The organism is Polynucleobacter sp. IMCC30063 (genome assembly GCF_021395235.1).
In the GTDB taxonomy this organism is placed as follows: Bacteria; Pseudomonadota; Gammaproteobacteria; order Burkholderiales; family Burkholderiaceae; genus Polynucleobacter.
This window is the reverse complement of sequence record NZ_JAJVCQ010000001.1, coordinates 626,856-742,198: the sequence shown is the minus strand read 5'-3', so window position 1 is coordinate 742,198 and position 115,343 is coordinate 626,856. Positions and strand designations below refer to the sequence as shown.

General features: G+C 38.2%; 98 protein-coding genes (2 of these 98 cut by a window edge). 43 read left to right on the top strand and 55 right to left on the bottom strand.

Annotation, left to right across the window (positions count from 1 at the left end):
- A protein-coding gene (gene pcaD / locus LZG75_RS03785; RefSeq protein WP_233935418.1) for a 3-oxoadipate enol-lactonase crosses the window boundary here: on the bottom strand, positions 1-736 show its 5' portion. The gene continues 89 nt to the left of window position 1, outside the view; 736 of the gene's 825 nt are visible here — the first part of the coding sequence; the start codon lies at positions 734-736; its stop codon lies beyond the left edge, outside the window.
- Between the two features lie 122 nt (positions 737-858).
- Between pcaD and LZG75_RS03780 the strand changes: the two genes are divergently transcribed.
- The 3 genes from LZG75_RS03780 (at position 859) to LZG75_RS03770 (ending at position 3,165) form a co-directional block, all read left to right on the top strand.
- Positions 859-1,905, top strand: a complete 1,047-nt coding sequence (locus LZG75_RS03780; RefSeq protein WP_233935416.1) for a tripartite tricarboxylate transporter substrate binding protein — start codon at positions 859-861, stop codon at positions 1,903-1,905.
- A 2-nt stretch (positions 1,906-1,907) separates the two neighbouring features.
- Positions 1,908-2,828: an amidohydrolase family protein gene (locus tag LZG75_RS03775; RefSeq protein WP_233935414.1), complete on the top strand. Its 921-nt coding sequence runs from the start codon at positions 1,908-1,910 to the stop codon at positions 2,826-2,828.
- Positions 2,829-2,889: 61 nt separating this feature from the next.
- Positions 2,890-3,165: a hypothetical protein gene (locus tag LZG75_RS03770; RefSeq protein ID WP_233924947.1), complete on the top strand. Its 276-nt coding sequence runs from the start codon at positions 2,890-2,892 to the stop codon at positions 3,163-3,165.
- On the opposite strand, the gene LZG75_RS03765 is transcribed toward LZG75_RS03770, so the two are convergent.
- Together LZG75_RS03765 and LZG75_RS03760 are read right to left on the bottom strand one after the other, a co-directional pair.
- On the bottom strand, positions 3,166-4,446 hold the full coding sequence (locus tag LZG75_RS03765; RefSeq protein WP_233935411.1) for a serine hydrolase: 1,281 nt from the start codon (positions 4,444-4,446) through the stop codon (positions 3,166-3,168). It abuts the gene before it with no gap.
- A gap of 42 nt (positions 4,447-4,488) precedes the next feature.
- Positions 4,489-4,920: a DUF2442 domain-containing protein gene (locus LZG75_RS03760; protein WP_233935409.1), complete on the bottom strand. Its 432-nt coding sequence runs from the start codon at positions 4,918-4,920 to the stop codon at positions 4,489-4,491.
- Between the two features lie 165 nt (positions 4,921-5,085).
- Between LZG75_RS03760 and LZG75_RS03755 the strand changes: the two genes are divergently transcribed.
- The 3 genes from LZG75_RS03755 to cobA are packed head-to-tail and all read left to right on the top strand — an operon-like array spanning position 5,086 to position 8,230.
- Positions 5,086-6,774 (top strand): nitrite/sulfite reductase, encoded by a 1,689-nt coding sequence (locus LZG75_RS03755; RefSeq protein WP_233935407.1) that lies wholly within the window; start codon positions 5,086-5,088, stop codon positions 6,772-6,774.
- A complete protein-coding gene (locus LZG75_RS03750; protein WP_233935404.1) occupies positions 6,771-7,373 on the top strand; it encodes a DUF934 domain-containing protein in 603 nt (200 codons plus the stop codon). The genes LZG75_RS03755 and LZG75_RS03750 overlap by 4 nt, the downstream gene beginning before the upstream one ends.
- Positions 7,373-8,230 carry a uroporphyrinogen-III C-methyltransferase gene (gene cobA, locus LZG75_RS03745; protein ID WP_233935402.1) on the top strand — a complete coding sequence of 286 codons (858 nt, stop codon included), beginning with the start codon at positions 7,373-7,375 and terminating at the stop codon, positions 8,228-8,230. Before LZG75_RS03750 ends, cobA begins: the two co-directional genes overlap by 1 nt.
- On the opposite strand, the gene LZG75_RS03740 is transcribed toward cobA, so the two are convergent.
- Positions 8,153-8,515: a sirohydrochlorin chelatase gene (locus LZG75_RS03740; protein ID WP_233935399.1), complete on the bottom strand. Its 363-nt coding sequence runs from the start codon at positions 8,513-8,515 to the stop codon at positions 8,153-8,155. The genes cobA and LZG75_RS03740 overlap by 78 nt on opposite strands.
- Before the next feature lie 91 nt (positions 8,516-8,606).
- On the opposite strand from LZG75_RS03740, the gene LZG75_RS03735 reads away from it, so the two are divergent.
- Complete coding sequence (locus LZG75_RS03735) at positions 8,607-9,626, top strand: calcium:proton antiporter (protein ID WP_233935395.1); 1,020 nt, start codon at positions 8,607-8,609, stop codon at positions 9,624-9,626.
- Here the strand turns inward: LZG75_RS03735 and LZG75_RS03730 are convergent.
- Positions 9,586-10,173 (bottom strand): hypothetical protein, encoded by a 588-nt coding sequence (locus LZG75_RS03730; protein ID WP_233935393.1) that lies wholly within the window; start codon positions 10,171-10,173, stop codon positions 9,586-9,588. The two genes, LZG75_RS03735 and LZG75_RS03730, sit on opposite strands and share 41 nt — an antisense overlap.
- A 256-nt stretch (positions 10,174-10,429) precedes the next feature.
- On the opposite strand from LZG75_RS03730, the gene LZG75_RS03725 reads away from it, so the two are divergent.
- From LZG75_RS03725 to LZG75_RS03705, 5 genes are read left to right on the top strand one after another with little or no spacing between them, the layout of a single operon-like run.
- Positions 10,430-10,684, top strand: coding sequence for a hypothetical protein (locus tag LZG75_RS03725; protein ID WP_233935391.1), 255 nt, complete (start codon positions 10,430-10,432; stop codon positions 10,682-10,684).
- The gene (locus LZG75_RS03720; RefSeq protein WP_233935389.1) at positions 10,684-13,263 is read left to right on the top strand and encodes a glycosyltransferase family 1 protein; all 2,580 of its coding nucleotides are present in this window, start codon (positions 10,684-10,686) and stop codon (positions 13,261-13,263) included. Before LZG75_RS03725 ends, LZG75_RS03720 begins: the two co-directional genes overlap by 1 nt.
- Positions 13,260-14,057 (top strand): ABC transporter permease, encoded by a 798-nt coding sequence (locus LZG75_RS03715; protein WP_233935386.1) that lies wholly within the window; start codon positions 13,260-13,262, stop codon positions 14,055-14,057. The genes LZG75_RS03720 and LZG75_RS03715 overlap by 4 nt, the downstream gene beginning before the upstream one ends.
- Positions 14,058-14,070: 13 nt before the next feature.
- A complete protein-coding gene (locus LZG75_RS03710) occupies positions 14,071-15,291 on the top strand; it encodes an ABC transporter ATP-binding protein (protein WP_233935384.1) in 1,221 nt (406 codons plus the stop codon).
- A complete protein-coding gene (locus tag LZG75_RS03705) occupies positions 15,288-16,238 on the top strand; it encodes a bifunctional 2-polyprenyl-6-hydroxyphenol methylase/3-demethylubiquinol 3-O-methyltransferase UbiG (protein WP_233935382.1) in 951 nt (316 codons plus the stop codon). Before LZG75_RS03710 ends, LZG75_RS03705 begins: the two co-directional genes overlap by 4 nt.
- Here LZG75_RS03705 and LZG75_RS03700 read toward each other — a convergent pair.
- Genes LZG75_RS03700 through LZG75_RS03685 form a run of 4 tightly spaced genes read right to left on the bottom strand, consistent with a single transcriptional unit; the run spans position 16,215 to position 19,928 of the window.
- Positions 16,215-17,456, bottom strand: coding sequence for a hypothetical protein (locus LZG75_RS03700; protein ID WP_233935379.1), 1,242 nt, complete (start codon positions 17,454-17,456; stop codon positions 16,215-16,217). The two genes, LZG75_RS03705 and LZG75_RS03700, sit on opposite strands and share 24 nt — an antisense overlap.
- Positions 17,443-19,299 carry a carbamoyltransferase gene (locus LZG75_RS03695; RefSeq protein ID WP_233935376.1) on the bottom strand — a complete coding sequence of 619 codons (1,857 nt, stop codon included), beginning with the start codon at positions 19,297-19,299 and terminating at the stop codon, positions 17,443-17,445. The genes LZG75_RS03700 and LZG75_RS03695 overlap by 14 nt, the downstream gene beginning before the upstream one ends.
- A gap of 19 nt (positions 19,300-19,318) precedes the next feature.
- Positions 19,319-19,471 (bottom strand): DUF5989 family protein, encoded by a 153-nt coding sequence (locus LZG75_RS03690; protein ID WP_233935373.1) that lies wholly within the window; start codon positions 19,469-19,471, stop codon positions 19,319-19,321.
- A gap of 31 nt (positions 19,472-19,502) precedes the next feature.
- Positions 19,503-19,928: an SxtJ family membrane protein gene (locus tag LZG75_RS03685; protein WP_233935370.1), complete on the bottom strand. Its 426-nt coding sequence runs from the start codon at positions 19,926-19,928 to the stop codon at positions 19,503-19,505.
- Positions 19,929-20,091: 163 nt separating this feature from the next.
- On the opposite strand from LZG75_RS03685, the gene LZG75_RS03680 reads away from it, so the two are divergent.
- The 3 genes from LZG75_RS03680 to LZG75_RS03670 are packed head-to-tail and all read left to right on the top strand — an operon-like array spanning position 20,092 to position 23,444.
- Positions 20,092-21,177 carry a glycosyltransferase gene (locus LZG75_RS03680; protein WP_233935368.1) on the top strand — a complete coding sequence of 362 codons (1,086 nt, stop codon included), beginning with the start codon at positions 20,092-20,094 and terminating at the stop codon, positions 21,175-21,177.
- Between the two features lie 53 nt (positions 21,178-21,230).
- Entirely contained in the window at positions 21,231-22,283 is a 1,053-nt protein-coding gene (locus tag LZG75_RS03675; RefSeq protein WP_233935364.1) for an NAD-dependent epimerase/dehydratase family protein, read from the top strand.
- Positions 22,284-23,444 (top strand): hypothetical protein, encoded by a 1,161-nt coding sequence (locus tag LZG75_RS03670; RefSeq protein WP_233935361.1) that lies wholly within the window; start codon positions 22,284-22,286, stop codon positions 23,442-23,444.
- 4 nt (positions 23,445-23,448) lie between these two features.
- Here LZG75_RS03670 and LZG75_RS03665 read toward each other — a convergent pair whose 3' ends face one another.
- The 4 genes from LZG75_RS03665 to LZG75_RS03650 form a co-directional block, all read right to left on the bottom strand.
- On the bottom strand, positions 23,449-24,351 hold the full coding sequence (locus LZG75_RS03665) for a glycosyltransferase family 2 protein (RefSeq protein ID WP_233935358.1): 903 nt from the start codon (positions 24,349-24,351) through the stop codon (positions 23,449-23,451).
- 25 nt (positions 24,352-24,376) lie between these two features.
- Positions 24,377-25,072 (bottom strand): glycosyltransferase, encoded by a 696-nt coding sequence (locus LZG75_RS03660; protein WP_233935354.1) that lies wholly within the window; start codon positions 25,070-25,072, stop codon positions 24,377-24,379.
- 8 nt (positions 25,073-25,080) lie between these two features.
- Complete coding sequence (locus LZG75_RS03655) at positions 25,081-25,845, bottom strand: O-antigen ligase family protein (RefSeq protein WP_233935351.1); 765 nt, start codon at positions 25,843-25,845, stop codon at positions 25,081-25,083.
- A 549-nt stretch (positions 25,846-26,394) separates the two neighbouring features.
- Positions 26,395-27,108 carry a hypothetical protein gene (locus LZG75_RS03650; protein WP_233935348.1) on the bottom strand — a complete coding sequence of 238 codons (714 nt, stop codon included), beginning with the start codon at positions 27,106-27,108 and terminating at the stop codon, positions 26,395-26,397.
- Between the two features lie 118 nt (positions 27,109-27,226).
- On the opposite strand from LZG75_RS03650, the gene LZG75_RS03645 reads away from it, so the two are divergent.
- Complete coding sequence (locus tag LZG75_RS03645; protein ID WP_233935345.1) at positions 27,227-27,802, top strand: hypothetical protein; 576 nt, start codon at positions 27,227-27,229, stop codon at positions 27,800-27,802.
- 40 nt (positions 27,803-27,842) lie between these two features.
- The gene (locus LZG75_RS03640) at positions 27,843-29,018 is read left to right on the top strand and encodes a hypothetical protein (RefSeq protein ID WP_233935335.1); all 1,176 of its coding nucleotides are present in this window, start codon (positions 27,843-27,845) and stop codon (positions 29,016-29,018) included.
- A 23-nt stretch (positions 29,019-29,041) separates the two neighbouring features.
- On the opposite strand, the gene LZG75_RS03635 is transcribed toward LZG75_RS03640, so the two are convergent.
- Complete coding sequence (locus LZG75_RS03635; protein WP_233935333.1) at positions 29,042-29,248, bottom strand: hypothetical protein; 207 nt, start codon at positions 29,246-29,248, stop codon at positions 29,042-29,044.
- A 51-nt stretch (positions 29,249-29,299) separates the two neighbouring features.
- Positions 29,300-31,195: a DUF6311 domain-containing protein gene (locus tag LZG75_RS03630; RefSeq protein WP_255698756.1), complete on the bottom strand. Its 1,896-nt coding sequence runs from the start codon at positions 31,193-31,195 to the stop codon at positions 29,300-29,302.
- Positions 31,196-31,304: 109 nt separating this feature from the next.
- Between LZG75_RS03630 and LZG75_RS03625 the strand changes: the two genes are divergently transcribed.
- The 9 genes from LZG75_RS03625 (at position 31,305) to LZG75_RS03585 (ending at position 42,214) form a co-directional block, all read left to right on the top strand.
- Positions 31,305-32,240, top strand: coding sequence for a glycosyltransferase family 2 protein (locus tag LZG75_RS03625; RefSeq protein WP_233935329.1), 936 nt, complete (start codon positions 31,305-31,307; stop codon positions 32,238-32,240).
- Between the two features lie 76 nt (positions 32,241-32,316).
- Positions 32,317-33,009, top strand: a complete 693-nt coding sequence (locus LZG75_RS03620; protein WP_233935327.1) for a class I SAM-dependent methyltransferase — start codon at positions 32,317-32,319, stop codon at positions 33,007-33,009.
- 87 nt (positions 33,010-33,096) lie between these two features.
- On the top strand, positions 33,097-34,059 hold the full coding sequence (locus LZG75_RS03615; RefSeq protein WP_233935323.1) for a glycosyltransferase: 963 nt from the start codon (positions 33,097-33,099) through the stop codon (positions 34,057-34,059).
- Positions 34,022-34,996: an NAD-dependent epimerase/dehydratase family protein gene (locus LZG75_RS03610; RefSeq protein WP_233935321.1), complete on the top strand. Its 975-nt coding sequence runs from the start codon at positions 34,022-34,024 to the stop codon at positions 34,994-34,996. The genes LZG75_RS03615 and LZG75_RS03610 overlap by 38 nt, the downstream gene beginning before the upstream one ends.
- Positions 34,993-37,101: a DUF6311 domain-containing protein gene (locus LZG75_RS03605; protein ID WP_233935318.1), complete on the top strand. Its 2,109-nt coding sequence runs from the start codon at positions 34,993-34,995 to the stop codon at positions 37,099-37,101. Before LZG75_RS03610 ends, LZG75_RS03605 begins: the two co-directional genes overlap by 4 nt.
- 30 nt (positions 37,102-37,131) lie before the next feature.
- Positions 37,132-37,893, top strand: coding sequence for a polyprenol monophosphomannose synthase (locus LZG75_RS03600; RefSeq protein WP_233935315.1), 762 nt, complete (start codon positions 37,132-37,134; stop codon positions 37,891-37,893).
- A gap of 12 nt (positions 37,894-37,905) precedes the next feature.
- Entirely contained in the window at positions 37,906-38,298 is a 393-nt protein-coding gene (locus LZG75_RS03595) for a hypothetical protein (protein ID WP_233935297.1), read from the top strand.
- Positions 38,285-40,078 carry a hypothetical protein gene (locus LZG75_RS03590; RefSeq protein ID WP_233935295.1) on the top strand — a complete coding sequence of 598 codons (1,794 nt, stop codon included), beginning with the start codon at positions 38,285-38,287 and terminating at the stop codon, positions 40,076-40,078. The genes LZG75_RS03595 and LZG75_RS03590 overlap by 14 nt, the downstream gene beginning before the upstream one ends.
- A 63-nt stretch (positions 40,079-40,141) precedes the next feature.
- Positions 40,142-42,214, top strand: coding sequence for a glycosyltransferase family 39 protein (locus LZG75_RS03585; protein WP_233935293.1), 2,073 nt, complete (start codon positions 40,142-40,144; stop codon positions 42,212-42,214).
- Positions 42,215-42,248: 34 nt separating this feature from the next.
- Here the strand turns inward: LZG75_RS03585 and LZG75_RS03580 are convergent, their stop codons facing one another.
- On the bottom strand, positions 42,249-44,468 hold the full coding sequence (locus tag LZG75_RS03580; protein WP_233935291.1) for a DUF6311 domain-containing protein: 2,220 nt from the start codon (positions 44,466-44,468) through the stop codon (positions 42,249-42,251).
- A gap of 79 nt (positions 44,469-44,547) precedes the next feature.
- Between LZG75_RS03580 and LZG75_RS03575 the strand changes: the two genes are divergently transcribed.
- On the top strand, positions 44,548-46,353 hold the full coding sequence (locus LZG75_RS03575) for an ABC transporter ATP-binding protein (protein WP_233935288.1): 1,806 nt from the start codon (positions 44,548-44,550) through the stop codon (positions 46,351-46,353).
- A gap of 291 nt (positions 46,354-46,644) precedes the next feature.
- Here LZG75_RS03575 and LZG75_RS03570 read toward each other — a convergent pair whose 3' ends face one another.
- The 3 genes from LZG75_RS03570 to LZG75_RS03560 all read right to left on the bottom strand — a co-directional run bounded on the left by LZG75_RS03570 (position 46,645) and on the right by LZG75_RS03560 (position 48,545).
- The gene (locus tag LZG75_RS03570; protein WP_233935285.1) at positions 46,645-47,625 is read right to left on the bottom strand and encodes a hypothetical protein; all 981 of its coding nucleotides are present in this window, start codon (positions 47,623-47,625) and stop codon (positions 46,645-46,647) included.
- 62 nt (positions 47,626-47,687) lie between these two features.
- Positions 47,688-48,029, bottom strand: a complete 342-nt coding sequence (locus LZG75_RS03565) for a DNA-binding protein (RefSeq protein ID WP_233935282.1) — start codon at positions 48,027-48,029, stop codon at positions 47,688-47,690.
- A gap of 282 nt (positions 48,030-48,311) precedes the next feature.
- On the bottom strand, positions 48,312-48,545 hold the full coding sequence (locus LZG75_RS03560; protein WP_233935279.1) for an XRE family transcriptional regulator: 234 nt from the start codon (positions 48,543-48,545) through the stop codon (positions 48,312-48,314).
- Between the two features lie 80 nt (positions 48,546-48,625).
- Between LZG75_RS03560 and LZG75_RS03555 the strand changes: the two genes are divergently transcribed.
- Together LZG75_RS03555 and LZG75_RS03550 are read left to right on the top strand one after the other, a co-directional pair.
- Positions 48,626-49,633, top strand: a complete 1,008-nt coding sequence (locus LZG75_RS03555; RefSeq protein ID WP_233935275.1) for a YqaJ viral recombinase family protein — start codon at positions 48,626-48,628, stop codon at positions 49,631-49,633.
- Between the two features lie 137 nt (positions 49,634-49,770).
- Positions 49,771-50,394 carry a recombinase RecT gene (locus LZG75_RS03550; protein WP_233935272.1) on the top strand — a complete coding sequence of 208 codons (624 nt, stop codon included), beginning with the start codon at positions 49,771-49,773 and terminating at the stop codon, positions 50,392-50,394.
- Positions 50,395-50,407: 13 nt separating this feature from the next.
- Here LZG75_RS03550 and LZG75_RS03545 read toward each other — a convergent pair whose 3' ends face one another.
- Complete coding sequence (locus LZG75_RS03545; protein WP_233935269.1) at positions 50,408-51,598, bottom strand: glycosyltransferase family 4 protein; 1,191 nt, start codon at positions 51,596-51,598, stop codon at positions 50,408-50,410.
- 150 nt (positions 51,599-51,748) lie between these two features.
- Here LZG75_RS03545 and LZG75_RS03540 point away from each other — a divergent pair, with 150 nt between their 5' ends.
- From LZG75_RS03540 to LZG75_RS03530, 3 genes are read left to right on the top strand one after another with little or no spacing between them, the layout of a single operon-like run.
- Positions 51,749-52,291 (top strand): SIS domain-containing protein, encoded by a 543-nt coding sequence (locus LZG75_RS03540; protein ID WP_233935267.1) that lies wholly within the window; start codon positions 51,749-51,751, stop codon positions 52,289-52,291.
- A 13-nt stretch (positions 52,292-52,304) separates the two neighbouring features.
- A complete protein-coding gene (locus tag LZG75_RS03535; RefSeq protein WP_233935264.1) occupies positions 52,305-53,282 on the top strand; it encodes an SDR family oxidoreductase in 978 nt (325 codons plus the stop codon).
- Positions 53,283-53,292: 10 nt separating this feature from the next.
- Entirely contained in the window at positions 53,293-54,060 is a 768-nt protein-coding gene (locus LZG75_RS03530; protein WP_233935261.1) for a nucleotidyltransferase family protein, read from the top strand.
- Positions 54,061-54,070: 10 nt separating this feature from the next.
- On the opposite strand, the gene LZG75_RS03525 is transcribed toward LZG75_RS03530, so the two are convergent.
- Genes LZG75_RS03525 through LZG75_RS03455 form a run of 15 tightly spaced genes read right to left on the bottom strand, consistent with a single transcriptional unit; the run spans position 54,071 to position 67,451 of the window.
- Positions 54,071-54,487: a hypothetical protein gene (locus tag LZG75_RS03525; RefSeq protein ID WP_233935258.1), complete on the bottom strand. Its 417-nt coding sequence runs from the start codon at positions 54,485-54,487 to the stop codon at positions 54,071-54,073.
- On the bottom strand, positions 54,484-55,251 hold the full coding sequence (locus tag LZG75_RS03520) for a sporadic carbohydrate cluster 2OG-Fe(II) oxygenase (RefSeq protein WP_233935255.1): 768 nt from the start codon (positions 55,249-55,251) through the stop codon (positions 54,484-54,486). The genes LZG75_RS03525 and LZG75_RS03520 overlap by 4 nt, the downstream gene beginning before the upstream one ends.
- Before the next feature lie 9 nt (positions 55,252-55,260).
- Positions 55,261-56,019 carry an SDR family NAD(P)-dependent oxidoreductase gene (locus tag LZG75_RS03515; protein ID WP_233935254.1) on the bottom strand — a complete coding sequence of 253 codons (759 nt, stop codon included), beginning with the start codon at positions 56,017-56,019 and terminating at the stop codon, positions 55,261-55,263.
- Positions 56,003-57,442 (bottom strand): PfkB family carbohydrate kinase, encoded by a 1,440-nt coding sequence (locus LZG75_RS03510; protein WP_233935252.1) that lies wholly within the window; start codon positions 57,440-57,442, stop codon positions 56,003-56,005. The genes LZG75_RS03515 and LZG75_RS03510 overlap by 17 nt, the downstream gene beginning before the upstream one ends.
- A complete protein-coding gene (locus LZG75_RS03505) occupies positions 57,439-58,683 on the bottom strand; it encodes a class I SAM-dependent methyltransferase (RefSeq protein WP_255698754.1) in 1,245 nt (414 codons plus the stop codon). The genes LZG75_RS03510 and LZG75_RS03505 overlap by 4 nt, the downstream gene beginning before the upstream one ends.
- 28 nt (positions 58,684-58,711) lie before the next feature.
- Positions 58,712-59,176, bottom strand: coding sequence for a WbuC family cupin fold metalloprotein (locus tag LZG75_RS03500; protein WP_233935246.1), 465 nt, complete (start codon positions 59,174-59,176; stop codon positions 58,712-58,714).
- Positions 59,173-60,345 (bottom strand): methyltransferase domain-containing protein, encoded by a 1,173-nt coding sequence (locus tag LZG75_RS03495; RefSeq protein ID WP_233935238.1) that lies wholly within the window; start codon positions 60,343-60,345, stop codon positions 59,173-59,175. Before LZG75_RS03495 ends, LZG75_RS03500 begins: the two co-directional genes overlap by 4 nt.
- Positions 60,346-60,349: 4 nt before the next feature.
- Positions 60,350-61,246 (bottom strand): SDR family oxidoreductase, encoded by an 897-nt coding sequence (locus LZG75_RS03490; RefSeq protein WP_233935236.1) that lies wholly within the window; start codon positions 61,244-61,246, stop codon positions 60,350-60,352.
- 17 nt (positions 61,247-61,263) lie between these two features.
- Positions 61,264-61,917, bottom strand: coding sequence for a class I SAM-dependent methyltransferase (locus LZG75_RS03485; RefSeq protein ID WP_233935234.1), 654 nt, complete (start codon positions 61,915-61,917; stop codon positions 61,264-61,266).
- 4 nt (positions 61,918-61,921) lie between these two features.
- Positions 61,922-62,329 carry an LIC12192 family sporadic carbohydrate cluster protein gene (locus LZG75_RS03480; protein WP_233935231.1) on the bottom strand — a complete coding sequence of 136 codons (408 nt, stop codon included), beginning with the start codon at positions 62,327-62,329 and terminating at the stop codon, positions 61,922-61,924.
- Positions 62,326-63,126, bottom strand: a complete 801-nt coding sequence (locus tag LZG75_RS03475; protein ID WP_233935228.1) for a sporadic carbohydrate cluster 2OG-Fe(II) oxygenase — start codon at positions 63,124-63,126, stop codon at positions 62,326-62,328. The genes LZG75_RS03480 and LZG75_RS03475 overlap by 4 nt, the downstream gene beginning before the upstream one ends.
- Positions 63,127-63,128: 2 nt before the next feature.
- Positions 63,129-64,061, bottom strand: a complete 933-nt coding sequence (locus LZG75_RS03470) for a transketolase family protein (protein ID WP_233935226.1) — start codon at positions 64,059-64,061, stop codon at positions 63,129-63,131.
- 3 nt (positions 64,062-64,064) lie between these two features.
- Complete coding sequence (locus tag LZG75_RS03465) at positions 64,065-64,862, bottom strand: transketolase (RefSeq protein ID WP_233935223.1); 798 nt, start codon at positions 64,860-64,862, stop codon at positions 64,065-64,067.
- Positions 64,855-66,468, bottom strand: coding sequence for a hypothetical protein (locus LZG75_RS03460; protein ID WP_233935215.1), 1,614 nt, complete (start codon positions 66,466-66,468; stop codon positions 64,855-64,857). The genes LZG75_RS03465 and LZG75_RS03460 overlap by 8 nt, the downstream gene beginning before the upstream one ends.
- Positions 66,468-67,451, bottom strand: a complete 984-nt coding sequence (locus LZG75_RS03455) for an NAD(P)-dependent oxidoreductase (protein WP_233935213.1) — start codon at positions 67,449-67,451, stop codon at positions 66,468-66,470. Before LZG75_RS03455 ends, LZG75_RS03460 begins: the two co-directional genes overlap by 1 nt.
- A gap of 860 nt (positions 67,452-68,311) precedes the next feature.
- Here LZG75_RS03455 and LZG75_RS03450 point away from each other — a divergent pair.
- Positions 68,312-69,010, top strand: coding sequence for a glycosyltransferase (locus LZG75_RS03450; protein ID WP_233935211.1), 699 nt, complete (start codon positions 68,312-68,314; stop codon positions 69,008-69,010).
- Here LZG75_RS03450 and LZG75_RS03445 read toward each other — a convergent pair whose 3' ends face one another.
- The 4 genes from LZG75_RS03445 to LZG75_RS03430 all read right to left on the bottom strand — a co-directional run bounded on the left by LZG75_RS03445 (position 69,011) and on the right by LZG75_RS03430 (position 74,533).
- Entirely contained in the window at positions 69,011-70,264 is a 1,254-nt protein-coding gene (locus tag LZG75_RS03445) for a glycosyltransferase family 2 protein (protein WP_233935208.1), read from the bottom strand.
- Positions 70,265-70,859: 595 nt separating this feature from the next.
- On the bottom strand, positions 70,860-72,017 hold the full coding sequence (locus LZG75_RS03440) for a 4Fe-4S cluster-binding domain-containing protein (protein WP_233935205.1): 1,158 nt from the start codon (positions 72,015-72,017) through the stop codon (positions 70,860-70,862).
- Positions 72,018-72,021: 4 nt separating this feature from the next.
- Entirely contained in the window at positions 72,022-73,182 is a 1,161-nt protein-coding gene (locus LZG75_RS03435; RefSeq protein ID WP_233935201.1) for a hypothetical protein, read from the bottom strand.
- Positions 73,169-74,533 carry a hypothetical protein gene (locus LZG75_RS03430; RefSeq protein WP_233935199.1) on the bottom strand — a complete coding sequence of 455 codons (1,365 nt, stop codon included), beginning with the start codon at positions 74,531-74,533 and terminating at the stop codon, positions 73,169-73,171. Before LZG75_RS03430 ends, LZG75_RS03435 begins: the two co-directional genes overlap by 14 nt.
- 895 nt (positions 74,534-75,428) lie before the next feature.
- Here LZG75_RS03430 and LZG75_RS03425 point away from each other — a divergent pair.
- A complete protein-coding gene (locus tag LZG75_RS03425) occupies positions 75,429-77,453 on the top strand; it encodes a radical SAM protein (protein ID WP_233935197.1) in 2,025 nt (674 codons plus the stop codon).
- Positions 77,446-78,144, top strand: a complete 699-nt coding sequence (locus tag LZG75_RS03420; protein ID WP_233935193.1) for an SDR family oxidoreductase — start codon at positions 77,446-77,448, stop codon at positions 78,142-78,144. Before LZG75_RS03425 ends, LZG75_RS03420 begins: the two co-directional genes overlap by 8 nt.
- A gap of 3 nt (positions 78,145-78,147) precedes the next feature.
- Here LZG75_RS03420 and LZG75_RS03415 read toward each other — a convergent pair whose 3' ends face one another.
- The 8 genes from LZG75_RS03415 to LZG75_RS03380 all read right to left on the bottom strand — a co-directional run bounded on the left by LZG75_RS03415 (position 78,148) and on the right by LZG75_RS03380 (position 89,709).
- Complete coding sequence (locus tag LZG75_RS03415) at positions 78,148-79,707, bottom strand: hypothetical protein (RefSeq protein ID WP_233935190.1); 1,560 nt, start codon at positions 79,705-79,707, stop codon at positions 78,148-78,150.
- Positions 79,708-79,734: 27 nt separating this feature from the next.
- Positions 79,735-80,856: a non-hydrolyzing UDP-N-acetylglucosamine 2-epimerase gene (wecB, locus tag LZG75_RS03410; protein WP_233935187.1), complete on the bottom strand. Its 1,122-nt coding sequence runs from the start codon at positions 80,854-80,856 to the stop codon at positions 79,735-79,737.
- On the bottom strand, positions 80,849-81,865 hold the full coding sequence (locus tag LZG75_RS03405) for a polysaccharide biosynthesis protein (RefSeq protein WP_233935184.1): 1,017 nt from the start codon (positions 81,863-81,865) through the stop codon (positions 80,849-80,851). Before LZG75_RS03405 ends, wecB begins: the two co-directional genes overlap by 8 nt.
- Complete coding sequence (locus LZG75_RS03400) at positions 81,862-82,728, bottom strand: SDR family oxidoreductase (RefSeq protein ID WP_233935180.1); 867 nt, start codon at positions 82,726-82,728, stop codon at positions 81,862-81,864. The genes LZG75_RS03405 and LZG75_RS03400 overlap by 4 nt, the downstream gene beginning before the upstream one ends.
- 85 nt (positions 82,729-82,813) lie before the next feature.
- On the bottom strand, positions 82,814-83,758 hold the full coding sequence (locus LZG75_RS03395; protein ID WP_233935176.1) for a glycosyltransferase family 2 protein: 945 nt from the start codon (positions 83,756-83,758) through the stop codon (positions 82,814-82,816).
- Positions 83,759-83,812: 54 nt separating this feature from the next.
- On the bottom strand, positions 83,813-85,918 hold the full coding sequence (locus tag LZG75_RS03390; protein ID WP_233935173.1) for a glycosyltransferase family 39 protein: 2,106 nt from the start codon (positions 85,916-85,918) through the stop codon (positions 83,813-83,815).
- A gap of 73 nt (positions 85,919-85,991) precedes the next feature.
- Positions 85,992-87,521 (bottom strand): hypothetical protein, encoded by a 1,530-nt coding sequence (locus tag LZG75_RS03385; RefSeq protein ID WP_233935169.1) that lies wholly within the window; start codon positions 87,519-87,521, stop codon positions 85,992-85,994.
- Positions 87,522-87,567: 46 nt separating this feature from the next.
- Positions 87,568-89,709, bottom strand: a complete 2,142-nt coding sequence (locus tag LZG75_RS03380) for a glycosyltransferase family 39 protein (RefSeq protein ID WP_233935166.1) — start codon at positions 89,707-89,709, stop codon at positions 87,568-87,570.
- A gap of 61 nt (positions 89,710-89,770) precedes the next feature.
- Between LZG75_RS03380 and LZG75_RS03375 the strand changes: the two genes are divergently transcribed.
- Positions 89,771-91,957 (top strand): DUF6311 domain-containing protein, encoded by a 2,187-nt coding sequence (locus LZG75_RS03375; RefSeq protein WP_370635387.1) that lies wholly within the window; start codon positions 89,771-89,773, stop codon positions 91,955-91,957.
- A 25-nt stretch (positions 91,958-91,982) separates the two neighbouring features.
- Positions 91,983-93,452 (top strand): glycosyltransferase, encoded by a 1,470-nt coding sequence (locus LZG75_RS03370; RefSeq protein ID WP_233935160.1) that lies wholly within the window; start codon positions 91,983-91,985, stop codon positions 93,450-93,452.
- Here the strand turns inward: LZG75_RS03370 and LZG75_RS03365 are convergent.
- Together LZG75_RS03365 and LZG75_RS03360 are read right to left on the bottom strand one after the other, a co-directional pair.
- The gene (locus tag LZG75_RS03365; RefSeq protein WP_233935157.1) at positions 93,436-95,667 is read right to left on the bottom strand and encodes a DUF6311 domain-containing protein; all 2,232 of its coding nucleotides are present in this window, start codon (positions 95,665-95,667) and stop codon (positions 93,436-93,438) included. The two genes, LZG75_RS03370 and LZG75_RS03365, sit on opposite strands and share 17 nt — an antisense overlap.
- A 31-nt stretch (positions 95,668-95,698) precedes the next feature.
- Positions 95,699-96,934, bottom strand: coding sequence for a class I SAM-dependent methyltransferase (locus LZG75_RS03360; protein WP_233935153.1), 1,236 nt, complete (start codon positions 96,932-96,934; stop codon positions 95,699-95,701).
- A gap of 171 nt (positions 96,935-97,105) precedes the next feature.
- On the opposite strand from LZG75_RS03360, the gene LZG75_RS03355 reads away from it, so the two are divergent.
- Genes LZG75_RS03355 through LZG75_RS03345 form a run of 3 tightly spaced genes read left to right on the top strand, consistent with a single transcriptional unit; the run spans position 97,106 to position 100,357 of the window.
- Positions 97,106-97,624 carry a hypothetical protein gene (locus LZG75_RS03355; protein ID WP_233935151.1) on the top strand — a complete coding sequence of 173 codons (519 nt, stop codon included), beginning with the start codon at positions 97,106-97,108 and terminating at the stop codon, positions 97,622-97,624.
- Between the two features lie 5 nt (positions 97,625-97,629).
- Positions 97,630-98,208, top strand: a complete 579-nt coding sequence (locus LZG75_RS03350) for a hypothetical protein (RefSeq protein WP_233935147.1) — start codon at positions 97,630-97,632, stop codon at positions 98,206-98,208.
- A complete protein-coding gene (locus tag LZG75_RS03345; protein ID WP_233935145.1) occupies positions 98,198-100,357 on the top strand; it encodes a DUF6311 domain-containing protein in 2,160 nt (719 codons plus the stop codon). Before LZG75_RS03350 ends, LZG75_RS03345 begins: the two co-directional genes overlap by 11 nt.
- 42 nt (positions 100,358-100,399) lie before the next feature.
- Here LZG75_RS03345 and LZG75_RS03340 read toward each other — a convergent pair whose 3' ends face one another.
- Complete coding sequence (locus tag LZG75_RS03340) at positions 100,400-102,571, bottom strand: DUF6311 domain-containing protein (protein WP_233935142.1); 2,172 nt, start codon at positions 102,569-102,571, stop codon at positions 100,400-100,402.
- 102 nt (positions 102,572-102,673) lie between these two features.
- Between LZG75_RS03340 and LZG75_RS03335 the strand changes: the two genes are divergently transcribed.
- A complete protein-coding gene (locus LZG75_RS03335) occupies positions 102,674-104,791 on the top strand; it encodes a DUF6311 domain-containing protein (RefSeq protein ID WP_233935139.1) in 2,118 nt (705 codons plus the stop codon).
- 1 nt (position 104,792) lies between these two features.
- Here LZG75_RS03335 and LZG75_RS03330 read toward each other — a convergent pair whose 3' ends face one another.
- On the bottom strand, positions 104,793-105,338 hold the full coding sequence (locus tag LZG75_RS03330) for a hypothetical protein (RefSeq protein ID WP_233935137.1): 546 nt from the start codon (positions 105,336-105,338) through the stop codon (positions 104,793-104,795).
- Entirely contained in the window at positions 105,335-106,402 is a 1,068-nt protein-coding gene (locus tag LZG75_RS03325) for a hypothetical protein (protein ID WP_233935134.1), read from the bottom strand. The genes LZG75_RS03330 and LZG75_RS03325 overlap by 4 nt, the downstream gene beginning before the upstream one ends.
- A gap of 132 nt (positions 106,403-106,534) precedes the next feature.
- Here LZG75_RS03325 and LZG75_RS03320 point away from each other — a divergent pair, with 132 nt between their 5' ends.
- Complete coding sequence (locus LZG75_RS03320) at positions 106,535-108,640, top strand: DUF6311 domain-containing protein (protein ID WP_233935131.1); 2,106 nt, start codon at positions 106,535-106,537, stop codon at positions 108,638-108,640.
- Here LZG75_RS03320 and LZG75_RS03315 read toward each other — a convergent pair.
- Positions 108,637-110,733 (bottom strand): hypothetical protein, encoded by a 2,097-nt coding sequence (locus LZG75_RS03315; RefSeq protein WP_233935130.1) that lies wholly within the window; start codon positions 110,731-110,733, stop codon positions 108,637-108,639. The genes LZG75_RS03320 and LZG75_RS03315 overlap by 4 nt on opposite strands.
- A 41-nt stretch (positions 110,734-110,774) precedes the next feature.
- Here LZG75_RS03315 and LZG75_RS03310 point away from each other — a divergent pair, with 41 nt between their 5' ends.
- Complete coding sequence (locus tag LZG75_RS03310) at positions 110,775-112,262, top strand: hypothetical protein (RefSeq protein ID WP_233935127.1); 1,488 nt, start codon at positions 110,775-110,777, stop codon at positions 112,260-112,262.
- A 25-nt stretch (positions 112,263-112,287) separates the two neighbouring features.
- Here LZG75_RS03310 and LZG75_RS03305 read toward each other — a convergent pair whose 3' ends face one another.
- On the bottom strand, positions 112,288-114,291 hold the full coding sequence (locus LZG75_RS03305; RefSeq protein ID WP_233935125.1) for an acyltransferase family protein: 2,004 nt from the start codon (positions 114,289-114,291) through the stop codon (positions 112,288-112,290).
- A gap of 2 nt (positions 114,292-114,293) precedes the next feature.
- Positions 114,294-115,343, bottom strand: partial view of an acyltransferase family protein gene (locus LZG75_RS03300; RefSeq protein ID WP_370635394.1) — the 3' portion only. 882 nt of this gene lie beyond the right edge of the window; only the last 1,050 of its 1,932 coding nucleotides appear in the window; its start codon lies beyond the right edge, outside the window — the gene reads right to left on this strand; it ends in the stop codon at positions 114,294-114,296.

Genomic DNA, 115,343 nt, shown 5'->3' with positions numbered 1-115,343 from the left:
TTTCAATAATGATCATTTCAGAGTGCTCAATTAAACGATGCAGTACCGTGGCTTGATCAACGGTACAGGCTGGATCTTGTCGACCAGTTAACACCAGGGTTGGCGCTTTAATTTTTAAGAGCATCGCGCTATGCGTCATATCCCGTACCGCACTACCGCAGGCAATATAGCCCTCAACGCCAGTCCCTAAAATCATCTGCCGCACCTTTTCAATTTCCGCTGGTGAGCTATTAATAAAATCATCGAGAAACCAGCGCTTTAGGGTGCCAGGCATCAGCCCCGCTATGCCCTCTTGCTTAGCCGTTGCGAAGCGCTCCTCCCACAAATTGCGCGGCGGCATCTCACTTGCGGTATCGCACAATGACAGCGAATATACTCGCTCTGGAAAACGCGCACCTAATTGCTGACCAATCATGCCGCCCATTGATAAACCAATGAAATGTACTTTGTCTATGTGCAATGCGTCTAACAAACCAATGGCGTCATCTGCCAATTGCGCCATACTGTAAGGTCCGCTAGTTGTGCCAGAGCCACCATGACCACGGGTGTCATAGCGCAAAGTACGATACCAATCGGTCAAGGCGGGAATGGTGCAATCCCACATAGCGTAATTCGACATGAGGCTATTACTTAGCAATACGACGTGGCCGTTTTCGGGTCCATCGAAGCGATAAGCTATATCGATGCCATTCACTTTTATGCTAGTTTTGCCGGTGGTTTGAGCTGAATTTGTCATGGAAATAATTTAGGTTCTATACTTTACGATTATAAGAATGAGGTAATAAAAAGAGTTAGATCATTATCTTACTCAAAATAGCTCAATAAATTACGCCGCACGGCTAACCCTAAGGAGACAGTATGAAGCATTCCAACTGCACTAGAGCTAACCCTATAAAGCCTTCTAGCTTGATTTCCCCACGTATTTTTACTCTGCTCATTGCCTTTAGCTCGATTTGTGCAGTTGCTACCCTTTCGGCCTTGTCTTTATATAGCACTAGTGCTCAGGCCCAAAATTACCCGACGCGCACGGTCAAAATGATCGTGCCCCTCACCCCCGGTTCAGGCGCCGATATCGCTGGGCGCATAGCTGCCAAAACCCTGACAGATATATGGAAGCAACCAGTCATTATTGAAAACCGGCCAGGTGCTGGTGGCCTTATTGGTACTGGTGTAGTCGTGAATTCAGAACCAGATGGGTATACCTTGTTAGTACAGTCAGCGTCGTATGCAGCTAATCCGGCTATTTATAAAAAGTTACCCTATGATCTTAAAAGCCTAACTGACGTCAATATTTTAGGAAATAGTCCCTATGCCTTAGTCGTGTCAGCAGAGAGCCCCTATAAAACCATTAAAGACTTAGTCAATGCCGCCAAAGCTCAGCCCGGAATCCTGCCTTTTGCCAGTGCGGGAGTAGGAAGCTCAACCCATCTTGCTGCTGAATACTTTAATCAGACCATGGGCATCAAGATGCTACATGTTCCCTATAAAGGCTCGCCTGAAGCAATCCAAGAAACAATCTCGGGAAGAACTGCCTATTACATGGCACCATTGCAAACCGCAATTGCACAAATTCAAGGGGGGAAAGTACGCGCGCTTGGTGTAACTAGCGCTACTCGAGCTGAAGCCGCGCCCGAGATACCTACCATTGCGGAACAGGGCTTTCCCAATTTTGAAATTGGTTTGTGGGTTGGCGTTTGGGCGCCCTCGGCTACGCCTAAAGCTGTTCTACAAAAAATCAATACTGATATCAATCGCGCTTTACAAGATCCCGAACTTAAAACTGCTTATGCAAAAGCCGGTATTACGATTAAGTTAATGAATCTAGCTGAGACTGAAAAATTTGTAAATAGTGAAATTACGAAGTACCAAAGGATTGCGAAAGACGCCAATATTGAGCCGCAATAAGCGTGCATTCGACCCCCCTTTGTCAAGCACCTGCTAGCGAAATACGCTCCCCGCGGAGTGTATTTCCTCGTGGCGCAGTCGATTGTCATGCCCATGTCTGCGGCCCTGCAGCCCAATATCCGTATGCTCAAGAGCGCATCTACACACCTCCGGATGCCAGCCTAGAAGACTATCGATCACTGCTACGGATGTTAGGCGTTGTTCGTGCGGTGCTAGTACAACCCAGTGTGTACGGCACCGATAATCGCGCGCTCATTGATGCCCTAAAAACGGATTCAACGCACTTGCGTGGCGTAGCGGTATTACCAATCGATAGCAAGATGGTGAAGGATAAAGAGCTCGAGCAATTACATGCTGTAGGAGTACGTGGTTTACGTTGCAATCTAGTTGATGTCGCCGATCCTTCGGGTAGCTTACCAATTGAAGCGCTGACAAGCTTAGCTCTACGGATCGCGCCATTGGGCTGGCACTTAGAATTACTCATGCATGTGAATGCGTATCCGCAGTTAGCCTCTATCTTTGCGAACTTTCCGGTTGACTTAGTGTTTGGTCATTTTGGTTATTGCCATGCCAAGCACGGCATCCATAATGCGGGCTTTCAAGGACTACTGAGCCTGATGAAAGATCAACGGGCTTGGGTCAAAATGACAGGGCCCTACCGTATTTCTGCGCAATCAGCTGCTGCTACCAAGACAGGCGCAATTGCCGACTTATATGCTGATATGCGTCCCTTTAATGATGCAGTACTGGCAGCCAACCCAAAGCAACTAGTTTGGGGCAGCGATTGGCCCCATGTGATGGTAAAAAACACCATGCCCCATGATGCTGACTTATGTGATCTATTTGGCGACTGGGTCAGTGATGCTCATTTACGCGAAACTATTCTGGTCGATAATCCAGCGATGCTTTATGATTTCTCGTAATAGGCAGTTCGCCTTGCATAAACAAAAAATAACGCCAGGGTAATGAAAGCTACTAAAAATTATGGATATTATGTTAACTGTTTTTTTGGGGGCGCTCTTTATGGTGCTGCCCGTTATAGCGGGACGCTATATGTGGAAAAATTATGATCGTTATTTTGGCCGCAACGATCCCGCTTATATGGATACCCTCTCATATTTCGTGAAGAAATTAGGTCTATCTTTGCTAGTCATCTTTTTAGTTCTAACTTTGGGGATGGTTTTTATCTTTCAAAACCAAGCCCCACTAGCCATTGAAAAAGCAGCGGCAAAAAACACCGTGTCAGCTTCTTTAATTTAATTATTTTTCGAGCGCGCCATACACTAACGCGTTGACTTTCTCACGATGAATTTTACGAATGTCGCCTGGGGCAACTGCCATCATCACTACGACCATTTGCTCTTTGGGATCAACCCAAAAAAGGGTGCCATTAGCACCATTCCATGTGTAGTCGCCAACATTGCCATTAATCGCCGATAGACCGCGCTCCATGCGCACAGCCACACCCAAACCAAAACCATATCCAACCCGTCCAGGCTCGGTTCCACCAACTAAATTTTTGATGTCTTTGTTTAAATGGTTCGATGTCATAAATGCCACGGTCTGCGGGCCCAGCACCCGCTTGCCATCTAGGCTACCGCCATTCAGCATCATTTGGCCAAAACGAATGTAATCACCTGCTGTAGAAAATGCACAAGAACCACCACAATCAAATTTCACCTTATCAGTCAAAATTTTGATTTTCTGTGGCTTCCCGCTCATTGGATCAAGTGGTAAGGGTTGGGCTAAACGTGCACGCTGGTTATCAGCAACCTGAAAGCTTGTATCGGGCATCACCACTTTTGACCACACCCGCTCTTGTAACACACTACCGAGAGGTTTGTTGGCAATTTTTTCCTCGATTAAACCCAATACGTCAATACCAAAACCGTAATCCCATACTGTACCTGGCTCATAGAGCAAGGGGATGGTCGCAAGCTTATCCATAAACTCTGGGCCGGTGTAATCAAAAGCTGCTGTTGCCGAAGCACTTGGAAATAATTTATGTACTGCAGAATTGCCGCGTGCACCATAAGTTAAGCCATTGGTATGGCGCATCAGATCTTGAATCGTAATTGGATTCTTTGCTGGTACCGTGGTCAAGCTGCCATCGGCAGCCACGATACCGACTTTCATATCTTTCATTTGGGGATACCAATTTGAAATTGGTGCATTTAGAGGCATTTTGCCTTCTTCATAAAATGTCAACGCACCCACTGCGGCCATTACTTTCGTCATCGAAGCTAAATTAAAGATTGCGTCGAGCGGCATTGGCGTATTCGTTGCCTTATTTAAAAAGCCATACGATTTATAGATCACCAGCTTGCCATTTTTTGCTACAGCTAAGACTGCTCCTGGCATCCGATTGTTGGCAATTTCATCGGCAAAGAAAGCATCGATTCGTTTAATACCATCAACACTGACCCCTTGACTCTGGGCATTAGCCATCGGCAAAGGCGGAGTGTTACCAGCTGCATGAGAAATGCCCGATGCTCCAAATAGGGTGCAAGTCATTAGACTAAGTAGGAACTTTGAATTCATGAGGTCTCCGAGCGTTGGTATGTTTTTTTGAATGATACGACTTTATTTAACTTCTGCCTTGATCTTTTTTGGTCTTCCGCCTTTTAAGCCATTTACCTTGGATGAAGCAGCCTTTACTGTGCTTTTTACACTGCCTGCTTTTGCTAAATGTCCTCGCATAGTCCAATTTGGACTGCCAAATATTCCAGCAAGTAATCCTTGTACTGATAAGTCAGCATCTAATTTGGGCCAATGTAAACCTGTGCCCATTGGAGTTAATTCAAATTCAGCTATTACACTTTCAGGCATCCCTGCTAAACCCTCAGCCAAATGGGGCGGAAATGAAAAAGAACTCCCATTAGCTAAATCAAGCACAATTAATTTTTTTCTTTTATCGTAATGCGCGGTAATTGCGAATAGTCCTGCTGCCTGCTCTAACTTACCAAATGCTTTGGCTTTTTTAATTTGCTTGCGTGAAATTTTAATAATTGGCATGAAGTTATTTTAACCTATCATGTTAGGTTATTTTATATTGCCTTATCAAAAATAGGTCTTCAAGGCCTTAAAAAGACTTTATCAACTTTATATACCTAAAATGATATATAAGATCAACTTTATATTATTTAAAGAAATAAGCAGGTTCTAGGACAATCCTTTCCTATGTACCAATATGACCCCATTGACCAAGCCCTCATAGATGAGCGAGTAATTCAATTCCGCGACCAGGTAGAACGCCGCATTAATGGCAGTCTGCCAGAAAGCGAGTTTCGGCCTTTACGCTTACAAAATGGGCTTTATCTACAGCGGCATGCTTATATGCTGCGCGTTGCCATCCCCTATGGCCTTATAAGTAGTAAGCAATTACTTACTTTAGCGGATATTGCCGATCGCTACGACCAAGGATATGGGCATTTCACGACCCGGCAAAATATCCAATTCAATTGGGTTGAACTTGAAAAGACCCCAGATATTTTGGCTGATCTAGCTAAGGTAGAAATGCATGCGATTCAAACCTCGGGAAATTGCATCCGCAATATAACCAGCGACCCCTTTGCTGGTGTTGCTGCCGATGAAGTCGTCGACCCACGGCCAATCTGTGAGCTACTACGGCAATGGTCTACTTTGCATCCAGAATTTGCCTTCTTACCGCGCAAATTTAAATTTGCCATCAATGGCTCAAAAGAAGATCGCACCGTTCTCTTGTGTCACGATGTTGGTATTAAACTGCACAAAGATCATCATGGTGAAATACTGGCTGATATTTATGCCGGTGGCGGAATGGGTAGAACGCCGATTCTAGGTAATTTAGTTCACACCAATTTACCCTGGCAGAAATTACCGAGCTATTTAACGGCATTATTGCGGGTTTATAACCGCTTTGGTCGTCGCGATAATCTCTATAAAGCCCGCATCAAAATTTTAGTGAAGGCCTTAAGTCCGGAAGAGTTTGCGCGCCAGGTGAATATTGAATGGCGCCAAATTCAAGAGAGTGATCACAACTTTACCCCTGCCGAGTGGCAACGCGTTGCACAACACTTTACTAAACCAGCGTATCAAATACTCCCATCACTCGATTCAGCTACGGTTGCATCACAAGCTGATACAAGCTCACGCCAAGCATTCCAGCGTTGGCTCGAGCGTAACGTACGCGCCCACCAAATAGCAGGCTATGCTAGCGTCGTACTTTCCCTTAAACCCCATGCAACACAAGCTCCTGGTGATGCGACTGCCAAGCAAATGCGCGCTATTGCTGGGCTGGCGCAGACCTATAGCTTTGGTGAGTTACGGGTAACGCATGAACAAAATTTAGTGCTTGCTGATGTCGAACAAAGTCAATTATTTGCCCTGTGGTGCGAAGCCAAAAAATCAAATCTAGTTTTACCTAATATTGGCTTACTCACTGACATCATTGCTTGCCCTGGTGGTGATTTCTGCTCATTAGCGAACGCTAAATCTTTGCCTATTGCTAAAGCAATTCAAGAACGCTTTGATAATCTAGATTATTTATTTGATTTAGGTGATTTGTCCGTCAACATTTCGGGATGTATTAATTCTTGCGGGCACCATCATGTTGGTAATATTGGAATTCTGGGCGTCGATAAAGATGGTGAAGAGTGGTATCAAATTACGCTTGGCGGCGAACAAGGTGTAAACGCCGCTATTGGAAAAGTGATTGGGCCATCATTTGGTGCGCTCGATATTCCTACCGTCATGGATGACATTCTTAAAGTGTATGTGAATGAACGCCAGAGTGATGAGCGTTTTATCGATACCTATCGTCGCTTAGGTATTGCGCCATTTAAAACTGCTGCATACCTCAAGCAAAACTTATCAGTGGAGCTTGTATGAAAGCTACAGCGCTAATTGCATATCGCCTGGGTCATCGCGCCACTTTTATTCAGAATGAATGGACTGTTTGGGGCCTACCGTCAGCTGAAGACAAGTCAGACCAAGACACTAGTTCAGACCTGCCCCCAGCGGTAGGCAAGGTGATCGTTCCCTTCTCTTGGTGGCTAGAACATCGAAACAACAATGAGATCACCAGGCGGACTGCCCACGGTGAGATCGCAGTGTGGTTTACAGGCACAGATGATGTCCTCGCCCATGCTGCAGTAATTAAAAAGGCATCAGCATGGCCTTTGGTGGCTGTTCATTTTCCTATTTTTACGGATGGCCGCGGCTATAGTACTGCCGCATTGTTACGTGAGCGCTTGCATTGGCAAGGCAATATTTTAGCCATTGGAGATGTGCTGATCGATCAACTACGGCAAATGAGTCGGGTTGGTTTCGATCAATTTTCTTTGCGCGCAGATCAAGATCAAACCCTGGCCTTGAAACAATTCTCGCTCTACAGCGTTAACCTTCAACACGCCTGGCGCGATTCTCGAAGTCAACTTATTCAAGCAGCTAAGTATGACTGTCTTGAAGAAGAATTGCAGGCCGCTTAGTGAGCAAGGTATATTTAGTTGGCGCAGGACCCGGCGCTGCCGATTTAATTACTGTACGCGGAGCGAACTTATTAGCGCGCGCGCAAATTGTGTTTCATGATGCTTTGGTTGAGCCTGAAATGCTTGCTTTGTGTCCCCAAGCGATTCTCGTACCAGTCGGTAAACGCTGCGGGCAATTATCATCATCGCAACGTTTTATTAATAAGCGTTTAGTTGATGCTGCCCAGCGTTATGAAACTGTGGTGCGCTTAAAGGGTGGCGACCCCATGCTATTTGGCCGTGCTGATGAAGAATTACGCGCCCTAGAAGCAGCTGGGGTGCCAACTGAGGTCGTGCCAGGTATTACGGCTGCGCTCGCCGGTGCAGCGGCCATTAAGCAATCGTTAACTTTGCGTGGCGTGGCTCGGAGTGTGGCCTTCATTACTCAAGCGCAAGCAAGTAATATAGTCACAGACTCTGTTGGGCAAATTGCACCGATATCAAGCCTTCCCAACGCACATGCTACTGCAGATACCTTGGTGTATTACATGGGCCGCAAAGATGCAGTGAGCATTGCACAAGAATTAATTGCTCAAGGGCGCCCTATGAATACACCTGTACATTTATTAGAATCTGTCAGCACTCCACGCGAACGCATCTTTACTACTACTTTAGCTGAACTTACAGATCATCAATCCAAGTCATGGTTTAACAGTAATTCGCCGCTCTTAATCATGATTGGTGAGGCTTTAAGAAGTAGACAAGAATCTCCAGTGCAGATTCAAGCCGCAGACGCCGTCTTAAATTGCTCGGCTACTGAAATCGATAATGGCTTGCAAGACCTGAGTGTCTTCGCCGACAGCCGACGAAGCGCTTAAAGATACTTGCGGAAATTGCAGTTGGCAGGCCTGAAGTAATTTGGGGAAATCGTTGCGTAAATGTCCGCCCTGTCCAAAAAATACCGGAATCACTTGAATCGCAGTAGCGCCTTGGCCCACTAATTGAGCAACTGCCTCTGCCAGATTTGGCTCCATCATTTCTAAGAAAGCCACTGCGCTAGGAATTTGCGGCTGTTGCTCGCGCCATAAAGCGCTTAAGCGATCAAACGGCTCACGCCAGCGGGCATCACGCGCCCCATGGCCAAAAAAGATTAGCGCTTTCATCATTATTTTTTAATTTAAATTGAACCTATGGATTTTAATCTGGCTAATGTGCTGTCGTGTATATTTATTCTTTTATTGCCTCCATTGAACTATGTCAAGCTTACTTAATCAAACTTGGGCCATTGCGCTACTTAGCGCCTTACTAATTGGCTCGGTCTTAATGGCAGTGCACCAAGCCGAGGTAATTGCCCATAAGGTTGGCGAACCATTCGGCACGCTAATCTTAGCGCTTTGCGTCACCATTATTGAAGTGGCGCTGATTGTATCGATGATGATCACGGGCTCTGCGGGCTCCGAATTAATTGCTCGCGACGCCGTATTTGCGGTGATCATGATTGTGATTAATGGTGTTATCGGCTTATGTATTTTTATGGGTGGTCTGCGCCATAAAGAGTTAAGTTTTCGAATCGAGGGAAGTAATACCGCACTAGCTGTTCTAGCTGCTCTGGCTATATTTAGTTTAGTCATGCCGGTTGTGACTACCAGCAGTCCAGGGCCAACTTTTAACAATAGTCAGCTGGCCTTTGCTGGTATTGCTTCACTAGCGCTTTATGGGGCATTTGTCTTTTTTCAAACGGTGAGTCATCGTAGCTACTTCTTACCACTTCAGGCTACGCAAAAAATGGCTGGCGTAACGCATGCCCCACACCCGAGCAATCTTAAGGCCATTATTAGTGGCATTCTGCTAATCGTAGCTTTAGTGCTAGTGGTGGGCCTAGCCAAAGCCTTAAGCCCTGCTATTGAAGCTGGCGTTATGGCTATCGGCGCACCTAAAGCTGTCGTCGGCATTGCGATTGCCACTTTAGTTCTCTTGCCCGAAGGCCTTGCCGCAGTTAAAGCGGCGCGCGCTAATCAACTGCAAAGTAGTTTAAATTTATCGCTGGGCTCAGCACTTGCTAGTATTGGTTTAACCATTCCTGCGGTAGCCATTATTTCTATTTGGTTTAATTTACCTATTAGCCTTGGAATTAATTCAGTAGGCATCATTTTTCTTTTTCTTACTTTCCTTGTGAGTGTTCTCACTCTCGCCATTGGCCGAACTACCCTCATGCAAGGCGTGGTGCACTTAATTATTTTCTTTGAGTACCTGTTCCTGAGTCTGGTACCTTAACAGCAGTTGCATCAGTAGTTACATCAGCAGCATCAAACAAAATACGACTCACTTCGCTATACCCCAATTCTTCGCGAATGCCGACAAATACCAAGTAGGGCAGAATAATCAGCCAGTAAATAAAGCTGGTAGCTGCTAAGCGGTAGGGGTCACCTTGTTCAAAATTGAGTAGCGATTCAAAAAAGGGTTTGTGATGGAAGAGACCCTCCAAGCCTGCCTCAAAAAAACTAAGGGCTAAGGCTACAACTAAATACACTATCGAGTGCCGCATCAAAATCCAAAAAATCGGTTTCCCCTTACCAAGGGCCATGGGAAATAGACTTTGCCCTAAAAGCATAAATTTTGCGCACAAAGCGGCTTTCACTAAGGCAAAACTGAGCGTCAACAGAGGCAATTCATTAGCGCGCAAAATTGAATTTGATAGTAAAACTAGCGCACTAAACCAAACACTTAAATATAAGAATAGAACAATAAATTTTCTAGTCTCATTGATCGCACTGTTCTTTAGACCCGCTAGAAAACCGGCATGGTGGGGAAATAAGCTCAAGGGGTTCTTTATTAAAGTTTGAATTGATACATTTTAGCGGCAAAATGGCTACCGCAAAAGATGATGCATAGGCGAGAATACAATGCTGGCCCTTAAAAATTCAATATAATGACTCATTACGCAAATTGCTGCGAATTGCTACGCACCAACGTACAACGTAGCCCCAAAACATGAATCAAGTGAATTAATAACTAATGATAACTGCGCTATGAAGGCCTCTATAAAGCATATTATTTTATTAATTTTCAACCATATCATGGCGTTTTTAAGTCGCCATCCGCAATTACGTAAAACTGGCATTGATTTTCTGCGCTCCACAGGCATCCTGAAAAGACTTAAAAAAATGTATTTCGTGCATTATTTAGATCGCAATAATGCCCTTTCCCCTTATATGATTGGACCAGTGATCGCCATTGATATTACTGAAAACCAGTTAACCGAACGCGGGCGAAAAATATATCAAGAACTAAATCAGCAGCTTATTAATACCAAAAAAAATAGGGCTGAATAATGCGCATTGTTCTCGATTTACAGGGCGCTCAAAGTATTAGTCAGTTTCGTGGAATTGGTCGTTACTCCCTATCACTAGCACTAGCCATTGTGCGTAATCGAGGTGAACATCAAGTATTTATTGTCCTCAATGGTATTTACGAAGATACGATTGAACCCATACGCAAATTATTTTCTCCATTTTTACCCAATGAGCAAATCAGAATCTGGTATGCGCCAGGACCAATAGCCGAAGATCGTCAAAAAACAGATTTGCGAAGAGAGGCGGCAGAATATATTCGCGAAGCATTTATTGCGCAACTTAATCCAGACATTATTCATCTTTCTAGTTTGTTTGAGGGTTTTTGCGACAACGCCGCTACAAGTATTAAAAAATGGCATTCTGAAGTTCCTGTTAGCGTAACTTTTTATGACCTCATTCCCTACGTCAATCCCAAAGAATATTTAGATTCTCATCCCATCTATAAAAAACATTATTTACGAAAATTTAACTATTTAAAGAAAGCCTCATTATTGTTGGCAATCTCTGAATTTTCTCGTCAGGAGGCATTAGAAAATCTTCCACTGCCTCCAGACTTGGTTGTGAATGTTTCTGCAGCAGCGGATGATATTTTTAGTAGTACTAAACCCAGTGTCGATCCAGAGGATTTACTAAAAAAACTCGAGATCAAACATCCATTTATTTTGTTTGCAGGCGGCGAAGATCCGCGTAAAAATTTACTCCGTTTTCTGAAGGCTTACAACCAATTACCCAGCGAAATTCGCCAAAATCGACAACTCGTGTTGGCAGGGAAAATTTCTCCCGTAAATCTTGCTCAGCACCTCAAAATATCGAAAGAGTATTCCTTTGTAAAAAATGAAGTTATTTTTACAGGCTACCTCACAGATAGTGAGCTACATACGCTTTACTGTACGTGTGAAGTATTTATTTTTCCATCTTGGCATGAAGGCTTTGGGTTGCCTGCCCTTGAGGCTATGAAATCTGGGGCGGCTGTCATTGCCTCAAATATGACTAGCATCCCTGAAATCATTGAGAATCCCGCGGCCTTATTTAACCCCCTTTCAACCGAGGCTATTACTGAAAAATTGCTGTTTACTTTAAGTAATGAGGAATTTAAGCAATCTTTAAGGGCTAATGCCCAAGTCCAGGCAAAGAAATTTTCTTGGGATATTTCGGCTAAACGCGCAATAGCAGCCTTTGAATATTGCCAATCAAAGCATCTCTCAAACCAAAAATTGATTACTAGTGATACCGCCTTGAATTATTTATTAAAGCAACTTACAGAAACCACTTTTATTGAGTTCCCACCCAATAAAGAAGATCTCCTCAGGCTTTCAGCATGTATTGCACAAACCTTTCCAGCAAACAACCGAAAACCGCAGTTATTAATTGATATTTCTGAGTTAGCAGTACTTGACGCTAAAACTGGTATTCAACGCGTAGTCAGATCTATCATTACAGAGCTGCTCCATCAACCTCCTAAAAATTATGAAGTTAAATTAATTTATTCTGATAAAGTTAATTTAGGCTACCGCTATGCGACAGCCTTTACTAAGCAGTTTCTCGCCCAATCAAAAGTGCCTGCTATAAATGATCAATTACTACCAGATCTGCAAGATGAGGCAATTGAAACACAAACGGGTGATATTTTTCTTGGGCTAGATTTACAGTCGCAAAATATTCAAGTTCAACAACAATTTTTAAATGGGCTACATCTCAACGGAGTCAACATATTTTTTGTAGTTTATGATTTGCTTCCGGTGTATTTCCCGCATGCCTTTCCACAAACAGTCGATCTAATTCATGCCCGCTGGCTCAAACAAATTAGCCAGTATGATGGTATTTTCTGTATCTCCCAAGCAGTAGCAAATGACTATAAATCATGGGCGCAAGACCAGATTCCTAATCTATCACCCCAATTTCATATTGAATGGTTTCACTTAGGCGCGGATATTCAAAATTCAGTCCCCACTTTGGGGCTGCCCGCAAATGCAGCTGAACTTTTGAACAAATTAACTGCCGTGCCTAGCTTTGTTTTAATTGGCACGATAGAGCCTCGTAAAGGTTATCCACAAGTCCTAAAAGCATTTGAGTCATTATGGGCAAAAGGTGCAAATCTGAATTTAATCATCATTGGCAAGCAAGGCTGGTTGATGGATGAGTTTGTAAATAGTATTAATCATCATCCACAGCTAAACCTCCATTTATTTTGGCTGAATAGCATCAGCGATGAATACTTAGAGGCTGTTTATGCTGCTAGCACCTGCCTCATATCCGCATCGGCGGGCGAAGGATTTGGTCTACCCCTCATAGAAGCTGCTAGCCGTAAACTACCTATTATTGCCAGGGATATTCCTGTTTTTAGAGAGGTAGCGGGAAATAGTGCTTTTTACTTTACGGGCGATGAGCCCAATGACGTGGCGAGCGCAGTTGAGGCTTGGCTACAGCTTTTTAATAATCAAAGCCATCCAAAGTCGGATACTATGCAATGGTTGACGTGGAAAGAAAGTACCCAAATGCTAGTTAATAGGTTATTACACTTAGTCGAAGATCATTCGAACCGTCCAACAATCAGATGATTCATAAAAAGCTCGCCCCCCTATGGAAATTTCGAGCCTTTATTTTAGGCAGCGTTAAACGAGAATTTCAGTCTAAGTACCAGAATTCTTTATTGGGTATAGCTTGGCCCATTCTTAATCCACTAGCCATGATCTTCATTTATACCTTGGTGTTTTCACAAGTGATGCGCGCCAAGCTACCCGGGGTTGATAGCACTTTTGCTTATAGTATTTATTTGTGTATTGGTATTATTACTTGGAACTTATTTGCAGAAATTACATTGTGCTCCCAAACTGTTTTTTTAGATAACGCAAACCTGCTAAAGAAACTTAATTTTCCTAAATTATGTCTGCCTATCATCGTCATAAGCAATGCCATGCTCAATTTTTTGCTGGTATTTCTGATCTTCACTGCTTTTCTAGTGCTCACGGGCTCATTTCCAGGATGGGTATATTTCGCAGTCATTCCCTTATTATTAATTCAAGTTGCTTTCGCCATTAGCCTAGGAATTTCTTTGGGCATACTAAATGTATTCTTTCGTGATATTGGACAGATGTACGGTATTTTTCTGCAGTTCTGGTTTTGGCTTACGCCCATTGTTTATGCCAGTGATATCTTGCCAGTGTATGCCCGACCTTACCTAGCCTTAAACCCCATGATGAGCATAATTGACGGTTACCACGCAATCTTTATCGCAGGTCAATATCCACAGTGGAATAGCCTGTGGTATGTTAGCCTATTAACCCTAGCTCTCGCCTTCATTGGTGTCCATCTATTTCGTAAGCACGGTGCAGAAATGGTTGACGAACTGTAATGGATCAAACCTAATGCCCGCTATTGTCGTCTCGAATCTAGGCAAAGCCTATAAACGCTATACCAATCGTTGGTCGCGACTCGTCGAGTGGTTATTGCCATTTAGCCGTCCGCGCCATCAGCAAAATTGGATTTTGCATGATGTTAACTTTACGATTGCAGCGGGCGAGGCTTTTGGCATTATTGGTACTAATGGGGCTGGTAAGAGTACTTTATTAAAAATGATTTCCGGCACCACCCATCCTAGCACTGGCACCATTACTGTTAATGGCCGTATTGCTGCCTTACTCGAGTTGGGTATGGGCTTTCATCCCGATTTCTCTGGGCGGCAGAATGTATATATGGCGGGACAACTACTTGGTTATAGCGTAGAAGATATCGCCCTACTCATGCCGGAAGTTGAGGCCTTCGCTGAAATAGGTGAATATATCGACCAGCCTATCCGCTTTTATTCGAGCGGCATGCAAATGCGCTTGGCTTTTAGTATCGCCACTGCACAGCGTCCCGATATTCTAATAGTTGATGAGGCTTTATCGGTCGGTGATGCCTATTTTCAACATAAATGCTTTGATCGTATTCGCGAGTTTCGTGAACAGGGCACCACTTTGTTGATTGTTTCGCACGATAAAATGGCAATTCAATCGATTTGTGATCGCGCGATTCTCTTAAACGCAGGTAAGATTGCACTCGAAGGTAAGCCAGAGGTTGTCATGGATTATTACAATGCGCTTATTGCGGATCATGAAAATCAACATGTACGCCAAGAAGCTTTAACTACCGGTAAAGTACAAACGATTTCTGGGTCGGGCGAATGTAAAATTATCAATCTCAAATTAGTCAATGCAGCGGGTCAAAATACCGATATCATTCATGTCGGTCAGTCCGTTAGTATTCGGGCTACTATCGCTTGCGAGCAAGATATTGAATCGCTGGTATTTGGTTATATGATTAAAGACCGTGTTGGCCAATCGGTATATGGCACCAATACACACCACCTCCAAAAAACCTTACATGATCTAAAAAAGGGTGAACAAGTAGCTTTCGATTTTCAGTTTGACGCAAATTTAGGTGCAGGCACCTACTCTTTAGCGGTTGCTTTACATGCTAGTGATACGCATATTGGTAAAAACTATGAATGGCGCGATCATGCAATAGTATTTAGCGTTATCAATACGAAGCATGATCAATTTCTTGGGGTAGCTTGGTTACCCCCCAAAGTGGAGATACAGCAATGAGTATCGATTTTTATCGCGCCCTTGAGGACCAGTTTCGAGAATCACGCGAAATTATCAAGAAACGGCTGCAGGTATATCAGCCTTTTATTTCTGTAGTGAAATCACTTTACCCCCAAGGGCCAGCCCTTGACTTAGGCTGTGGGCGCGGCGAATGGCTTGAAGTCTTAAAAGACAATGGAATCACAGCATATGGCGTTGATCTAGACGACGGCATGCTGGAAGCTTGTCGTAAGCTAGGTCTAGAAGTAGAAACGGTAAATGCCATTGACTACTTGCAGAAATTACCCAATGATAGCCAAGCCATTGTTTCTGGCTTTCACCTTGCTGAACATTTAAATAGCGACGATTTGCATACTTTAATTAAAGAAGCCTTACGCGTACTAAAACCCGCAGGCTTATTGATTCTTGAAACGCCTAATGCTGAAAATATTACTGTAGCCACCACGAATTTTTATTTAGACCCAACCCACGATCATCCAATTCCATCAAAGTTATTAAGATTCTTAACTGAATTTCATGGCTTTGCACGTGGCAAGGTCTTAGGCCTGCAAGAATCGCCTGAAGTGAAACTAAAGCAGTTTCCTAGTCTTTACCAAATCTTTAATGATGCGAGCCCAGACTATGCAGTCATTGCTCAAAAAACTGGTAACGCGGCAGAACTAGCTCAATTTGATGACTTATTTAATCAGGTATTTGGCTTATCACTACATGAGTTAGCGAATCGTTACGATAGCCGGATTGATACCCTAGACCAAAGACAAACAGCCTCTGAAATTAATATACAGCGGTTTAATACCAACCTGCAGGAATTCAATAAAACCCTACAGGATTTTGAACAAAAACTACTCGTGGTCGAAGATAAAACCCTACTATTAGAGCAACGCATGGCAAAAATACTGAAAATATTGGCGCCATTTAAATGGCTAAAGCGGCAAATTTCTAAATAATGGGAAAAGTATGCTCGCGCGCTCCTGATTTCCTAAGGCTGAAGGATGTTTATCTAATTCATGAATGTAATACTGCTTAGCTAGCTCTTCATTTTTACTTGCTAAGGTCATATCAATGACTTCGATATCAAGTGCTTTAATTGCGGCTAGTATTTTTTCATTGTTATAGCTGCCAACAAACCATTTTTCATCAGCCTTAATAAACCCCAAAATAAAGGGTTGCCCTTTGTGTTTTAAATCGGCTTGCATGGTTTTTAGAATACCTAAATACAACTGAATTTGCTGATCCTGATCTGCGGTTACAAAAAGACTATCAATCAATAGTTGATAAATTTTAGAAGAATTAACGAGGCCACGAATGGCTTTAGGAGACTTCTCAAGCCAAGAAAAAGAACGACAGTAGCCATCACGCTCTACAAGGCCATTGGCTAATAATTTATATTTGGGTGAGCCAAAGGAATAAAAATCAACGCAAGCTGACCGACTAGCATGCCAAGGAGAGGTTTGGGCGTACTGTAAATTTGCCTTCGTATCAAGCTTACTTTGTAAGACTGCTAGGGCTTGGTGCATCCCCCAACCATGCACGCCGTAGTTCTTCACTACTACTGGCTGTTTTTTTTCTAAAGCTATCTTGCCAGTAAAATACTCCATAGTTTGGTCATCATTAAGGCCTTCGCCAAAGATAAAAGAATCACCTAGAAAATTAATGCGCGGCAAATTAATGGCAGTCATATTGTTTGCATCTTTTAAATCTACGCCAAACTGGGGGGTTACTCTAAAGCCATCAGCTCCAATCGTATATGTTGCGGTATAGATAACTCCGCCATTACTGGCTAATGCGCGTGATTGAAAAATGCCTGCTTGCGGCTGACTTCCAAATGGTCCTAACTGCCAATACGCGGGTGTACTATAACTAAAGTTAGTATCGAAATACGACCTTGGAGTTTCCTCATTGGTTTTTTTTGCCATTAGTTCTGGCAGGTAAGCCAATCCCGCCTCCACCAGCGCAAGGGTTACGGTAATGGAAATAATGGCTATACAAAAACTGCGTAAGAAAGCAGAAAAGCCTGCCCAAGCCGCCAAAATAAAACTGATAGCCCAGAACAATGCACTAACACTACGCTGAGCATAAGCGTAATATAGTAAATAGCAGGCAAGACAGATAAGACTAAAAAGAATGAAGGTATGAATTGCTACTTTTTTTTTAATCAAGTTCATACGCATTTTTATAGTCAAGCTTTAAGGCTGGATCTTGATCTTCTTTACGCATAATTGCGTTACCAACTACCAAAAATTCAATTTCGGTACCCATTAAGCAGCGGAATGCATCCTCTGGTGTACATACAATCGGCTCACCACGCACATTAAATGAGGTATTGACTATCACTGAGCAGCCAGTTTTTTCCTTATAACGGGCTATAAGCGCGTGATATTTAGGGTTAGTCTCTTGATGCACCGTTTGAACCCGCGCAGAATAATCTACATGGGTAACCGCGGGAATATCGGAGCGAGGAACATTTAACTTATCAATACCAAATAATTGCTCTTGTTCTTTTGTCATTGCCTTACGCTTAGACTGTTGAACATCAGCTACCAGCAACATATAGGGGCTATCTACTTCGATTTCAAACCAGTCGGTGACATCTTCGCGTAACACGCTAGGGGCAAATGGTCTAAATGATTCGCGGTATTTAACTTTTAGATTAAGCAATTTTTGTACCGCTGGTGAGCGTGAATCTGCCAAGATAGAGCGCGCACCTAATGACCTAGGACCAAATTCCATCCGTCCCTGGTGCCAGCCAATGGCTTTACCCTCTTCTAATGCTTGGGCTGTAAGTTCAATAATCTGCGCATCGGTATGCGTAGTAAATTTAGCCCCAACACTTGCGAGACGTTGTTCAATATCGTCTTGTTGATATTCGGGCCCCAAATACGAACCACTCATACCATCTTGTAATGTTGGGTCAACGCGGCGTTTGCCACCCAACATGAGATAGTAAGCCCCTAAAGCAGCGCCCACAGCACCTCCCGCATCACCTGCGGCTGGCTGAATCCAGATTTTCTCGAACACGTTCTCCCGCAGCAACTTACCATTAGCAACGCAATTTAAGGCTACGCCACCGGCAAGACATAAATTTTTCAGGCCGGTTGATTTGGCAATACCTTTAGCTAACTTAATAACTACTTCTTCAGTTACTGCTTGAATCGAGGCGGCTAAATCCATCTCGCGCTGCGTCAAAGGAGATTCTTCTTTACGCCGTGGACCACCAAATAGTTGGTCAAACTTGGCATTAGTCATGGTCAGGCCTGTACAGTAATTAAAGTAACTCATATCTAAAGAAAAAGAGCCATCGTCTTTAATATCGATCAAGTGGTCTTTCATTAGTTGAGCATACTTCGGCTCTCCATAAGGCGCTAAACCCATCACCTTATATTCTCCAGAGTTCACTTTAAAACCGGTGTAATACGTAATGGCGGAGTAGAGTAAACCCAATGAATGAGGGAAATGAATTTCCTTTAATACCTGAAGGTCAGAACCGTTGCCCACTGCTAAAGACGTTGTGGTCCACTCACCTACCCCATCCATCGTAAGAATAGCGGCCTCTTCAAAAGGAGAAGGATAAAAAGCGCTGGCGGCATGACTAAGATGGTGCTCTGAAAATAATAAGCGCTCGCTCCAATCAATTTGGCCGCCCCAATGGTCTTTAAACGCATTAGCGATCACTGATTTTTGAAAGAGCTTATCTTTTAACCAGACTGGCAAAGCAGTAGCAAACGACTGAAAGCCAACGGGCGCATAGGCCAAATAGGTTTCTAGTAAGCGTTCAAACTTTAAAAAGGGCTTGTCATAAAAGACGACGTAATCAATTTCAGCAGGTTTGCAAGCGCCGCCATTCACTCCGCCCACACTCAGACAGTAGTCAATCGCATGAATCGGAAAGCCTTGATCATGTTTCTTACGCGTAAAACGCTCTTCCTGAGCAGCGGCAACAACTGTACCATCAACAACTAAACAAGCAGCTGAGTCGTGATAATAAGCCGAGATTCCCAGAATTTTCATGAGCTAAAAATAGCTAATATTAAAAGAGCGTGTAAATAAATGGCGCAACTACAGCACTCTTTGCTGCCAATATTAATAAGCCACCTAGAACTACCATCACAATGATGATGGGTAAAAGCCATAATTTTTTTCGCACTCGCAAAAATTTCCATAACTCTTTAATAAAATTCATTGCTATTCCTAGTATGTGTGAAATGCATCAATTAAAACTGCTCTTTAAATGATTCGGGTTGAGGACCTGGCGGGTTGCGCTCAATCCAATAAGAATTAACATCGCGTTTACGTAGTAACAAAACGTCACGCCCAAATAGACGCGTAACAATAGCCACAGGGGTAATGACAATGAAAAATAAAATTCCCAATACGATGGGGCTTACTACTTTACCCATCAATAGGCCTAAGCGATACCAGGCCTTATTAAGTGGCGACAAAATACCGGGGGCCATAAAGGTCAAAAATAGGAATAGCCCAGAAAGTGCGACCCAGAAATAAACCCAAGCGCGGGTCAATAGCTCAAACCAGCTATATCCGGCTACTAACAGAAAAACAATGGTGAACAAGAGCCCAAAACTGCGATTAGAGGGCAGTACAGAGCCTAAATGAGATTGGTTTGTGGTGCTTTCAGACATTGGGTAAAGGATGAAATATTTCCGCTCATGAGAGCAATTTTTAGTTTGCCACTTGATTATAAAGGGGTTCGCGTTTTTAGCGATTTTGCTAAAACTGCCCCAAATATGCAATAAGGCCTTGTTTTTAGGGCGATTATTTTCCTTTTGCCCTTAAAATATCGCTATGTCATCCCTGCTTCTGTCATTTTTTAGCTCTCTGCTCAGCATTCTGTTCATTATTCGCTATCAGCACCTTCACAAACGCTGGTCGGCCGATTCTGATTTATCAGGCCCCCAAAAATTCCATACAGCCTCAGTTCCTCGAATTGGGGGTCTAGGTATCTTTTTTGCCTTGCTTGTTACTAGCCTCGCCGCTTACCTCCAATCACTTAACTATTGGCGGGAATTGCTCCTCTTAAGTCTCGCGGCTCTTCCTGCATTTGGACTAGGTATTGCCGAAGATCTTACAAAACATATTAGTTCTACTTGGCGCCTCTTTGGTACCGCCATTTCTGCTGGCATCGCAGGCTATTTTCTGAATGCGTGGATCAGCAATTTGGGTATTGCTGGTATCGATCAACTGCTGGCTATCCAAGCGGTTTCGGTGCTCTTTACTTGCTTTGCAGTGGCTGGGCTCGCTAATGCTTACAACATCATTGATGGATTTAATGGCTTAGCCAGCATGATTGCCATCATTGCCCTTTTGGCCATCAGCTATGTAGCCTTTCAAGTCCAAGACAAAATGATTATTTATCTTGCACTAACCATGGCTGGCGCCATCGGTGGGTTTTTTATTTGGAACTACCCTCGTGGCCTCATTTTTCTGGGCGATGGCGGGGCTTATTTAATTGGCTTTTGGGTCGGCATTCTATCGATCTTGCTCGTTTCGAGAAACCCCCTAGTTTCTTCTTGGTTCGCTATTTTGGTGAATGCGTATCCCATCTTTGAAACCCTCTTTACCATTTGGCGGCGCCTCGTGCACCAAGGCAAAAATCCTAGTCTGCCCGATGGAGCGCATTTTCATAGTCTCATTTATCGCCGTATGGTGAAGTGGGCTTACGGCCCCAATCTCTTGCCTGATCAAGAATATTTAACCAATTCCAGAACCTCGCCCTACCTTTGGGTCATCTCCAGTATTAGCATTATTCCCGCCATACTCTGGTGGAAGCGCCCCTTTGTTCTTATGCTCTGCGCCCTCATTTTTGTAGTGATTTATATCGTGCTCTACCGCGCAGTAGTGCGCTTTAAAAAACCAGGCTGGTTTAAATAGCAAATAGCTAGGCACACTGTACGCACAATTTATCTTTTAATCTAAAATTCAGTATGAAAAAAATTCTTATCACGGGCTCATCTGGTCTCATTGGCTCTGAAGTATGTCTATTTTTTGCCGAACAAGGTTATGCTATTCATGGTGTAGACAATAACCAACGTGCGGTTTTTTTTGGCCCACAGGGAGATACCCGCTGGAACCAGAAGCGCCTAGAAACTAGTATTAACAATTTTCACCACCATGAAATCGATATTCGTGATCGCACTGGTCTCATAGCATTAGTTGCTCTACTCAAACCCGATGTCATTGTGCATGCTGCTGCTCAGCCCTCTCACGATCGTGCCGCCGCTATCCCATTTGATGATTTTGATACCAATGCCGTAGGCACTCTTAATTTACTTGAAGCTGCAAGACGTGCATGCCCAGACGCGCCTTTTATCCACATGTCCACCAATAAAGTGTATGGAGACGCACCTAACTTACTGCCCTTAGTTGAATTGGAGACCCGCTGGGAGTTTGCAGATCCTGCTATGCAAAATGGCATTGCAGAAACATTTACTATTGACCAAAGCAAGCACTCCCTTTTTGGCGCCTCCAAAGTAGCAGCCGATGTAATGGTGCAAGAATATGGCCGCTATTTTGGCATGCAAACCTGCGCACTTAGGGGTGGCTGTCTAACTGGCCCCAATCATAGTGGTGTTGAACTACATGGGTTTTTAAGTTATTTAATTAAATGTAATCTAGAAGGTAAAAAATATACGGTGTTTGGCTATCAAGCCAAACAAGTGCGGGACAATATTCACTCTTATGATGTTGCACGATTTATTTGGGAATTCATTCAAGCCCCGCGCTCAGGTGAGGTATATAACATCGGCGGCGGCAAAAATAATAGCTGCTCAATGATTGAAGCATTTGATCGTGTTGCACAATTATCGGGCAAAAAAATGTACTGGGAATATAGCGATAAAAATCGTGAGGGCGATCATATGTGCTACTACAGTGATCTATCTAAAATGAAAGCGCATTATCCTGCATGGGATATCACTAAATCATTAGATAGCATCTTTACAGAGATTGTCGATAGCTGGAATGTGCGCAAAAGTTAAGTGCGCGGCGATACTGTGCATTGCTTAATTCTTAACCGTAATTACCCGCCTGGGGCAGGCATTACTGGCACATCTGCTAATGAATTAGCTGAGTATTTGACTATGCAGGGTGTCAAGGTTGAAATCATTACTACTCATGGGCAATACGCAGGGGCTGGTTCACGCAAAGCAGTCTTTGGACAAGTTCACTATGTGCCCGCTTTTTATAATGGCAAAAATAAGTTAATGCGCTTGTGCGCTAATTTAATTGAAGGCTTTTTGATGGCGAGAAAAGCTAGGGAACTCCTACAAGCGCCTTGGATCTGCATGACTGATCCGCCTTTACTGAATTTCTGGGTTGGTCGACTTGCAAGCAAGCTCAACATTCCTTGGGCTTATTGGAGTATGGATCTTTTCCCGCAAGCTTTTTATGCTGCCAAACTAGTTCAGCCCAAAAATTTTATCTACCAATTCCTCCTTAAGTCCATTAAACGCCATCAGCCGAATTTACTCATTGCCCTAGGCTCCAAGCAAGCAGAATTTATTCAACAATCATATGACTGGAGCATAGCTTGCCTTATTTTGCCTTGTGGCGTTTTAAAGAAAAATAGAGCTGAAGCAAAGCCTGCTTGGGCTCAGCAGAACGGTAAAATTCTATTGGGCTATGCAGGCAATTTGGGGCAAGCCCATGAGCCAGAGTTTATTCTTGAGCTAATTCGTCAAATGGATGCCTCGCGCTTTCATTTCATCCTTAGCACTTATGGGGCAAAGGCGCAGGCCCTATTAAATCTTGCAAAGAAGATGCAAGGGGTAGAGATTTTGGAAACTATTCCCCAGAACCAACTGCAATTTATTGATGTACATCTTGCTACCTTAAGTCCCTCATGGGATCATGTCTGTGTGCCATCAAAAGCAGTCAGCTCTATTTGCCAAGAGGCCGCACTACTTTATTGCGGCACAAATACTAACGATAATTGGCACTTACTAGGCGACGCGGGTTGGCATATTGATCCCACAGCAAATCTATCTAGCCAAGTGAACCAATTTTATGCCCAATTAAACCCGGCAAGGTTGGCGCAGAAAAAAAGTAATGCCGCAGTTATAGCGATAGACTTACAAGAGACCCAACAAAAAGGCTTTGCTGCCATCCTCCAATTTATTCAAGGCAATCAAAAACACTAACGCATTACACCGTAATACCTAAAACATGCGTAATGGCCGTCTTAATATCCACCCCATGCTCTTGTTTGTAACGCTCAACCTGAGCCACATTATGATCAGCTAAATTACGATACCAATAGCCCTGTAAGCGATGAAAAGATCGGCCATTAGCATCATCTAAAAAGCCGCCCAGTAATATATAACGATACATAAAATAAGCCATTGAGCGCAGCCCCTTTGGTAAGCGCGCATAAATTTTTTCTTTTATCTTACGCTTTAAGCTTAGTTGCGAAACTACTGCTTGCGATGCCACTGAATCGCTTGCAGAAAAATGGTACTTCAAATTAAGTAAATCTACTGCCTCGCGCTTTGCATAATTTTCATGTTTGGCTCGCCACCATTCCAAGCTTTGCAAATTATTATCAATAATTGCACCGGATAAATTCAGCGATTGTCCATCTAGCTTAATATGCTCATCCATCCAGCGCGATTCAGAGCGGCCATGACCAAAACGAAATAATCTTAAGGTACGTGTCCCCCCCATACCACCATATTTTAAGAGCGATCCCTGAAAAACCATTTTCCGAATACATTGCAATCCAACAATGGATGAATTAATAGTTAGTAAAGTTTGCTTAATCTCATCAATCAATACAGTCGTTAAAATTTCATCAGCATCTATTCTAAAAACCCACTCTGTACTAGCGGGCAATTGACTTAAGGCCCAGTTAAATTGCACTGAATGGTTATTTTGCCAAGCACGCTGCAAAATATTTGCTCCACAGCGCCTGGCGATATCAACAGTATCATCGGTTGAAAAAGAATCTACCACGACAATATTTTTTGTTAAGGGGAAGATACTCTCAATGCAGCGTTGTAAATGTAGACTTTCATTGAAAGTTAAAATAACGGCGGTAATTGAATTCATATGCTTTGTAATTTAAACAAGAAAATTATTTCAAAACTTGCTTAAGATAAGCTGCTTTGATCCAAGCTAAAAATTGGGCGCTAAATAAAGGCCAGCCATGAATTAGCAAAGCTAAACGGTACTCTTGGGTAACCGCTTGAAGATGTTGGTCCGTGCCATAAGCTTCGTTAACCACTAGTAATTGGTTAACTAAAGACACCTTTAGTCGCTCGGGATGAATCCGCAAGAAATGCTCAAAATCAGCCAAAAAACGATAAGACTCATCAAATCGATGATCTTTTAATAGACTTGTGCGATAAACGATCGCTTGATGCGAAGTGGGCAAATTCCAATACCGCCACCAGATGGGTTTTGGCATTCTTACAACTCCCCTTACCGAAAAACCAAATAGCACTAAATCGACATTTTTTTTAAATATATTTTGAATGTAATCAACACAATTTTCATTAGCAAAGATATCGCCACTATTTAGAAAAAGAATACATTCCCCATGGGCTAGCATAGCCCCTTTATTCATTGCATTATAAATTCCACCATCTGGTTCAGATACCAATCTATCCCTTACTCTAGTAAATTGATTGGCCAGAGCAAGTGATAAATCAGTTGAATTGCCGTCAATAAAAATCCATTCAAAATCCTGATTACTTTGCATGCGCAAGGAGGAAATTGTTTTTTCTAGACCAATTTCATTATTACGATTTATGGTAATAATAGATAGCATTGGTAGGCTTATTGCGCTTTCAATACTTGATTTGAAGCTGGCAAACCATGCTCTATCTGCTTACTACCTGCAGTTTGATTAAAAGCCAAGATTGCCAGTAAAAGACCTCCAAAAGAAAGTCCATTAGAAAATCCACCTACCGAAAACGATGTGCATAAAATCGGCACCAGCAAGAGTAGAGCTAAATATGACCCCGTTCGTTTGCGCAACTCCCAAAAATATAAACAAGGGATTAATATCAATACATAGATCCCAAATTGATAAAGTGCCCGCGCAACGAAAGATTGCAACATAATAGGGTCACAATTAAAGTAATTACCTGTAAACCAATTGGCGTAACCTTCCATCCTATTACAAATCCCTAATGGAATTTTTTGATAAACACCCATTCCAAGAGGATTTTTTAATATCTCAATAAAGCTGTAATCATAAAAAGATAAAAGCCCTAAAAATGTTTTTAATCGGTCTACTTGATCAATATTTGTGACATTAAAAGATGATACTCCGCGAATAAAAACCAAATATCCCAATACACAACTTATTGCAATGCTAACCCAAACTATTTTTTTGCGGTCAAGTGAAAAGAGATAAAAAATAGAAACAACTAAAAAACTAGCTAAACCCGATCGACTTCCTGTTAGCAAAATAGAGATTGCGACTAATAAATAAATACGAATATCCCTATCGCGATAAATAAAAGTAATGATAGCAAAGCAATATAAGATCAAAGGTACCTCAAAATTATTCTCAAAAAGAAAATTAGGTCTTGTCATAAAATAGCCATCACGAGCCCACCATAGCCCAATATTCCCTATTAACAATAGGGGGTAAGCAACTATGAAACCATATGCAATTGATTTAATTGGCCAGTCTACGCGCAACCCCGACATCAAATAAAAAATAATTAAATAAAAAAATGGTTTTACAGAAGTCCAATAGCGATTATCGAACTCTGTATCTAGGCGGGCTGGAGAAAAACAAAGAAAGTAAATGAGAAGTAGAACTGGAATAGCAAGTGCAGGCGAAACGATTTGGCGCATTTGAAAAATGGCCCAAATTGCAAATAAGCCAATCAGTACATCAGGTAAAACAGTGATTGGCAAAGGGCTATAAAAAGTCAAGGCTGACAAGATAAATGCAAGCAGCAATATGCCAGTAACTAATCGATAATTTCGCAAATGCAGTCGCACTAATTGATACGCCATTATTATCACCGCACTAAATGCCAGCGTCACGACTGTAGCTAATATTCTATTATTAAGAAACTTCTGTACAAAATAGGAAATAGCGAAATAGTTCACGAAGTCATTCATTCAGCGTGGCTAAAATAATTTTCCATATTGAAATCGCAACCAATCTAAAAAACAATTCAATAGTAGTCCTAATAGCAAGCAGCCAATCAAAAGATGCCAAAAACGTGGGCTAACATGTTGGTCGCTAACTCGAATGGGCGAACTTTGCAGAGCATTCTCATTCACAATATACTCGCCACTAACCGTTGGATTAACGCCAAAAACATACCTAAGATAATTATCTTTTTGAACATTACTATAACTAATTACTTCTTCTGCAATTAACAGAGCACAATTATTTACTAACTCTCGACTCGGTAAGCGAATCACAACCTGTAAGCTGAGTCCGTAATTTACTTCATTGGCAACTATCGCATTTACTAAGCGTTTTCTATCTGCATTGCTATCGGTTAAGCCACACCCCTGCAAAACACTCAGGGGAAAGTCTTCAGGTCTTAAGAGGTATTTTTTTACATCTAAAGCCGTTGGCACAGTTTTAATAATATTTTTTTCTACAATGCCTTGGGCAGTAATGCCATTTGACGATGGCATTTTAATCATCAAACTAGCCTCATAGATTCGTGGCGAAACATAATAAATAGCCCCCCCTACAACCAATCCACAAATACCAAAACTCAAAAGTCGATAACGTGTTTGAGCAATATAAGTAAAAATCCACTTAAGGGTCAGGATTTTTTTAGGTTCTTGCGCCCCGTCAACAGTTACATCAGATAATTCAGACATTTTGTATTTTAGAGTGAATAAGGCTTATTTTGTCATACCCTCGGCGGTGTATGTGTCTACCCGTTTAGAATATGGCAAAACCTGCATTACTGAAACCTTCTGACTGCCGTCAAATTTAATGAAAAATGCCCAATTGTTCCCCAAATTGAATCTCTTTAAGATAGTCGTCACTATTGGCGTAATAATCTATTTCTTTGGACTAGCCATCTTTTTAATTCAATTTATTCATGAGAGGGCGCTAGCGCCCCGCTACTCAGCTAGCTTAAAAGAAGGAATTGATTTTACTAGATCAGGTTATCCAGCCTTTATTAAACAAGTTACTGGCATTTCATTTCATGAAAATTGGGGGCGCTGGACCGATGAACGAGGTGCAGGAAAAGTAATATTTACTTTTACAGAGCCCTTACCAGACCGTTTCACACTCGTTATATCTGCTAAAGCTTATGGTCCAAATGCTGCTGCTCCTACCTTAATTAGGATCGGTGATGTCACCCAAAACCTCACCATCAGCAATACTTCGACATTTGAGACCTATCGCATTCCCTTTGTCTTAAATCAGCCTAGCTCGACCATTGCCATTACGCCACCAAAACCAACTGCGCCTCCATTAACTGACCCCAACTACTCTGATCGAAGAAGGCTGGGAATCGGGCTAGAAAGTATGCAAATTGTGCTAATGCCTCCTATAGAATAGATACCACTTTAATCCATAGCATTTCATCTTTAACTTTAAATTGAACAAAATTTCTTATCCTGCTTCTTCCTGTTATTTAAATCTTCTCATAAGGAGCTTAATAGCCATAAGCATTTTTATCGGGAGTATATTTTTTGCTTTAATAATTTTTTTTATTGCAGATTACGCCTATTCAAATCTACGTCCAATTGACAAAACTGGTGGCACCTCGTTGATGCTTTTCAAAGATCAAGGCTGGTATGAGCTAAACCCAAACCAAAAACTTCAAGAGCAATGGGGGAAAAGTACCTTTGAAGTAATAACCGATCAACTAGGATTTAGAACGGGTCCCAATAAACCGAAATCTGGAAAAGCAGAGATTATATTTTTAGGTGACTCTTTTACGTTTGGAATGAATCCATGGGAAGAGAGTTTTGTTGGATTGTTTGATAATGATTCAAAATTAAAGATTATTAATGCTGGGGTAGTATCCTACTCCCCTACTGCATACCTCTACACTTATCAAAAAGCTTTAAAAACTGAAGCACTAAAAAAAGAGCATATTGTAGTAATTGGTCTAGATCTAAGTGATGTTCAAGATGAAGCCGCATACTATCTAACCGGATTAACACACCCTATTAAAAGGCAATTCTGGGGAAAGGCCTATCAAGATCCAAATACAAATTTTTTTATATCGATGCAAAAATTTTTGCAGAACAATATGAGATTGACATATCGAATTTTTATGCTTGTCGCAAATTCGCCATTTATAAATCCACCAGAAAACGTCTTCATCACCACTCGGTCGGCATTTACGTGGGAAGATTGGAATGTATTAAATCAAAAACCTGGGGAAGAATATACACCGTTTGGCAGAAAACACTACGTAGGATATGCTCCCCTTGGAGTTGCTGGGGGCCTAAAAAAAATCAATCAGAATATTGCTGAGTTAGTTAAGCTTGCCAAAAAAAATAATTCTAAAGTTTATCTACTTATTTATCCTTGGCCTGCGCAAATTAAATTTGCACAAAAATTTAATTGGTCTAACTATGCCAAAAATCTATGCCTAGAAACCCATTGCGATGGAGTAATAGATGCAACCCCAATATTTATAGATTACGCCCAAAAAAATCCTAACTGGTATTTTCATTTGTATACAGCTGGTGATGTTCACTTTAATCGAAATGGAAATCAAATTATTTCTAATGAACTAAAGAAAAAACTAAGTCATGAATAACGCCTGCCTTGTACTTTAATTGCTCAGTCAAAGCGCGCCGCAATTAACCCAATCGCAATTGCCCTTAAATCCGTATCAGGCCCATAAATCCGCTGAGGTTTGGATGGTGACTCAAAATACCAATTAATAATAAGCGGCTCTTTTGGGGGCTGCGCGCTAGCTAAGTTAAGCACAATATTCATTGGTGAGTCAGGTCGTAATTTAATATTTATTGGGTGCTGATGATTCATAGTCAATGAAAAACGCTGCTCATGGTGTTCATCATTAAATAATCCTTGAAATTATAAATGTAGTGTTTTAGCGCCAAGAGGAATCTTTGGAAATACTAATTGCGCCTCACTGCCGTTTGACCATACACCCCAACTTTCAGAGCTATGCCATCCGTAAGATAAGTAATTAATGCCTTCGCCTTTTTCTTTAAAGAAAATTAGTTGACCAGTATTCAAAGTTGGCTCAACTATAGTAATTTCTTTTAAATTACTTCCATCGCCATTCTTAGGCAATACACAAGTTTGGCAATTCTTCCACCCAGGCGCTAGCACAATCAAGTTATCCACTAGTGCCAATAAATCATTTTGCGGATTAAAGACTGCTGAAAGTGCTATGAGGCTATTTGGGCTAATAACATATAAGGTCATTGGATCAAGTGGCCCTAGACGCAAAGCCTCATTAATGAATTTACTTTCTAGTGCTTTTTTAGTTTCATCTTCACGGGCAAAGCTAGCAGAGTTTGTCTCCATTCCATGTTCTAAGGCAAACTTAGCTAAAGGACTATAGTAAAGCGTCGGGTCGGCCTTTAATACCCGCGCATAATGAGCGCCAGCAATAGGCCAAAAAGGGTCGCGAAGTGGACTTTCAAAATGGGTTAACGAGCTCCCGCCAGTAGCCATTTGATGAGATCTCTTTAAATAGCCAGCGCTCGAATCCCCTAGCTGAACCAATACCGTTAAGCTCAAAATCCAGAATTTCAATTTAGGGCGATAACTATGCGTCACTCCCCACAAAATGAAGATAATTAATAGGTAATATGCAGGCCAAGCCATACGCGCTGAACCGCGCCAAATGCTCACTAAATCGAACCAGGGCTGAGTAATCGCAAAGTCATAATGCCATGTACCAATGCCAATTTGATTAGACAAGGCAAAAACTAAAAGTAGTAAACAAGCTACTACCGTAAACCGATAGCGCTTGATGTTGAGCCAAATTGGTGAAAGGTTTTTAAACCAGCTGGGAATTGCTAATAGGGAAAGGCATAGGAGACCTAGGCCTAAATAATTAAACCCCTCAAAACGGCGTCCTTCGATTTCATAAATTTGTAATCGAATACTACTATCGCTCAAATTAGGTAACACGTAACTCCAAGAATCTGGATCAATAAAAGCGAAAAGATTCATACGCCAAATACCAAAATGTTTACTACCAACACCTAAAGCCATAAAATAACCAGCTGCTGCCATGAATAAGAGTGTCAGTAAAATAATGGTTAAGCATTGAATCGAAAAATTAATCAATTGCGATAATCGCTCAGCTTTATAGGCTTGATTCAATAGACTACAAATCCATAAAATACTTACAATTGTTAGTAAGTAAAAATGGATCCAAGATGTTAGAGCCATAAGGAGCGCCCAATAAAGCGGTCGGGCCTTTTTATCGGGAGTAAAAGTCAAATAAAAAGCAGCTAGAATTACAAAGTGGCTGGCAAGTGCGCCCACAAGACCAACTCGCCAAATAAATGCGGGCGCAGAGCCCAACAAAATACAGATACAGAAACGTAGCCAAAACTGATTTGATAACAATTTGCTTATCAGCCAAGCAAAATAGGCTTGCAATATAAAACAGACTAAGTACCAAATACCAAAGTATTGGAATTTTTCCGGCAACAAAGAAGAAAAGGGTTTTAATAAAATTGCCAATAGAGGCAAAGAGTCAGTAAAAACAATTGAGGAGCTTGTTAAATGGCCGTACTGAGAATTGGCCCCTAAAGGCCATGTCCAGGGTGCATCTCGATAGTTTGCCCAACCCAAGTAGTGCTGCAATAAGTCACTATTATCTAACCACCCTATATTGCGTGGATTTATCACTGAAATACTGAATATTAAGCAAAATAGCCCAATCCCTATCATGATGGGGACTAAAGTATCAGGAAAAAACTTTAGGCGGGTTAAAATGGGCGGCATGAGGGAATAAAACTGTATAAGTTGCCTATTCTGCTCAATATAATTAATAGTTCACTTAAAACTATAATGGGACGCATTACATAAATACGAATTATTACCATTACACCACATGAACGATCCCACCAAACTTTCTTTGGTAGTACCAGTCTTTAACGAAGAGGAGGCGATTGGCTTTTTTCAGGCGCAAGTAAACGAAACCTTTATTCATCATCCAGAAATTCAACTTGAAATTATCTTTATTAATGATGGCAGCACTGATAGCACATTAGAAAAATTAATCGCCCTCCAAAAAAGTGATTCGCGTATTGTCATTGTTGACTTAAGTCGTAATTTTGGCAAAGAGGCAGCGCTTACTGCCGGAATTCAAATCGCTAGTGGTGAAATTGTGGTGCCCATTGATGTTGATTTACAAGATCCGCCTGAGGTCATTTTTGCAATGATTGCCAAATGGCGCGATGGTTATGAAGTAGTTTTGGGCTATCGACAGAACCGTGACTCTGACTCAACTATGAAACGAATTACGGCAAATTGGTTTTACCGTATAAATAATAAAATTTCCGATACACCATTAACTCCAAATGTTGGCGATTTTCGCTTAATGGATCGTAAAGTTGTAGAAGCATTGAATCAACTACCTGAGTCAAGTCGATTTATGAAAGGCTTATTTGCTTGGGTTGGCTTTAAAACAACGCATGTGAATTACACCCGCCCACAAAGAATTGCGGGCAAGACTAAATTTAACGGCTGGAAACTTTGGAATTTTGCAATTGAGGGAATTACTAGCTTCAGCACTAGTCCTTTACGCATTTGGACCTACCTTGGGATCATTGTTTCTTTAATCTCTTTTTTTTGGGCCTTTCGTATCATTATTCGTGTGGTCATACTGGGCATAGACTTGCCTGGCTATGCCTCGATCATGGTTGCAGTTATATTTTTAGGAGGGCTTCAACTTATCGGCATTGGCGTACTTGGCGAATATCTTGGCAGAACCTATCTTGAATCTAAGCGACGGCCAATCTATTTGGTAAGAAATATTTATAAATAATGGGGTAAAAATTATTTATGAGATATCTGATGACCTTGGGGTTAGTAGTTGAATTATGAATGATCAATAACCTATCATGCACGCTGAATTCGACTCCCTGGCAAAGGAATATACTCATCTCCTTGATGAGGCTGTTGCCCTAAGTGGTGAGTCAAGCGAATACTTTGCTGAATATAAAATTGCTGATTTAGCAAAAAAATGTCAGGGGATGGACGCCCCCCTTAATAATATTTTAGATTTTGGAAGCGGAATTGGTAATTCAGTCCCATATTTTCGGAAATATTTTGTCGATAGTAGCATCAGCTGCGCTGAAGTCTCTCAAGCTAGCATAGACTTTGCCAAAGCTCGTTTTCCAGGAAACGAACTTTATTTAAAAATAGATGATTCTCTAAATATTGATAGTAATAGTTACGATATCGTATTCAGTGCCTGTGTATTTCATCATATCCCACCATCAGAGCATTCCTATTGGCTTAAAGAGCTATACCGAGTGCTGAAGCCCGGTGGTATATTAGCAATTTATGAGCATAACCCGCTCAATCCTTTAACAGTTTTAACAGTAAAAACATCTCCTTTAGATGTCAATGCTAAGTTAATCTTTCCAAGAATTCTTTGCAAGCAAGCAACTAAAATTGGATTTGTAAATACAAAAATTAGCTACAAGCTATTTTTTCCAAAATTTCTATCCTTGTTTAAGTTTCTTGAAAAATATATGGGTAAACTGTGCTTTGGTGCTCAGTACTCTTTTATTACTCAAAAACCGTCCTAGAAAATGATTAGGATTTGAAATATCGAGTTAAACCTTTATTCAATCTTTAAATCATCTTGCATTTCGTGCTTAAATCGGCCTAAAAATATGACAATTTCAATTTCTGTGGTTATTCCAGTATATTTAGGGGAAAAGTGTCTTTCTTCAATAGTCGACGAAATTGCTCTCTTTGCTGATCTTTGCTTTACCCCAAATAAAATTCAATATCGCATCAACGAAGTTATATTGGTTCATGATTGTAGCGACGATCAATCTGATTTAATAATTGAGAATTTAGCTAAAAAGTATAATTTTGTAAAACCAATTTGGTTAACTCGTAACTTTGGGCAACATGCAGCAACTTTAGCTGGAATGTCTGCGGCAGTAGGTGATTGGGTTATCACTCTCGATGAAGATGGTCAACAAAATCCAAAATATATTGGTGAAATGCTAGATTTTGCAATTGATGATAATTGGCAAGTAGTTTACGCCAACCCTAAAAACCCTCCCCCGCATGGATATGTAAGAAATCTATTTAGTAATGTAGCAAAATATATTGCTACTTTATCTTTAGGTACCGTCTCTAAAAGAGGAGTGTTTAATAGCTACCGCCTAATAGATGGAGAAATTGCGAGACTTCTTGCCGCTTATTGCAATCATGGTATTTACTTGGATGTTGGCATCACTTGGATTGCCAAACGGATTGGTCACTATCCTGTTATTTTAAGAAAAGAGAGTAGGAAAACAAGTTACTCTTTCCCAATGTTATTAAATCATTTTTGGGTAATGATTCTTTCTTCTGGCACCCGCCCACTAAGGATAATCACCATCATTGGAATAGGCTCTCTATTTATGTCATTTTGTTTTTTAGGTTATGCATTTTATGGAAAGTATGTTTCAGAAACAGCAGTAGCAGGCTGGACATCCATTGTCGTCATAATTTCTTTTTTTTCTGGCTTAATGATGGTTTCGATGGGTATAGTAGCTGAGTATCTAGCCTTAACCACAAGCATAGTCATGGGTAAACCTCTTTATGTTGCCTCTAGAAAATCGACTAGAGCCAAAAAGTAAAATACCTGTTTGCTGGATTATTGGCAAAGGTGGATTGCTAGGTAACAACCTATTAAAGCAGGTATTGCTTTATCAATATGAAATTTTTAATGGCTCCGATTCATTCTCATGGGCGAATGAGGAGTTACTTAAGAAGCAATTTCAACTATCTGTAGCTCAATTTTTCAAAGTAGCTAACGGAAGAAAATGGATTATTTATTGGGCTGCAGGTAGTGGAAGGATGAATTCCACTGAGACTAGTATGGATGTCGAAATAAAAATCCTTAGTTATTTTGTAAATTATCTCCAATGCGAATCTGACCGCATCCTGAAGAATGGGGTTTTTGTTTTTTCAAGTTCTGCAGGCGCCATCTATGGTGGCTCTAAAGATTATCCTATATCGGAGAGAAGTTCTACAGCCTGCGTGAATGCTTATGGAAGGGGTAAATTAAAACAAGAATCAATAATTACAAGTTTGGCGAGGGACGGAAAAGGCGCTACTGTTCTCATCTACAGACTATCAACTCTATATGGTGTTAAGCAAGAAAATCATGTGGAACATGGGCTCCTGTCCACTCTATCCCGCAGTATTTATCGAAAACAATTAATTCATATCTACGTACCATTAGATACCATGCGTGACTTCATAAGTGCTGATGATGCTGCAAAAATAATTATAAAAGATGTGGCTTGCGTAGAATTATCATCGATAATTCAAATTAAAATTATTGCCTCAGAAACATCCACTTCAATAGCGCGCATTCTTACAATATTTAAAGCAATTTCGAACTGTAAGCCACTAATTGTTACTAGCGCTAATTTTTGGGGGCATGCATACCAAAATAACTTGGTATATAAGTCAGATTATCCCAGCTTAAAGCGTGAGGTCAAAACTAAGTCATTAGAAATTGGCATTGCAGAAATTCTTTCAGCGGAAAGTCTAAGGGCAAATTTGTGAATTTTATTCCGATAATTTTTGGAATTGCTGGTTTTTTTCTAATTGTGGGACCTCTGGCGCTTAATCCCTCCAATATTGCTTGGTTATCGGGAGGTTTTGATCCCACGCAACACTATCTTGGGTGGGTCTTTTTTCGAAATGGGCCTTGGACTTTTCCGCTGGGATTAAACCCTAATTTTGGTTTGGCAATAAGCTCTTCTATCGTTTATTCCGATTCAATTCCATTATTGGCGCTACTTTTTAAACCTTTTTCTTCTTGGCTGCCTGAAACATTCCAATACTTTGGTATTTGGCTGCTGATTTGCTTTATCTTACAAGCATGGTTCGCATGGCTATTAATGGGCTTAATTTGTAACAATAGGTGGCTCCAAGCCTTGGGCATGGCAATACTTGTTTGCTCACCGCCAATGTGGTATCACCTAGGCTTTCAGGTGGCTCTAAGCAGTCACTTCCTGATTTTAGTTGCTTTATATTTATTGCTTAAGCCTCGTGGAGCTAATTCGAATAATTGGCAATGGGTATTGCTAATTTGCATTACGGCATTAGTTCATTTTTACTTATTAATCATGATTTTAGCTTTCTGGTTTTGTGAGCAAATCTCTCTTGTCATCAAAACTCCAAAGTCCGACTATCAAAAATATATTATTTCTAGTATCGCTACGATGATGATGTTAGTAGTTGTAATGTGGCAGGCGGGGTATTTTGTTCTAGGAAATAATGGCATTACTACCAGCAATACTTACGGTATCGGAAGATTAAACTTATTAACTCCATTTAACCCCCTGCGCTGGTCATATATTTTTCCAGATATTAAATCGATTGAAAATATTTACGAAAATTTTAATTTTTTAGGTAGCGGAAATATATTAATGCTCGGTTTTACAGTGCCCATTTTATTAAAAAATTGGCGACAGATTATTACCCTAATGTCTCAATATTGGCCCTTATTTTTTTGTACCTTATTCTTTTTGTGCTTTGCCATATCGAATCAAATTTTCATCGGCACTTGGCATATAACAATTCCACTGCCAAACTCTTTATTGGCTTTAGCTAGTATTTTAAGAGCCTGCGGTCGTTTTTTTTGGCCAGTCTTTTATCTATTAATTTTATTTTCCCTATATCTCATTATTCGGTTTTATTCTAAAAAAAGCGCATTTCTAATTTTGACTATTTGTTTTTTTCTTCAATTGGGTGATACCAGTGCAGGTTGGCTTAGCCAGAGAAAATTTCTTATGCAGTCGGCAATAAGTCAATTTCCCAGCCCCCTACAAAATCCCTTTTGGGAAACTGCAGCCAAGCATTATCAAAATGTTGAGCGTACGTTATGGCCTACTCAGTTGATTCACCGTTACTACTTAGGCTGGATGACATTTGCCAGCTATGCAGCTACTTATCATTTGGCAACTAATTCAGCGTATCTTGCCCGAGTAAATGAAGAGATGATTACGAAGGGCAGTCAAAACTTTAGTCACCGCCTACAAAAAGGTGAGTATGATCCAAACACTTTATATATTTTAGAAGACGAAAAGGTAATCCCTGCACTACTTACGCTTAATTCAGAGCGGGACTTATTAGCTAAAATTGATGGTGTTAATGTTTTGGCCCCCAATTGGTATCAATGTAAAGATTGCCAAAAGATCAGCACTGATAAATGGCTTAATTTGAATACAATTTTTCCAACTTTAGGTGAAGAATTTTATTTTTCTAAGAATAGCGCTAAAAAATATCTTCTTGAAGTTAGCCAAGGATGGTCCTATCCTGAGGACTGGGGTATTTGGTCAGATGGCGAAACCGCGAAACTTTTTATAGCGCTGCCACCTAAAAAAAATCCTCGCATTCTTTCTTTGAAATTAAGGGCTTTTACTAATCAAAAAAATCCAAATCAAATCATTAATATTAGGGTAAATAATCAACAAATAAAGTCGATTTTTCTTGTGCGTCCCGATCAAAATAAAATCGATATACCAATTTCAGTAAATGATCTATTGAAAGGATCATTAGACATTGAGTTTCATTTTCAGAATCCTGTAAAGCCGGCAGATTTTGGTGGGGGCGATGATACTCGGCGCTTAGCTATTGGCCTTGAATCTGCAGTTTTTCATTAATAAAATTGAGCGTTCCTTTACAATTGGAATATGCGAATAGCCCTGCTTATCCCCACTTATAACGAAGCGATTAATATTGAGTTATTACTTAAATCACTCGCATCTACTATTGCAACCATTCCCCAGGTGCAATTTGACATCTTTGTCATCGATGATTCCTCCCCAGATGGTACCGCCCAAGTTGCCCTTGAGCTTAATCAGCAGCTTAAAACTGATCGTTTTCAAATTCAAGTGATTAATCGGGCTAAAAAAGAAGGTTTAGGAAAAGCCTATATCAATGGTTTTAAAACGATCCTGAGCTTAAATCAGCCACAAGATTTTGTCATGCAGATGGATGCCGATCTTTCGCATAGCCCAAAATATTTGCCCCAGTTTATCGACGCAATCAAGCAAGGAGCGGATTTTATCGTTGGCTCTCGTTATATTCCGGGCGGATCTGCACCTAATTGGGGTCTACACCGTAAAATTGCTAGTCGTGGCGGAAATTTTTATTCACAACTGATGTTAGGGAAAAGAATTACTGATTACACTGGCGGCTTCAATCTGTATTCAATCGAACTTCTCAAACGACTCGATATGCAATCGATCGAGCAAGATGGTTATGGATTTTTAATTGGCCTAAAATTTAAGGCATCAGTTCATAGCAAGAAAATTATTGAAGTACCAATTCAATTCATGGATCGTGAATATGGTAATTCAAAAATGCCGATATCGACTATTTTTAAAAGCTTTCTCTTTGTCACTAAAATGCGACTAAGTTATATGCTAGATCAATTTAAACATAAAAAATAAACTTTTGTTGCGATGAACTCTGCATCCGCACCTTTATCCTCCTTATTGCGCTATTGCATTTATTTTTGGGCGATACTCGTTTTACTCAATTTCACATTTTTTACCTTTAAAGACATTGTCATCGATACCTACCCTTTTAAAGTTGAGGCAGGCATTCAACAATCGCTAACTCCTGAATTAATCACTATGAATAAATTAGCGAAGGCAAACGATTTACATAGCTTTGCCGTCTCTAAGCCCCTCGATGAAATGGGCTATCTTGGTCTGCGTGCTGCTGAATTTTTATATCCTATTAGGCTTTCTCAAGATAGTTCTTCTCTATTTGCAACCAAAAATGAACTTGTTCCACTGGGCTGCCATCTTCTGGCTCAGCAGCAAAATATAGTTTTATATGACTGTCGTTAGACAATTGTCAGACACCCAATTACATCTTTGGGATAAAAATCCGCACAATCTATTGGTAAATGTTGCCCTTACGCTTCACTGCACCTTAATTGGAATTTACTTATTTTGGCTTCTCTCCCTACCGCCAGCCCTTTCAAGATTCCTTGCAATTAGCCTCGTGCTCTTGCTCATTCTCTCAAGTATTTGGTTAATTAAAAAAATTCAATTCACCTGGCCTTTGCTTGTTTTTTTCTTAATTGGTTTAGCAATTAGCTTAAGCACTGGAACCATTGGGTGGGACGCTAGGCTCACATGGTTATTTCATGCCAAACGAATTTTTTATGAAAATAATCTCTATGCTCAGCTAGATAATTACTCCAATGGCCATAATGATTATCCCGTTATCGTCCCAGCACTTGCTGCTTGCTTTGCCCAAGCGATTGGATATTGGAATGAAGTATTTCCCAAATCATCCTCGGTCTTTTTTATATTAGCAGCCCTCTGTGTTTGTACTTTGGCTTATGTCAATGCCACGGTTATCGTGCTTTTTCTGATTGCTGTCATTCACGTATGTGGTGAATATCTATTTAATGGCTATATGGATGCTATCGTTTCTCTATATTGCTGTGCAATTATCCTGTTATTACTTCTATTCTGTAATGTAGAAACGCGCTCTTGGATAAAAGAGCGCCCAATTAGCTTAGGACTATTACTCACTTTACTATTAAGCGTCTGTTTACTGATAAAAAATGAAGGCATGATCGCCGTAATTTGCATCAGTTTTTCCGTAATTTTTCTGGATAAAAATTTTCCAAGAAAAATATATTTTCTTGCTTTGGCGTGTGCCTTTATTTTTTATCTTTTAACTTGGAAAATGCCGTTAATTAAAGCGAATCTAACTAGCGATCTACTGGAAAGTGACTTAAAAAACCAACTCCTGAATCGACTACACGATTCCCATAATCTCAGTATTATTTTTACTGATTTTCTCAGCCATACTAGCTTATATTTATCTCTCTTGGGATTAACCCTTTTGATTCAATTTCGGCTTTGGAGACAATTCATTTTTCCAGTAATTTTTGTTACAAGCTACTTCTGTATTTTATTTTTTGTTTATTTATCCACGCCCTCAGATTTAATTTGGCATCTTACCGTTAGTAGTGAGCGTACTTTGATGCCAATTAATGTGACAATTCTAGGTTTTTGTATATATGGGCTACAAGAACCAAGTGCGCGTTTGGTTTCAAGTGCCAATCACCTCTTAATCAGTTGGTCATGGCAGCGTAATTTAATTGCCGGAATTAGCTTGTTGTCCGCCATCACTTTCATTGGTTGGTTAATACTTGAAAGCCCTCTAAAACTTGGGCAAACCATCTCCTTTGCAAAGCAGGGCAATGGCTTACCCTATCTTGAAGAGGTTGGCTATTCCGATAGAAGCGGTTGGGCTCATCCCGAGCAATGGGGTAGTTGGGCTATTGGCTACAAATCTACATTGCATTTACCCATCCCCCGTTTCCCGGCTGCACACACTTTAGACCTGGTAGTTCAGCCCATGCTAACGGATACTCGCCCAAGCCAAAGTTTCACAATTTGGATTAATGGGCGCCCATGGAAATCATTTACTGTCAGTAAATCCCCAGAAGTTATTGCGAATATTCCCGTCCCCTCCCTTTGGGAATCAAGGGCACCTTTGACCCTTGAAGTAAAACCGACCGATCCCGTTAGCCCAGCCCAATTGGGGCTTGGCACAGACACTCGCTTACTCTCAATCGGCCTCATTTCAGCAACATTTAACAAGTAAGCAAATCCATTTCTATAATGTCATTACTCTCTATGGCTAAATATTCCCTCAATTAGACCTATCTTGCTTAAGCTCAGCCTTCCAAAATCCAAAGTAATTATCGTTAATGTATTTTTTTTAACGCTTTTACTTTGTGGTTTCTTTATTTTTAAAAACTTTAGTATCTCTGCAGATGAGGAAATTGAACGGCGGCTTGGCGTTATTACCCTAAATTACTTAACTGATCTTTTTAATATCGCGCGTTTTCATGCTGACCCCATCCTAAATAGTTTTCGCTTTTGGCCCAATTTAGATCAATACCACGATAAGACCTATGGCCCTCTTTTTGCTGAGTTTTCTGTCTTACTTGAGCGACTTTTGCAAATCAATAGTGAACGTCAAATTTATTTTTTTAGGCACCTCCTCAATTTTTTGGTTTTTGTTGCTGGGGTTTTTTCACTTTATCAAATAGCTGCCCGGCGATTTAGCAGTTGGCAATTTGGCTTACTTGCAGCTCTATTTTTAGTACTTAGTCCGCGCCTATTTGCTGAATCTTTTTATAACTCTAAAGATCTTGTCTTCATGGCCTTTTTTACAATAGGCATTCAAGCTTCATTACAGTTTTTGCAGAAAAAAACATTGCTCTCGGCATTATGGGCAGGTCTAGCCATTGGCTTAGCGATGGATATTCGTACGATGGCGATTATTTTGCCCATGATGATTGCTGTATTTGGGCTCATTGATGCCGTAAAAAAATCCCCTCGGCATATTGCTTTACTGCGCTGGGGGCTGATATTCCTGGTCTTTATTCTTGTTGCCGCCTTAACTATGGTGGCATTCTGGCCATGGCTGTGGGCGGCACCTTTGAGTCGATTTATTGAAGCCTTATCCTTTTTTTCCCGTTTTGTGCGAATGGATATTTTTGGTCTGTATCAAGGGTCTTTATTGCGCTCAACTCAATTACCTTGGCACTACGTACCGGTTTGGATGGCTATCACTACTCCAATAGCCTATAGCATTTTGTTTCTCATTGGTGGAATTGGTATTGCCGTTAAGTTCATTGGCAATGGTTTGCAACTATGGCGTAACCCTGAAGAAATGCAAGATATTTTTTTTCTAAGCTTAGTGCTTGGACCAATTGCCGCAGTAATATTCTTGCAGTCAATTCTTTACGATAGCTGGCGTCATCTCTATTTTATTTATCCCGCCTTCCTATTGGTAGCTATTAGAGGCTGTACTATCGTTTGGGAAGCGCTAAAACAAAAACCTAGGTTGCAATGGTTTGCCGCTGCCCTACTTAGTATTAGCCTCATTAATACTGCCATCTGGATGATCCGAGCCCATCCATTTCAAAATGTTTACTTTAATATGTTGGCGGGCACGAATTGGAAAGAAAATTGGGAGGTGGACTATTGGGGCATGAGTAATCAAGCCCAGCTTGAATATATTCTTGCTCATGATTCTCGCCCCAAAATTACGATTCGCCCCGCTAGCTTCACCAATATTGGTCTAGCTTTTTACATGCTCAAACCACTGGAGCGCGCTCGGCTAGAAATGGTCAACGAGCTCGATCAGGCAGACTACCTCATTACCAATTACCGCTATAAAGATGAGGTCTTCGTTGCTACCAATGCTGACTTTAAGACCTATCATGATATTAAGGTCAATGATGAAATCATCTCTACAAGTTACAAACGCGCTCAAGAGTCCGCCGCCCTCAATCAAAACCCCTTAAAGCTCAACGTACCGGTTTTATTTGGGCAATCCCAAAGCGGTGTTGCATTGCTGCAGCGCGGCGGAGGCTGGGCAAGCCCTGAGGCTTGGGGAACTTGGTCAAATGGCTTTGCAGCGCGCCTTATTCTGCCTAAGGCACCGATAGGGGCCAATACCCTAAAAATCACTGCTAGGGCGATGATTCGCCCTGGAGTTGCCCAAACTGTCGCTATCAGCATCAATGGAAACCCGCTTATTAGCGCTCAATTGGATCAAGCAGAGGGTAACACCATCCTTATCCCCTTAAACGCAGCCTTACAGGCCTCTGATCAGTTAGAGATCAGCTTGCAGATACCTAACCCAATTAGGCCTATCGACCTAGGCATGGGAAAAGATGACCGGCTATTGGGTATTGGCCTGCAATCGATTGAATTCTTAAAATAGCCCTTCTTTTTTAAGAAAGAGCTGTTGCCACTACCTAGGGCTGACTAAAGGTAAAGCCCATAAAGCCTAGGGCAAGTCGCCTACTGTCAATCGGGTTAAGACCAATTTCTTTGGGGCTAATGGCATTAAAAAACCGCAAATGGATCTTCACATCTTTTGCCGCCAGTAAATCAGGCGTCGCTAGATTATCTAGTGTCAGCTGAACCTTGTTACTACCTCGATCTGTGAGTTCAACGATTTTTTCTGGACCGTTGTTAACGGAAATAGCCACCTTTTGCAAGGGATGCGTTTTGCCAACCAGTGCCTGAAATTCTAATTCCAATAGCAATGGCTTGGTAGTGAGCCGATTGAGTGGCAACGGTAGATCGAGCATGGCTTCATTACCAATCGACCAAGCACCCCAAGACTCTGGCTTACCCCAACCCCATAGTAAGGCGCTAGCTGCACTAGGGCTATTACCAAGCAGAACGTGCTGCCCCAGTAATATCGCCGGCGGTTGGCTTGGCAATACCTCACTTAACTCTACAGCTGCGCAAGCTTGGCATGAATACCAATTTGGCACAAAGATAATCATTTGATCTACTTTTGCTAAAAGATCTGTTTTGGGATTCATTTGCAATTGAAATAGACCGAGCCGATCCTCATTGACGATATAAATTGATTTAGGTGCAAACTGTCCATTGCTAATGTCATTTAGCCAGCGTTGGTTTTGCTGCTCCGTAGCAAGCTCATCCATGCGCGCAAAATAAACGTCATTAGTCTTGAAATGCCCTAGCATCGCAATGCGAACTGTCTTAGCCCAACTCCAATCTTGGGGAACGGGGGGCACAATTTTAATTAAATTCTCATAGTGCTTTGCGGCCAGGCCCCAAAAGTTGGCATTGTAAGTTCCTGTATCTTGACTTGTAATGTAATTTGACTCGCGCATATAAAAATCATGGCGCTTTGGGTACCAACCCACACTCGTATCCCCAATTTGCAAGGTAAGTGCGAAGGCGAAAATGGCAAGGGCTTTTTTGTGCGCACACCGCTGGATAATGAGGGTGATAGAAGCAAAGAGCATAAGGTAGTACAGCGGCCACATTAGCCGAGCTGAGGAGCGCCACAGTCCTAGAAAAAGCTTAAATCGATCGGGCATGGGAATCGTCAAACTCAGCCAAGGCCCAAAGCGTACTTCGTTTGAAAGCGCAATTAACGCCATGACAAAAATAGCGATGAGTAAAGGCCAATACTGCCTGACTTGATTTTGTATGTGTATGCGATCCCTAAAGCCCAGCGGTAGCGCTATCAAAAATAAGAGGCAAGACCCAAGACCCAAATAATTAAAACCTTCAAAATTGCGCCCCCAATCCAAGTAAAGCTCTTTGCCTGTTTTCATATCGCCAATAGAGGGTAGGATCCAAGACCAGCCTTTTGCATCAAAAAAACCTAAAAGATTAGCGCTACCTATCCCATAATTACCGCCACTGACAGCTGAGCCCATGACAAAATATCCTGCCTGCCAACAGACTAGGAAAACACAGATCCCAATGAGGCCAATTTGTAGCAAGGTGGTTTTAAAAAAGATCCTATAGCCATCATTTTTATTGCCTTGTAGATGATTGACATTGCAAGAATTGGCCAGCCATAAAAAAGCGACCATCGTTAGTAAATAAAAATGCACTAAAGCAGCAACGAGTAAAAGGCAAAGCCAATTGCCAAAAAATCGCAAACTGGAAATCGGCTCCTGACGAAAATTAAAATAAAGCGCAGCAAGAATTAAAAATTGACCTGCTAGCGAAGAATTTATGCCCATGCGCCATAACAAAATGGGCGAGAAGACAAAAAATCCCAGCCCCATAAATAAAAGCCAGTAGGAAGTCGTTACCAGTCGCAATAACTTCCAGGCAAAATACGCTTGCAAAATAAAGCACGCCAATGTCCACAAGCCAAAATACTGAAATGGCTGTGGCAATACCGCTGAAAATAACTTAAAAAAGATCGCTAAAAGCGGAAGGGAATCGGTAAATACAATTGAGGAATGACTGGTCATCCCGTAATTGGGATTTAGGCCAAGCGGAAAAGTCCAGGGGCCTTCCCGGTAAAAAACCCACCCCGCGTAATGCTGTAAAGGGTCGCCAAGCGAGAGCCATTCGACTCTGGCTGGATTTAAAGCAATCGGGCCAACAGTGAGGATAAATGCCAGTAGGCCCCATGCCAATGCGGCAAGAACCCCAAAGCGACGTTTAATCAAGGGCGCAAAAAAATGGGACATTGAATCGGGGCGCTCACGTGTAGTTAGGTCACTACCCTAAGAAATAAAGAGATCCTAGTTTAGCCTTTAAAATAGTGCCATGACCGTACCAGCCGATAACCCCAATAGCAAAGAACTGCAACCCCAAGGTATTTTTCAGCTATTAGGGCGACTCTGGCATCACCTCAGTAAGCGGCGCCAACATCAAATTGAACTCTTGATTGTGCTGATGATTTTGGCTTCCTTTGCGGAGATTTTGAGTATTGGCTCAGTCTTGCCTTTTTTGGCGGTACTCACCGACCCGAATCGCGTTTTTGGCCTACCCATTTTGCAACCCTTGATTCAAATCCTGGGCATCACAAATAGCGCTCAACTTATTTTGCCTCTGACCATTCTCTTTGGCTTAGCGGCTATTTTTGCTGGCGGGATGCGCCTACTTCTGTTGTGGACTAGTACTCGCGTTTCTTTTGCTGCCGGGGCAGATCTAAGTTACGGGATTTACGAGCGCACCCTTTACCAAGATTACGCTGTCCATATTTCTAGAAATAGTAGTGTTGTCATTGATGGTATCTTGATTAAAACCAATAGCATTATTTTTGATGGCCTGATGTCAGCCATCACACTAGTGAGCTCACTAGTAATGCTCGTCCTCATTTTAGGCGCCCTCATTTGGGTTGACCCACAAACTTCGATTCTCGCCTTTGTGGGTTTTGGCTTAATCTATGTCGTCGTTCTGTTGGCAACAAAAAAACAATTAAAAGAAAATAGTGCACATATTTCAAGTGAATCACAGCGCGTCATTAAAACATTGCAAGAAGGTTTAGGTGGTATTCGCGATATTTTGATTGATGGTTCACAAGAAGAGTACTGCAAAGCTTACCAAAGGGCTGATCGAATCCTGCGCCGCTCCCAAGGTAGCAACTCATTCATGATTATGGCGCCGCGCTTTGCAGTGGAGGCAATCGGCATGCTCTTTATAGCAGCGCTTGCCTACTTTATTACCAATGAAGGCACAAGTGTAGCTCGCGCCATTCCCATTTTGGGAGCCTTAGCTTTAGGAGCGCAGCGTTTGGTTCCCATACTGCAACAAGCTTATGCTTCATGGGCCTCAATTAAAGGTAGCCAAGGCGCACTAGTGGGATCCTTAGAACTCATGGATCAACCGCTCCCAAAGCACCTCCAACTTGCTACGCCTAAACCTATCGGCTTTCAGCATAGCATCGTCTTATCCAATCTTGGATTTGCCTATAGCCCTACCCTAGCGCCAATTTTTCAAGGGCTAAATCTAAGTATTGCCAAGGGATCTCGTCTAGGTGTGATTGGTGCTACGGGTTGTGGAAAAAGCACTTTGCTCGATATCATCATGGGGCTTTTGCCACCGACCACAGGGCAACTCATCATCGATGGAAAAAATATTGACGACTCAAATCGCCGCGCTTGGCAGCTCCATATCGCCCATGTGCCCCAAGCTATTTATCTTTCAGATTCATCGATAGCTGAGAACATCGCTTTTGGCGTGCCTTTGCAAAGCATCAATTTAGCAAGGGTGCGAGAAGCAGCGGCGCAAGCCCAAATTTTAAATTTAATTGATTCCTGGCCAAACGGACTAGATACCGAAGTTGGGGAGCGCGGGGTGCGTCTTTCAGGCGGGCAGCGCCAACGCATTGGAATTGCTAGGGCGCTTTATAAAAAGGCAGATGTGATTATTTTTGATGAAGCGACTTCCGCCCTTGATAATGACACTGAAGAAACCTTAATCCAAACGATTGCCAATTTAGATGCCAAACTTACCATCATCACCATTGCCCATCGCCTCACGACTTTGCGTAATTGCACACAAATTATCGAGCTCGAAAAAGGCGTAATTGTGCGCACCTGTCAGTATGCTGATTTGACGATCGACTAATCGCGCGAACGCTTTTTTAAAAATGAGCGCGTCCTGATTTTTTCTGACTTACCTTCAACAATTAAATTAAAGTACCCATTAGCGCCCTACAGCGCCACAACTTGCGCTAAGAAGTTTAAAAATGGCCTATTTTTTGTCGATTTGCGTCCTGCTTTTTGCTAAAAAAATAAAGCCTTTCAAGCACTTAGGTCAATTTGTTTTTTCATTTTCCTAAATGCTTAACTCAGTGCTTACCTTAGCGCTTACCTTAGTGCTTACCTCAGTGCTTACCTCAGTGCTTTCCTTAGCATCTTAATGCTGAACTACCGGTATTACGGCCTGCGTGCTTACTTGTAGATTAGCTAAACTGGTTTGCATTGGCGCTAGACTGACCTTTACTTTTGCATTTCGTGGCTTTACTGCCTTCTGCTTAGCTTTTCCGCTATCTTTGCTATTGGCCATGCCGTTACCTTTAGCATTACCATGGGCTTGCTGCGCTTGATTCTCACTCACTATGCTGTGCAAGATCCCGCTATAAAGTACGGCGTTTTTCTTCAGTCTTTCATAGGCTTGTAATTGCTTACGTAAATCCATGCGCGCTTTCAGTCCTAAGCTTTGGTGATGCTCAAGACGGGAATGCTGCGCGGCTTGCAAATAAAACCAACTTTGTACATAAGGATGGGCTAACTTACGAATGCTATCCCAGTGAGCATAAAAATAAGCTAGCTGATAGGCTTTTTCTAGCGCCAGCCAAAGGGCTTTGGAACTTTGTTGCCAAGCCGGATCCAGTGTATTAGTAGCAGTATTAATAATTGGCCGCTGAGCGCTTTCTTCAGCTTGGGCGCTTGCGCATAAAAAGAGCTGTGGATACTGTTTATAAACAGCCACTAAATTGGGAATGCCCACATAGTTTTTTAAACAATCGTCGTATTGCGTACACACGAGTCGATAAAACTTTTTCTCAAACTGAGTTACTTTACTAGACAGATCAGTAAGCCAAGATGGAGCGCTAGCATGCAACTTTTCTGGAAGATCAGCAAATTGCGCGACCATTTGTGGGCTTAATCGCTCATAAATACTTTGTCTTTGCGCTTGAATGGTTTTATCGATGCGTTTAATTTTCCAAGCGTCTTCGGCAATTTCGCGGGCAAAGTGCCCTTGAATTTCATTTTCAGGATTGAGGCTTGCGATAATCTCGCGACAAAATCGCAAAAATTGGCGCCGGTCTTCAAACGGCAGTAAGACCTCTTTGGCAAATAAGCCATGCTGAAATGCGTTATATTGTTGTCCCATTTTCATCTCCAAACTCAATTAATATTGTGAATAAACTTACTCTGCATCTCATCTAAGCGCAGCTACTTCTGCTGCTTGGGCGTATAGGTCACTTGTACGTGCACCCCAAAACCTTCAAACTTGCGCACCGCATTTAAAATTAAAAAAAGTGACGTTGAGCTCGGGTTACCTTTTGATGAGAGCATGCGGTGAATACTTTTACTTGGAATGCCAGTATTCGTGGCAAGTACTTCATAGCCCATGGCGCCATTAATTACCATACGCAATAATTTTTTGCCAAGCGCAAAATCCCCTTTAAAAAAAGCCTCCAAAGCACGGGTATAGCAATCTTGGCGCATCTCAGGCGAAATTTTGACTAGGCGCCTGGATTCGCGAATGATGGTTTTTATTTCCTGCAACTGCATACCTTGCGCCCTTTTCGTATCTGCTCCAAAAACTTGCTTGGCTCTGCTCTGCTCTGCCCAGCTCTACTCTGCTCTGCCTGGCTTTTAGTCAAATTCTTCTTGCCTAAATAGCTTTTGTTCTTACCCTATTTTTTAATAGTAACATAATTAAAACTATTAAGTCAAATAAATTTTGGGCTTAGTAAGTTAGGCTTGAGAGCTGGGAATTACTTGAATTTGCCCGAAATGGCGCGGGGCAACTTTGGACTTTGAGCCCATGGCGGACTCAGATTTGATGGAGGCTTACAGGCGCCAGCGAACGCCGGCACCGGATTCGGGGGTACCGATAAATTCAATGCCGGCAGCTTCAAAAGCTTTTTGAACTGCTGCAAAAGTTTTAATGTTCCCTGCTGGGACACCCTCAGAAGCCTCTAAGCGCATAAGAGCCGAAATGCCTATTGCTGATTTTTTTGAAAGCTGCTCCCTTGACCAATCTAATAAAGCCCTGGCCGCGCGAATTTGGTCGCTTGTAATCAAACTTTTTATAACCTATAATGAATTAAATTAGTTCTAATTTGAATTAATTTATATTTTAAATAAAGTAAAGGAGTTCGAAAATGCTTATAAATCAAGATTTTACACAAAATCGCACGCAATTCATAGGTGGCAGCGATATTGGCGCTATTTTAGGTCTATCCCCTTACCGCACCCCCATTGATGTCTGGCTAGAAAAAACTGGAGAAGACAAAAGTAAGGAAGCCAATTTAGCCATGCGCTTTGGCAGTTTTGCTGAAGAATTTATTGCCAAAGAATATGCCAAGGCTACAGGGCAAAAGTTATTAAATCATCCAAGCGCTATTACGCATCAAGAGCATAATTTTTTTAAGGCCCATATTGATCGGTTTATTTTGAAAAAAAATACTCCCCAATTTGATGATGATCTGAGTGACATTTTTCCGCCTCAATTTGCAAATCAAATCAATAAAAATTGGGTGGAAAGTCTTTTAGAGTGTAAGACCGCAAATCCATTTTCGCAAAGCCAGTGGGGGGAAGCAGGATCAGATCAAGTGCCCTTAGTGTATTTATGCCAATGTGCTTGGTATTTAGCAATTACGCAAATGGAGCAAATGGATTTAGCAGTGCTTTTTGGCAATCAGGATTTTCGTATTTACACCATCAGACGCGATCTGGAATTAGAGCATCTCATTTTAGAAAAAGCCTATGCGTTTTGGGAGTGTAACGTGCTTCAAAAACAAAGACCAAATGTCAAAAACATACAAGACTGTCAAAAGGTATTTGCCAAAAGCGTGAGTAATAAAAAAGTGGAGGCAAGTAAAGCGACCCTAAGCCATTTAACGCAATTACCGCTTCTGCATCAACAGGCACTCGCCATTGAAAAAGAAATTGACCTTATCAAGCAGGCCGTCATGCAAGAAATGCAAGACGCTGAAGTACTGCTTCACGAGGGATTGACAATTGCAACCTGGAAGGCGCCAAAGGTAAGTCTTCGCATTGATACCAAACGTCTACAAACCGACTATCCCGACTTAATTAAACCCTATCAAGCTCCCATAGCCAATACCCGTAGACTCGTTCTAAAAGAATTTGAGCTGCGAGTTCAGTAAAAAACCCCCAAGTCAATAGGAGACTAAAATTGCATACCGCGTCACATACCGCATCAATACTGCAAACCTCCCTTCAAAGTAAAGGGGCAAGCAAAAAAACTACTAAAAATAGTAATTTAAAAGAGGAGGGTTCTTGCATGATTGACTACGCATTAAGTAGCGCCTGTCAAGCCATTGCTATTAGCCCGCTTGACCTAAAAGTATTAATGGAAAAATTAAAGTTAATAGAGGAGTTACCTAGGCTCGCTTTTTTACGGCTGATTGAGCGATACCACCTAGATCCATTATTAGGAGAAATCTCGGTATTTCTTAAAGAGAATGAAGCGAACCCCGTGTATCTGCCCTTAATTACCATTGATGGCTGGATCAAAATCATGAACGCCCAGCCGGCATTTCAAGGCGTCACTTTTCAAGAGGCTCTTAGTGATGGAAATTCAGAGCCCTATTGGATGGAGTGCACTATCTTTCGATCAGACCGAATACATCCCATTACCGTTAGAGAATATTTTGCAGAAGTAAAAACCAATCAACCCATCTGGCATGAAATGCCCATGCGCATGTTGCGCCATAAAGTACTAACGCAAACCGTGCGTCTAGCTTTTGGCATCAGTATGGGCGAGCCCACTAATCTCATTACGGAAGCTAGCAATATAAAGGCCAAAACCACAGGTGGTAAGCAAAATCCGCTGGTGCCAGTAAATCTTGAAGCCAACTCAAAACCAAGAATGCAATTACTTAAAGAGCGGTTAATAAGCGCTTAATGAGCAGCCAAAATCAACTCAAAACAAGGGAAGGATTCATTAATATGGATTCTAATTGAGTCATCGTTGCTTGAATTGAGTAATGCTCTGAGACATATAATCTACCCTTGATACCAAGCTCTTTTAATGCCGGATCATGAAGAACGTGAACCAGGGTATCAATAAAGCAATCAAGTCCATCATCTTTCGAATAAATAACACCGCTGACTGACTGCGGAAAGTGTCTCATGACATCGGGGAGTGGTGTAGAGATGACGGGTAAACCTGAAGCTAAGTATTGCAATATTTTGATCGGAATAATTTCCCGTGTAATCTCATTAATCATAAATGGGCAAAGGGCAATCGCAGCTAAAGAAAGATAAGCTGGCAAATGTGCGTAATCAATCATGCCGCAAGTAAATACACAATGTTGGGCGTGATTAGCAACAATCGCCTCTTGAATAGCAGCGTCCGATGGGCCAGCACCAACAATTAATAAGACAAAATGAGGGACTTTTACACGAATAGCCTCCATTTGAGTAATTAAGCTCTCTAGCTGACTAAATGAATAAGTCGTTCCTAGAAAAACGCCAATAATAGCGTTTTCGGGAATACCCAAAGCACGCAAAAGATCTTGATTAGGGGGTAGTGCCAAAAAGTGCTCTGTATCGACCCCATGATCGAGAATAGTGCATGGTGCGTGATTAGGGCCAACTAACTCTTTAACATAGCGCTGCATACGAAGATTAGTCGCAAGTAAGGCTGTAGCTTTACGGTAAATTTTTTTTTCACCAGAGCGCAAAATCCAAGACTGCAAGGGATTCTTGCGTAATCGATGATAAGCATCTAAAAGACGATAAATAACAGGGACACCGAACTGCTTAGCAAGATCTATTGTGTTTGTACCATTGACAAAGACAGAATACAAAAGAATGGCATCAAACGAATAGGCTTTTAATAATTGCTTAAATTGTTCCTCAAATCGGTATCTTGCCCACAATACACCGATAAAAGGAATTGGGATATGTGGAATGCTAATTAAATTAATTTTTGCTAAGCTCGTTTTGCTCACACTTTTAGTAGTTAAAACAGTGCTATAAGTTTGCTCATCAAAATCAAACACTGTTACTTCATGTCCTAGAGCCGCTAAGCGCTCAGCAAAATCTTGATACTCATATACAGGTTTATTGAGGTAACTGACCTCATGAATAACAAGAAAGTTCATTACATTCCAATCAATTTTGTAGTTTAAGTAAGAATATACTTTAATTGGTTATAATTAGCTTCTACCTTATATACAAGAAATTTAAACATTACTATTTAAAGTTACTTTTTTTACGCATAAATTTAATGTATTACTGATAAAAAATAGCCAATGAAAAAATCTTATTTTTCTAAATATTTTGATGACTTATCTATTCTACTTTCGGGTAACGATTCGAATAATTTAGGAGAGCTTTCAAACGAACTTGTCAATATTCGCAGGGGTAAGGGAAAAATTATTCTGGCAGGTAATGGAGGTAGCGCCTCTATTGCTAGTCATGCAGCTGTTGATCTTACAAAAGCAGGCAAGATTAGAGCAATAAATTTTAATGAACCAAATCTCATCACATGCTTTGCGAATGATTTTGGTTACGAAAATTGGCTTTCTGAGGCCATAAAAGCTTACGCTGACTCGGGAGATTTGATTATTTTGATAAGCAGCAGCGGCCAATCTAAAAATATTTTAAATGCTGCCCATGCTGCTGAAGATTTAAAATTAAAGATTGTTACATTCTCAGGATTTCTTGAGGAAAATCCGCTTCGTAAATTAGGCCATCTTAACTATTATGCTAACTCATCATCCTATAATTATGTTGAAATGATTCATTATATTTGGCTGCTATCTGCCATTGATTTAGCTATTTCTATCCAATAAATTAGGAGTTTTAATGCGGGCTATAGTTACAGGTGGTGCGGGCTTCATAGGTAGCCATCTTGTCGATTCTTTATTAAAGAAGAATATCTCAGTAATAGTCATCGATAATTTAAGCACTGGAAACCTTAATAATATTGAGCATTTTAAAAATAATATTGAATTTGTTAATGCTGACATTGGAGAATCGGGTAGCTGGCAATCGAAATTCAAAAATATAGATTGGGTATTTCATCTTGCAGCTTTAGCAGATATCGTTCCTAGCATTAAAAATCCTGATGCCTATTTCCAATCTAATGTAATTGGTACATTTAATGTTCTGCAGGCCTCCCTTGCTTCAAAAGTTAAAAAACTAATTTACTCTGCATCGTCATCTTGCTATGGCATACCGGATAAATATCCAACTCCAGAAGATTCAAAAATTAATCCTCAATACCCCTATGCATTAACAAAAAGATTAGGGGAAGAGCTCGTTATGCACTGGTCCCAAGTCTACAAATTACCGGCTATTTCTTTGCGATTTTTTAATGTTTATGGTCCTCGTTCAAGAACTTCTGGTACATATGGCGCTGTTTTGGGGGTATTTCTTGCACAAAAACTAGCAGGAAAACCCCTTACGATTGTAGGCTCTGGAGAGCAAACTCGAGATTTTACTTATGTGACCGATATCACTAGCGCCATTATTAGCGCTGCTGAATCCCCCATAAGCCATGATATTTTTAATGTGGGAAGTGGTTCAACTATATCCATCAATAGTTTGGCGAAGCTATTAAGTGATAATACAGTTCATATTCCGAAGAGGCCAGGCGAGCCTGATAATACCTATGCAGATATTAAAAGAATAACCTCTGAGTTAAATTGGACGCCTAAAGTAAATATTAATAGTGGCATCAAATTAGTATTAGAAAATATAGACTATTGGAAAGATGCTCCTGTATGGACGCCCGAATCGATATCCGATGCCACTAGGGACTGGTTCAAATATCTAAGTTAAGTCAAATTAAATGAAGACGCTTTTACTGGCAGCTGGACTGGGAACACGCCTTGGTAAGCTCTCAGAAAAACTCCCTAAATGTCTTATGCCAATAGGAGATTTTCCTTTACTGTCGTACTGGATCGATTCAATTCTGAATATAAAGTGCCCATTAATCATAATTAATACCCACTACCAAGCAAATTTAGTATCGAATTTTATTGGATCACTACATCTAGGTAGCCTAGTTAAAATTAGTTATGAAAATCATCTTCTAGGAACCGCTGGAACAATTCGTAATAATGCAAATGAATATCAGCTTGAACCTTTATTAGTCATTCATGCTGATAATTGGTGTCCATGTGATTTAGGAGATTTTGTGAAATCTCATAACGTTAGTCTTCAAAAAAATTGCCTCATTACTATGATGACATTTAATTGCGATAATCCGGAATTATGTGGGATTGTTGAAGTAAATAGTAGTGGCATTGTTCATAAAATTTATGAAAAGACTAAAAATGCGAAATCTACTCTCGCAAACGGAGCAATATACATCTTAGATCCATTTGTTGTTCAATGGATTGTAGATCGTCCAGAAATAACCGACTTTAGCACTGAAGTGTTGCCCCATTTTCTTGGAAGAATTTCAACTTGGCATAATTCTAACGTTCTAAGAGATATTGGATCCCCAGAAGCCCTAATTAAAGCTCAATTTGACCCCAAGCCCATAATAAAACATCAAATTCCAGATTGGCTGTTAAATCTTCATCATGAAGTAAAAGGTCAATTGCTTCCCTAAAAAATTTACCTTATTGGAACATACTATTTAAGCTAACGATACTTTCCGCTTTGTTCCTAAATAAATTGTTGCAGTAGGGGGATAAAACTTGAAATTTTTTATAGACATCTAATTTTTCATTAAACGAAAATTTTTCTCTTGCGAAATGAATTGTTAAACCAATTTCTAGAATTTGTAAAAGCAATTTTATGTTTATCTTTCCTGAATAGCAAAATTGATTAAATGTAAAAAAAATTACACCGTCTAAATCATTTGTGCGCATCAATTTTGGCAAAATAAAAGGCTGCTGCTTTATAACTCTAATCTCTTCTGCTCCATAAAAGACAATTTTACCCTTTAAGGTTTCCGCCATAAGCCTCATAATAAGATGCTGCTCAGGTTGCGGAGATGGCAGAGAAGAATCTATGCAGGAATAATATTGCTTCATTTTGTTAGCTCATAAAACTCCAAGCTATTACCTAAGCGCACCACTTGAGAAGTATTAATCACATCAAAAAATTCTAATTGATTTTTCATGCCTGGGGGGCTGAATAGATTTTTAAATCTAATATTAAGGCTTACCCTTGTTTCCATCTCCTTATTAATTTCAGACCCATGGATACACCCTGTATGAAAGATTAAAGCCTGACCGAATTTTACGTCTGGATTTACCGCTAAACTTTTGCTAAATATTTCAAAGGCATCCCAATCCTCTGGATTATTATCTAAATATTCAATTGCCTTTGTACTGTGCTTGGCATCAAGAATATACATGCTCTTCGTTTTATAACAATCTACCAAAGGTATCCACACTACAATCTCGTATGGTGAATTTAGTGGGGCATCTCTATGAATTTCAGAAGGATTAGGATCTCCCGGAGGCTGCAACACCAAATTACAATTTTTTTGGACTAAGATATCAGGCCCTAGAAGTTCTATAACTACATCCCTAAATGCATTAAAAACTAAGTGACTAACATTAAGCTGGGAATTTATACAGGAAATTGTTTCAAGCCTAAACTTGTTGAGCTCAGCTAAATTCAATGCTTGTATGTGCTTGTGAAAATAATTTAAACCGCTTTCAGATAGCGGATCTTTTATGGAATAAACCTGTGAAATTATTTTATAAATCTCATCACGCAATTGACTGATTAGCTCAACTTTAGGGCAGTCAATAATTTCAAAACCATTTATCAAAAAATCTTTGTTCATTGGTTAATACTACCTTCCTCCGCCATCAATACGAATAATTGATCCAGGCATAAAACTAGAATGTTGTGATGCCATAAAAGTCACTAAGATTGCAATTTCCTCTAGAGATCCCATTCTCTTAATAGGCAAATAATGAGAAAAATACTCATTTAATTTAGGGAGATTTTCTCTCTTCATACGCCCATAATACCTATCTTCAATATCAAGTAAGCCAGGTGCTATTGCATTAATAACTACATTATGCTGTGAGACTGTTTGACTTACCGTTTTCACATAACCCTCGAGCGCATATTTAGCACTTACATAAGGGGCGTATCCTTGCTGAGATTGAGTGGATAACGTAGAAATATGAATAATACGACCAAAGTGCTTTTCAACCATCCTGGGGATAACAAAGTTATTAATTGCAATGGCAACTCCAATATTATATTGCCATACAATATTCCATTTTTCTACTTCGCTAAATGGATCTACGACCTTTAATGAACCGCCCAAATTATGAATCACTATATCTGGGGAAAAATTTGAATTTTTCAATGAGCTAATTAATTGACTTACCCCCCCCTCCTCTAGCAAATCTATACCTAGAATTAAATGATTATTTTTGGGTCCCGGTAACTCTGAAAGTAGCAACTCTAAAGCATTTTCATCTCTAGCAACTGCAATGATGCGAGCTCCTTCAGAGGCGAGTTGAATTGCAATTTGCCTACCTAAATTCTTGCTTGCACCCGTTATTAGGGCAACTCTACCCTCAATCTGCAAGTCCATTGACATCCCTAATTAATTCTTCATTTTTTAGTGGCATATTTCCTATTCTACCAACTTGAATTGCCGCTGCGACAGATCCAATAAGGGCTGCTTCCCATATAGACGCACCTAAGACAAGTGAAAGGGATGCAGCAATTAACAATGAATCCCCGGCTCCAGCAACATCTTTGGGATTAACATTTAGTGCTGGTATGCGATCTGTTACCCATAGACTTGTAGAGGTTTTAGGCAGCTGAATTAAAGCACCATCAGCGCCAAGCTTTAATACAATATTTTTTGAGCGACTATCCTCCATTAGTTTTTCGGCTAGAACAACTAAACCAGATTCAAAATTTCTGGTACTTATTCTTGCCTCTCTCTCGGTTGGAGTAATCAAATCCATATCTTTGAATCTAGCAATATTCCCTACTTGCGACGAAGACTGACTATCTGCAGAGCAAAAAACTCCATGCTCTCTTGCCAATTTAATAAGTTCATCAATTAATTCTTGCGGTAGACAACCATAATTAAAATCAGAAAATACTAGCAAGTCAATTTGGCTAACAATGCCCTTAAAGCACTCCAAGATATTTTTTTGTATGTCTACAGAAATTGCGCCCTGATGTAAATGACTAACGCGTAGTAAAGTTTTATCTTGTGCTCTATATCTCTGCTTATGAGTTGTTGGTCTTTCAATATCAGAAAATATAACTGATTTAACATTTAATTTTTCTAATGCATTAGAGGAAAATTGCTTATTTTCATCTTCCCCAGCAACCGAAATAAATGAAACATTAGCGCCAAGAGTGGCGGCATGTGCAGCTACAATTCCAGCACCCCCAATAAATTTAATACTGTCAATCGGCGAGACAACAAGAGTAGGATCTTCCTGTGACATGCCCAAAGGCTCACAACTAATATATTCATCAACTATTAAATCGCCTATTACGCATACTCGCAAGCTTGAAAATTTATTAATGAAATTAATTAGTCTATCTAATGATATTTTATGATTCTCAATGTAGCTTTTTGGGGACTTCATTGAGCTATTTAAATAGGAATTAAATTCGCCTCTAATGAGATCTAGCGATGAGAACATCGCCTCTCCAGAGCTAAATATTAATCTACCACCATACTTTTTTATAACCTTCATTTCAGGATTAATTTTTTTTTCAAATTCCTTACCCTTAACTACAATTTCAGGCTTAAGCACTTCTATTACTTCTTCTATCGGCTGATCAATTAATATAACTTGGTCAGCCATTTTGTTAGACTGCACCGCCTCTAACCTATAATTTTCTGGAATATGTGCGGATATGCCAGCCACTTTATCGCTCAATACTCCAACAATTAAAATATCACCCAATTCCTTTGCAAATCTTAAAAGTCTCAAATGTCCTGGATGCAAAACATTAAAAGCGCCGTAAACAAAAACTTTTTTCATTTAGTTTTTATTACCTGCAAATCTGGTAAAGGTACGATCCAGGCGCCACCATTTGATAAATAATCAGTGTGGCGACTTTTAATTGATTCAGCATGTTGCCATGCAAGAATTAGTATGTAATCGGGTGGAGATTCGTATATCTTCTCAAATGGATAAACAGGAATATGGACACCTGGCGAGAATGTACCATGCTTAGCAATATTATCATCAACTAAATAATCTAAATACGGCGCTAACTTGAAGTGATATAACAATGTTGTCGTACTATGAGAGGCGCCAAAACCCACAATGCTCTTATTGGACGACTTAATTTCAGTTAAAAGAGAGATGATTCTATCGCGAGATAGGTTGATTTTTAAGTCAAAATTCTTGAAGAAATCTTTATCCTCATTATTCTCTTCTTGACAAATTTTATCAACATTATAACTAACGGGATATTTCCCGCCCTTAATCTGGGCGACAACTCTCAAAGAGCCTCCTTTAGGAGAAACTTTATGGGCATTGATTATTTGAAGATCTGCTAAATCAAATAATTTTATTAGAACATTAAGAGTGAAGTAGGAAAAATGTTCGTGATAAATATAATCGAACATCATTCCCCTAAATTGATCTGGGTGATAACCAGTCTGCACAACAAATAAACCCTCTGAATTCAATAGCCCCTTAACATTATTCAAAAAGTCTGAAAGATCATCAACATTAGCAAACATATAGTTTGCAGTAATTAAACGTGCCCGGCCATAGTTTTGCTCTATTTGATTCTTAACCTTGAAATCAAAATAGCTATTAATAGTTAAAAACCCTTGGGAATTAGAATGATTTGCAATAGCTGGCGCGGGTTCAACTCCTATTGGTTCAAGTTCGCCGGCCTTAAACGCCCTTAACATCAATCCATCATTACTGCCAATATCTACAGCAAGTTCATTTGCTGGAATCGAGTATTCTAAAATTAAACTTTTGACATAGTCCTTGTAATGCTCCCCAAGACCTACAGTAATGCTACTTTTATAAACGTAATTTGAATAACTGATTTCTGGATATACGACATAGGGTAAAAAAACATATCCACAATTAGAACATTTAGCAAGCTCTAAAGGAAAGGTTGGCTGCTCTGTATTGAATTTATCTACTCTAAGGTAGGCATCTTCCAGGGGGGTGTCTGCAAGCTTTAAAACCGTATCCAGATTCACTCCGCGGCAAACTCGACAAACAGAATCTTTGCGAACCGATTTATTAAGCATATATTAAGAATTTATTATTTTATTGACATTAGATTATATTGTAATCCTTAAAAAAAATAGTCTCATCATAATTAAATGGGCCCTGAGTAACCTCTTTGAATACCAATATTTCTGAGAGAATCAAAAATGTATGAACTTTATCTCTGGGCATTTTATAGTAGAAGATTTTACTTGTAGATAAGTCTCCCATTTCTATAACTTCTTGAATCTTACCGTTATCCCCAAAAAGTAATATATCTACTTCACCCTCAATTATATATATTGATTCATTCCTATTGGTATGTTTATGGGGAATAACTTTATATTCACGAGTATGCACAATAATCATTTCATGTACTAAATCATTTGGATCATCGTGGGTGCAAAACCGAATCTTCTTTTCGGGATTAGCCAAGGCCATTGCTTTCAATTCCGCTATATCATCGCGAGTAAAGCTAATTTCACCATCATTAGGATACAAAATTAGGGGTGAATTCTTTTTATAGCTTTTCATAAATCTAAGGATAAGATATCAAGAGAACTGTTTGGGAAAATTGAGGCGAATCTTCCGCCCTCGTTACTAAATTTTTCATGCTTTTTAATTACCTTTTCGTGATGCGCTGGATTTAATCCAAGCAAACACAAATCTATATTATCCTTGTTCAATAGTTCAGATGTATTTATTAAAATATTTGATTTTAAAGGTAGGCGGTATCCTATTTTATTTAAATCGTCATCAATTACAAAAGATATATGACGTGCAAGATCCATATATGCTAGAAAAGCAATAGTATAGTGACCAGCACCAAACGCTGCAACTCTTAAGCCTTTGTTAGCAATCTTTTCAAAGAGCTCCCTAATGACATCTTTTCGCTCAAGGAATAAATTCCGATAGTTATTTGCAAGCCCAAGCTCACTCTTAAATATATTTTTATGACTTTCTTTGTGTTCAATATTTTTAACGATTGCAATCATACAATTTTCTAGTGGATACTCAACTTCATAAAAGTCTACTATTTCGAAGCCATTAGTGATGAGCAAATTTTCAAAAGAATTTTTAGTGAAGTAAAAAAGGTGCTCCTCCCAGATCATAGTACAGTCTCCCCCTTGCAGAGGTTTTGTGCAATCAGGTAATTCAATCACCAAATATCCATTGGTATTCACAACAGCCTTGATAAATTCCAAGAATTTATCAAGGCTGAATGAGTGCTCAATCACGTGTCGAAGTATAAGCACATCTGGAGCGCCATATTTTTCTCTTATTCTTATTCCTGCCTCTAAATTAAGCATCGCTTGATATGTTTCTATCCCTGCATTTTCTTCAAAAACATGGAGGTCAACCCTTGGATCTATTTGCCAAATTTTTTCATACCCAAGTGAACTAATTCGTCGTAAGGTACTTTCGTCTTTAAAACTATACCCAAAGAATGTTGAGCTCTTTGTAATACCGGGAAGCTGTAATAATCTACTTACTAAGTCATCCAAATGATCTTCTGGCTCAAATGCCTTAATCCAGGGCACCCTTGGTCTAAGCTCTTCAAATGGCATTGCAGGATCTAATCGAATTATTCCACTGTCCTCATCCATTATTAAACCCAATGGATATTCGGGAATAGCTGATCTATCACCCTCTTTTATAAAACGATTCGAGACGGGCTGAGCGCCTAGATCTAAAATTTTCATATATTTACTGAGGCCACCTTAATACACCTTTACTTTCATACATTTTTTTTAATCCAGATCTAAGACTTGTGAATTTAAAATCATTTGACATTACAGATTTAATTAACTTTGGATCAAAAATTAGATTAAATGAATCCATGTTTCGCAACTTTGATCTGCTCTGTGTTTTGGGTAGCAATTTTTTTATTTCAACTAATAGCTTCTCAAAGCTATAACTTATACCAGAAACAATATTTAAGGGGCCATCAATTACTTTTTCCATGGTTACCAAATTCATCAAAACTGCACATAAATCATCAATATAGATAAATTCTCTTAATTCCTTCCCATCGCCCCACACATTTATTTGCTTATTCAATAATGCATGCCAAATGAATCCTGTTGGACCATATGAAAGTGAGCTATCACCATCTCCGTATATCAATGGCGGCCTTGGAAAACAGTACCCTATCCCTCTTCCTTTGCAAGCTTTAGCAATGATTCCCTCCATGTATATTTTATGAGCGCCATAATAAGTGGAAGGATTAACTAGTGTATTTTCGGAAAGCAATATATCTTTTGGATGCCCATAAACCTCTGCAGAACTTATATATATCACCTTACTAAGCCTGCCTGAACTAGTTATCAATTTTGCAATATTGTCTGCAATCTTATTGTTCTCTAACAAATTTTCAATTGTGTCACCAAATTGTTTTTTAATTCCAGCGCAGACCATTAAGCATGAATTATTTGGTATCAACTCAACGAGGTCCAAACATTCTTTTTCAATTGATAAATCAATCCTCCCAAGACAGCTACCTACTAAATTAATTTCTGGATGGAATTCAGCAGTAAAAATTTCTAAGGCAGTCCCCACAAAACCAGAACTACCTAAAATCACTAGGGATATCTTTGAGTCCATTTTCAATGACTTTTTATTTATTCAAAATAAATAAACTCGTAATCACCAACGTACCTAAATTTGTTAAATAGCCATATCCATTCAATATTGCTAAAAAAAGAGAGGCAGGTTAAGGCCCAGCATTCCAAATTAAATAACTCTTGGAAATTTCTATAACTTTCAACCATAATATAAGAATTTTTTCCGACCCTATTAATTTCATTAAATATATTCTCTAAATCAAAAATAGTAAAATTATGAAGGGTAGCTAATGAGACCACCAAATCAAAATGCTTATCGTCAAATTCCAGCTTTTGAAGCAGTGACCTTTTAAGTATAGCGCTCTGAATCTCTTCTTTTGAATTTTCAATCGCATACTCTGAATTATCAATACCTACAATCTCGAGCCCAGGTTCTATTTTTAACATCTCGAATATTAAATAACCCTTGCCACACCCCAAGTCAAGAACTTTTGAACCACTCTTTAAGTCATAGCTTTTTATTAGGCCTAGAGCAACAGGAGCCCATCTACCTGGAATATATTTATATCCGCCATAACCGTAACGCCTTTCACCATCCCAATAATCAAATCCATATTTAGAGGCTACCTCCATACAATGCACTTTCTGATCAAGCATGCGCTCTAAATAATTTCTATTTGTAGATGTATGTAGCGGGGTAACCAAATTCATAAGTTTACCCATGATAATTTAACCCATCAAGGCATCTTGGCAATACTTTTTCGACGAGAATAATTTTTTCTATTCTTGCAACTTCATCTTGCTTAGTAATGGATAACCGTTCGCATGCAAAATGTATTTCTTTTCCCTTACTTAAAAAGCTTTGGAAAACACTAGACCTATAATAATTATCAGCAGGCATTTGAAATAAACTATATGCAACAATCCCATCGATATCTGATAAATTATTTATCAGCTCATTAAGAATAAGAAAGCAATTTTCCATCGCATATTCAGTAGCGCTAAGCAAGTATTCATAATTTTTATTCTTACAATAATCCCGAAGTACAATATTTTGTATATGTTGCGGTGCCCTCGACCCGTTCCATTCTCTGCTTGAGATATATCCCCTAAGCTTTTTCATTTTATTTTCGGTAATTTATAGCTTAATCCATCCATGGAGGCGGGTTTTAATGATATCGGCTCGAAGAACTCACCATTTTTTTTATCTCCATATGGAGTAAATACGCCCTTAAATCGGCAATTCATTGACCACCTAGTCTCATTTTCTTTGTTAATTCTGTTGCCGTGAGGAAGTGCTTGGTTAAATACCAATAATTCCCCTAAATTAATATTTAGGAATTTGGCATCAGCTTCATACAACTGATATAGATGCTCACTATCATTAACAGGCATATTTTCAATTATTTTTAGAGTCGCCAAGTATTTATCTTTTGGAACTATATACATTGACTTAGTTCCATGGCAGTTAACAAGAGGCAACCATACCACCACCTCAAATGGTGAATCGCCCGACCAAGTATCAGCATGTATGGGCAATAAAGAACTACTATCTCCAGGAAATTGAATGCTTAAATTTACATTTAGCTGCATAGATATTTCATTAGAAACAATCACATCCAAAAAAGGTTTTGCGATTAAGTAGTAATTAACACGGAATTGTGGGTCAGAATTTATTTTTTTAATTACTTTTAACCTAAAATCATTTAAATCGTGAATATTTATAAATAAATGTACATTATCAAGAATATTTTCTTCATAGTTTTTTGGGATTTTACTGCCTAATAATTCCTTAACAATTCCTAGCAGAGTACTTTGGATAAGAGATAGCCTATTATTGTCAATTACTTTGGCAATAGCATAGCCATTAGAAGTATATTCCTGCGCCAGATTATCTTGGTCAACCTCTCTGCTGTGCATATCTAATTCCTTAGTTGCTTTAACATTTGATCTTTTAATTTTAGCGCTGTTATACCCCAATAGTTCAGTAAATCATTTTGGCTGCCGTATTTATCACTAAACTGATCTGGTATACCTAACCTAAAAATTTTATTAGACTGGGTTGGGTTCAAGTCATTGCATAACTCTAAAACAGCGCTGCCAAGACCACCAATACGGGAATGCTCCTCTGCAATAACAACTGCTTTAGCTTTTGGAATAAATTCAAGAGCTAGATCGACATCTAAAGGCTTAACGGTATGGCAATGAATTACCCCGATATTGATACCCATCTCGTTCTTTATTAATCTAGACGCCTCTAAGGCTATTTGCGTAGCAACCCCAGTTGTAACAAAGACACCGTCACCGACCTCCTTCATTACCACTAATTTTCCTAATTTAAAGGGCTTGCTACTGTAATCTGATATTACAGGATCACCACCCTTTGCCAGCCTAATATACATTGGATGCCGATTATTCATAGATGCAAGAATAACTTCTCTCATTTCTAAGGCATCGCATGGAGCAACAACCATCATATTTGGAAGCACTCGCATAAGTGCCATATCATCCACAGCCAAATGAGTTGGGCCTAAAGGAGCATACACAGCACCACCACCATTAGCGATCAATCTTACGGGTAAATTTTGCTGACAAACATCAATGGCCACTTGTTCAAAACACCTCCTTGTTAAAAAGGTTGCAATTGTATTGACAAAAGGCTTATAGCCCTCCAGGGCCAAGCCAGCTGCCATACCCACGATATGCTGCTCACTTACACCCTCCATAAAAAACTGATTCGGAATGGTAGCCTTCATTTCTGCCAATACATCAGGTCCAAGATCCGACCCAATAAATAAGACTTTAGAATCTTGCTTTGCAATTTCATAAATAGTATTTAGAGCAGTTTTTCTCATAATCTAACTTAGCTCCTTGTATAAAGATTCAATATCAGTCTTATTGAGGCCTGATTTATGGTGCCATTCTGCAACTCCTTCTGCAAATGAAATACCCTTTCCTTTGATGGTGTGGCAAATGATTGCGTTTGGTTTCGAATCTTCGAAAGGCAATTGGGAAAAAATTTCATTCAAATTCTTAATATTATGACCATCTACTTCTCTTACAGAAAAACCAAATGCTCTCCATTTATCTACGAGTGGCTCAAGATTCAATACTTCTGAAGTTGGACCATATGATTGAAGTTTGTTGTAATCTACTAAGATCGTTAAATTTGTAAGTTGATGTTTTGACGCTGATAAGGCAGCCTCCCAAACTGAACCTTCATTTATTTCTCCATCCCCTAAAATCACATACACTCTGTTATTCATCTTAGCTAATCTCGCAGCTATTGCCATTCCAACGCCAATAGAAAGACCATGACCAAGGGCGCCTGTAGAGGCCTCGACACCAGGAACTTTATGAAGATCCGGGTGCCCGCCTAATATTGAATCAAATGCGCAAAATGTATCTAATTCAGATAACTCAAAATAACCCTTATCCGCCAACAATGCATAGAGCGCAAGGCATCCATGCCCCTTACTCAATATAAATCTATCTCTATCAGGCCAACTTGGATTGGAGGGATTAATTTTTAAATGGGAATCAAATAAAACCCTTAGAACCTCAACTAAAGACATTGAGGATCCAATGTGACCACGGCCACCGCCCTCCAAAGCTCTAACAATTAAACTTCGTAAATACCTTGATCTGTCATCCATAGATTTCTCGAATTTTGGTTAAAAGAATTTTTGCTTTATTGAACTGTTCAGTCCTAATGGGATCCAAATCAATTTCCTTTTTATAGCTATTTAAAGCCCAATTAACTGGGGGGGCTTTAAATATATTAAGAATAATCAAGCACCACTTAAGACCATAAAACGGAAGCATTGCGTCCAACCTAGCTGCAAATTCAGGGTCCTTTTTAAAGCTTTCCTTAACGATCAACAACCATTTAGCCCTAAGAATATCACTCAATTCCATACCAGGATGCCAATAAAAATCTGCGGCTAATTTAACAGGATCATCCCATCCAAAATATTCAAAATCATAGACATAAGTATTGCCAGAGTTACTCATTATCATGTTGTGCGATCCAAAATCAGAGGGGCTTAGAATTTGATATTTAAATGGTAAAGGCTCAATAAACTTCTCAATAAATTTGCTTTTTTCTTGGAACAACTGAGTAAATAAAATTTCGAACTCATCCTTAAAAAATGTGGTTAAATTTTCACTTAACGGAATTTTTTTAAATACTGAAAGTCTATAAAATATTTGATTGATTAAATCCTTTGAACTTAAGCATGCCTCGGAAGCTAAATATTTTTTGTCAAATGAATCTACTATCTTTTTATTATTTTGAATCTCGATAATAAAATTAATGGCTTTAATTAAAAATTCTTCGTTATGTACTGGCCTTAAATGGCCATCAAGCCATTCATATATTCCCCAATTCATACTTAAATTTGACGCAATTGGTTTTGGTACCAAAAATTTATTTTCGTATAACTTTTCTAATGCATACCACTCTACCTTCAGCCTGCTTCTAAAGTCACCTTGAAAATCAGGGTACATTTTAAGCGCATAGCAACATGCATCCGTACTTTGTATCTTAGCAACACTACTATTAACTCCGACCCTTACAATCTCAACTTTATCGATTTTCAAATCTGCAAATTTATAATGCAAGATATTTTTAATATCGACATCATTTAGAGGGGAATATAAGAATTCGCGGATTTCATTCCATGTTGAAAAAATTGATTGGTCAATATTCGAGACTGCATTTGATGAAAATAATAATTTTTTTACTTCAACTGGAAATTTTTCATCAAAAAGAACTTCAGGTAAATCATCAATAAAAATATCACAATTCATTCTTTTAATTGCATCTATTTTTTCCTCTCTAGTATCTGCGTAAATGACTCTCTCATTCAAAAAACATGAGGAATCGCTTAGCTCTACAAATATATTTTTCTCTAACCATTCATTAGCAACTTCTCGAAGATTAATTTTTTTTTGGTCATGATGGCCAAATTTTGTTTTATGACTTATAAAAATTAATTTATCACCCTTGGTGATCGCAGTTAATAAAAATCTCATAAAGCCCGGAAAAAGCACTGCACTGTGCATTCTCTCTCCATAAACTTCACCTTGAATCTTTTGCCACCGATATTCACTCTTATCAGCGGCAATTAATGCAGTCTTTAATGAATCTTTTAAGGAATAATCTTCTAGCCTCGTAATGGCTAAGTCCTGAAGATAGCCATCAAAAATTTGTTCGTAGCAGATTACTGTATTATCAAGATCAATTCCAATAATAGCCATTATTTCAGATTAATATTTTGCATTCTTTTAATATTGAAATACATTTCGTTATTCAGCGGGTCTATAAGCCTGCCATCATCAAATGCGCTTTTTAAGTCTTCAACTGCATCTGATATTTTATGGGTTGCTCGGAACCCCAACATATCATTAATTTTTTTAGAAGATATGTGATAAGAGCGATTATCATTTGATGGGATAAATTTAATCTTCACATCTTCACCAATTACTGACTTTACAATTTCTGCTAATTCAAGAACCGTCTGGTTCTCATACCCCGCATTAAATATTTCACCGTTAATCTTATTTTTATCGGCTTCTATAAGAGCAACATACGCATTCACCATATCACTAATATGTATATTTGGCCTTAATTGTCCCCCACCAAATACCGATATCTCTCTCTTGTGATAAGCTAAATTAGTTAGAATATTAACCACAACATCCATTCGCTGCCTTGTTGAGTAGCCACAAACAGTTGCAGGCCTAATTGTGACAACAGTAAAACTATCGTCCTTATATTTTTTAAGTATTTCCTCACAATCGGCTTTAAATTTAGAATAATCTGTAAGTGGTTCCAAAGACATTCCCTCATGTACATCCATCTCTTCTTTTATCCCATATACCGAGGATGAGGAAGCATAAATAAATCTATTCACGCCTTTAGCTTTGCTAATTTTGACTAATGGCTCAAATGCATCTAAATTTATTGCCCTTCCAAGCTCTGGGTTTAATTCAAAACTAGGGTCATTCGAAATGCAGGCTAAATGAATAACTATTTCATGCCCTGGTACGATTTTTTCAAGCAGGTCTTGATCGCGAATATCCCCTTTTATTGTTCTTAATTTATTATGAGATTGAAGTAAGTTTTCCCCAAAAAGAAAAAGGTCTAGTACAGTTACCTGATAACCTAAATCTAATAACTTTGGGACTAATGCAGCGCCTACATATCCTGCACCGCCTGTGATAAATATTTTTTTTGACATAAATAATCTTTTGTGATGGAAAAATTGTAATTAGGGCCGAATGTAACTCAAATTAAACTACTAAAGAATATTAATACATTCTTTAGTAGTTATTGTAACGATATTTGACAGTTATAAATATATCGGAAAATGGAAAAAATGAAACACTGGACTATGCAAGGAATATTTGCAGCATGTTTCCCAAAATCCATCTATGCTGACATTGTAGTTTTGAGCTCATTTATTGACAAACTCACTGAAATAATTGACAGCTAAATACTTACTAGGGCACTTAAAATACTAGTACCCCCCCAAGAGACCATCGAAGAAATAAACAAAAATCATTCTTTTGCAGCTTTGAATTTAAATCAACATGGTCTTCACAGAACCCAGCATTAATCACGAAATATCCGTCCTGCCATTCTGTCCAAGAGGCTAAAAAATACGCTTTTGGGTTTAGCCCCTTACTTCGTAGCCTTTTAAAAAAAATCCAAAAATAGAGAAAATCTATTCCAATCCCACCAGAAGGCTTAGCGCCCTCTAGGTCTACCCCATGAAAGAGACTCGTCCTCAATCGTTGCTAGGCTCGATAAAATATCTTAGCACCAAGAACCATATCACTAGACAATCGATGCAAAGGAATATATTCTTAAGTGTCTCGCACGAAGGAAATCTTATAATATAAGCTCAAGAGGCATTTTTGTTCTACCACTAAAAAAGTATTAAATATAGCCAAGTACCGCTTTTACCGTTTCAAAATTGCTAAAAAACTGTGGCTATTTAAAGTATGGTCGCACACCTAAAATTGCTTGAGTTAAACCATAACTATTTCTCAGAATAATTATGGTTTTATAGATTTCTTAAAATATAAAATTTATTGTATGAAAAATAAAAATCTTACCATCATTGTGCCAGCATTAAATGAGGAAAAAAATTTAAACAAAGTAGTCCGCGAACTTATATCTATAGCTGACCAATTTCTTTCTAAATATGAAATTCTTATTTATGATGATGGCAGCACAGATAAAACTCTAGAAATCGCCAAAAATTTAGGGGTGGAATTTAAAAACGTAAAAGTATATGCAAACAAAGTACCATTAGAATTAGCAAGAATTTTTAAGTTGGGTATAAAAAATGCAGCCTATGAAAATATTATATTGATACCAGGAGATGGTGCATTTGAAAATCTATCTTTAGTCAATGTATTTAAAAGTATTGGATTAAAAGATATGATCTTAACTTCTCGGGTTAATCAAAGTATAACAAGATCTAAGTTAAGATATTTACTTGCAAAGTTATTCTTCATTTTTAATAAAAATATATTTAATTTAAAAGTAAAGGATATCAATTCTATTGCGGTATTTCCGACTAATGAACTTAAAAAAATTAATATTATCTCTTTTAACAAGGGCTTTAATCTTGAGTTTCTTGTTAAATTAACAAGAAAGAAATTAAGTTATATGATAGTTGACGTGAGACTAAACCATGAAAAACATGTAGTTGGCAAGTCTTTAAATATATATTTCATATTAGATGTGGTGATTTTAATGTTTTATTTAACTTTTATCAAAAGACATTAATTAATCCATATGATAATGTGGAGTATAAATATTTTCTTCATTCAAACCATTTAAGATTAATTTATTTTTAATATTAATTTGAATGTCTTGATTTCTATGAGAAATAATTACAAGTGGATCATAGTCTCTTAGTGAATAATTAATTTTGTCAAAATTTATAATCCTTCTTCTTTGAAATAAACCTTTTTTTGCATCATCTATAATTTTTACTCTTTTAAAATTATATTTTTCCATTCTCTTTAAGATGCACATTGATTCCTCAGATAAGCAATAAATATATATATATCTGCTCATATTTTTTTCCATTATTAGCAATAAATTTTCTAATAATAGTTTTAATCTTTTATATCCATTACTAGATCCTGGGATTATTAAATTAATTTTCTTAGTTATTTTTTCAACATCTTTTAATAACTTATTATTTAAATTAGAATTAAATGCAAAAAGATAACAATAAAATGACTGCGCTATGTCCTCTAAGATTTTTCTTAAAAAAAATCTAAACAATTTATTCGATGAACTTTCAATTTGATTTACTATCGTGGCAAGCAAAACTAGTTGGTAAATAATATTTACCTGTTTAAATCTAGTAGACAAACCACCAGATTTAGAATTGTGAATATACTCTATGCCCCTTAAAAAATACAACAAATTTAAATTTGCAAAAATTTGCACCATAAACTCTTGATCTTCACCGTATTTTAAATTTTTAAAGTTTATGCTGTGTTTTAGTAAAAAGTCTTTTCTTATAATCCAGCCCCAGCATTCAAACTTTACATTTTCATTGTCAATGAAAAATTTTAACCAATCTTTTTTAGCAATTTTTTCTTCTGTCTCTAAATAGTCAATAATTTGCTTTTCTTTTGTTCTAGAGTAGTTTATTTTTTTAATACTGACCACATCGGCCCTATTTTTCCTTAAATTTATTAAATTATTTACCAGCTTGTCTACATTATTCACCTTTATGACATCATCTGCGTCTAAGAAAGTTACATAACAGCCTTGAGCTTTTTCAATGCCAATATTTCTTGCATTGCCAGGTCCAGCATTTTTCTTAGATTTATAAATATACCAATTATGATATTTTTTAGCACAATTCAATAAAGCCTGGAAAAAAAGTGGCTCTGAACAATCATCTATGATAATAAATTCAATTACTTGATCTTTAATTTTTATTTTATTTAAGCATTTTTCTAGATTTTTCAAGTCATTGAATGAATTAAATATTGGTATGATTACTGATAAAATTTTCATTTAAATTAGTTTTGATAAAGGGCAGAAATCAACCTGTCCGCTTTGACTTTGTAGCTATGAAAAAAGTAAGCCTTAGCGGCAAGATGGATTGATTTTGGATTATTTTAAGTACTTTTCTTTTGGCTGAATAGTGCAAGATTTCATAATTTCCATTTAACTTGATTAATGCCGAAACTCTCTTATTTTGCTACTCAATCCTTAAGAATATCCCTCATAATTATATTGAGGTTGCATATCGGATTATTGACTTTGTAAATTTTCAGTAATCAACTAAGCATAATCTGTCCTTACTGATTTCTGGCTTATTGCTAGCCTTCAAGGTACAGAATAGGGCTGTATTATCTCTTTCAAAAGCTGCTGATAAATTTCAACTAAACTAATTGAATTGTTTCATAGTTCCCTCACAACGTGTATTTCCTAATCTGCCATTCTTTGATTGATCAAAAAGCAATGTCCGCATTGATGAAGAAATGTTCGAATTAGATAGGTTGTAACCTATAGATTGTAAGATTACTAGAAGCTCAATCTTAAAGTAATTGAGTTTGTAGATAGGAGTAATAGATTTATGAAAATCTAAATCGTAATTAATTACTAGTTAATGTACTTTTAAATACCTTAATGGATATTTAGTTTGAACAGCAGCTTCTACAGTACCAACCGTATAGTCCCTACCGTTGCAATAATTACATGCGCCATAGTTACTTCTATTAACTAAATTAGCAATCTTTTTTAAGATCCCTTCGCTATTTTCCTTACCAATATCAATAGAATCCGACTTCAGCTCTGGAATTGCATCTAAGTTTTCTGCATGAGCAGCAAAGGGACATCCATATAATTTTCCATGTAACAATGTGAAAGCATCATTTACACAGCAATTACTAAATACGCTAAGAAGTTCCTCCTTCGTGCGAACTTTTCTATCTAGGGATGCACAGTCCTGCCAAGTTAAAACTCTATCTCGGCTATTACTTATTTCTTTTTCTATAAGCAACGCTTCTAGCTTTTCAACATTTCTAGATAAATCGCCATAATCAGAAATCTGAAATCTAACGCTACTATTTGAGCATTCTGCCATTAGCTCATCACGGGGCATTATTGTTCCATTTGTAAAGATAACAATAGAGCCAAAATTATGAAAAGTTTTTATTTTTTGAATTACAGGCACTATTTCCTTAAACATTAAGGGCTCTCCCCCAATAATTCTTACTTCCTTAACAAACTGTAAGGCGGAAAATAACTTATCAATTGATTCAAGTAAAGTATGTAAATCCGTATCAACTGCCTTTTCATAATATTGCATCAAATTTGAGCAATCGATACACTTTAAGGAGCATTTCTCTGTCAATACAATATCAATACTCTTGAGGAAATTTTCTGAGCCACCTTGAGCAACTTCTCTCATGAAAAGAAAATTTTCTATCTCAGAATTACATCTTTCGGCACTCCAAGAAAGTTGGCCATCACTCAAAGTTAAAGATTTAAGAAAATGGTCAGGATAACGAATCTCAATCTTTTTATGTGGGTTCTTATCCGATATTAGATTTTGTAGATATCTATGATTATTTCGATTTGAAGCAATGTAAACGATTCCGTCTTCAACTTGATCTACAGATAAGACCGAGAGACCGTCGAAAAGAGTTCCTATATTAATCAAATTGAGGTCAATAAAAGCACTCACCTCTATTTTATTTTCCCTCAAAGCTAGCGCGGTTAATTTTCCAAAATTACCAGTACCAAAGATATAATTTTTCATTTGATCATTTTAACCAATTTAATCCATCCTTGCGAGAGTTATTACTTGAGGTTTTTTTATCAACAATTTCTCCCCTAATTACTGGCCATATTTCTTCTAAATAGGAAGATAGAATAAAACTTGATTCAATGAAATTATAAATAATTTGATTATTTTTTGAAAAACAAAATTTAGAATAGTTTTGATCTATTTTCTGAACTAAGTTTTTATTGGAGAAGTGAGAATACTCAAGATTAATATTAGACAACTCCCCTTCAAAATAATTAATATTTGTCATTAGGTAAGGCTTATCACTAAACCATGCAAACGTCATCGGACCTGATCCAGCTCCTAAATGTGCCGCAGAATTTTTTATCAATGCTAAATCAAATTCAACCCCAGTATATATATCCCGTGAAATAATTACATTTTCTAAATCTCTTAATGAATCAGGTACTTCAGATAATGCACAAATTATAAAAAACTTAATATTAAGATCTTTAGATTTTTTTATAAAATCAACCCACTCCTTAATTACTGTATTTCTAAATTCTTGGTGATGATTATTATTACGGATATTAATAGTAATTGGGACTTGACCATAAGAATTTTTTTGAAAAAAATCATTAGCCCAGTCATCTAAATAATCTTCAATTTGTAACAATGGAAATATCTTCTCATTATGCCAATTTTCATATATTATTTTTTCCAATGATTCATAATATAAATACTCTCCATTTAGAAACTTAAATCCAGAGGGCCATACTACATAGATATCGCTATCTGTTATTAATTGTTCAAATTTTTTATATGAATCCAGAATATATAAAGAGCCAACATCTCTGTTGCTATAGAATACGGAATAAATTACCGAAAGGTATTTTTTTAAATTATAAGAACTTAGAGATTTAAATGACAAATCAAGCGAACCAGGGCTTTCAGGGTTATATAAAATTACCACATCAATTTTTTTTAATTTAAATCTAATTTTTAATGATATTCCTGCTGCCAATACTACTATTGCATCGCCAATACTAAATGGTTGCGTACTAGTGTCATATAAGATCAATAATTTCTTATCTGTATTTAAGATGCCGTAATTTAGTAAAAATACCCATTTTATAACTCTTATTAGACTTATTAGTTTTTTTATTATATATAGGGCTAATTTTTTAAAAAAAGACATTTTTTGAAAATATAGATTTTGAAATTAATATAGATATTATCGTAATAATTAAGTACGACAATATAACATAGAATAACGAACCTGAATATGAAAAATAAATTGTTGTTATAAAGTTTAATGCTCCCATTACTAGCGTTAATTTCATGAATGGTTCTTTTTTAAATGCCCTAAAAACCATTCCTACAGGAACTAAAGTTGTTGATAGCAATCCTCCAATTATTAACATACATATTAAGTTAAATGGCAAAAATCTGTTTGTAATTTCTATTTTAAAAAAGAAAGCTAGATAAACTAAAGGGATTATAATTATCAATATAATTAAACCTAATATTATATTTTTATTCAATAGCTCTTCAAAGTCATTTTTTAATTTAAACATATTTTTTTGAGCGATTAATTTAGCATAGTAAGTAGTTTTTATGGTCGTAATTGAAGCTAAAAGCGTCATTAATCCTGATATAAACATCCAGCTAATTCCAAACTGCCCTGCGAGTATAGGCCCTTGAAAATAAAATATAATAGGGATAAAAGTACCTGTAACTAAAAATCCAGAAATCCAGCTTAATGCAACCTTTAGCTGATGGGGAAAGATTTCTTTAAACCAATTAAAGTCAATTTGTTCAAAATTTTTCTGCTTGATAAAGCCAAGAAAAAATCCTTTAAATTTTATTATGAAAAAAATGAATACAATTGTTTCGCAAATAATAGCAATTGAAAATAACCATAGCCCTGCTCCTAAAAATATGCAAAATATTGCGCTTAGAAAGCTAACTATATATTGATAAATTTTCGTTTTATATACAAAATTTATTTCTTTACATCCTTCCAAAATTGCAAAAATTATATTTATAATTAGTTGGAGTACTAAAAAAAAACATAAGAATGCCCATGGAGCAGCCCACTCCACTCCATAATTATTTTTTTTACTAAAGTATATAAAGCCAGCTGTAAATATTAAAAAATTAACAATTACTCCACATTTTATGGTGAATATTATTGATTTTTTACTAATTTCATATAATCTATAAAATGCTAGTTTATTCTCATTTTTTTCAAGAGTTACTATATTAAATTCAGATTTTTCATGTTCGTGACTAATGTATGACACTAAAATTGTTGACAGGGCAAGATCACCTAAAATTTGAAAAAGCATAAAGCTTTGAAAAGTAAAAAAATACCCTTGTAGTACTGCATCAAAATAATTTGCAACGATAATTGCTAATGCTGCTCCCAATAAGAGCTGGGTAAGCTTTGCCGCAAAACTAATTCTTTGATCCTTTTCAAGTCTTAGTATTTTTTTTATTTTTTCCATAACAGGACCTTCTCCATAAATATAATTCTTACTTAACATGTTATTTCTTTGGTTAAATTTAGTGTAAGCAGTTATGAAGAACTCAAAAAATATTAGTTACCTTAAGTTTTGTGGAGGTTACCATTTTTTTCGTTTATGGATCTATGTTACTGCTACATAGCCATGAATAGCAAATCGAGCTAATTCTCCTTTGGGGCGCGAACTAGTACATTACAAATTACTTTAATGCACAAGCGTAGCATACATCCCGTTACGTTGAGTCCCTAACTATTTATAGTCATATGGTGTAAATAAATCTATATTTGCTTAACTGACATCGTAAGTATGAGTCTAATTTCTAAAATGTGGATTTATTACTCGTCTTTAATAAGAACATATATCGAATTAGGCCAGTAATTTAAGTAATTAGTCCTACCTATTAAGTTTAAAACTACTAACCATTTTTCAAAGCATTAAGAGCCAATACCTTAGGATTTAAAGAGTTTTTGGCTAGCATCTATAGACCCATTTACACGAGGCCATTTGCACCAAAAATTAATTTTATATTCATAAATATTTGTTGTTGCACTAGAAAAAAAATCTAATGGTCCCACTACTCATGTAAAACGAAATTAGATTCTATCTTTGACTATTCACCAGGTAAAAAAAATATCTTTATACATTTGGCCGCTCAAGTCCGAATTACACAAAAAACTAAATTTAGTATCGTTGTTCTCTATACCGTCAGGTGCCTAATAAAATAATGTAAATTACATTGCTAAAACTGTATAATTAAATTCTTATTAACGTCCTGGGTAATTAGGTAGTGCGGCCCAGCGCTATTATCAAGTGGTGGCTTAAATCCGTTCGTTTTAATTAATTATTTTTCAAAATTTACTAAAAGCTATTAGAATAAATTGTTCTATATTTAACATAAAAATAGAAGGCTAAAACTTTGAATAGAAATATATATTTTTCAGATTTATGCCATGATGCACAGGGAATTTCTGCCCCTACTTTTCCATTGGGAATTAGCTACGTAGTTAGCTATGCCAAGCATATATTTAAAGATAAATTTAAATATTCTCTCTTCAAATTTCCGAATGATCTTAATCAAGCATTATTAGAAGAATATCCATTAATGCTTTGTTTTTCTAGCTATAGTTGGAATCATAATATTGCATATGAATACGCAAAGAAAATTAAAGAAGTAAGTCCCTCTACAATAACTGTCTTTGGTGGCCCAAATTTTCCCCAAGATTCTTTTGAAAAAAATTCTTATCTTTCTAAATATTCTTGCATTGATTTTTTTATAGAACAAGAAGGCGAATTAGGATTTGTAGATTTAATTGAACAATTAATTTTTAATGGCTTCAATTCCAATGATCTAAAAAAATCTAAAGCCAGAATAAAAAATGTCATTTATCTTGACTTAAATCAAGAACTGATTAGTGGAGAGGTTGAGCGGATTAACGATATTAACCTTATTCCATCGCCATATTTATCTGGGATATTAGATCCTTTTTTTAAAATGCCTCTTATACCAATGCTAGAAACTACTAGAGGCTGCCCATTTTCCTGCACTTTCTGTACCGATGGCATTGGAATAAAAAATAAAGTTTCTCGGTTTCACCATGATAGAGTGAGTCAAGAATTAGAATACATTGCAAAACGTATAAAAAATATTGATGAGCTAATTATTACCGACTTAAATTTTGCAATGTACACAAATGATTCTAAAACTGCACAAAGTATCATGCATGTAAAATCTGAATTTGGTTGGCCAAAGTTACTATCCGCATCAGCAGGTAAAAATAAACCTCATAGAACTATAGAAACTGCGACAATTTTGGGAGGCATGTGGACTCTTGGTGCTTCGATACAGTCAACTGACAGTCAAGTACTTAAGCTGATTAAGCGCAGTAATATTTCAAGTCTTGCTTATAAGGAACTAATAAATTACGGCAATAGTCTGGAGAATAGCAAAACACATTCTGAAATTATTCTAGGTCTCCCAGGAGATACAAAGGAAAAACACTACCAATCACTTCGTTTTGGAATTGATAATAAAGTTAATAGCATGAGAATGTTTCAGGCCATGCTGTTAATGGGGACTGAAATGGCAACAATTGAATCAAGAAATATACACGGCCTTACATCTAGATACAGAGTCATCCCAGGATGTCTCGGGCTATATCCGGTCCTTCTAAATAAAAAAATTATTGCGGAATTCGAAGAAATTATTATATCTAGTGATACCCTTTCCTTCGAAGACTACAGCGATTGTAGGAAAATGAATTTGATTATTGAAACTTTTTACAATAATGCAATTTTTGAAGAATATTTTGAGTTACTTGATGTCTGCGGAATTTCTGTTTTTGATTGTCTCCTTGAAATTAAAAATAATGAACTACTTTTTCCAAATGAAATAAAGGCGATTTTTTTATCGTTTTTACGACACACTCAAATAGATTTATTTGAAACGCTAAAATCAGCAGAAATAGCAATGACAAATGAATACTTAGAAAAAAACATTAGGGGTGAAAATGGAATTAATGAACTACTTGCACACAAGGCTATGCTTTTTAATGAATTTCAACTAATAAATGAAATGGTATTTAATGCAATTAAAAATATACTTATTAAAGAAAAAAATAAGGATATAAATTTACTTATAGATTATTTATCAGAGCTAAAAATGTATATTCTTCGTAAAAAAGGAAATTGCATTAATGATTATTCTAAAAATTCATGGGAATTTCATTTTGACTTTATAAAATTATCTAAACTTAATTTTAAAGTAAACCCAATAATTTATAGGGTCGATACTCCTATTAAACTAATATTCTCTCATTCTAATGAAGCAATAAAGCATATTAAGAACTCAAAGGCACTTTATTTGAATACCCCAATTGGATTGGGCCGCTTAATTCAGCGAACTAATTTAAAAAATATGTTTCGCGAAATAAGATATGGTTAAAGTTACCGCTCTATTTGGAGGTCACTCAGGAATTGGCAGCGCAATTAAATCAAATTTAATTGCGCGTGGAGACCTAGTCTATACATTTTCTCGAAGCCAAAATAACGACCCTTTACATTATCAAGTGAACTTGGATGCTCCAGTAAATTTACCGGTTAATTTAAAAATTAATTATCTTATTTTTGCTCATAGATACAGAGGGAAAAATCCTAGTCTTGAGCATAATATAATGGTGCAAGCAGTAGAGAATGTAGTAAATCACTTTAAAAATTATTTTTATAATGATTCTTCAATTGTAATAATTGGCTCTAACTCTTCTGATTATGTATTTCCAGAGCAGTCCTCTTCTTACCACTCTTCAAGAGGTGCAATTAAGAGCCTAACCAAATATCTGGCATATTCTTTAGGAAAAAATTATATAAGATGTAATTGCGTGATACCAAGCACCCTAATTAAACCTGAAAATCAAGATTTTTTTATACCAGGCAATCCAGTTAGAAAGCTAATTGAAGAAATTACCCCATTATCAAGAATGGGCACTGCTAATGACATTGCAAATGCAGTTGAATTTTTATGTAGCGAAAAATCATCATTCATTACCGGACAAACCTTTATAGTCGATGGGGGCCTATCTATTGTGAGCCAAGAGGCAATTGCTAGAAATATTTCTAAGCTTGAACATTCAAAATAATAATTACTTAGTCCCTAAATATTGATCATAGAAGCGACATTTAGAGTTAGATTGCTCAATAACATATGAACCGCCTACAAAAATTGCTGAGTATTTAAGCTGATTAGGTGAATATTCTGGTCCCAGACATATCCCCCCATTTTTTTTAGCATCAACTATTTCAATAACATACTGTGGGAAATATATTTCATCATTCTTTTTTCTACTTAAAATACTAAATACCCCTTTATTTTTTATATCATCTCGAATATCTTCCCCAGAAAGGTAAGTAAATGAATATAAAAAAAAGCATAAATAAGTTGTATAAATTAATAAAAAATAGTTATTAGTTAATTTTAAATATTTTAAATTATCATTAATAAGGAATATTAATAAAATTGGAATGCAAAGAAAATATCTTAATTCATGTGATTGGGGCAACAAACTAATGGATAGTAAAAAAAATCCATACATTGCCACTGAAAATTTTAATTTTGCATAAAGCATCCTATTATATTTAACTGCATAAAGCCATATTGCAAATAAGGCAATAAAATTAAACCCGAGATATACCCCCCACCACCCGCCAGTTCTGGCTTTACCATATTTTTTGGGGTTTTCACCTGGGGCGCTATCTAATGAATAATAGTTATTGATACCCCTTAGGTTCCAATCAAACTCTGTTATGGAAAATAAAAAATAAATTGGTTTTTCTAGAACAGATAAGTTCATCGCATAAGCAGGTGAGGCATCATGTTGAGGCTCAGGTCCAATTAATTTTTTTTCTGATAATGGTATTGAAAAAGTAATTGGGTAAAAAGGATTGTTATGATTAATAGTATTTTTAATTATCGTAAAACAACTCAGCATCATCGAAAAAAAACAAACAATAAATAAAATAATTAATTTATTTTTATTAATTCTATAATAAATTAAAGCATATAAAAATAAAAAAGTTATTATTGAAGCATTGAGTATCGGCCCCCACATCTTGGAATTCCCAGATAATGCTGTGCTTAGAATAAATCCAAACAATAGTGCAAAGGAATTAATTTTGCTTAATTTTTCTCTTAAGAAGTATCTTTCAATTGCAATTGCAATTACAAACTGTGTAGCAATTAGTATTCCAAATGGTAAATCTGAATAAGTTGAAAAAATATGTATTGATATTTGAGGAAAGGTAAGTAACCCAATTAAAAATAGTAGCGGGTTTAATCTAAAGAATATAGAAGTAGCTAAGACAAAGATGCTAAATGACAATGAACTTAAAAGTACTGTTGCCCTAACATCATTAGAAATTTTCCAAAATATGCCCCGCATCCAATCTAACGCTAGGGGAAAGCCATGAAACCTATTTAGCATTCCTTCATCCATTATGAAAACATCTCTAAAATTATTAATATTCCATAATGCTGCAGTGAAAGGTAAATGATATGCCCAGCTATCCCAGGGGATAATCGGGCGACGATATGATATACCGACAATTAGACCTAATAATAATATTAAAAAAAGATATTGCAGAAATTTAATTAAATGGTTGACACTTTTTTTCTTATTAAGAATCAACATTGCCTTAGCAAGCATTTTATATTTAACCGATCTTTTATATATTTATTTTTTCCAAACTGTGCGATTTATATAATTTGTATAACTTAAAACAATTTTTAGAATTTTCTGTGAAACATTGGATTGAGTATAGTCATCAACTTTTTGACTAATTAATCCTTTGCTATCATTCTGAATCGTCAGATTAATTGAATCTAATATGTCGTCAGCATTAAGCCCGCACATAATTATTAATCCAGAATCAATAATTTCGGGTCTTTCATGTACTTCACGTATCATTATGCTACGCAATCCTAGAATTGAAGTCTCTTCCGCGATAGTTCCGCTATCAGATAATATACATAATGCATTAATTTGTAGTTTTATATAATCAAAATATCCGAATGGGTCGCAAAATTTAATTCGTTCATTAATTTTAAATTCCACAAATGAATTTATTTTATGTCTTGTTCTAGGATGCGTTGAAACAATAATAGGGATTTGATATTGATTGGCTAGTTTATTTAAGGCATTTATCAAAGATCTGAAGGAATTTTCATTCTCTACATTCTCTTCTCTATGAATACTCACTAAAAAATATTTTTTTTCTTCTAAATTCAATTTATTTAAAATTTTTGAATCATTAATATCGGATGAGTAATGGCTTAATACTTCTGGCAAGTGGGATCCAGTTTTAAAAATTGTCTCAGCAGGAATTCCCTCTGCAATTAGATAGCGCCTTGCATGCTCGGATAACACTAGATTAATATCGCTTAAGTGATCTATAACTTTTCTGTTTAACTCCTCAGGAACTCTTTGATCGAAGCACCTATTTCCTGCTTCCATATGAAAAATAGGTATTTTTCTTCGTTTTGCAGAGATAATTGCTAATCCAGAATTGGTATCGCCATAAATTAAAATTGCATCAGGCTTTTCTTTTTCAAGAACGTCATCTATTTTAATAATTATTTGACCAATAGTTTGTGAGGGATTAACTCCAGCAGCATCTAGAAAATAATCCGGCTTTCTAATACCCATTTGATCAAAAAAAATTTGGTTTAATTCATAATCATAATTCTGACCAGTATGTACCAATATATGGTTTGTATTTTTGTCAAAAAGCTTGATAACTTGGGACATTTTTATAATTTCAGGCCGTGTTCCTAAAATTGTCATTACTTTAAGCATTTAGGGCCTCTTGAACTATTTCTAGCTTTAATAATATTTTTTTTATTTCAGGAATTGTCAGTCTTTTGGAATTATGAGAAGTGTAATCATCTGATTGAGACACCTTTTTTTCCCCCTCGCTGAAAAATTTGGAGTAATTTAAATCTCGGGAATCTGCTGGGACTCTAAAATAATTTCCCATATCTTGGGCATGCGCCATCTCCTCCCTTGATACTAATGTCTCGTATAATTTTTCTCCATGCCTTGTTCCTATAATATTAATATCTAATTTTGAATTAAATAACTCTAATAACGCTACTGCTAAATCCTCAATCGTTGAAGAAGGCGCTTTTTGAATAAATAAATCGCCTTGACTAGCGTTTTCATATGCATGGAGAACTAATTCAACTGAATTTTCTAAGCTCATTAAAAACCGGGTCATCTTAGGGTCTGTAATCGTTAAGGGGGCGGAAGCTTTTATTTGTGATACAAATAATGGAATTACCGATCCACGTGATGCCATAACATTTCCATATCTAGTTGCACACAGGATAGTTTCTTTTTCTGATAGTTCGCGCGATTTAGCAATCATCAACTTCTCGGCTAGTGCTTTTGACATACCCATTGCATTGATTGGATAGACGGCCTTATCCGTGCTAAGGACTATAACTCTTTGCACTCCAGCTTCTATGGAAGCTTGCAATACATTTTCGGTTCCAAGAATATTAGTTTGAATAGCTTCCATCGGATAAAACTCACAGGACGGCACTTGTTTTAATGCTGCAGCATGAAAAACTAAATCTATTCCTTTAGTCGCCGAACGTATGCTAGAAATATTTCTCGTATCACCAATTATAAACTTTAGTTTTTCACTTTTAAAAAATTGTCGCATATCATCTTGTTTTTTCTCATCCCTACTAAAGATACGTATTTCATCGATATCAGTTGATAAGAAATGATTTAATACTGCGTTACCGAAAGAGCCCGTTCCTCCAGTAATCAGAAGTTTTTTGTTAGCTAAACTATTCATAATGAATTTTTAAAATCTCTTAATTCAAATAACATTTCATCCCAAGATGGTGGATGATACCCGACAGCTGCTCTAAATTTCCTGGAATTTAAAGATCGATTAATTTCGATTTCTGAATCCTCAATAATATTGATTTGACTATTGTAAATTTTTTTAATTTTTAATAACAATGAATATTTACTAATTGAATCTGATGAAACATTATATAAACCTTGCAATTGATTATTGAAAATAACATATTTATACAAAATTTTTCCAAGCTCTAATGAAGTAATACCTGAATATATCGCCCGCGAATATCCCTTAACTTCTTTTTTTTGAGATAAAAACCACTCTAATAAACCGTGTGTGCTTTTTATTTCATAGCCGATCGTAGATGTTCTTATGGTAATAGCATCTTCGTAGATTTCTCCTAAAGCCTTAGTTTTTCCATATAAGTCAATAGGATCTGGAACATCATCCTCTGAATAATAACCTTTATAGCCAGAATAAACGCAATCTGTACTTATATGTATTAACCTCGAAGCATTTTCCTTGCAGATTTTTTGCAGTTGATGAGGAAACAATGCATTAAGTTTTATTAAATTTATGACATCATTAGCAATAGGTAGTTGTTTTATTATGCCAATCGCATTAATTACAGTATCGGGATTAATTGCAGATAGTACTGATTTAAAACTTGCTATATTAGATATGTTTAAGTCAGTTATAATTTTTGCACTACTATGGTGTTGCAAACTTGATAAATTTTCTAATGAGTGCGCTCTAACAGAGCCTAAAACATCTAAATCTGGCATGCTAGATAAATACTTAAATAGCGCACTTCCAATCATTCCTGATGCGCCCAATATAAGTATTCTCATGCTTTGCCCTAAACTATTTTAAATTTATACACTTACTTAATTCGTAACTTATTTATGAAAAGTATAATGAATAATTGGTATTTATTTACCTTGATTGCAAGGATTTATTTGGGACTGACCCAATATCATATGATAAAAACGCTAAGATAAATTGAGTTCCTACGATAATCATAGTTGCAGATAACATTACTGTCCCTGCTGTAGCTGGTATTCCAGAGGAGTTAAAGAACCAATTTTTAAGGCCATATATTATTCCAAATATAAGCATACTTATGCCGATAGGCAACTCAAAAGATGCAATGGACATATCCCTTAAAAAATAATTATAAAAAATCCGTTTACTTAAATTTACTAAATGCTTATAGCTAAACTCAAAAATTGTGTTGAATATTTTTATACCAGAAATTTCATTTCCATAAAATGAATTCATTGGCACATCTTCAACTACGGCCTTAATTGTATTTAATCTAAACAGCATATCGGTTTCGAAAAAGTAACGCTTACTTATTAGGTCTAGAGGTAAAAGACTTAACGCTTTTCTATGTATCGCTGTAAACCCATTTGTAGGATCAAAAATATTCCAATATCCAGAAGTAATCTTATTTATAAGCGATAAAATAGCATTACCAAAAATACGAATTTTTGGCATTGTTCGTAATTGATCTAAATTATAAAAACGATTACCCTTAGTGTAGTCTGCTACCCCGTCAACAATGGGCTTAATCAGCACGCTAATTAGCGCTGGATCCATTTGTCCATCACCATCTACTTTGATAATAATGTCAATACTGTCAACCAATGCTTGTGAGTACCCCACCATCACTGCCCCACCAACACCTAAATTTTTTTCATTTTTCAAAAAAATAATTCTTGCATCTATTTTCTGCTGCTCTACATACCTGCCAGATTCTTCTGGACAACAATCGTCAACTAAGTAAATAGTCTTTACTTCAGGTCCAATACCCTTAATCACACTTAGTATATGTTTTTTAACTCTGTAACAGGGGATAATTACAGCAATAGTAGGCATTAGCTAGATTCAATTTTGTTAATGAAGATGACAGAATACAAGTTATATTAAAAATTACCAAATAAATTCCATGCTTTTAACTCCAATACCGAGCTGTCGCTCATCCTGCCCTATTCCTAGTGTCGCTGGAGCGGTTGGAGCAGGTATGGTAATTTCTAAAATGCTTGATTTTTCGTAATTATTAATTGCAATGACCTCCTCGGAATAATTATCATTCAATTTGAATTGGGTCTTAAAATTTCCTACTTTGAGAATTAATTCTTGATTACTATTTTTAGAAAATGCTCTGGCATTTATTTTAAGGTTAAATTTTCTTGGAAGTGGATGCTTGAATTCTAGTCTAATTTTTTTTGCAATTGACCAGGCCCCCCAAGATTCTGGATAATCAAAACCATCTATTTTTATTACATACTCGGGCCAATCATTTTTCCTAAAATCAAGTATAAAATTGCCATGCCCACCATAAAGAGTGGCATTTCCTAATGGCAGATAATCCATATGGGTTTGCTCTAAAGCATTTTGAGCAATCGGATAATCGCCTAGCAATAAAACCCTTGATTTATTTGGCGGCATCATTGATAGGTCATAGATACCATTGGGAATCAATTCTTGTGTAGTAATTGCTGGATTATCAAAATAAAATAAAAGATTAGGCTGCGGTTTAACGCTGGCTACAACTAATTCGCTAATATCCTTAGCGCCTAGATAATTACGTATAAATATGCCAACCTTGTCATTGTCAGCAGGCTGAGATCGAGTATTTTTTAAAAATACATCCATTCCTATATTGGAATAAATTGCAATCATTGGAAAAACTATAAATAAAAATAAATAATTTCCCCATCGAATTTTATATATCCAAATACACAGATTAATAAATACAGCGATTCCTAGACAATAAAAAACAAAGGGCTTTTCAGAAAACCAATCTGAAACCCAATAGGGCATCGACTTAAAGAAAAGTAAGCACAGTACAACCAAAGCGGATAGACTGCCAATTGCAAACTTAAGGCCTAATCTATCTTTATCGCGTAACAAGCTTAAGGAGGCTGACGTACATATTAGAAAAAGCGGAAAAGCAAATTCATAATATCGTCTCATGGGATAAATTTCCCCCGAGGACAGTCGCACTAAAAACCAATTAAAAAGGCTTGTGACTACAATTAAATTGCCAATAAAAATAGTTGTAATAAGATAAATTTTATTACTTGATGTGTGCCCAGCTTCAATTACTTTTTTAAAGAAATTTATTTTTAGAAAGTAAATAGTAGAAGCTATCGGCACTGAAAAAATAAATAATAAGGGTAATAAATTTACAGAAAAAGCATAAATTAGCAACTTTGAGTTTTTAATAAAGGAGTTATTAGTTGTGAGGCTATGAATTTCAGGACCAATGCCCGCAGGTACTGCCTCAGTACTTACTAATTTTGTTGCAGCCTCTACACTATCGCTATACATACTACCTAGAATTGTTAAGCCATTATTACCGGCGACTAACCAACTAAAAATAAACTTTGTACCGAACGCAAAAATTGTAAATAACCCTAATCGTATGAATAAATTCTTTGCGTTTTTGTTGCTTTGGTTTTCATAACCAGCATATATTAGATAAATTAAATATGCAGGCAAAATAAGGACAGAATTTACCTTGATAAGCATTGAAACCCCATATAGGAACCCCATTAGACACCACTGCACTATTAGAGTTTTTTGATTGATTTCAAGTAAGGCCCAAATAGATACCCAAAAAATAAAGAAATAAGCTGCCTCCACCATAAAAAAAGCAGTGAAATAATTAAAGGGGGCGATTATCGAGAATAGACCGATGAATAATGCAGTATTTTGATTACATACTTTCTTGGTAATGCCGTAAATGGGGAAAAAAGCTGCTACATAAAATATGCTATTTAAAAATTGGACACAACTCCAAAATGCATCGCCACAAGAATTTGTAGCGCGGTATATTAAGTAATATAAATAGTTTGGATAGTGAGCAAAAGATAAAGGCTCTAGACGAGAAAATTTATTGTAAAAATATTCATCAATGACAATTGGGTATAAAGAGCTGTTACGAAAATATAAAGATATAAAAAAAAGAAATAAAAGTCCGCCAATAATATATGGGATAAATTTACATAAATAGAACTTTAGTTTATTCACAATTTTATATTTTGTGACCTTAAATTTGGTTATTTATTAGAGTGTTACTAAATTTCACAACATGAGTTTATATTTATTTATAACTTGGCATTTCTTCTATACCGTAATATTTTTTTAGCATTTTTCCAAATGTAAAGGTAAGCCAACTCGGTGAATCATAGGCCGGGAAAGGTAATTTGGCACCCTCGATGTTATGAAGTTCTATTTTTGTATCTATTACCGCGAATTTATTTGGATTTTGAATAGTTAAATTATAGGCGCGCTCAACCAATAAAGCTCTATTTGAATTTCTTTCATAAAACGAGAAAAAAAGCATTAGATATTGAGTGGTAAGGATAAAAATTAGCAAGGCAATAAAACTCTTGATTGGCCAGATTCTTGAATTCAAATTAATTGCAAAAAAAGAAAAAAATAAAATTAAATATAACTTTGCAGGTAAGAATAATGCCCCCCATGGATAGATATTAAAATTAAAAAAATTAAGACTCGTAAATTTTGATAAGCAAGCAATAATTATAAAAGATGCGAGACTTAATGAAATTCCCGTCATTATTAAAATGCTAAGCATAGGGCCATTAACAAAGTAATGCTTAAAACTAAACACAATATTTAGTCTTTTATATACATAAAATAGTAATAAATAAATGCATGTAATTCCAATTATAAAAATGCCGTGTGATTTTGCGAACATGAGAAGCCAATTATTATCACTTGGGATAATGCTATTTATTGAAAATTGAAATCCACTGATCAGAATTTGCCCTTTAGTTCTAATTCGTTCTGAAAAATTTAAAATTAGAAACATGCAATACATTGTTAAAAGAATAAAGCAGATCGCGTAGAAGGAAATTACTTGTCTCTCTGCTAAAAACCTAAAACTGTTGATGTATGGATACCTATTTTTGGTTAGTTTATTAATAAAATTAAATGCAACCATGCTAAAAAACGTTAGCGCCAAAATCAGACAATAGGCCTCTAGAGAAAATACGCACACATAAATTAATACAAGAAATAGTGCAGAAGGTGGCCTAAGGATTTGATTTTTTTGTGTACCTGCATCTACCCCTCTTGGATACAAAATTTTTATAATTTCTACTAAAAGCAAAAAAGAAAGGAAAGCAGGTACTTCATAAGAAATAATGTAGGTATGATTTTGCCAAGGCAGGATTGAGGCTATGCCAATTGCAATTGAAATATTTACTAAGATTAAAAATGCTTTATCGTTTTTATTGTCATTATATAAATTAATAAAATTTACAATGTATAAATAAACCACCGTTAAAAATGATGAAAAAAATACGGCTGATAAAATCTTATGTACCCAAAAGAATGAAAGTCCAAAAATATTGTTAAGAGGGAAATATAAAAAATCAAGTACGTATGTAAATAGGGCTTGTCCAAAAGGGTCAAAAACTCTATTTGGAATCCAGGTTTTTGAAAATGAAGGAATGTAGACGTCCCTCCAAATTTGTCCTGAAATACTTACAAAGTCATCTCCACTTAAGTAAGCATTATTTAATGTTGAAATAAAAATAATAGTAAAAAAAGTAAAAGTAATAATTTTTTGAAATCGAATTTCATCAATTTTATTTTGTAAATTCATTTTGAAATTTTTTAATTTGCCGGTATTTTTAAAAAAGGGTTAAGCTTTATTCAAATATTATTGAAACAATACCTATACCAAGTGGACGGGAATCCTCATATCCTTTAATTATATCTTGTGGTGCTACCCGATCTAAAGAGCGAATTTCTATCTCCACATAGTTCGTGGGTCGCTTTTGCTTGGATAAAACTAGAGTAATCATATTTCCTACAGACTTATTTAAGACGAAAGTTTGGGTAGGGCCCCCGTTAACCCTTATCTCAATTCGTTGAATGGGATGCTTTGGTGAAACTAAGGCATTCATTTCTAAAGTGAGTGTTTGGGGCTTTCCTCCACTGGGTGTAGCGATTAGGAGTGTCGCTTTATCTGCTGCTGCCCAAGTGCCCCAGTTTTCGGGATAATGCCAGCCAATACCGAGACGATCGGCCATACCAATACCAAGTAAAAAATAGGTGCCTTTTGCTGCTTTACTAAATTCAATCTTCTCCCCAATCTCAACACTTGGGACGGGTGGATTTAGCTGATTTTTATAAATTGAAATAATCGTTTCATCACCGATTTTGATGTCATGATAAGGAACGTATGTATTTTTGGAATTTATGAAAGGTTCAGGGTTAGTGCGATAGATATCAATCATGTAATCGGCTAACAAAGGCGAATGAACTCCATAAAGCCGTCCATATTCAGTTGGATCCATCAGTCTTGAGCCACCAAAATCAGTCAACTGGCTTACCGACCCCACCTTAACAAAGGGTTTAGTGTCATGGCGAACAACATACTCTAATGCCTGCTGACTTCCTAAACTCCAGTAATCAACATCAAAATGGCTTTTCCAATCTTTTCCCGCTAGCATATTGAAATACATACTTTCAAATGGATGGGCTTTAAACATCCAAACTCCAAGAAAAGCAAGGTAGAGACTAAAGCAAATAATGCTAGCGCGGTAAAAGAAAATATAAGAGTCTATTTTTCCTAAAAACCAAATCCATCCCTTTAATGCAAGCAAAATAAAAAAGGGATACACAAAAAATAAATGGCGCCAACTATCGTAAAGGGCCGAATGAAATACGATGACTGCCACAATGGGTGCTAAAAAAAGAGCGGTAAAAAATAAATCTTGTAACTGTACTCGGTTAGGGCCCAATAAAAAAGGTGATTTTATGAAGGTAAAAAAGGTAAACCCTAGACCAATCACAAAAAAAGGTAGGTATATTAGCGGGCTTGAAATTGCAATCCAAACGGGAACATAATGCCAAGGAACAGCAAATGAACCAATGATGTTCCCTAGGTACAAAACTTCTAACTCAAAGGGAATATGCGCCATCACCATAAAAGCTTGCCATAAACGCTCCCAAGGACTTTCCCATAGCCAAGGCCAAAATAAAATTGCTAAGCCAATAAACGTGATCAGGTAAATAAAAAGGGGCTTTAAATATAGTTGTGGAAGTTCTTTGTTATTTGCCCTACTTATGACTCTGATTAGCCACTGCCAAAAAATCAAGGCCAAAATTAAGGTGGGCACTAAAATACCTAAATTACGAACATCAAATGCTATCGCGCTCCATAGGCCACCTAAAATTGCCAAGCGCCAATTAGGCTTAAGAAAAAAAGCTAAGCTGGCATTTGCGGCCAAGCTAAAGCTTGCCAAAAAGACAATATCCATCGAATTAAAAAAAGCATTACCAAAAATCCGCGGGCTAAGTACCAGCATAAGAGCAGCTAACAGACCAACTCGCCAATCAGCAAAACGGCGTGCGGCAATTTGATACAAAGCAAAAACACCGCCAACAAATGCGAGGTAGATTAAAAAATGTCTTAAGCGGTAGACATCCCGTTCAGTGGCAATTTCATTACCAAACCACAACTTCTCTATTGCAGCTGAGGCACTTTCAAACACAGCACCATGCTCTGCCTCGGTTGGCGAGAGCTCCTCAAAGCGATTGCGCGCATCTTGCTTTAATGGATCAATATTTTGCCAATCTGGCCAATTAAATAACTTACCTAGGTAATTAATGGTCACTATGCCGCGCTGACGATTAATCGATTCATCGCGCGTAAAACCATAGTCGGAATAAATGCTCCAACCCAATACCACCATCAAAAGAAAAAAGAGGCCAACCCAAAAACGGCGCCCAGCATGATCTGCCTTAGCAAACCGCAAACAGCGTGGTGTTATATTATCGAGCACTTTTAGCGTCTTTTCCTTTGCTTATTTTCATAAGCGTTCATAGTAAGATTGGCTTTATGCCTTGGTTAAACACAATACCTTGAATTTCCAACCGCTCACTAGGCCCTTTTGGAATAAGCTCATCCCAATCCTTTTGGGGGTAATAGCCTATTTTGTTGTGGTGGGGCCTGAGCATCTCAATCCTACTAATATTAATTGGATACAAGGCGGCGATGGCGCCCAACATTATTTGGGGTGGACTTTTTTTCGTCATGATGGTTGGCGATTTCCAATCGGTCTTAACCCAAATTATGGGGCCAATATTGGCTCTTCGATTGTCTTTGCCGATGCTATTCCCCTTTTTGCCATCCCCTTTAAGATCTTAAGCCCGTGGCTTGCCACTGACTTCCAATATTTTGGGCTTTGGACCTTATTGTGCTTTATTTTACAAGCTTGGTTTGGCTGGCTATTAACTGGCCTTTTCACCCGAACTTTAGCCGTTCAAATCATGGGGTCTGGGCTCTTTGTATTTGCTATCCCCATGCTCTTTCGCATTAATTTGCATGCTGCTCTAACTGCACATTTTTTTATCTTAGCAGCCTTATATCTCAACTTATCTCGTCTTCAAAATCATCGGCTTTGGTATTGGGCATTGCTCCTAGTGGGCTCATTAGCAACCCATTTCTATATTTTTGCAATCATTGCTGCTCTTTGGTTAGCAAGTGCTCTAGATAGTTATTGGCCTAATAAAACCCTCAGCCTAAAAAAACTACTCATTGAAATCACTAGCTTAGTTACCTTTACCGGATTCATGGCTTGGCAGCTTGGATATTTTGCTAGCGCATCAAATGAAACAGTTTTAAATCATTACAGCGGTTTTAGCCCAGAATTCTTTGTTTTTTTTAATTCTAATGGCTGGTCTTATTTATTGCCCAGTTTTTATTCAACAACCGAGGAAAAAAATAATTTTCTTGGGCTGGGAATAATCTCGCTTTTAATAATCGGGTTAATTGGCGCATTTTTTAAAAAAATTCCGCTCTGGTCAAAATTAAAGTATTACCCCTTTTTTATTTTAAGTTTAGTTGTATTGGCTCTAGTAGCTTTTTCTAATCATGTAGAAATTGGCCCCTGGGCTTTTGATTACCCACTGCCGCTTTCTCTCCAATTTGCTTTAGGTAACGTACGAAATTCAGGGCGTTTTTTATGGCCCCATATGTATCTCATTACCTTCCTAGTAATCTATCTCATTACTCGCGCTTTTGCAAAGCGCGCTGTTTTTATTTTAATGCTTGGCCTTCTTTTACAAATTGGCGATAGTAGTATTAAATGGTATTCAATGCGGCAATTTATTAGTACCACAGCGCATCAACCTAGTGCCTTTGCTAAAGCGACCCAAGGACTCAAAAGTTCATTTTGGAATATAGCAGCACAAAAATATCAGCGTATCGATATGATTCCATTAAAACAAATGAGCATGCAATATTTCACTAAAGGTGAGGATTGGGACTGGGCACGATTTGCCAGTTTTGCTGCTACCCATAAACTTGCCACTAATATGGTTTATCTCTCGCGCGTGGACACCAAAAAAATCGATGCTGCCAATGCGCACTATGACCGCCTCTTTAAAGAAGGGAAATTTGACCCAAATACCATCTATATTCTTGACCAAGAAAAAATCGTTCCGGCTTTAATGCATCTAAATTCCGAAGCAGATCTCTTAGCCAATATTGATGGCATGATTGTTTTGGCGCCAGGCTGGAAAAACTGCCAATTTTGCCCAGTTATTCCAATTGACCATGAATACCGCGCTGCTTTTATTAGGCCAGTACTTAATCAGCCAGTGATGTTTAATAAGGATGGTAATGGTACGTGGTATTTAATTGGCATAGGTCAGTTTCCCATCATCGGCTGGGGCTGGTCATACCCAGAAAGTTGGGGAGCCTGGGCTGAAGGGCGAGAAGCCCATTTGGCCTTACCTACACCACTAGCACCCTTTTCTAGCCTTATTTTTGATACTAACCCCCTTCTTAGCCCATCTCACCCAAAGCAGCGCGTGGTGGTCAAAATAAATGGCGACTTTCATTCACTGCAAATTCTAGATGACACGCATCGTCAAATGCGACTGTCCATTAACTCTGAGAAATTAGGTCGTCCTGACTATTTGGCCATTGAATTCATTTTTATTGATCAGGCTAAACCCCAAGAAATTGGGCTTGGAGTAGACGCTCGGGTTTTATCCATCGGCCTTATTTCAGCAATTTTTGAATAATTCAACTTAACTTACAATTGAGCTTATGAATTTACCCACTCCCACCAATTCACTTCTCATCTTTATTCCGACTTATAACGAAGTCGATAATGTCCAAACGATTCTTAGATTATTACTCGAGCAAAAATTACCTGCAGATATTCTTTTTGTGGACGATAACTCCCCTGATGGCACTGGTAAGCTCCTCGATCAATTAGCCAAAGAACATACGAACGTACACGTTATTCACCGCTTAGGTAAAGATGGCATTGGTAGCGCCCATAAATTTGGTATTAATTGGGCTTATGAGCATGGCTATCAAAAACTTGTGACCATGGATTGTGACTTAACCCACTCACCTAAATATATTCCCCAGTTTTTAGAGCAAAGTGAACATGCTGATATTGTTGTTGGTTCGCGTTACATGCTAGCTGATAGTCTTAAGACTTGGAATCTCAAGCGTCGTACGATGACGCATTTAGGCTACTTTCTAACTAAAACTTTTTTAGGTTTAACCCAAGATGCTACTGGGGCGTACCGCCTTTACCGCCTGGATCAGGTGCCGCAGCATTTTTTAAATTTAGTGCAATCGAATAGCTACTCATTTTTCTTTGAAAGCCTTTTTGTACTAAATTACAATAATTATTCCATTGCTGAAGTGCCAACCCAGTTGCCCGCGCGCACTTATGGGCATTCTAAAATGCGCATGAATGATGTGATTAAAAGCCTAAGTCAATTACTTTACCTATACATCACTAAACTTACGAGCCCAGAGCAACTCACTATTTTAAAATCCGACGGTGTATCGATTGTCAGTTCTGGTGAGCAAGCTGATCCTCAAGGCTGGAATGAGTATTGGGATCGGGGTGCCAATAAAAAATCCCATTGGTTATATGGAGTCATCGCTTCGATCTACCGTAAATGCATAATTGGCCCAACCCTAAATCGTGCTATTTTTAGAAGCTTTTTACCCCAAGATATTCTGCTTCATGCTGGCTGTGGGAGCGGCCAAGTAGACCGCGATATCAGTCCACGGTACTCGATCTACGCCCTTGATATTTCCCCCGCAGCACTTATGCTTTACCAGCGCTCAAACCCAGCAGTAAAAAAATTAATTCATGGCTCAATTTTTGCTATCCCCTTAGAAGATAGTAGCGTTGATGGCATTTACAATCTTGGTGTGATGGAGCACTTTACTCCAGGAGAAATTCAAGCTATCTTGCATGAATTTAAGCGAGTCTTAAAACCCAATGGGAAAATTGTCTTATTTTGGCCAACACGCTTTAGCCTAACAGTAATGGCTTTAAAATTCATTCATTACATCCTCAATAATGTGTTGAAAAAAAATATTGTTTTACACCCCGCCGAAATCACTTACATCACTTCCAAGAGTCAAGCTAAAAAAATACTAGAGCTAGCCGGCTTTGAGCTAAATCGCTATAGTTTTGGTATTGCTGATGGTTTTACCCAAGCACTATTGATTGGTCAAAAACAAGGTGCTAAGGTAAAAACATAGCGCTCTTTAAGCCCATAGTGAGTTCACGACTATCGTCACTGGATTGCATATCCCGTAGTCTAATCGGCATAGGAAAACTAAAATTGACGCTCACTGCCCCTAAACTGCGTTCTTTTTCAGTAATGGGTATTTCAATGCTCGACTGCACTATCTGCGCACCTTGATCACCTAAAGTGGATGCCAAAGGCATTGAAATGCGCAATTCTTTTGGCTCTGTATGCAGAATAAAAAACCCTCGCACCGTTTCAGTAACCATGCTGATCTTTTGGTAACCAAGCTTAGGGTTAATTAAAAATTGCACCTGAAGTACTAGCTTATTTGCAATACCATCCTCAGGCAAAGGAATCGTTAAGGTTGCGCTGTTTCCAAAGGACCATACTCCCCAATTTTCTGGAAAAGACCAACCAGGGTCATTTTGATCGCTTTTTCCAAGCCCTTTTAAGAAAAGTGTGCCATTACCCCCCTTGCCAAAGAAAAGCTCATCTCTAAGCAATATCTTTGGATAGCGCAGTACCTGCGCCTCCAAATCGGGGGTCATTGCATGTTGAGCATACCAATTGGGGGCTAAAACGTTAAAACCATCAATTCTGGCTAATAAATCTTGCTTGTAATTAATGTGTTGCGCAGCAACCATCGCCTCTAAATCTTCTAAAATATATAGAGTATCGGAGCTAAATTGGCCAGAAAAATTCATAGCTTGCAATAACGCATTAGCCTGTAGATACCCCGCACTATTGACCCGACCCATTAAAAATGAGTTTGTAGCCATGCCATACTTAGCGGCAAATAAGGCAACTTCTTCCCAGCGCTTAGGCCAGTACTCAATTGGATCACGCGAGACTTTGCGATAGTGCTTGCCTGCCTTTTCCCAAAAGGGATTCGATAAGGTTTGCAAAAAACTTGTTCCTGGACCAGTCATGAGTTGTCTGCGTTGGGGTAACCACCCTGAGCTAGTATCTATTACTTGGATTAAAAAGCAAAAAAGAAAAATAAAAAAAGAAACTCTAGTGGAAAAGCCTTTGTAGACACAATAAATAAGTAGAAAAACCAAAGCATAGGCGGCGGGCCAAAAAAACCTCGCATTATTGCGAAAAATGGGACCTATGTAATCTAGCCACCATGGCAGTGCGATATCAAAAGATAAACTACCAAGGCCGATTGGCTTAAGAATAGAAAAAAATACGCAAAATAAACAAAAAAGTGCTAAAAATAAATGAGAAATAATTAAATTTTTTGTAATTATTTTTGGCTTTGAAAAGTATGCATAAAAAGCAAAGGGGATTAAGCCAATTACGCCTAAGCCTAAATAATTAAATCCCTCAAAAGAGGTTAATGGTACCCCATTAATTTGGTCAGTTGAAGATAAAAAAGAGGGTAAAATATAGGAGTAATATTGCGCATCAAATAAGGATAAGACATTCATCTTACCCATGCCAAATGGGCCTCCTGATGCTGCTCCTGCTGGAATGGCTAGATAGCCTGTAAGCCAAAATAGAAATCCTAACATAATTGTAATAGAACTGAGCTCTACAGCGCAATTCTTAAGTGAGATTTTTTTACTTAATAAAGTACTATCCAGTACATTACTAATCCATAAACCAAATACCATCACAAAAATATAAAATTGCACTAATAAAGAAATGCTTAAGACCAAAGCCCAAGCAGACCAGCGATAGACGTTCGTTTTACGTAAATTTAAGTAAAGTGCGGCCAAAATCAGAAATTGACTACTAAGTCCTACGTGAAGGCCAAGACGGATCATGAGCGGTGGCCAAAAAACAAACAAGGTGGTACAAAAAAAACGTTGCCATTTTGCTTGTGTAATTAATCCCATGAAAAGCCACGCTATTAGGGCCTGAAATACTAGGCATAGCATCGTCCATATGCCTAAATACTGAAAAGACTTTGGTAGGGCTGGTGTGAAAACTTTAAATAGAAAGGCCAAAAGCGGGATAGAGTCGGTGTAAACAATGGAAGTACTAATTTCCATACCCGCATCAGGATTTAATCCTAAGGGGATAGACCAAGGAGAATTACCAAAAAAAGCCCAGCCTAGATAACTCAATTTTGTATCTGAGGGAATAATCCAAGCTAAGTTTTCTGGATTTAAAGCTAATGGGCCTACCAAAGCAAAAAATGAGGCTACTCCCAATGAAAGCGGAATAAGCCACTCTACTAGCGATGATAAGCGCTCATTTTTAAAGCTACTTCGCATATGAAGCAATCAATATTGCGTGTCAGGCGCCTTAAGAAACAATCTCCAGCTCAGGCAAAGGGAAAACCAACTGCATACCCTTAAATTTTGGGTTATGAATAAAGTAAGACCTAAAGTGCCAAGGTAGCACAATTAAATAGTCTGGCTTTAAGGAAATTAACTCAGACTCAGGAATAATAGGTATCCAGCTTCCAGGTGTAAAGCAATTAAATTTTTCGCTATTAACTTCCCCTACGCAAAAAATATCGTTTGCACTAAGCCCGCAATATTGCAATAGCACATTACCTTTAGTAGAGGCCCCTAAAGCCGCTACTTTCTTACCCCTTACTTTGCAGTCTTTAATAAACGCCAATAATTGTTTTTTTACAATTTCAATTCGTTGAGAAAAAGCGGTAAATGGCTCTAAAGTATCCAAACCCATGGCAGTTTCTTGATCTAATATAGCCTTAACAGCTGGTTCAAGCTGATCACCAGCTTGTTTTTTACGCACTGTAATCGAGAAACTGCCGCCGTTGGTTTCATTTAACTCTACATCGACAATGTGCAAGCCAGCGCGCTCCACCATAAATTGAATTTGCTTGAGCGCATAAAATTCTAAATGCTCATGACAGACCGTATCAAATGAATTGGTTTTTAGCATGGTAGGCATATAGCTTTGCTCAAAAACCCAGATACCATCATCAGCCAGAACTTGGGCAATTTCTTGCATAAAAGCCATGGGATCTTCAAGATCATAAAACATTGAAAATGAGGTAATTACTTTGGCTTTTCGACCGGGATATTTTTTCGTCACGAGATCTGCGGAAAAAAAATCGGGAATTAAATCGATATGCTCTGGATAGTATTGATGAAACTTAATTCCTGTTGGGTCAATGCCAACTAAAGTGGCAACATTTTTGGGATAAGCCTGTAAAGAGGTGCTGTCATTACTACCAATATCAATAACTAAATCTCCGGACTTCAGTTCAATGGCCTGCAAAATTTTGGCAATCTTGCCATGTAAATGGTCGACCATGCTTTTATTAAGGCCGGATCGATAGCCATAATTTAAGCCATACATTTCAGCTAAATCATAGGAATGCTCTAATTGCACAAGACCACATGCCTTTTCACCACAGCATTTGACTAAGCGCAATGGCCCTGATGTCACCGTCTGGGTATTTTTTTCAGTTGGAAATACCCCCGTTAACATCTGGGTTCCCAAATCAAGGATCTGGGTTAGCTGGGTATTTTTACAAATTCGACATTGACTTATTTTTTTGATCATCTCAATTGCCTGTAAATTAAACTTACGATTTTCGTTTTGCTCGCAAACCCGCTTTAAAATTCAAAAAGGGGGGGAAATTGCTCCATTAACAGCATTGTAGAATAAAATTGCTTTTTATCCGCTTATCTATTGGCATGCTCATGAGTCGTCTTTCAAGGAATAAACTGAAATATGCTTGGTAATGCGTTATTAACTGCTTTTGTTTTACTAGTAACAGCTTGGTTTATTCATTTTCTAATTTGGAAAATCCGTATTCCAGTAGCCTATCCCTACTGGATTATTGCGATTTTTTTTCTCACTTTCCTAGCGTATGGCATATTTTATGTTTTTACAAGTAGTGAGCCTGTATTCATTCAATTTTTATGGATACTAGCTTGTCTGACGCCATATGGGCTTATTGGCTGCGCCTACCTGATGATTTATGCTGGCATTATCGAATACAGTCCTTCAGTAGAAATACTACTAGAAATTAAAAAATATATGCCTGCTGGTATTAATACTAGTGAATTGGTTATTAAAACCCTGCCAGAAGATAAGTTAACAGGTCTTCGTATTCAGCATTTACTCGATTCAAACATGCTAACTGAGCAAAACGGTGAACTCTTAACCACGTCCAAAGGCCAAAGATATGCAAGATTTATTACTTGGTATAGAGCGCTTTTATTTATTCGCTATCCAGGCGAAGGCTAAGCAACATGTCAGATCATATTGCTTTTAACTTTACTGAAGAACTGATTATTGGTTTATCTGTAGCTTCTTTTTTCTGTCTTTTTGGATTAACCGCTTTTCTCAATTTTGTATCGGTCAAGCAAGGTAAAAAACCAATTACCCATACCTCGTCTTTACTGGCGGGAAAAATTATCAATGTTGTCTTCATTGTTTTAGTGGCATCTCTCAGCTTTTTTGGAGTGATTCCCACAGCCCATTGGCTTGATTTTTTATATCTATTTATTTGCATTAATGCGGCGATCAAAATCAATTGGAACTTATTTGCTGCAACTGATACATCAATGCATACAAAATTACTAACCACCATTAATCGCTTAGGTCCGATTTCAAAGGCGCACTTACTTCAACTTTATAACCGCGAGGCTATTTTTAGCGCCCGCATCCCTCGCTTACTAGCACTGGGTCAGATTCAAATTCTTAACGGCAAATACCTACTAAGTGGAAACTTTGTTCTGTATGGAGCCAAAGTATTGGCATTATTTCGCCTAATTCTTGGCATTCCCGTGCGCCCTCCATTAAACCTTCAAAAGCACGATGACCAATAACACCATTAAGCGTCTGCAAGGCTTAATTCCTTTCATTTTAGGTTTACTTGGATTTGCTATCGTTGCCGGCCCAAATGGCTTAGACCCCACTAATATTGGGTGGCTAGATACGGGTGGCGACCTGAGCTTGCACTACCTCAGTTGGGATTTTTTTCGCCATGGGCCATGGACATTCCCTTTGGGAATGAACCCAGACTACGGCATTGATATCAGCTCATCGATTGTCTATTCAGATTCAATTCCTATTTTTGCTTTTATATTCAAACTACTTTCACCACTACTATCAGAGCCATTTCAATATTTTGGCATTTGGTATTTCTGTTGTTTTATTCTGCAGGCCTATTTTGCTTGGCTTTTACTCAGCTTATTAAAGCCTAGTTGGCAAATTCAATCCTTGGGAACATTACTTTTTGTCTTTGCTCCACCTTTTCTAATTCGAGTTGGCTTTCATGCATCATTTTCTGGCCAATTTTTAATTTTGGCTGCTCTGTATTTATCGCTAAGGCAGAATCAAAAAAATCGAGCATTGTGGTGGATTTTATTAATCGCTATATCTGCCTTAATTAATGGCTATATTTTATTCATGGGTTTAGCACTGTTCATAGGTAGTTCACTGGATTTAATTTATTTCAAAACTAAAATTCGTCTTCGCCAATTTATTGTTGAACTTATCGCTTTGGTCATTATTTTAATTCTATTTTTTTGGGTGACAGGATACTTCGTACCGGGTGCTAGCGGCGGCGAATTTGGCATAAAAAAAATGAATTTATTAGCGCCTATTCTTCCGGGTGGTTGGGCTGGCTTGCCTTGGTCATACTTCTACAATTTACCAGCAGAGTGGAATCATTTTGAAGGTTTTAATTATTTTGGCATAGGCGTTATTACCTTAATTTTTATCCTAATTTTTTATTACAAAAAATGGGTGACCAGTTTCATTAAAATCATTAGAGAGCATTTATTTTTAATAATAGTCATCGGCGCCCTCGCTTGCTTTGCTCTTTCTAATAAGATAGCTATAGGTGGATGGGAAATAAACATTCCTTTATCTGAATTCTTATTAAATTTAGTAAGTACTTTTCGCGCATCAGGAAGAATGTTTTGGCCCGCATATTACGCAATCATTTTCTTTAGCATTTACCTAAGTCTTAAAATATTTAATCAAAAGAATCTAATTTGGCTTTTAAGTTTTATTTGCTTACTGCAAATTGGTGATACCAGTGCTGGGTGGCGTGAAATTCGAACCCGATTTGGTGAAAATCCTTCTTCAAAATTTCAATCAGAACTAACAACGCTATTAGTTGATCCATTTTGGGATTCCGTAGCGAATAAATATCACAAACTTGTTGTATACCCAATACACAGAGATGTTGAAATCTTACCTAGAGGGTGGAATACATGGGCCTACTATGCTGCAACTCATCGTATGGCTACAAATTCAATATTTCTGGGTAGGTACGATGATAAAAAAATCAAACTGGCTGGGGCCAAAATTGATCAAGCCATTATGAGCGGTCAATTTGACCCTGACACACTCTATATTTTTGATGATGAACGAATTTTGCCAGTATTAACGCACCTTGATCGCTCTAAACATCTATTTGCAAGAATAGACGGATTTAATGTTCTGGCGCCTAATTGGAAAACCTGCTCAAGCTGTAAATTACCTTTGCCAGATCAGGAAATGAATAAAAGTTTCCAAATTCCGACCTTAAATACTCCAATTGATTTTTCAAAAAATGGGCACGGTGCTGATTATTTGCTAAACCTTGATGCTAAACAAATTATTGGACGTGGTTGGAGTTGGCCTGAGGAATTTGGCGTTTGGTCTGAAGGAAGCCCAGTTCAGCTTGTGATTCCACTACCAAATCCGAAACCGACAAAGCTCATCATTAACTGTAGAGCATTAATAACCCAAAACCACCCGTCTCAAAGTGTGCAAATATTTATCAATACTATTTTTATGGGAAATTTTTTACTTGAAAATGGCGATAACAATATACTGACGATAGATATTCCAAAAAATGATCTCAAAGATTATGTATCTATTGAGTTTAAATTTCCAGCTAACTTAGCCAGCCCAAAAAGTTTAGGCATGGGTGATGATGAGCGGCTTTTGGGCATTCGGATTAAATCGATTACTTTTAACTAAAGTATTATTCCTAATGACAACTCAATTTTATTCGAATTAATCCTAGCGAAATTCAGCTGAAATAAGCCCTATTCCTAATGGCCTAACATCACTTCCTAGTCCTAATTTTAGTGGGCTAATATTGTCTGGTAATTTAAATTCAACTAGCAGATAGTCTTCTGTTGCTGATTGTGAGATAGGCAGTTCAATCTGAGTCATATCGCTATTACTAAGCGTAATATTTTTTACTAATGCGCCATTGAGCCAAATTTCGACCCGCTGAAATGGATGCTTGGCACTAGTAAATGCCTTGATTGCCAGATCTAATATTTTTGCCGGATGTTCTGGAAGCGGCAATATAACTTTGGCCTTTTCACCTTCAGACCAAACACCCCAAGACTCTGGAAATGCCCAGCCCCAACCTTTATTTTGGCGATTATTAATGCCGATTAAAAAAGCCGTGGCCAGACTTTCCTTATTAAAGAAAATGGGTTGGCGTAAAGCTACTTTTGGTAATGGAGGTAAGGTTTGAATTTGAACATCCGGAATAGCTTGGCAACTAGCGCAATTAAGCCAACCCGGTGCCAAAACATTAAACCCATCAATACTAGCAAAGACATCCTTCGTAGGATCCATGTGCATGAGGACAGGTAAGCGCTTTTCATCGCTAATGATGTACAAAGAATCCTGCTGATATTTGCCGGCTCTGATCATTTGATCTAACTGCTCACGTGCCTTAGTAAGCTTAAGTGTGTCATAACGCGACAACCAAGCAGAATTAGTCCCCAAGTGATTTTCTGCAGCATAGTTAGCCCAAATTTGCCACTCTATATATAAGTTGGGAGGGCCAGTTGGAAAATTAGAATTAATCACATTGGTATAGTGTTTAGCAGCTTGGGCCCAAAATGGATCATGTAGTGGGCTATTTAGAGTCTTCGTTTGTGCGGTATTGGCAAACTGGCGGTGGATGGGCCACCACCCTGCACTACTATCAATTACCTGTAGAGCTACAGCAATTAATAGTAAAAAATAAACTTTTTTACTTTGGTAGCCCCGAATCACAATAAATAAAATTCCCAGACCAATCAAATAGTAAAGCGGCCAAATCATCCGTGCTGAGCCCCGAAAAATACTAGCTAAAGAAAAAAGGGCGTCTGGTATGGGAATAATAAAAGTATGGCTTGCAATCCGAATGGTATTAGTAACTGCAAATACACTCAAACAAGCAATTGCTGCAATAAAAAAAGGATGCGCTAAGCTGTAGTTCTTTATTTGCTGATAAGCTAAAGTGCTTTTAGTTAGGGCAACCCCAGCTAATAAGAGCATTCCTAAGCCTAAGTAATTAAAACTTTCTAAACTGCCCCCTGGAATACTGGGCAATATATAAGACCAGCCTTGAGAATCAAAAAAAGATAAAAGCCCAAAGCCATAGACACCAAAATCACCCGTTCGCGATGACAATGCACTAACCTCAAAAAACCCCATTTGCCACAGCACGAGGCTAACGCCAATTGTCACAATACCTACCTCAAGTGCAGCTGAGAAATACGTAATTGTTTTTCTTACCCATAAGGTATCAAGCAAATTACTAATCCAAAGGGCGATAATCATCGCCAATAAATACAACATTACAGAAGACGTGATACAAAGTAATGCTGTCCAAGCCAAAATTCGATATTTTTGTTGAGGCTGCAAATTGAAGTAGATGGCTGCCAGAATCAAAAAATGGCCCGCAAGCGCCTCATGCATATTCATGCGCCAAATCATTGGCGGTGATATGACAATTAAGGCAGTAGCGAAAGTTCGTAAATAATTATTTTGGGTGGCATATCCAAGACAGGCCCAAGCAAAACTAGCTTGCAGTACAAAGCAGAGTAAAAACCAGATCCCAAAATACTGAAAGGGTTCGGCAAGATAGGGCGAAAAGGCTTTAAATAGCACCGCCAAAAGGGGAATTGAATCTGCATATAAAATAGCAGAGCTGATATTGAGTCCATATTGTGGGCTTAAACCAATCGGTAAGGTCCACGGGTGATGGCGAAAAAATACCCACCCTAAATAATGCTGCGTTGGGTCATAGCCCCCGTCAAGCCAGCCGATATTGCTTGGGATAAGCGGCAAATAGCCAATAACCAAAAAGAATGCAAAGAGCCCCAGCGCTACCGGAATAAGCCATTGCCATCTGGATTGATGCGCAAGGGGTACGTTATTGAAAGACTGATTTAATAGAGTCAATTGGTCTTATGGGGTATCCCATTTAGATAGTAAATGGCTCATTATAGTTTGGAGTTTAGCGAAGATTAATGAAGGGGTTAATTCGTTTATTCTTATAACTATATGCGTAATCTTTTGGCCAAAGCCCATTTTTTGATTCCACTTTTATTTGGAATTTCCGCTTTTCTGCTAATTGTAGGCCCGCAGTTCCTAAACCCACAAAATCTCAGCAATATCCAATCAAGCGATGTGAATCAGCATTACCTTGCCTGGAATTTTTTTCGCTACGATGCCTGGCACTTCCCAATTGGCATGAACCCTAAATATGGCTTAGTCAGTAATTCCTCAATCATCTACTCAGACTCTATCCCTCTTTTAGCCTTTCTCTTTAAACCCCTGTCCTTTTTATTACCTAGTTCATTTCAGTACTTAGGCCTTTGGACTTTGGGCTGTTTTGTTATACAAAGCATGCTTGCCTGGCTTTTAGCTGGCCTGATTACCCCCAACCTGCGCTTAAGGGCATTGGCCATGGCTCTGATGGTGTTAGCACCGCCCATGCTTTTCCGAATTGGAGTTCATGCCGCACTCGTTAGTCAATTTATTGTATTAAGCGCTTTATATCTGAATTTTTCAAAGTCTCGCCAATCTGCCTTTTTTTACTGGCTATGCTTACTGGGTCTGAGTGTCCTTGTTCATTTTTATTTATTTTGTATGGCAGCAATTCTTTGGTTCGCTTACTTATTTGATCAAACCTTCCGCCAAAATAAATTAACCTTGATTCAATTTTTATGGCAACTGGGTGTAACAGTGCCATTTATTGGGTTGATTTTTTGGGTGTCAGGATACTTTGTCAGCCCGCTTGAAGCAATTGCCTCTAGTGGCTTTGGGCTTTACCCGATGAATATGTTGGCGCTTTTTGATGCAGATGGCTGGTCTTATATTCTGCCTAAAATTCCCCGCGGTAATTCCTCAGACGAGGGTTTTATGTATTTAGGATTGGGGTTTATTTTTTTACTCCCCTTTGTTTTTATCAAACTCAAAAAAGAATGGTTTGCGTACAGAAAAGGGCTTACTGATCATGTTTTTTTATTGATTGCATTTGCTCTTTTAATACTACTGGCATTGAGTAATCAAATTTATTTCGGGCAATTACATATAGAGCTTCCCATTTTTGATTTCATCTATCAATTAGGGTCTATTGTGCGCGCCTCTGGGCGCATGTTCTGGCCAATTTTTTATGTACTTTTATTTGGCATTATTTTCATCATAATTAAAGCCTACACGCTACCAAGAGCCTTACTTCTCTTAGGTATGGCTTTTTTATTACAACTGGTTGACACTAGCGCTGGTTGGCTACCTAAACGGGTTGACTTTGCGCAAGTGCGCCCATTTCAAGTGCATCCTAATCTTGATAACCCCTTTTGGGCAAGCGCAGCAAAGTGCTATAGCAAAGTAATTACTGTATTGCCGCAAAATAACTTTGACGATCACTGGAATTGGGTGCCCATAGCAAGATACGCCGCCACTCACCGCCTGCCTACTAACTCCGCTTATCTCACGCGTATTGCTCCAGCAATTAATCGGCCGATTGAAAACGACAAATATGAACAATTCATCAATCAGGGAATATTTGACCAGAGCGCTCTTTATATTCTAGACCCCCAAAAAATACTGCCTGTATTGCAACACCTAAAGCCGGCGTCCGATTTATTGGCTTCAATCAATAGCCTAGTTGTCTATGCGCCCAATTATCAAGCTTGCGCTACTAAAGTAGCAATTCCTTCTGAAATGCAAATCATGGGGCCTGTGATTGATCCAAAAATAGATCAGGTATTTTCTTTTGCACGTGATACGGCATTTGCTAAAACCCCCTACCTATTAGCGGGCTGGAGCCATCCAGAGCCCTGGGGAACATGGTCAAATGCAAAAGTCGCCTTAATAACCTTACCCCTACCAACTGCGGGAAATCCTAAGCAGCTTAATTTAACAATACGTGCCTTTTTGCCCCAAGGATACCCCATTCAAGATGTCGAAATTTGGGTTAATGGATTTAAAGAACAAACCTTAGCACTCTCTCAAGAAACGACTACGGTATCGATAGCTCTCACATCCCAAGTGCTCAAAGATGGCTATCTCATGCTGGGATTTAGATTGAATAATCCTATCTCACCAAAGAAAATTGGCCTAGGCGATGATGATCGTGAGCTTGGTATCGGACTTATTAGTGGGATATTTAAATAAGTTACTCAATTACCAAGGATTGAAAACGTAGTGCTAATTTTCTGATTTCACCATCGCCCAATGTTTTTGCTCCAGGCGTAAGTAAAGTGATGGTATTCATGCCCTCTTTGAGGCTTCCAGCAGGATAGGAGATCAAGAGTTCAGTAGGTCCATTTAGCATGCCCTCATAAATTAATTTCTGGTTAAGGGCCAATGACACTTTCTGCGCTCCAAGAGGATCAACTCGCAAAAGTAAAGTACCTTCTTTATTAAGTTTGTCTTGAGAATCAAGCAAAAATATAATTTGCGATTGCGCGTCCATCGACCATCTAAAAGACTTTCCTGGATCAAAAAAATTTTCAAATCCAATGCGCCGATCATTAAATTCAATTTTTTCACCGAATGGAATGGGTCCCATATTAGCGCGCTCAAAGGGACTTATTTTGCTAGATTGCGTAATGTAATAGGATTTGTATTCGGCTGACACATTAGGGTGCCCAATCAAATAAATCAGAGGGATATAAAACCCTACTAATATAAAAATGGAGGCTAAATAAATTTTATTCATATGACAAATGATTTTCCGGCAATCCACGAAAAATACATATACGCAAAACCAATTATAAAAATCGGCATAATTAAAATCCACGCATTTCTTTTATTTAAAATATCGGCAATGCCAAATAAAAATGGGGCCTGCCAAGCAATATATCTAGGCAATGAGAGTAGCCCCGATGAAATAGGGATGATGGTACAAATCAACAAAAATGAAGCCAGCGTATACCGTTTTTGGAGGAACAGGCGAAAAGAAATAAAAAAAGATAAAAAAGCAATCAGAACAAAAAATTTATACATTCGGTCGCCCTTTAAGGCTTCTAATAAATAACTCAAGGGATTATCAACATGGCGGTTCCAACCCAGTTGAATAATATGAGAGAAAGCTAGCGCATCCCCGGTTCTCCAATAAAGAAAATACATAAAAAACCCCAACCCCAAAGGCACAAGTAGTAACCCAAGAACAAGCCTAATACGCTCTTGTTGACTGGTACTAAGGCCATAAGGAATAGCTTTGATTAAGTATGGGACGGTGGCAATAACACCAACTAAACGCACTCCCGAAAGTAGGCCGCCCATTAGTCCAGCAAGTAAAAAATGGTTTCCTTTTAATGCTATAAAAAATTGACAGGTAAAGAAAAGGAACATTGCTTCTGTATACCCCACACTTGCATAAATAGAATAGGGATTAAATGCAATTACTCCGCCTGCAAGTAAAGCAGGAATAGCGGGTTCATAAGCCTTACACAATTGAATAAAGCTATAGATAGCCAATAAAAAAAATATTTTGGCTACTACCACTAGTGAAAGCCAGGCCGGAAGTCCCGTGACGAAAGCAAAACCGCTAGCGCTTAGCGGGAAAAATGGGAAAAAAGCCCAATTAGCGGCATTTCCTCTTGGGTTGCCGTGAGGGAATAAATCATACCCATTGCGGACAATATCTGCAAACCAATGGCAATCCCATTGGCAAACATAAGAATATTCGCTACCCAAACCATAATTACTAGCCACTAGTAAAACCATGAATAACTCGGCTAATTGATTTGCCAAAAAAATCGTGCCGGTAGCTTTAAGCACGGCTTTATTTGAGCTAAACCAAGATTTTAGTTGCACAATTAGCATATTCTTAGCGGGAGAAATGAAAGCCCATTTATATAGTGATTAACTAGTAGTATATATTTAATGCCAATACCAAAAAAAAATCATTCTATGCAAAAAAATGAGTGGCTCTGGCTTTGCATTCCCATTACTCTGGGAGTCAGTGCTTTTCTATTGGTAGTTGGGCCCCATATTCTCAACCCCAATAATATCGACTGGCTAGTAGTTGGCGACCCAGCTATTCATTACCTTAGTTGGGTGTTCTATCGCTTTAGTCCCTGGTCTTTTCCAATTGGTCTAAATCCCAATTTTGGTCTTGAAATCAGCTCTTCGATTGTTTTTACTGACCCTATTCCGATTTTTGCATTTATCTTTAAACTATTTACGAGCGTACTTCCTGATCCGTTTCAATATTTTGGTTTATGGGTTTTACTCTGCTTTGTATTGCAAGGTGTATTTGGGTATTTATTAATATCTACGCTAACTTCAAGTAAATGGCTTTGTATTGCTGGCGCAGGGCTCTTTATTTTCTCGCCGCCAATGTTAGCGCGTGTGCAGATGCAAACTGCTCTGCAAAGCCATTTTGCCATACTTGCGGCGCTCTATTTAATCTTTAGTTCAAAAAATAAATTTGCCAAACTACAGTGGATTACTTTATTAGGCGCCGCTTTACTAATTAATATCTATCTTTTTATGATGGTCTTTGCCCTTTGGTTGGGTAACCTTAGTGATCAAGTTTGGATCACTCATCTTAAGAGCAAATGGGAAGCAATCAAAGAGTTAATGATATGTTTTCTCGTGGTGGTTTTTATCTCCTGGCAAGCTGGCTACTTTGCCTTACCGATTTCCTCTGCGTCCACTGGTGAATATGGTGGAGATGTGCTTAATTTATATTTATTGGCCATCTTTGATCCCCGTGGGTGGTCTTATTTTTTAAAGGGATCTCCCTATAACTACTACCCAGCTAATGGTTTTAGCTACTTGGGTCTGGGGATTATTTGTCTCATCCCCCTAATATGCGCAATGCTTTTGAAAAAAAAGGCGGTAATTAAAAAAATTAGCGCCTTATTTCGTGCTCATCTATTTTTATGTAGTGCATTACTGGCACTATCTTTATTTGCCATTACTAATAGCATTCACATTGGCTCACATATTTATAGTTTTTATTTGCCACAGGAATTTATTCAAGTTGCTTCATCTTTACGCGCATCTGGTCGGATGTTTTGGCCGGTTTTTTATTGCATTATCTTGCTGATTATTTACCTGATCATTCGCTTGTACCCCAAAAAGGTTGCTCTAGGATTATTATCAGCAGCACTAGTAATTCAGGTATGTGATACTAGTGCTGGTTATTTACGCAGAAAACCTGTATTTACAGCGGGAAATATGAATCCGTTGTCACAGTTTTCTAATGCCTTTTGGGGCGAGGCGGGTAGAAAATATAAAAAAATTATTCATATCCCAACCTATAATCGCTCAGATGGCTGGGAACCTTTTGCGCACTATGCTTTAAGTCAGCGATTGCCAACTAATTCCGTATTTGCTGGGCGCAGTAAGAATTTAGACGCCGAAAATAAGCGTTTAGAGTCTAAGCTGATTACTGGTAACTTAGATAAGGATACCCTGTACTTTATATCTAATGATCTTGCCATTCCAGCCCTACTCCATTTAAATACTCATACCGATCTATTGATGAGTCTTGATGGCTTTAATATTTTGGCGCCTGGATGGTTGGCCTGTTCAGATTGTCAAACTATTCCTCAGAAAGACTATATCCAGTCTCTTGTCCCCACCATTGGTTTAAATGAGGCAATTGGTTTTGGGCGAGATGCAAAAGGAACGTCGCCCTATTTTTTACAATCAGGATGGGCATTTCCTGAAAATTGGGGTGTTTGGTCAACAGATTTGAATGCTGGTCTTATTCTACCTATTGTGCCTAAGGCTAACAATCTAATTCTAAACTTACGCGCTTTGGTGTCCCCTAAAAATCCTTCTCAAAAACTTGAAATTTGGATTAATGGCCAACTTGCAAGAAGTCTTGCATTACAGCAGGGCGATAATAATCAAGTAGATTTGCCTATTCCAAAAGAATGGCTTGATCTTGGTTACCTAGCGATCACTTTTGTTTTTAAAAACCCGGCAAGACCCAAGGATATCGGACTTGGAGATGATGAGCGTTTACTCGCTATTGGCTTAGTTAGTGCAACCCAGCGCTAATTAAAAATTGCTGACACAAGACCCACTGATAGTAGGCGGTCATCGTTTCCTAAGCCAATCGATTTTGGGGAAAAGGTTGGAGTTGAGCGAAAAATAATCTCTAATTTTTTCGGAGATGTAATATCAGCCTCTTTAGAATAGCGCAATAAATCAGCAACCTCTAGTTGAACTAGGTTGTCACTGGCTTTTTTAAGTAAAAGCGTTTTTTGTATCTGTCCATTAACAATAATTTCAAGTTTTTGAGAAGGATTTTTAGCAGAGACAAACGCCCGTAAATTAAAGCTTAGGTACTTAGGGTTTGAACTTGGCATAGGGAGTAAGAATTTGGCTTCGGGTTTAATAGCCCATACCCCCCAGGATTCGGGTTGAGCCCAACCATCACTTTGCAAAAAATACTGACCAATTCCTGTATTTGAAAATTCGATTAACTGATTTAATTGCACCGCTTTGGTAAGCGTATTACGTTTGGCTTGAGCAATCGATAAAATAATTTCATTGCCTACTCGAATATCATGATATGCCATATATCGCGGGTCAAAATTAGCATAATCAGTTTGATTGAGGCGGTAGTTGGAAATAATATAATCGGCCTCATTCAAATCTTCACTAAAGGCAATTCGTTGACGATCGGCAGGACTCATGATGCTAAGTGATAGGGGTAAAAAAGTAAAGCTGCCGACCTTGATCACAATTTTGTCACGTGTGTCGTGGGCCAAAATATATTCTAAGGCCTGGCGATTGGATAAGCCCCAGTAATCAAGATCAAAACGGGCCTTCAAATTATTTCCTGCCAATAAATTGAAGTAGACGTTCTGTAGCGGATGAGCCCTAATCATCCAGCTGGCAATATATAGTAGCGATAAGCATAAAGTTAAGATAAAACATTTTTTTAACACAGCATGGTGGTATAACATTTCCCAAATTGCTACCAAACCTCGCATTGTGAGCATTAAAAATGCTGGATAAATAAAGTACAGATGACGCCATGAATCATAAATAACTGAATGCAGAATAATGACCCCTAAAATTGGGGCAAAAAATAGTCCTAAAAAAATCAAATCTTGCAGTTGATTGGCATCTTTCCATAAACGTAATTTGCTTTTATAAACATTATGCAAAATCACAAGTGTGCCAAATAGAAATAAAACAAGGTAAGGAATAGGGGTCGTAATGCCAATCCAGACTGGTAAATAGTGCCAGGGTAAATGAATAGAAGAAATTACCTGCCCTAAATAAAAATTATCCTGTACAAATAAATAATGACGCATAAATGACAAGGCATCTAAAAATCGCCCCATTGGATCAGCCCATAGTAAAGGCCAGGCAACTGTCATTAAACAAGCTAATCCTGCCAAATAAATTAGTGTGGTAGCAACGACTTTGGGCCAAGCTACTTCTCTTCGCAGAATTCTTACCAGCAAAATAGCAATTGTCATCATCGGAATCACAATTGCCATGAGGCGAATATTCATTGCTAATGCTGTTGCTAGGCTATGGAGTAATGCTGTTGATATTTGTGGACGCAATACAAATACAATAAGCGTGTTCATAGCAAAAGCAAAAAAAGCAAGCAGTACTAAATCCTTACTGTTATAAAAAGATTCAGCAAAAAAACGGGGGCTTAATATAAAAAAGGTAACTGCTAGTAAGCCTATGCGCCAATCGTTATAACGTCGATTAGCTAGGCTAAAAATAGCAAAGGCGCCTAGCAGAACAATAAGAAAGGTGAATAAATGTCGAAAATAATAGGCTTGCTGCTCATCTTCGAGCTGTAACCATTGGATCGCTGCCTCAATGGGTAAGTTAAAGCCCGTTGGATAGTAGCGATCTTTATAACTATCTAGCTCGATAGAGGCAGGGTAGTTCTGCTTAGCCAGCATTCTCTCAAGACCTGGGGATGTGACTCCAAAATATTGGTTTATATAGCGAAGGGATACCGCCCCATCTATTCGCTCTACGCGTTCATCCCAAGAAATACCATAATCCTTATAAATATTCATTCCTAAAATAAGTAAGGCGAAAAAGAAAGCGCCAATACCAATAAAATTGATTTTTTTTGATCTAAAGCTTTGAGTATTAAATGAAAAGGGCATAATTCATGATATTACTGTAAATAAACGCAGATTCAAGAATGATGAAATTTATCCAATCCCGCTTTGATCTTTTTAATCTCATCATCTTCGGGGTATTTGCTACTTTAATTATTCGCTATCAAATCCAACTACTCACCTATTTAGAGTGGGGAGACGAAACAGCTAATATTGTCACTAGCAAACTTATTTATGCTGGTAAAACCTTATTTTCCCAAATCCATGAATTACATGGGCCTCTTTCTTATTTACCAGGGTTAATTGTTGAGCAATTTGGCGATTTTGGGGTTCGCGGTCATCGTATACCAATAGCAATTTTGCAGTGGTTAGCACTTATTTCGCTTTATTTTTCCCCTTTATTAAAAAGGCAAAATTTCTATTTAAAGCTAAGCTATTGCGTTGCAGCTGCCACCGTAATGGTTATTTATTTTGCCGACTTATTTGGCAGCACCTATTTATTTCAAGTGATGGCTGGTTTATTTTTTGTCATTATCCTTGCGCAATACACGCTTCCAGCTATTGCTGATCCTCTTTCTCTGAATAAGTTTCAAGTATTTATTGGCAATGTCCTAATCCTCTCACTGCCATTTCTTGCAATTACTTATATTCCAATCTCCATCGCCCTTTTTATTGCTTCATGGCGTAAGCAATTCAAACAGTTAATTTTAGTCTCCGCCCTTTTTGGTCTTGTTGGCAATCTTCTTTTCCTAACCTTAATCGCGTCCATACCAGGTTACTTTGCCATGCATTTTTGGATTAATGCCTTTATATCCAGAAAATATGTAGAAGGGGTAGATCTTGGTCTTCGTTATTTGCTTAGCTCTAGCTTAAGTAGTATTACAAGTGATTTAGCTCGGTTTAGTATTTTCTTATTACTTACCAGTGGCTTAGCTACGCTAGCCCATCGAGAAAAAAATATTCCTTGGCGATCTTTCGTGTTGGGTCTTGGTATCGCTAGCTTATTAATTCGCTCGATGGGATTTCAAGGGCTTCCCCTTCTTTACCTCTTTCTTAGCATCCCACTCGTGTTTTTTCATGCTTTACCTAAACTCAACCGATCAAGCAGTTTATTTTTATCGCCAATCTTGATTGTTTGTTTTATTAAATTGGCTTTATTAAATCCCGCAAATATTTCAGATCGGCAAATTGCTACAGAATCTGAGTTTTCTAAACTAGTAAAGTTAGTTACAAACAAAAATGATCGCATCATTGCCTGGCCGTTTGAAAATAGAGAATACATTCTGGCAGATCGTTTGCCAGCCTCAGGCAATTTCTTTTACTTGCCTTGGCAGCGAGATTATTATGCCAATCCAAAATTTGGTATCAATATCGACTCCTGTGAGGAGTTCAAAACTACCAGCCCAAAAATTATGCTCATCAATCCTTACCCATTTGGGGGAGTAGATTGGCAGGACTATATACCTGCTTGCGTACTAGAATTAATTAAGACTAACTATACGCAAATTCCTAATACTGCTTATTATCTTAGAAAAGATATTTATCAGAGTTATAAACCCTTGATCAATCAATAGAAAATCTAACTTATATCTAGACAAATTAATTTTTATTTGGTGGCGAAGATATTATTTTATTAACCAATAATTCTTTAGCTAGATAGTCAGAAGCAATCGGTGTTAGATGAAATTTATCTAGACTCGTGATACCCCTTTCTACATCATCTCCAATATATACAAGGCATCCTGCTTTGTTACAAAATACATCAGTAATGTTAATAAATTCTGCATTTGGATAATTCCACGCTGCAGCAATTTGTTGATTTTTCTTAATAAATACTTCGTCAAATCCCACTAAACTTCTTGGCGTAATGGGGCGGCGCATTTTACGAAAAACGAATGAAGGTAAATCGATTTCCCATTGCGGCGCATTCCCTACAAAAATAATTTTCTTAATACCTAACTGCTGTAATTGGTCATAAAATACTTGAAATGCCTCTTGATTCCATTGAAGTCGACGAGAAATAACGACAACATCAGGTTTATTTTTTGCAATTGTCTGCATCGCAAAGTAATTGCTGTGGTCACAATAATCTTGTAAGTTATCCACTTTTTGAAACGGGGATGGCCAACAACCACTACTTATAACCTCATTAAATTGCCAATCACTCGGTAAATTTTTCATTAATCCGTAAGCGAGCATTTGCGCTGTAGAGTCGCCCCATAACAGCATATGATGTTTGTATGCTGGATTACTCACGTAACACTGCTCTGCGATTTGCATACCAAAAACAAAATCGCATTTTTTCTTAATCTCACCTAATGAGCCATAAACTGCGATGGGCTCATTATGTCTTTGTTGGTCGTAGAGGGAAAAATTCCACTTCGAAAACCTAAACGCTAACCCATCCCGTGCATGGGTGTTATAGCCAACTCCCCCTATGGCGAGCATCACAATGATGAGAGCAATCGTTTTACGCTGTTGCCACTTGGGGCTTTTACCAAACCGAATGGGCTTTTCTATGAAGCGATAAGTCAGGTATGACAGAGCAACGGCAATGAGCAGACCAAGCGCTCGTTGCCACCATAAAGGGGTTTCTCCCGCTAGGATGCGTAAAAACGAGAGGATCGCCCAGTGCCATAGATACAGGGGATAGCTAATTAGGCCAATGGCGACGATCAGCCGATTAGAGAGGATGATGCGGTTGAGATGAGCATGGGGTCCTGCCGCCAATAGAAGTAGCGCTCCCACCGTTGGTAGTAGCGCCCACCACCCTGGAAAAGCGCTCGTTTTATTAATGAGGGCCGCCCCCAATACGATCAGCGTTAAACCCAGGTAGGAAAAAAGGTTGGCTGCGTCTGTATTTGGGGACTGGGGATCTGCCCAGACCACGCGGCACAGCATGCGCTTACCCGCCTCCCAAGAGGATTGCCATCTAGGACTGGGATAAAGCAGTAGGTACGCTAAGACTGCGCCTATGGCCAACTCCCAAAAGCGTGTCTGCGGCGAATAGAAGGTGGCAACTAAATCCTGTTTAACGCTAATGCCGTGAATATTGAGTGCAAAAGAGATCAGGCCCGTGAGGATGGTCAGCGTCAGCAGATTAAGCCGTAGGCGATAAGCTAGCCACAAGAGAATGGGCCAGATAATGTAGAACTGCTCTTCAATCCCTAAAGACCACAGATGTAAAAGCGGCTTAGTCTCAGCCACATTATCAAAGTAACCGCTCTCCCCCCATAAGAGCCAGTTCTGGATAAAGCCAGCACCCCCGGCCATATGTTTACCCAGCTGACCGTACTCATCGGGCAATAAGACAAACCAACCTACTAAATAGCAGCTTACTAAGACCAAAATGAGAGCGGGAAAGATCCGGCGAATACGTCGGCTATAAAAATCAAGGAAAGAAAAGGACTGGGCGGCTAAGTTCTCAAAGAGGATGGTAGAAATGAGAAAGCCTGAGATCACAAAAAAGACATCTACCCCAATAAAGCCACCGGGAATGAGTTCAGGAAAGGCATGAAAACCAATTACCGCAAGCACTGCTAGTGCGCGCAGGCCATCGATATCGGGGCGGTATTTAGGGTGCAGGGGTGGGAGTGAAGTCACAATTAATATGGAGGAAACTGGGAAACGACATAGTCAGATGCATTTTTAGTAAAGTGTGACTCGTCAAAATTAATCAATTTTTCCACACTAAAATTATTGCCCATGTAAGTTAAGCACCCCTCTTGGTTGCATAATATGTCAGAAATGGAGATGTAATTTATACCTTCAGTCTTTGCAAAAGCTTTCATTTTAGAATCAATGCTATAGAAATCTAAATTTTGATTTAAGCCAGTCTTCATCCTTGAAGGAATGCCATGAAAAGGATTGCTACGATAATGAAGATATAACTGCTTTATAAGGCTATCTTTCCAGTGGGGTGCTGGGCCTATTAAATCAATTACAGGAATACCTAAAGCCTGAAGTTGGGTGATCGTATCTTTTACGCGTAACCAATCATAAATAGGCCAATTAGCTGACAAAATGACGATATCTGGCTTTTCATTTCTAATAAGCTCTAAATTAGCATCGTTAATCGTTTTACAAAAATTTATATAACGAACTTCAAGTCCAATAATGGGCGGACAATTTGATGCGGTACGTTGAATGATATTAAAGTCCCCACCAAATTGCGTATGAAGTCCGCTATAAAGATGGGCTGCGTGGGAATCACCCCATAAAAATATCGTCTTTTTCTTCTTATCCCGTGTTACGCCGCAGTCACTAAAATCCCCTTGAGATTGATATGGCAGTAAATCACATGTACCTTCTCGTACAGCCTCTTTATAACCATCATAGCGATAACGCAAAAGAGATTGAATCGCTTTTGAAAACCTAAACGCTAACCCATCCCGTGCATGGGTGTTATAGCCAACTCCCCCTATGGCGAGCATCACAATGATGAGAGCAATCGTTTTACGCTGTTGCCACTTGGGGCTTTTACCAAACCGAATGGGCTTTTCTATGAAGCGATAAGTCAGGTATGACAGAGCAACGGCAATGAGCAGACCAAGCGCTCGTTGCCACCATAAAGGGGTTTCTCCCGCTAGGATGCGTAAAAACGAGAGGATCGCCCAGTGCCATAGATACAGGGGATAGCTAATTAGGCCAATGGC

What these genes read in the sequence shown, in the direction of transcription:
- LZG75_RS03690 (WP_233935373.1), bottom strand. Translation starts at nt 19,471, where the DNA reads ATGAATTTTATTAAAGAGTTATGGAAATTTTTGCGAGTGCGAAAAAAA.
- LZG75_RS03455 (WP_233935213.1), bottom strand. Translation starts at nt 67,451, where the DNA reads ATGTCAAAAAAAATATTTATCACAGGCGGTGCAGGATATGTAGGCGCT.
- LZG75_RS03755 (WP_233935407.1), top strand. Translation starts at nt 5,086, where the DNA reads ATGTACCAATATGACCCCATTGACCAAGCCCTCATAGATGAGCGAGTA.
- LZG75_RS03595 (WP_233935297.1), top strand. Translation starts at nt 37,906, where the DNA reads ATGAACTCTGCATCCGCACCTTTATCCTCCTTATTGCGCTATTGCATT.
- LZG75_RS03610 (WP_233935321.1), top strand. Translation starts at nt 34,022, where the DNA reads ATGTTGCCTCTAGAAAATCGACTAGAGCCAAAAAGTAAAATACCTGTT.
- LZG75_RS03655 (WP_233935351.1), bottom strand. Translation starts at nt 25,845, where the DNA reads ATGACAAGACCTAATTTTCTTTTTGAGAATAATTTTGAGGTACCTTTG.
- LZG75_RS03470 (WP_233935226.1), bottom strand. Translation starts at nt 64,061, where the DNA reads ATGAGAAAAACTGCTCTAAATACTATTTATGAAATTGCAAAGCAAGAT.
- LZG75_RS03505 (WP_255698754.1), bottom strand. Translation starts at nt 58,683, where the DNA reads ATGCTTAATAAATCGGTTCGCAAAGATTCTGTTTGTCGAGTTTGCCGC.
- LZG75_RS03515 (WP_233935254.1), bottom strand. Translation starts at nt 56,019, where the DNA reads ATGGACTTGCAGATTGAGGGTAGAGTTGCCCTAATAACGGGTGCAAGC.
- LZG75_RS03530 (WP_233935261.1), top strand. Translation starts at nt 53,293, where the DNA reads ATGAAGACGCTTTTACTGGCAGCTGGACTGGGAACACGCCTTGGTAAG.
- LZG75_RS03480 (WP_233935231.1), bottom strand. Translation starts at nt 62,329, where the DNA reads ATGAAAAAGCTTAGGGGATATATCTCAAGCAGAGAATGGAACGGGTCG.
- LZG75_RS03450 (WP_233935211.1), top strand. Translation starts at nt 68,312, where the DNA reads ATGAAAAATAAAAATCTTACCATCATTGTGCCAGCATTAAATGAGGAA.
- LZG75_RS03680 (WP_233935368.1), top strand. Translation starts at nt 20,092, where the DNA reads ATGTCATCCCTGCTTCTGTCATTTTTTAGCTCTCTGCTCAGCATTCTG.
- LZG75_RS03590 (WP_233935295.1), top strand. Translation starts at nt 38,285, where the DNA reads ATGACTGTCGTTAGACAATTGTCAGACACCCAATTACATCTTTGGGAT.
- LZG75_RS03555 (WP_233935275.1), top strand. Translation starts at nt 48,626, where the DNA reads ATGCTTATAAATCAAGATTTTACACAAAATCGCACGCAATTCATAGGT.
- LZG75_RS03635 (WP_233935333.1), bottom strand. Translation starts at nt 29,248, where the DNA reads ATGAATCATCAGCACCCAATAAATATTAAATTACGACCTGACTCACCA.
- LZG75_RS03740 (WP_233935399.1), bottom strand. Translation starts at nt 8,515, where the DNA reads ATGAAAGCGCTAATCTTTTTTGGCCATGGGGCGCGTGATGCCCGCTGG.
- LZG75_RS03710 (WP_233935384.1), top strand. Translation starts at nt 14,071, where the DNA reads ATGCCCGCTATTGTCGTCTCGAATCTAGGCAAAGCCTATAAACGCTAT.
- LZG75_RS03330 (WP_233935137.1), bottom strand. Translation starts at nt 105,338, where the DNA reads ATGAATAAAATTTATTTAGCCTCCATTTTTATATTAGTAGGGTTTTAT.
- LZG75_RS03445 (WP_233935208.1), bottom strand. Translation starts at nt 70,264, where the DNA reads ATGAAAATTTTATCAGTAATCATACCAATATTTAATTCATTCAATGAC.
- LZG75_RS03485 (WP_233935234.1), bottom strand. Translation starts at nt 61,917, where the DNA reads ATGAATTTGGTTACCCCGCTACATACATCTACAAATAGAAATTATTTA.
- LZG75_RS03385 (WP_233935169.1), bottom strand. Translation starts at nt 87,521, where the DNA reads ATGAATTTACAAAATAAAATTGATGAAATTCGATTTCAAAAAATTATT.
- LZG75_RS03345 (WP_233935145.1), top strand. Translation starts at nt 98,198, where the DNA reads ATGACCAATAACACCATTAAGCGTCTGCAAGGCTTAATTCCTTTCATT.
- LZG75_RS03700 (WP_233935379.1), bottom strand. Translation starts at nt 17,456, where the DNA reads ATGAACTTGATTAAAAAAAAAGTAGCAATTCATACCTTCATTCTTTTT.
- LZG75_RS03310 (WP_233935127.1), top strand. Translation starts at nt 110,775, where the DNA reads ATGAAATTTATCCAATCCCGCTTTGATCTTTTTAATCTCATCATCTTC.
- LZG75_RS03575 (WP_233935288.1), top strand. Translation starts at nt 44,548, where the DNA reads ATGACCGTACCAGCCGATAACCCCAATAGCAAAGAACTGCAACCCCAA.
- LZG75_RS03580 (WP_233935291.1), bottom strand. Translation starts at nt 44,468, where the DNA reads ATGTCCCATTTTTTTGCGCCCTTGATTAAACGTCGCTTTGGGGTTCTT.
- LZG75_RS03395 (WP_233935176.1), bottom strand. Translation starts at nt 83,758, where the DNA reads ATGCCTACTATTGCTGTAATTATCCCCTGTTACAGAGTTAAAAAACAT.
- LZG75_RS03625 (WP_233935329.1), top strand. Translation starts at nt 31,305, where the DNA reads ATGAACGATCCCACCAAACTTTCTTTGGTAGTACCAGTCTTTAACGAA.
- LZG75_RS03735 (WP_233935395.1), top strand. Translation starts at nt 8,607, where the DNA reads ATGTCAAGCTTACTTAATCAAACTTGGGCCATTGCGCTACTTAGCGCC.
- LZG75_RS03475 (WP_233935228.1), bottom strand. Translation starts at nt 63,126, where the DNA reads ATGCACAGCAGAGAGGTTGACCAAGATAATCTGGCGCAGGAATATACT.
- LZG75_RS03550 (WP_233935272.1), top strand. Translation starts at nt 49,771, where the DNA reads ATGATTGACTACGCATTAAGTAGCGCCTGTCAAGCCATTGCTATTAGC.
- LZG75_RS03600 (WP_233935315.1), top strand. Translation starts at nt 37,132, where the DNA reads ATGCGAATAGCCCTGCTTATCCCCACTTATAACGAAGCGATTAATATT.
- LZG75_RS03770 (WP_233924947.1), top strand. Translation starts at nt 2,890, where the DNA reads ATGGATATTATGTTAACTGTTTTTTTGGGGGCGCTCTTTATGGTGCTG.
- LZG75_RS03650 (WP_233935348.1), bottom strand. Translation starts at nt 27,108, where the DNA reads ATGTCTGAATTATCTGATGTAACTGTTGACGGGGCGCAAGAACCTAAA.
- LZG75_RS03570 (WP_233935285.1), bottom strand. Translation starts at nt 47,625, where the DNA reads ATGGGACAACAATATAACGCATTTCAGCATGGCTTATTTGCCAAAGAG.
- LZG75_RS03420 (WP_233935193.1), top strand. Translation starts at nt 77,446, where the DNA reads ATGGTTAAAGTTACCGCTCTATTTGGAGGTCACTCAGGAATTGGCAGC.
- wecB (WP_233935187.1), bottom strand. Translation starts at nt 80,856, where the DNA reads ATGCTTAAAGTAATGACAATTTTAGGAACACGGCCTGAAATTATAAAA.
- LZG75_RS03720 (WP_233935389.1), top strand. Translation starts at nt 10,684, where the DNA reads ATGCGCATTGTTCTCGATTTACAGGGCGCTCAAAGTATTAGTCAGTTT.
- LZG75_RS03365 (WP_233935157.1), bottom strand. Translation starts at nt 95,667, where the DNA reads ATGCGAAGTAGCTTTAAAAATGAGCGCTTATCATCGCTAGTAGAGTGG.
- LZG75_RS03665 (WP_233935358.1), bottom strand. Translation starts at nt 24,351, where the DNA reads ATGAATTCAATTACCGCCGTTATTTTAACTTTCAATGAAAGTCTACAT.
- LZG75_RS03685 (WP_233935370.1), bottom strand. Translation starts at nt 19,928, where the DNA reads ATGTCTGAAAGCACCACAAACCAATCTCATTTAGGCTCTGTACTGCCC.
- LZG75_RS03525 (WP_233935258.1), bottom strand. Translation starts at nt 54,487, where the DNA reads ATGAAGCAATATTATTCCTGCATAGATTCTTCTCTGCCATCTCCGCAA.
- LZG75_RS03565 (WP_233935282.1), bottom strand. Translation starts at nt 48,029, where the DNA reads ATGCAGTTGCAGGAAATAAAAACCATCATTCGCGAATCCAGGCGCCTA.
- LZG75_RS03765 (WP_233935411.1), bottom strand. Translation starts at nt 4,446, where the DNA reads ATGAATTCAAAGTTCCTACTTAGTCTAATGACTTGCACCCTATTTGGA.
- LZG75_RS03500 (WP_233935246.1), bottom strand. Translation starts at nt 59,176, where the DNA reads ATGAAAAGCTATAAAAAGAATTCACCCCTAATTTTGTATCCTAATGAT.
- LZG75_RS03675 (WP_233935364.1), top strand. Translation starts at nt 21,231, where the DNA reads ATGAAAAAAATTCTTATCACGGGCTCATCTGGTCTCATTGGCTCTGAA.
- LZG75_RS03495 (WP_233935238.1), bottom strand. Translation starts at nt 60,345, where the DNA reads ATGAAAATTTTAGATCTAGGCGCTCAGCCCGTCTCGAATCGTTTTATA.
- LZG75_RS03315 (WP_233935130.1), bottom strand. Translation starts at nt 110,733, where the DNA reads ATGCCCTTTTCATTTAATACTCAAAGCTTTAGATCAAAAAAAATCAAT.
- LZG75_RS03545 (WP_233935269.1), bottom strand. Translation starts at nt 51,598, where the DNA reads ATGAACTTTCTTGTTATTCATGAGGTCAGTTACCTCAATAAACCTGTA.
- LZG75_RS03355 (WP_233935151.1), top strand. Translation starts at nt 97,106, where the DNA reads ATGCTTGGTAATGCGTTATTAACTGCTTTTGTTTTACTAGTAACAGCT.
- LZG75_RS03440 (WP_233935205.1), bottom strand. Translation starts at nt 72,017, where the DNA reads ATGAAAAATTATATCTTTGGTACTGGTAATTTTGGAAAATTAACCGCG.
- LZG75_RS03360 (WP_233935153.1), bottom strand. Translation starts at nt 96,934, where the DNA reads ATGATCAAAAAAATAAGTCAATGTCGAATTTGTAAAAATACCCAGCTA.
- LZG75_RS03760 (WP_233935409.1), bottom strand. Translation starts at nt 4,920, where the DNA reads ATGCCAATTATTAAAATTTCACGCAAGCAAATTAAAAAAGCCAAAGCA.
- LZG75_RS03460 (WP_233935215.1), bottom strand. Translation starts at nt 66,468, where the DNA reads ATGGCTATTATTGGAATTGATCTTGATAATACAGTAATCTGCTACGAA.
- LZG75_RS03715 (WP_233935386.1), top strand. Translation starts at nt 13,260, where the DNA reads ATGATTCATAAAAAGCTCGCCCCCCTATGGAAATTTCGAGCCTTTATT.
- LZG75_RS03510 (WP_233935252.1), bottom strand. Translation starts at nt 57,442, where the DNA reads ATGAAAAAAGTTTTTGTTTACGGCGCTTTTAATGTTTTGCATCCAGGA.
- LZG75_RS03465 (WP_233935223.1), bottom strand. Translation starts at nt 64,862, where the DNA reads ATGGATGACAGATCAAGGTATTTACGAAGTTTAATTGTTAGAGCTTTG.
- LZG75_RS03405 (WP_233935184.1), bottom strand. Translation starts at nt 81,865, where the DNA reads ATGAATAGTTTAGCTAACAAAAAACTTCTGATTACTGGAGGAACGGGC.
- LZG75_RS03520 (WP_233935255.1), bottom strand. Translation starts at nt 55,251, where the DNA reads ATGAACAAAGATTTTTTGATAAATGGTTTTGAAATTATTGACTGCCCT.
- LZG75_RS03615 (WP_233935323.1), top strand. Translation starts at nt 33,097, where the DNA reads ATGACAATTTCAATTTCTGTGGTTATTCCAGTATATTTAGGGGAAAAG.
- LZG75_RS03320 (WP_233935131.1), top strand. Translation starts at nt 106,535, where the DNA reads ATGCAAAAAAATGAGTGGCTCTGGCTTTGCATTCCCATTACTCTGGGA.
- LZG75_RS03660 (WP_233935354.1), bottom strand. Translation starts at nt 25,072, where the DNA reads ATGCTATCTATTATTACCATAAATCGTAATAATGAAATTGGTCTAGAA.
- LZG75_RS03490 (WP_233935236.1), bottom strand. Translation starts at nt 61,246, where the DNA reads ATGGACTCAAAGATATCCCTAGTGATTTTAGGTAGTTCTGGTTTTGTG.
- LZG75_RS03415 (WP_233935190.1), bottom strand. Translation starts at nt 79,707, where the DNA reads ATGCTTGCTAAGGCAATGTTGATTCTTAATAAGAAAAAAAGTGTCAAC.
- LZG75_RS03435 (WP_233935201.1), bottom strand. Translation starts at nt 73,182, where the DNA reads ATGTCTTTTTTTAAAAAATTAGCCCTATATATAATAAAAAAACTAATA.
- LZG75_RS03535 (WP_233935264.1), top strand. Translation starts at nt 52,305, where the DNA reads ATGCGGGCTATAGTTACAGGTGGTGCGGGCTTCATAGGTAGCCATCTT.
- LZG75_RS03335 (WP_233935139.1), top strand. Translation starts at nt 102,674, where the DNA reads ATGCGTAATCTTTTGGCCAAAGCCCATTTTTTGATTCCACTTTTATTT.
- LZG75_RS03630 (WP_255698756.1), bottom strand. Translation starts at nt 31,195, where the DNA reads ATGCCGCCCATTTTAACCCGCCTAAAGTTTTTTCCTGATACTTTAGTC.
- LZG75_RS03620 (WP_233935327.1), top strand. Translation starts at nt 32,317, where the DNA reads ATGCACGCTGAATTCGACTCCCTGGCAAAGGAATATACTCATCTCCTT.
- LZG75_RS03370 (WP_233935160.1), top strand. Translation starts at nt 91,983, where the DNA reads ATGAATTTACCCACTCCCACCAATTCACTTCTCATCTTTATTCCGACT.
- LZG75_RS03705 (WP_233935382.1), top strand. Translation starts at nt 15,288, where the DNA reads ATGAGTATCGATTTTTATCGCGCCCTTGAGGACCAGTTTCGAGAATCA.
- LZG75_RS03430 (WP_233935199.1), bottom strand. Translation starts at nt 74,533, where the DNA reads ATGTTAAGTAAGAATTATATTTATGGAGAAGGTCCTGTTATGGAAAAA.
- LZG75_RS03725 (WP_233935391.1), top strand. Translation starts at nt 10,430, where the DNA reads ATGGCGTTTTTAAGTCGCCATCCGCAATTACGTAAAACTGGCATTGAT.
- LZG75_RS03780 (WP_233935416.1), top strand. Translation starts at nt 859, where the DNA reads ATGAAGCATTCCAACTGCACTAGAGCTAACCCTATAAAGCCTTCTAGC.
- LZG75_RS03350 (WP_233935147.1), top strand. Translation starts at nt 97,630, where the DNA reads ATGTCAGATCATATTGCTTTTAACTTTACTGAAGAACTGATTATTGGT.
- LZG75_RS03695 (WP_233935376.1), bottom strand. Translation starts at nt 19,299, where the DNA reads ATGAAAATTCTGGGAATCTCGGCTTATTATCACGACTCAGCTGCTTGT.
- LZG75_RS03400 (WP_233935180.1), bottom strand. Translation starts at nt 82,728, where the DNA reads ATGAGAATACTTATATTGGGCGCATCAGGAATGATTGGAAGTGCGCTA.
- LZG75_RS03540 (WP_233935267.1), top strand. Translation starts at nt 51,749, where the DNA reads ATGAAAAAATCTTATTTTTCTAAATATTTTGATGACTTATCTATTCTA.
- LZG75_RS03645 (WP_233935345.1), top strand. Translation starts at nt 27,227, where the DNA reads ATGAAAAATGCCCAATTGTTCCCCAAATTGAATCTCTTTAAGATAGTC.
- LZG75_RS03750 (WP_233935404.1), top strand. Translation starts at nt 6,771, where the DNA reads ATGAAAGCTACAGCGCTAATTGCATATCGCCTGGGTCATCGCGCCACT.